Source organism: Rhodococcus sp. MT28 (assembly GCF_058792695.1).
This window is the reverse complement of sequence record NZ_JBXAFD010000002.1, coordinates 576,638-691,980: the sequence shown is the minus strand read 5'-3', so window position 1 is coordinate 691,980 and position 115,343 is coordinate 576,638. Positions and strand designations below refer to the sequence as shown.

Below are 115,343 nucleotides of genomic sequence, written 5' to 3'. Positions count from 1 at the left end.
CCGGTGTTGTTGACAACGATCTCGACCGGGCCGACCTCCGCCTCGATGCGTGTCGCCGCATCCCGGACGGCGGCCGAATCGGTGACGTCGAACGCGTATGCGTGCACCGTTGCGCCGGTCGCGTCGGCGATGCGTCGACGCTCGGCTTCGAGCACGTCGGAATTTCGGCTGTTGAGCACCACCACCGCACCCGCCTCGGCGAGACCAGTCGCGAGGGCCGAGCCGATGCCTCGGCTCGAACCCGTCACCAGCGCGACCTTCCCGGAAATGTCGAACGGGCCGGGGCTTGCGGTGCTACTCACGCTGTGACGCTCCTCTGAGATGTATGGATGTAGTCGACTGCCTCGCCCACCAGTGTGCTCGGTTCGGAGACGACATTCAGCGTGATGCCGCGCTCGTCGTCTGTAAGCGGTTCGAGAGCCTCGAACTGGGAGATGAGCAGACTCTCCGGCATGAAGTGCCCGGCGCGGAAACGCATACGTGCGGAGATAGTCTCGAAATCACCGGCCAGGTGGACGAACTGCACGTCGAGACCGTCCGGGCGCAACCGGCCCCGATAGTCCTTTCGCAGAGCCGAACAGGCAACGACGCCTGTTCGTCCCGCATCGGCACGCTCGGAAAGCCAGGCCGCGATCGCGTCGAGCCACGGCACACGGTCTTCGTCGGTCAACGGTGTCCCCGAACGCATTTTGGCGACATTGGACTCGGGGTGCAGATCGTCACCGTCGACGAAGTCTGCCCCGAGAGACGTGGCGAGACCCACTGCCACGGTGCTTTTTCCAGCACCGGCCACACCCATCACAACTACCTGCACCGTCATGCTTCGACCATGCCCGACTACCGAAGGCCAGACAATACTCGAGTGATACCGGTTCGCGAGGGTGCCATAGCGGAACGATCTAGGAACTTCTGCCCGTTCGAGCCCTATCCGTTCGCCTTTGCGATCGAATCCTTGCCCTCGGCCGCTCCCCCCTCGATGGTGTCGTGCTGGATGGGAACGAACTTCTTCTTCGGCAGCAGGAACAGCCACGTCGCGAAGACGAACGGGCCCGTTCCGGCCGGCAGGCTGATCGGAGCAAAGGCAGACACCAGCGTGCCGTGGATGACAACAGTCACCAGTACTCCGAAGACGGTGTAGACGAACACACGCCACGACGGGTTGTAGAACACCGATCCGAGAGCAATTGCCGTCAGCACCGAACTGAGCCCGTAGAGACCATTGCCGATGTCGACGGTGTTTGCGCCCAGCGCCAGTACCGAACCCATCGCTATCGCGGAACCGATGAGCGCGAACAACGCCGCCCAACGCGACGCGACCAGCAGCGCGATCACGAAGATAATGCCGGTGACGGTGTTGTTGATCAGAAAGATCTGGGAGACGTTGCGGAACAGCGTGTCCCACAGGAAGCTGAAAGTAATTTCGGCATGAACTGACGCGTCCCCGATGTGCTGGGGAAACTGGCCCGCGCTGAGGTCTGACGTTTCGATCCGCAGGAACTGGAACGCCGCAAGAAGGAAGAACCAGTTGACGAGGTTGAACGGAAAGGTCAGCGCCGGTACGCCCCACGTCTTGAAGACATTGGCAACGGCCAGGAACGCGATCGTCGACGCGGCAGCTCCCACCACGAGGTAGATCCACAGCATCACGCCGCCGGCAAGGAACGTCGGAAAGGCAGCTCCCACAAGAACTCCGTTGTATCCGTACAGGCCGATACGCATCGAATCGTCGTCGGAGTGCAGCATCATGCCGGTGACGGTGGATACCACCAGACCCACCACGGCACCGATCGCGACGGTGATCGTGTCCGCGGCTATCGCGCCCCAGAAGATACCAACCAGAAACAGCAGGCCCGTCAGCGCATTGCCCTGGAACATCACCTGCCCGGAGCCTTTGAGATTCGTGTCGATGAATCTGAGCACGACGTTCTTGTCCGCGACGTCGTCCCACGGTTTGGTGATGGTGGTCATCGCGCGTTCCTCGATCCCTATCAGGCAATCCGCGTCATCCCCAGAGCGGGACGGGCGGAATGGTGGTGTCCAGAACTGCCTTTCGTACCAGAGACCAGAAATCACGGACCTTCGCCTTGACGGGTTCACTCTCCGGACCGAGGACTTTGAAGATGAGACCGGCGTCGTTCGGTAGCCGGCTCGCCCCGGAGACGACCTTGCCGTCACGGCCCGGAACTATCTCCTCGAGAATGGCGTCGGCGTGCTCCTTCGGTGTCAGTAGGATGACGTTGCCGAAGACGTCGTGGTCGCCCATGATTCCGCCGTATCGCACGGGGAAGCGTGCCGGTTCGATCACCAACTTCTCGGTGAAGAGATTCTTCCCGTCCGGGCGCTTCGCCTTGATCAAGGTGGAGTACAGGTCGTAGACGAACATCTCTCCGCCGTCGTGATACTTGCGACCCGGCATCACGATCTCCGAGAACAACAGCGTTGCAGTCGGATCCACCGTGATGTCGGTGCGCGCGTAGTACCTCGCGTTGCGGTGTGGGATCGTCACTCCCGGCATCAGTTCGAGATACGAATTCTCGGCCAGCACCACTTTCTGGAGTTGCGACGCGTGATTGGCATCCATCCGGTGGACTTTGGTGGCCGACTGGGTGGTCACGTGTGCGAGGGAACCCGGCTCCATTTCGATGGTCAGGAACAACCGATCGCCTTGCAGCACACTGCCGGACGTCGAGATCATGTAGACGCACGGCATGGTCGGCAACGCTTCGTCCCAGTACAGCGCCTGCTGAACGAGCAACGGTGTCTTGCGGTACAAGTCCCGCAGAATCGTCTTGTCGCCACGGTCGACAAATCGCATCTCGAGAACGCCGGTCTTCCCGACCTTGCCGGCCGGGGCCTGCTTCGGCTGGTCCTGGTACTGGTCGAGCTCCGGGATGGTCGGGATCGGCCCCGGGAGCGACCGCGATGCTCCCGGGACGGACGTTGCGCTCACGGTGCGCTCGCTCCCACTTCCTCTTCGTCGAAGAGGACTCCGTGCACGATGAGGTCCACCACTTCCTTGATGCCTTCCCCGGTCATGCAATTGGTGAAGACGAACGGCTTGTCGCCGCGCATCCCCTTGGAGTCGCGATCCATGACTCCGAGATCGGCGTTGACGTACGGTGCGAGATCGGTCTTGTTGATGACCAGGATGTCGGACTGCGAGATTCCCGGACCGTTCTTGCGCGGAATCTTGTCGCCTGCGGCTACGTCGATGACATAGATGAAGAAGTCGACGAGAGCCGGACTGAACGTCAGTGTGAGGTTGTCGCCGCCACTTTCGATGAACACCACGTCGGTGTCGGGGAACGTCTTCTCCATGTCCTCGACCGCCGCGAGATTCATACTCGGGTCTTCGCGGACGGCGGTGTGGGGGCAGGCTCCCGTCTCTACGCCGACGATACGTTCCTCCACGAGAACACCTTTGAGAGCCTTGCGCACATGCTTGGCATCTTCGGTGGTGACCACGTCGTTGGTGATGATCAGAACGCTGGTGCCCCGCTTGATGAACTCCGGTGTGATCGCCTCGATGAGCGCGGTCTTACCCGAACCCACGGGTCCGCCGATTCCGATGCGCGTTGTCTTCTTCATCGTTCTCCTTCTAGTTCATGAACATTCGGACGTGCGCCTTGACGTGCACCGCAGCCAGAATGTCGATCATCGGGGCGAAATTGGACATGTCGTCGAGTCCGTAATCACGCACTGCGGCGTACTCATGGCCGGCAGTCTGATTGACCTCGAACAGAATCTCTTGCGTCGCAAGGTGATCGACTCGGACGATACGAAGGGCAGCGCCGAGCAACGTCATCGCGACACCGTACTGATTGACCGTGAAAGCGTCCTCCTCCGGAGAACCCATCTCCGCGAAAGCAATTCCGAGGCCGACGGGGTAGGTACCCGGCGTCTCCCCCGATGCGATCGCGGCCAACCACTTGTTGAACAGGGTCTCACCGGCCAAGCGCCCGCCGAGTTCGGCCAACTTCTTACCCATGCGGGTACTCATCGTGCGTGCTTCTTCGTTGAGCTTGCGTTCGATCACTGCATGATCGGCCGCGAGGATCGCCGAGAAGTCACCGGCGGTCGCGCCCCGGTGCGCTGCGAGTACGGCGATACCGTCGCACGTCGCGCCCTGATGGGTGGCCGAGAGCACAAACTCCCGCAGCGACGGACCATCCGTTACAATTCCTTGCGCCACGGCTGATTCCAAACCGTTGGAGAACGAGAAGGAACCGACCGGGAACATGGAATCGGAAAACTGCATCATCCGCATCGCGCGGTTGATGCTGAGCCCAGATCCCTCAGAGGAGAGGGTCATGGGTATGCCCCTCGCCCTCACGCGCGGCCGCACCGAACAAACGGCGCGCCTCGTGTGGAGCGATGTAGGGAATGACCTCGGCGCCCGGGATGAAGGTGTACTCGATGCCCTCGAAAGCATGCGTACGCATCACCGAGCCCATGACAGCCTTGTCGACGGTCAACGGAACGTAGACCTTCATTCCCTTCACCACCGCAGGCCAGTGCTGGTTACCCACGGCATGTCCCAACTCCAAACACGTCTGAATCATCTTCTCGGGCGTCACGTCGACCAGTGCGCTCAGGTCGATCTCCAACACGTCCTTGAGGTTGATCCTCGCCACGACGACGGTGTTCGCCGGCTCGTCCCACAGCAGAATGTCGCCGTCCTGCAACTGAATACCACGATCGAGCGAGACGGCCAGTTCACGGCCACCGATCGTGGTGCGTCGCAATCGACTCTTCTGCGCTTCCCACTGATCGAGCGACAAGACGTCCACTACAGCCTTTTCGAGTCGACCGGCCCACTCCTCGTCGGTCTCCTTCCCGAGCAGCGCGTCGACTCGCGTCGGCTTGCCGCTCGGCGCTGTCATTTCGCCGTGCGTGTGCTGCGTCGCATCGGCGCCGTGCGTGTGTGTGATAGTTCCCGACACTGGAGACCCCTAACTGAAGAAGTAAAGTTGGTTCAAGCGAATGGATTCGGCAGGTTCGACGTACGCATGGACACCGTCCGCAGTCACCGCGAAGGTCTCCGGGTCCACCTTGATTTCCGGAGTAGCCGAGTTACGAACCAGATCACGCTTGGTGACCGTCCTCGTGCCCTCGACGGCGACAACCTGACGTTCGAGACCGAGTCGATCCTTGATGCCGTCGTCGAGCGCCGCTCGCGAGACGAACGAGACCGAACTCTGCGGCAACGCCTTGCCGAATCCACCGAACATCGGCCGGTAGATCACCGGTTGTGGTGTCGGGAGCGACGCATTCGGATCTCCCATGGCGTGCCAGCTGATCAACCCGTTCTTGATGATCGTCTTCGGCTTCGCGCCGAAGAATGCGGGCTCCCAGAGAACAAGATCCGCCATCTTCCCGACACCGATCGACCCGACCACATGCGAAAGACCGAACGTCAACGCTGGATTGATCGTGACCTTCGCGACGTAGCGCAACACGCGAAAGTTGTCGTGCGTCGGTGAATCCTCGGGCAGCTTTCCGCGGGACCGCTTCATGCAGTCCGCTGTTTGGATCGCGCGAAGCCAGTTTTCTCCGACGCGGCCCATCGCCTGCGAGTCACTCGAGAACATCGAGATGACGCCCATGTCCTGCAGTACGTTCTCGGCACCGATCGTCTCCGCGCGAACGCGAGACTCGGCAAACGAAACATCCGAGGGCACTTTGGGATTGAGGTTGTGACAGACCATGATCATGTCGAAGAGCTCGGCCTGAGTGTTGATGCCGTACGGCAACGTCGGATTGGTCGACGCCGGAAGTACGTTGTCCTCGCCCGTCACCCGCAGAATGTCGGGTGCGTGACCACCACCCGCACCCTCGCTGTGATAGGTGTGAATGGTACGGCCTTCGAAGGCCGCGATGGTGTCCTCGACGTATCCGGCCTCATTGAGGGTATCCGTGTGAATGGCGACCTGAACGTCCATTTCGTCTGCCACCCGAAGAGACTCACGAATTGTGGCCGGTGTCGCGCCCCAGTCCTCGTGGACCTTCAGACCGGCCGCACCGGCCTTGATCTGTTCGACCAGCGACTGATGCCCGGACGAGTTCCCCTTGCCCAACATGCAGACGTTGACCGGCAAACCCTCGTTGGCCTTGAGCATCATCTCCATGTTCCAGATACCGGAAGTGATGGTGGTGCCGTTGGTTCCGTCGGTCGGGCCGATGCCGCCACCGATCAGCGTCGTCACTCCCCCACTGAGCGCGTGGTACGCCTGCTGTGGTGACACGAGGTGCACGTGCGGATCGATGCCGGCTGCAGTGAGGATCATCTGCTCACCGGAAATCGCGTCGGTCGCCGGACCGGTGGTCAGCCCCGGGGTGACGCCTTCCATCGTGCTGGAGTTTCCCGCCTTGCCCCAGCCGACGATCTTGCCGTCTTTGATTCCCACGTCTGCCTTGACGACGCCGATGGTTGCATCGACGATGACCACGTTGGTGATCACGAGGTCGAGGGCACCGTCGATGCTGCACGACTCCGGATCCTGGCCCATGCCGTCGCGCAGCGTCTTGCCGCCGCCGTAGATCGACTCGTCGCCGATCGTTCGAAGATCTTCCTCGACCTCGATGTACAGGTCGGTGTTGCCGAGCCTGATCTGGTCACCCGTGGTGACCCCGAACAGACCTGAATACTCTTGTCTCGAAATGCTTGTCATGGGTGTTGCTCTCCTTCGTCCGCCGTGAACGAGAATCAGTCGGTTTGAGGTTCGGACAGGAAGCCGAGTTCTTCGGCACGCTGGACGGCTCCGGGGAGCCTCGGCCGGTAGGCGGCGTGGGTCGGCGCCCAACCGTCGACAAGTCCGTTGAAGCCTTGCACTCGTTGCTTGCCGCCGAACGGCACCAACGTCACTTCCTTCTCGTCGCCCGGCTCGAACCTGACCGCCGTGCCCGCGGGAATGTCGAGGCGCCAGCCGAAGGACTGTTCACGATCGAAGGACAACGCGCGATTGACTTCCATGAAGTGGTAGTGCGAACCCACCTGGATGGGACGGTCACCGGTGTTTCGGACTCGCAACTTCAAACGTGGACGGCCCTCGTTGAGTTCGATCGGCTCGTCCCGCAACACGTATCCGCCGACCGGTACTTTCTTCTCGCCGCCGGAATCCTTCTTCGTCGATTTGCTTGCCATCTTGGAGTGCTCCTGACATCTCGGTCGGGCTACTGGATCGGAGAGTGCACGGTGACGAGCCGGCTACCGTCGAGGAACACCGCCTCGACCTGCACACGTGGAATCATCTCCGCCACACCGTCCATCACGTCGTCGACCGTCAAGGCGTGCGATGCGTCGGCCATGACCTCCTCGAGAGTCTTGCCCTCCCGAGCTCCCTCCAGGGCGGCTGCAGTGATAACTGCGACGGACTCCGGGTGATTGAGTTTGAGCCCCTTTGCCTTTCGCCTCAGTGCGACATCCGCCAACATGAGGATTGTCAGCTTGTCGAGTTCTCGCGGTGTCAGATGCATTCTGAACGCTCCTTGTCGATCATGCGGTAACTCCCTGTCGTCGAATACATGTCAGCTCCCCTGTTCCGTCGCTTCGGTGAGAGGTTCGGCCGCTTGCTGGACGAAACCGCTCCTCCTGCCGCCCGAGTACTCGTTGATCGCGTCCAGAACCGCCTGTGCATGTTCCGAGGCGACCAGCACCTCGACACGCAACCGCTCGGTGAACACGACGTCGTTGCGTTGTCCGCGGAACTTGAGCGAGGCCGAGTCACTCGCGGAGACATGCGCTTCCGATACGACTATCGACTCCGCTCCGGCGGCCAGCAGCGCCTCCCGTAGCTTCTCGGACTCGATGGTCTGCAATACCGCGGTGATGAGTTCGTGCTTCGGGGCGCCGAGGTTCGGAACAAGTTTTGCCCCCTCGACCAGGACCCCCGAGTCGAACCCGCTGGTCTGCGGCGCACCACCCGCGTCCACGAATGCGGCGTTGTAGCGGTATGCGTCCATGCCTTGCTGACGACGGTCGATGTCCACCTGGTCTTTCGGGGCCAGCTTGAGACCGATGGTCTTCTCGATGCCCGTGGCGATCAGCCAGGTCACCACGAACGAGAAAGCGATGACGACGATCAACGCCAGCGCCTGCTCGCCGAGTAGTCCTGCCCCGCCGCCGAAGAAGAGTCCGTCGCGGCCGATCGAATTGATGGCTTTTTCGCCGAACAAACCGAGAAGGAGTGAACCGAGGATGCCGCCGATGAAGTGGACCGCGATGACGTCGAGCGCGTCGTCGAACTTGAAGATCGACTTGAGCGCGAGCGCGAAGTGGCAGACCAGTCCGGCAAGCGCGCCGATCGCCAACGCGGAGAAGGTGCTGACGAAGCCGGCGCAAGGGGTGACGGTCGCGAGACCGGCTACCGCGCCGGTGATTCCGCCGATCGCCGTGGCCTTGCCCTCGGTGTACCTTTCGATGACGAGCCAGACGACCATACCGCCCGCTGCGGCGATGTGAGTGTTCATCAAGGCTTGTGCCGCAACACCATCGGCGGCCAATCCGTCGCCTGCGTTGAATCCGAACCAGCCGAACCACAGGATGCCTGCGCCGATCAACGCCAGAGGCACCGAGTGCGGGACTGCCTCGGCGTTGGGCCATCCCGGACGATTACCGACCACCAGCAAGATTGCCAGGGCGGCGGCGCCGGCGGATGCGTGGACGACAATTCCGCCGGCCCAGTCCTGAGCTCCGCGGAGCGCCAACCAGCCTTCGGGATTGAAGAGCCAGTGCGCAATCGGGGGGTAGACGATGATCGACCACAGCACGAGCAGAACGGCCCAGCCCAAGGGCTTGAGCCGGTTTGCGGTCGCACCGGTGATCAGCGCGGGCGTGATGATCGCGAACATCATCTGATAGACCACGAACGCCAGAGTCGGTACCGCGACTGCACCTTCGATCAGGTGGAAGCCCGGGGCGGCGGCTGTGTGTATGTCCTGCAAGCCGAACAATTTGAGGTCACCGAGGAAGCCGGAACCCCAGTCTCCACTGAACGCGAAGCTGTATCCGAACACGACCCAGGTAATCGAGACGAGTCCGAGTGGGACGAGGTTCTGCTGCAACATGACGAGCGCACTGCTACCACGCACCAGACCGGCGTAGAAGAAGGCGAGTCCGGGAACCATGAAGAGAACCAGACCCGCGGAGATCAGCACCCACGCCGTGTCCCCACTGTCTATCACTGCTTCGGCTAACACCATTTCCATCGACATCGACGACCTCCGAGCATTATTCGGACCTGAACAAAGTCATTGGTTAGAGCAGCAATTCGCGATGTTCCGGTTCGCTGCGACAGTTACGCTACGCCCCATAGTTGCACCTTCTCAGCAAAATCGGGGGAACATCCGGTTTTCACGTTTAGTAGAGCATTGTTCTGGGAAAAGATGGGACTTTGCCTAAACATTGCGGACGCTCCACAACCTGCAATTGCGAGACTAAATCTCGCCGAAAGTGGTTTAAGTCCTGCAAAATGGGGAACGTAGCCGCAGGTGAGCGCCACTTTCGGAGCAGAAATGCCGTTTCCAGCTCGGGACTTAGCTCCCTAACCAAGACAATCGCGAGCACCTTATGCGATTACCAACGTCGGTGACCCGCCTATCCAATCGGGTAGGTAATTTCACCGAACATCTTCTCACCTGTTCAGATGATTAACCTTCACCGCACTGAGGGCAATCCTGTCGTTAATATGTTCTTAATCCGTACTGGATATTTCGACTGGAAGATCAAAGATCACCTTTCGATAACCTTTGAAGGTGAAATGACTTTCGCTGTAACTCTTTTGTTATGCAGAACCCTAGAGGGGAGGATTGATCCCACCAGGCGAGCACTCGGATGCCGGACAAAGTCAGCCACTTCGACGGCTCCCCCGCCTTTGTGTCGACCTCGAACCACACCCGCCCCGGTTGGCGACCGGCCTGGAGCCACGTCCCATCCGAGGCTCGAGCGGCCCGGATCATCTCGATCGCGTCCGCCATTCGCGGATCAGGCTCATTTCCATCCGACAACGACGCTTCGCGGAAGTAGTCGGCTGCGTTGAGCACGTTGTAACGCCACCGGAACGGGTACGCGAACCGGCCGATCCAGTCCCCCACCGGTTCCCCGGTCGAGAGTCTCCGGAACAGACCGCGCTGCAGCAAGAATTCCTCACCGGATCGTCGAGCCGCGCGCGTCTCAATTGTTCCCCCGGTCGCGATCTCGTACGCGAGAAGCCCTTTGAGTGAATTGAGGGTCGAATGGAACGACGATCGGGTCGAACCTTCGATCCACTCGCAGTTCCAACCACCATCCGGAAGTTGATGCCGCACAAACCAATCAGCCAGTTCATCAACGCGCATGTCGAGCCACACACCGTTTGCCACCGTCCAGGCGTTGATGCAGCAATCGACCTCACCGTCCCAGTACGGCCGGCCCTCGTACTCCCAGCGACAGTTCTCCGCGAGCAGTTCTGCGGTACGACGCTCCCGCAGAACACTGGCGTCGAGGCCCCACTCCCGCAATGAGTTGAGCGTCCAGGTTGTTGCCGTCCAGGGTTGCGAACTTTGTTCTGCTGCTTCGGGTCCCGCAAAGTCGAATTCAGCCGGGAAGAACGCCCCACCCGCCCATTGGCCGTCTCGGTCCTGCAATGAAAGCAGGCGTGCACCAAATCCTTCGGTGGCGATCGACGCGCGCGTCGCCGCCCACACAGTGGGCGCTTCGTTCACCAGGTCGCGCTCCACCTGCCACCGAATCGCTGGATCCGAATCGAGGAGCCACGCGAGCAAGTCGATTCGGGATGCCATCTGGCAATACTATCGAAAGGCGAAGCAGGCCATCCGGTTAACACATTTCTCGCCGTCTGATGCAATGGTGAATTCCAGACCCGTTGCGGGGCCTACACCGGGTAACCCAACGCCGCCCGCACCGCCACGATGTCGGCGGCAGCGACCTCCATTGGCTTGTCCCCCAACCGAACCAACGTGCCAATGGGCAGTTCCTCCACCACCGCAGATTGGGGGAGTTTGCTGCGATCGAACGTAACTCCTGAATGGAAGTATGTTTCCCATCCCACCTCCACCTCACCTTTCGACCGATTCTGAATCGACCGATTCTGAAGGTGCCGGTAGTCGCCGATGCTCCACCGAGCCCGATCCGGATCCCAATGCTTGACGATCACTCTCACGATCACGTCTCCGATATCCGGGTCGAGCAACCGCCGGGTACTGTCGGTGAGCTGCTTCTCCGTCGGCAACGACACCCGGACACTGTTGGGAGCACTGGTTTCCAGCCCGCCGACCCAGGCACCGACCCGGCGCGCGGTCCCGTCCTCGGGCGACAAGTCGATGTCGTAACCCGGTCCCGGGGTGTCCGAATACCCCATCTCCTTCGAGCGGGAATACTCGAAGATTCGCACCAACCCGTCCACACTGAGATCTGCTGGCACCTTGTCGAACTCGGCAGTCGAGACCCACGGCAACGCCAACCCCGGGTCGACCGCTTCCAGATCATCGAGGAAAGCCCGCATCGTCTGCGCCACCTCCTGACTCGACTGCACCCGCGTGCCCCAATATCCGGCTACCGTCGGCCGCCGCCCGAACATGCTCATCGCCCCGTCCTTTCCAATCCGACCTGATCTCCATAGCCCGACACTGCGCGCACTGCCACGATGTCGGCGGCATGGACGTGCATAGGCTTGTCTCCCAACCGGATCAACGTGTCAGTGGGTAGTTCCTCGATCACGGCGGCTTGGGGGAGCGCGCTGCGCTCAAGGCATGCCATCACATAGTTTCACCACGGCAAAGCATATGTAGGGCAAGTTGGTTCAGCCGAGCCATTCGGAGATGGTGGCGTTGTCGATGCCGCCACCGAAAGAGTGGAACACCAACAACGCTTGCCCCGACATCACCAGGCGGCCGTCCTCGGTGAGGCCGATATCGAGCATCCCCGCTTGCCCATGCACCTGACACCACACGAAGTCGGGAACCCGCAACAACCCCGACGCCGGGTCCGTATCGAGGTCCGCCGGATGAAGGGACACTTCACCGAAGACGTTGTCCTCGAACGCTTCCGCGGTCTCACGGTCCACCAACACCAGCGGGCCGGCACCGATCAGTCCGTCGGTAGGTTGCCGGGTCAACACGAAGTGCGCCCTCTCCACGGTCGGCGGCGAGGTTGCGGTATCGACAACTGTGCGATCCCCGACAAACCCTGGCTGTTCCGGGACGACGACCCAGTGGTCCATTGATTTCTCCTCTTGAAGTGTTGTGGTCGAAGTAAATTCGAGATTCTTGTACTCACATGGCTAGCCGTTGCCCAGGTCTTCGAGAACGTCGGCGAACACCGCCGGTAGCGCGCAGTGCTCACGTACCGTGGCACGTCGATGCTCGTCGAGCCACCGCAGTGTCCTCTCTCGATCACCGGCAGCAGCGACCTCACGAAACTGTTCCCAGAACATGACAAGTGGACCTGCCGGGTCGGCAGCCCGGCCGCGGAAGTATTCAATCGCGTTGTCGATAACCTCGAGCGGTGAACCGGTGTCAGTGATCACACGCAGCCCCGCCAAGATTGTCCAGCGTGCTGGACCCGACTGATTGCGCTCAAGGTACTGCTTCTCACGGAGTGGGGTGAGTGCCTCCACCGATCGTGCGTCGAACAGCTCGGATGCTGGCCCCTCAGCCCACCAGATCACTAGCTCGGCAGCGGAGACGGTATCAAAGATATCAATCTGGCGGCCACGGTAGTCGTGTCCGCTATGCCTGCTGTCGTAGTGGTCCTGCCACTCAGTGAGTGTTCCGGGATCGAGGGGTTCGATGAGTGGTAGGTGAGTAATCGTCAGTTTCTCACGGTTGGGAATCGGATCGATCCCGACGGTGTCGAAAAACCATCGCACCGGAGTGTGCAGCAGCTTGGCTCGCAACCCGCTCCCGATGATCGTCCAGTTCGGCCCGAGCTTCTTAACCGCCGCTCCCAACACCTTCTCCCACGCAGCGCCTCTCCCCTTTTTCGGAGTCAGGTCTGCGATCGCATCTATCGCCATCTCCCGCAACTGATCCCGGTCCATTCCCAGGGACTCCAGGACCTCAGTGACCGATTTCGGCGACTTAGGCTTGTCATCGCTCATGTGCATGCTTGCCATAAAGGACCATTCGTATTATTTGGTAGACGAAAAGGAGCGACTGTGCGCACCGCCAGCGGTTCTCCGACGCGGCGCGCGATCCATCCGATTCCACTCCCTCACGCCTACTTCCCTCGGCTACGAGTCCTCAGTACGGAAAATCACATCGGCAAACGCAGAATCCCGAAGCCCGTATGCATCCTCTACAGAACGACGTCGTTCTTCGTCCAGCCACTGCAATGTCGCTAGTCGGTCTCTGTTTTCCGCGACCGCGCGAAATACTCGCCAGAAACTTTGGACGTGGCCACCGACGTCACGGCGAGCCAACTCCCAGAGGACGCTGTCGATGACCTCGATTGGCGAACCGGTGTCAGCTATCACCCGCAGTCCAGCCGAAATCATCCAATCCCGGCGTGGCTTTTCCTCGCGGTCGGCATAAGCCTGCTCGGCTGCAGCGACCAAGTCAGGAAGCGGCGGTGCAGCAAAGAACTTGGTGGACGGACCAAGCGCCCACCAGCGCACGATCTCCGCAGCACCGCGGGTATCGAAGATGTCCATCTGAATATTCGGTGGTGCAGAATCTGTGGGACCAGGTTGATATGAACTCTGTCGAAAGGTGATAGTGCCCGGCGTGAATTCTCTCATCAGGGGCGCATGACTGAAGGTCAGCTCTTCCCGATTCGGTTTGGGATCCAACCCAATGGAATTGAACCACCATCGCACTGGTAGATGGATCAACTCCGCCTGAGTGCCAGATCGTGCCACAACCCACTCTGGGCCAAGGTTGCTCGCCGCAGACTTCAACACCCGCTCCCATGCAGAACCGCGCCCCTTCCTCGGGGTCGACATGGCCAAGCCATCGATTCCCTCGAGGATGGAAGCCAACTTCGCTCTCCGGTGTATCAAACGATCGAGCGCTGCCAGTGGCTTTCTCCAGGTAAATCACGATAACGCAGCAAGAAGTCGGAAATGTTCCGCCCCACGATAGGCCAGTCCTCACGTCCGTCGAGAGTTGAAGCTAACAGAACATTGAAGTCGTTTTTTCTTGTGTCGAATACAATGAAATCTGGCTCGACCACCATTGTGCCGATTATTATGTCACTCTTCAAGAAGCGCCCATCCTCGTCATCCCAGAATTCCAGCTCGCGTTCCGTAACTTCTCGAGCTTTAGGCGGAGAAAGGAGTGTTATTCCGTCCTTTCCTAAGCCCCTATCGTGGTGAAGTCTGCATTCTCTCGCACTTCTCCATAAATCGAAGAGATCTCTCGGCAGGGTATCTAGGTTCCAATACTGAGACACCTCTTCAGCCTCTGCCGGCGGGTCGTATGTGTTGTAGACGTCGAATGATCGGCCTGGATGCGTCGGGACTAGGACCCGCTGGATGTCGGGATAGGACTCCAGCGCATCAGTTATAGATATCGGCATAAAATTCCCACCATCGAGTGAAGAGTGCATGTATAGAAGTGGGCAGGGGAACTAGATTCCAGAATTCATTCGTACCTCCGTACTTTCGGGGAAGTATGTGATGCACCTCCCAGCGCCTTCGACCGCGCCGGAATCTCCCACATCGACTGGATCGCCGAAGGGTTCGACGCCATAGACAAAGGCCGCAGCCGACCGCCCGCCTTCGAAAACGGTATGGTCTCCGCTGACCGCCTCACTACCGACCCACGAATCATCCGCACAATTAGCCCCGGCCTACCTGGCAGTCCGGACATCATCCCTCAGTATCAAGCACTATCTGCGAGGGTTCCGGAATCGCGGGATCCGGGCGTGCAGGTTCATTCACGGACGGAACAGAGGGTTGATCATGCTCGGCAGGTGGAACGGTACCGTCGATGGCGGGTATGCCGCGCGGTGGCACTCCACCCGGAGCGTCGATCAGCTGGTGCGTAGCCGGATCGGGATCGCGGCGCGGTAATTGCGGGCAGGCTGGTCGGTCCGCGCCATCCCTACCTGCAGGCAGCCCCGAGTGCGCCCAACGTAGGGCTCACAGCCGTCTGAAACCTTTGGGTAGAGGAATCTCCGGTCGTTCGGTCGGCAGTCCTGCTGCTGCGCGGATGCTTCGGATGTCCTCGACGGTTAACGGCGTGGACAGATTCTTCTGGATGACGATTGTGCCGTCATGGTAGGGAAATGCCTCCACGCTGGGCGGGAGCTGCGTTTCCTTGATCGGCAACTCAGGACCGAAGTAGGTGCAACTGCCCACGATTGCGTCACCCGGTACGTTGCGCTGAGGCGATGATTCGGTTCGGCGGTAGAGCACGGTGACACGCGAGTCCCAGATGTCGGCTAGTCCCTGTACGAGCTTCAATGCCAGCGAAATCAGTGATTCGTCGGCAAAGGCACATGCGAATGCGCCGGACCCTGAGGTGCCCCCGAAACTGACAACGACTTTGACGTCTCCAGCGGGTGAATACAGGGTCATATGTCGTCCCAATGAGAGGGGATACATACCGCCGGTGGCATCGGGGGATCGTCTGCGCTCGATCAATGCGGCTTCGATCGATTTTTCCGTCGGAGGTACAAGGATCTGACGGAGATTCGACGCCAAGGCCTGCTCGACTCCGGCGCCGTCGGGGAGTGCATCGCCTACTGTTTGGTACAAGTCGACGTCGAAGACAGGATCGATGTCGCGAAGCAATCGTAGCGAACGTGCAACGAGCGCGGCCGTGACGGCCTCGCTTTCAGGCGAACCCTTTCGTGGAATGACCTTCACTGTCAAGCCCGCCGTAGGATTGCGGCGCAGTGATGACGTAGGCACTTTCACTCCCCTCCAAATACGATGATGTTGATGTTCTCCATCCCGATGACCTCGTCGAACGCATCCTCCATTATCTGAGCAGCTTGTTCTTAAGAACACCATCACCTGCGGACGTGAGCTTGGCCGTAACTTCTGGTGTCACAGCCGACGCGAGCCTTTCGGTAGGCGAACCTCCGGTCGTTCGGCCGGCAGGCCGACTGCTGCGCGGATGCTTCGGATATCGTCGGCAACCAACGGGGCGCGTGGATCACGCTGGATGACGATCGTTCCTTTCTTGTACGGAAAAGCTTCGACAGTGGGTGGGATCTGCGTTTCGTTGATCGGCATCTCAGGGCCGAAGTAGGTGCAACTGCCCACCGTTGCGTCGCCGGGCACGTTGTACTGAGGTGTGAGTTCCGCATCCCGGTAGAGCACGGCTGTGTGAGCGTCCCAGATATCGGCCATGCCCTGGACGAGTTTCAATGACAGTGAGATCAGAGATTCATCGGCGAAGCCCCCTGGGTACGGCCAGATGAACGTGCAAAGTAAGGAACCTGCTCCCGCCGTACCCCCGAATCCGATGAGAATTTCGATGTTTCCGTTGTCGATGAACAACCTGAGTTGATGCCCGAAGGAGAGTGGGTAAATCCCGCCTGCGGCATCAGGAGACTTTCTGCTCTCGATCATTGCGGCCTCGAGGGAGTTCTCTGCCTGAAGCGTGAGGATCCGTCCACCATTCGATGCAAGCGCCTGCTCGACCGTAACGCCGTCGGGAAGGCCATTCCTCACGGAGCGATACATGTCGACGTCAAAGACTGGGTCAAGCTCTCGAAGGAACTGCTGCGACCGCGCTGCCAGCACTGCGGTGACCGATTCGGCTTCCGGCGGCCCCTTTCGCGCCATGACTTTCAAGGTCAATCCGGACGCCGGATCGCGACGTAAAGATGAAGCAGACAACGTCACTCCTGCTCGAAGACGATCGACCAATTGGACAGGCTCTGGCGCTACACCGGGTAACCCAACGCCGCCCGCACCGCCACGATGTCGGCGGCAGCGACCTCCATTGGCTTGTCCCCCAACCGAATCAACGTGCCAGTGGGCAGCTCCTCTACCACCGCAGATTGGGGGAGTTTGCTGCGATCGAACGTAACTCCTGAATGGAAGTATGTTTCCCATCCCACCTCCACCTCACCTTTCGACCGATTCTGAAGGTGCCGGTAGTCGCCGATGCTCCACCGAGCCCGAACTGCCCACGATCGCGTCGCCGGGTACCTTGCGCTGAGGCGATGATTCGGTCCGGTGGTAGAGCACGGTGACGCGAGAGTCCCAGATATCGGCCAGCCCCTGTACGACCCTGAACGCCAGCGCAATCAGCCATTCGTCGGCAATGGTGCAGGAAAACGAGTCGATGCGTGAGGTACCCCCCGAAACCGATCATGACCTCGAGATCCCTTTTGGTCAGACAAATTGATCATCTGCTCTTGGGAGACTGGATCCCAGGCACGTGCCACGTGGGGCAAGACCGCACACAAATTTCTTAGACTGTCTCCAGTCTGGATATCCAAGGCGCAGGCTCTAGGCACCGAGTCCGACGTTGGTCCAGATATCAAGGTAAGTGGAGTAATCGACCAATTCAGGGGGTTCCGTCGATGACCACACAACACCCCTTGTCGATTCCTCACCAAAGTACAAGCAAAGATAACCGCCGCCGCCCGATCTGAATGTCGCGATGCAACGAGCCGGATCTGGGTACTCTTCAGGGGACAGCCCGTACAGAATAGACCATTCAAAGCTGTCAATTCGAAACATATCTTCAAGAGGCAGTGGCCCGACAGTCTTACCGGCAATATAGTACCAACCGTTGTGCAAATTTGAATAGAAATTCTTTAGACTGGGGGGAAATTTATTCCAATACCCTGGAAGTTCATCACCATCCACTACCGGTGGCGTACCCAAATAGTAGAGATCGGTCCCGTCTGCCATTTTAATTTTATATAGAAGAAAAAACCTATTTTCAGACCTGAGCAACCGAACATCAGATAGATTCTCTTTAATGTTTCTGTAAGTGTCGCCCAATATCGGTCGCCCAAATACATCCCATTGGTCCAATATCCCCGAAATTCGAGCTGCAAGGTCACCATTTAGCGCATCCAACCAATAATTCGGAAGCGCCGTACGTTCAAGTGGTGTCAAGTCGTCAATCTCCACAAGCACGGGCGAGTCGATATACCGCGAAATCTTGACCAGATCCACTACTGAACTCCATTCAATATACTAGATATCATTTGACGAATTTCCTCAGTAAGATGAGTTTCGATTTCGATCATAGCATCCCGGAATTCAGGGGAAACCGGGATTCCGCCCTTCACATAGCCCCACCAGTCTGCCCAACTCTTGGCGCCCTTTGACGTATTCGCAGTCGGGCTCAAACCCAGGAAGTTATCGACGTAGTTCAATACTTGAATTTGCTGCTCGAAGGTCAACTGCGTAAAGCCAGGCATGTCGAATATGACCCTCATCGGTACGGTGTGATCCGCCTCGAGGACGTCGGGCAATGTGAGCCCGGGAAGAACCGGGTCCGGTCCGCCACCTTCGTGATCGAGGTTAACTATGTCGCGGATCACATTTGTCGGCGTTTTTCGACGCAGCGACGCATACAATTGAGCTAAGTCAGCGGCCGTCAGCGGGTTGCCTTCGGAATCCAAGCGAGAATCCTCGGGTGCAGCCTCACCCGAATCAGATGACTGCTGCGGAGGTGATTCTGGACTTGTCTCGGCACCATCGGTGAGTGAATCTACGACTTCTTGCACCGCGTGAATGAAGTTCGACGCTAGTACCCGCTCGACGGATGAACGTTCGGTGGGATCTGGGCGGACCGTCGGATCGGCGATCGTGCTCGGGTCGGGATCAAAGGGGTCGAACTCCGGGGGTCCGGGCTGGGTCGGCGCACCGGGAGTCTCGGGATCGACCGGAATGTGGCCTGGGTTGACCGGATCGACGGCCGGTTGCTCGCCAGGTTCGGGAGCCGAAGGTTGTTCGGGGTCAACTAATCCAGGTGCGGTGGTGCCGGGGTCTACTGGTGGTTCGAAACCCGGATCCGACGGTGTTGCCGGATCGCCTGAATCCGGCTCGCTGGAGGGATCTTGCGGCTGGGTCGGATCGTGATCACCAGGCAGACGCGGTACAGGCCGCGGCGTGGGCCTCCGAGGCGGCGGCTTCGCGGCAGGTCCGGCCGGCCCGGGCTGGGCGTGGCCGGGAGTGTCCTGCTCATGCGCTGGGGGCAGCTTCACGAACGGAGAAAGGACAGTGCGAAGAAGTGCCTGATCCTGCGGAGAAAGCAGGGCCATAGCCTTCACGAGCACTTCGGCGAGATCTACTCCGGCCTCGAGCGCCCATTCCTCGAGGCTTTCCATGCGGCCGAACAGTTCCGAATCCCCCAGACCCACACCTGCAAGGATTTGCGCGAACAAAGCTGCGATTCCAGCGGTGAGCATGAGCCCGGCTTCGGCTGCACTGAAGATGCCGCCGATGATCGGAATTCCTGCCAATTCTGCTTGGGGTGTGTCGGTTTCGTTCGGTGTAGCGGGCGCTGGGTCGATGGATGGGGATGTCCCGGCACCTGGTCCGTCCCCGCCGATGTCTCCGCTGATGTCCTCGGCCGGCGACCGCTGCGGGATCTGCTCCGGCACTTGCGCCGGAGCCTGCTCAGGGACTTGTGGTTCGGGCTCGACCGCGGGTGGGACCGGTGGTTGAGTGGGTATCGGTTTCTGGACTGGTGGATTGGGGGCCTTGTGGCCTTCGACCTGCGGTGTCTCGTTCCAATGTGGACCGTCATCTGAGCGGGTGCCGTCGTCCTCACCGGAGATCTTGGTCGGGCGCGCCGGTGCAGGCGATTTCTTGCCGCTCTGTGTGCGATCCTGCGGGTCCGCCAAAATCGGATACAGCACGTTCTCGATACCCGTGGTGTCGACGACCTGGACGAGTTGCCCGTCCCGGATCTCATAGTGCGTCGGAATGGGTGTGCCGTTGGCGTCGTAGGCCCACGGGGCATCGATTGTCGAGACCGGGTTTCCGTCGGCGTCGAAGACCGTGACCGTGCCGTCTTGGTTGACGCTCATGTGACCGCCGGGCGGCACCGCCACCGGAATCACGGATTCGTGCGACGACGTTTCGTCGTGGATCAGGAAGAAGAACCGGCTTCCGCCGGTGATCGGATCGAACACCCGCAACGAGGACTGTCCGCCAGGTGCGTACGCAGTCAACGGCGACGCGGCAGTCCCGACCGCCTGGGAGAGTACTGATTCGGGCGTGCGGGGGCTGAAAGGTCCCGGCCGCCCGCGCACTCCGATACCCGCGGCGGTGAACGCCGCAGCGCCGATCAGGGTGAGTTCGAGATACCGGTCACGGCCCGAGTCCTCCCCGGCGGTGGAAACATCTGCTGCCGGGACCGGAACCGTTTGAGCCGGTGCGATATTCGAATCCGAATCCGCGGGGATCGGTCCGGGACCACGATCGGTGGTGGTTCCCTCACCCGGGGTGGGTGTGGGTGAGGGAACCGCTGATGCCGATGCATTGGGGAATGCACCGACACCAGTTTCCGAGGCCGGGGACTCGGAAGCAATGGGCGGAACCTCGATCGTCGGCACAGGGACGATGGGGGTGCCGTTGTAGGTGGGAAAGTTCGTCGGAGCATTGGCCCCGACATTCGGGCCACCGCCTGGAGCCTGTGCACCGGGGAGCCCGACGGTGGTCGTCGGCGCAGCTGTCGCCGTCGTGGACGGCGCGCTCAGGCACGGGTTGATGATCTCTGGCGGGATGGGTGCGCCAGGTGGCAGTGAGGCGATGAGATTCAGGTAGATCTGATGATCACGTGCCCGCACCGCCGCGCAGTCTTCTTCCGGCGTCGCGTTCGCCGGAGCGGCGGAGAGTGCAATTCCCGCACCGATCGCTCCGGCCGCTCCGGTCAACAGCGCCCCAGCGGCAAGCACTCCCGCGAGAGTCCGGCGAAGTCGTCTACCGGAGTTCACCGGTGCGCACCACGATTGTCACTCTTCTTCGTTCGGAGTAGCGCGATGAGTTTGTCTGCGCCCCACCAGAACAACCGTCCGGAGATCGACATCCACAAGAAGAACGCCAGGTAAACCAGGACCGTCCCGTAGTCGTTCGCCCAGCCGGCAAGCTTCCCGATCACCGCGAATGCCGCGATCAGCAACCCCAGTCCGACTGCCGTAGCGATCACAGCCTTGGAGAGTGGACTGAGTTCACTCTCCGGATCCCAGTCATCAACGTCTGCAACGTCTTTGCTATCGACGGCAGCGGGTTCCGGTTGGACACTGCGGCGTTCGGCGTTGTTGACGGTCATGACTGGAACTCCAAATGGGAAGGGAGAGCGGGGAAAACGGGTCGCCGGTGCTGGGCGCGGTATCAGTTCCAGTACTGGTAGGTCAGGGTGACGTACCCGGCGTTGGCCGGGTTGTTCGGATCAGCCAGGTAGACATCGACGTAGCCACCAGCATGGGCAGCGGCTTCGCCTATCACTACGCGGTCGGGGGCGCTGAGCTTGCCATCGGGGCCGACGGTGAGCGCCGAGCCCGGTGCGAGCTCAATCCACCGCTGCGAGCCTGGAACGATGTCGGAGATGGCGTCCGGGATCGGGCTCGCCGCCAACGCCGCGGTTTCCGCATTCGAGAGCGACAGACCGATCCGACCCTGCTCAGGTTCGACGATCGGAGTTGCAGCAGATGCCACGCCGGCGCCGAGAACACCGAACAGGGCGATACCCGCGGTGAGGGTTCCGGCAGTGGCCAAGGTACGAATCTTCATGATTTCTCCTTTGTGGGCGTGATGAGTAACCACCCCTGGACTGGGCGGATCGGGAATAGTCGCCAGCAGCGCTGACGACGGCTGCGCGGGTCAGAGCCAGGTGGGATCGGAGTACACGAACAACGTGTTGTCCGACGTCGCCGTCGACACCGAGAGTTGTGCATACGAGCGAATCGTCACCGGCCCCATGCACGCATCAACCTTCACGTGCACGTTCTCTGCCGTGATCGACGCCTTCGACGACTCGAGATCCTTCTTCCCCAACGGAATCGTCGTGATCGTGCCCGGCGCAATCGTCGACTGAATACTCGGATTCACCGACGCATTCACACCCACGTTCGCCGACGGGACACCCGAAATACTCACACCGACAGACGGGCCGAGCGAAAAACCGAGCCCCAAGCCAAGTCCGGAGGAAACATCGATCTGGCAGCCGATCTGCAACCCCTGCTCGACATAACCGGTCTTCACCGCCGAATCGCCCGCACCACCGATCGTGCCGGTCACCTTCGCCGACACGAACCCCTCACGAGTGAACGCCGTCGTCGCCAGATTCGGCACCGGATTCGCCGACAGTTTCGTGGCGGCAAGATCCAACGACCAGCCGTCATCGGTGACCGTACTCGCGAATTTGTCCGCCAACGCCGTCGGCGTTGCCGATGCGCTCCCTGCGAAGACCACACCCGACGACAGCGCGGCAACCGCACACGCCGCGAGCCCTACCGCGGCCCTCGATCGACGGTGGGATACGCCGTTTTGCGATTCGATCGACATGAACTGCTCCTCCACGTGACACAGCAACCAGAGCGGTAGCCGACAACTAACTGAATTAGTTACCGGACGGTACCAATCGTCCTGTTTGCCCGCCAGCGCGCCATCTCCCCCATCTTGGATTTAGGGTGAACTTTCGGTAACAGATATATATCGACAGGCCTATCAGCAGCGAAAAGGACCTAGGTCCTACTATGAGCAAGGTCACCGTTTACGGACGAGAAGATCCCTCAGAAACAGTGCGGCAAATCGAATTGAATCCGCATTTCGCGGGCCTCAGAGCAGTTGGAGACCGAAAATGCGGGCATCAAGCCAGTGCGCGTACTTGAATATGAAACCAACAGGCATTACTTGGCAATCAATCGTGAAGTACGGCGCCCGAGCGGGGCCTGGGAGCGCAACTCTGCACAGCTCACGCGGAGATACTCACTTCGTGGTCGGCGCGAACTCGTCGGACCCACTGGCATCGCATCGTTAGCTTGTCAATCACTGATTAGCGCAGGCGACGCACACAAGTAGTACGCAAGTACGAGAAAAGGCTCTGACCAAGACCGGAGTCCTTGATCAGAGCCTTACCAACTCGGGGTCGAAAGTTATGCCGGTTCTCTCATGATGCCGAGATGCCGTGCAGTCCCGGACACCCCAGGAACCTCTTGCACAGGAGACCAGGTGTTCAGCCCGTCCGTGCTGTCGGAGTAGAGATACTTACCTTCGGTATAGGCGTCAAGATAGATCCGCCAGTCGCCGCTCGGCAACTGAACCACGGCCGGACCTTCGACAAGCGAACCCCAATTCCCTGGCGGGACAAACGAATAAGGTCCCGTCACCGAAGGAGCGACCGCATGCTCGACGACCTTCTTCGTCTCGTTCTTGGTGAACGCATGATAGGTCGATCCGACTTTGACCACGGTGGTGTCGATGTGGTCCGCACCGATCCCGGCGAGCGGAACAGGCGGGCTCCACAACCGGAGCGACGGTTCCAACGCCGTCATCAGATACGGCACAAATCCTCCACCGGTCGACATCGACAGGATGACGTTGACGCGATCGCCGTCCACAAACCATTCAGGCGCCCAGGCCTTGGTGACGAATGGTGACAGCGACGGTCCGTCGCTGAATCCGGCCGAACCCGAGAAGCCCGGGGGGCTCGCAGAACCGGTGCCATCTCCCGTGCCAGGCATCAAGGCGCAGCAAAACGGAACCGGATAGTTCCCCAGCGGCGTCCAGTTGATGCGGTCGCTGCTGCGTGCGAACCCGATGTTCGCCCCACCACCCGTCGTGTAGGTGAGGTAGTACACCCCGTCCGTGTTCCGGAAGATGCTCGGATCACGCACGAGCCCAGATGGCGGCCTGTACGCCGACTGCTGGACGAGCTGAAAGCCGGTGCCGTCGGCCGACTCGTAGACATCCATGTCGCGGTCGCTGGCATTGCTGAACGCCACCATTGTGTATTTCCAGTCAGGCGGCGGCGCGGCGCTGCTGGCAGGGGCTGCGACCAGCAACCCCGCGACGACGAGGATCACCAGCGATACAACAGAAAGGCCGGTCCGTTTTGTCGGAATCACCGATGAAGTATGTATGACAGCAGGCCCACCATGGGTAACTTCGGTCGGAGGCAGAGCAGGATCGTTACCTAAGTCGATTCGTCTTGTAGTGACGGCGGGACGGCGGCAGGTCGGCCGTTAGCATCACGCCATGGAACTTGGGGTGCATTTCGCGCTGTCAGACAGCGTGGCAGCGGAACTTCTGGACGCGCGCGGCGACGACGACAAACTCGGCGCTGTGGTCGAGGACATCGAGGAGACGGGCCGATCCGAGTTCTCGTGCGACACGGACAAGGCGTGGGATCCGATCCTGTGCGCCCTCTCCAGCACGGGGTACGAGCGCGTGTCCGAGAACTGGCCGGCCTACGGCGTGATCCTGGGGGACGAAGACCTCAACACCGACACCGACGACCAACTCGTCACCTACCTGGCACCCGATCGGGTCGCCGAAGTCTCCTCGTACCTGGCGGAAGTCACCGAATCCGAGTTCGGCGTGCGCTACGACGCAATGCCACTCGACGACCGCAACCCGGAGTACGGCTCCGACGAGCGCGGGTACGCCTGGGGCTGGCTTCAGGAAGTGGCGGACTTTTTCCAGCGCGCGGCCCGAGAGCGTCGCCACGTGGTATTCACCGTGCGGTTCTGACAGTCGAGAGCCCACTGCCGAAGCAGCGCGCCCTCGAAGAATGAAAGACCGCTTGACAGTGGCGCTCAACTGCGGAGGACCCTCTGCGCGGGTTCTTGCTCTGACAATTCCTGTGCCGCAGCGTTTCTGGGTGACCGAGTGCGTGTCCTTCTCGCAGCCAGACCGAGCAGTAACGGAAACGTAACGACAGCCCGCGCGCTTCTCTGGCATTCACGATCTCGACCAGCAGTTTCACTGAAACAGTTTATTCTTCAACGGATTTCCAGTAGTGAGCTGCATCTCAAACCAACCCAGTGGATTGCTCATTGTTTGCGACATGGCGTTGACTGTTACCGGAAGAATCAGACAAAGTGGCCTGTGGAGGCGCAACTCGAGTGGGCCACCGACGAGGGAGAAGCCGAATGACGCACCTACGCAAGATGATTACCGCGGCCGCATTGATACCTGCCGGTATCGCAGCCATCGCACTCAGCGGCGCGGGCGCAGCATCAGCTGTTACTCCGATCGCCGACAACGGGCGCATCGGCGTGCAGCTGAACCAGGGTGAGACGGCATTGTTCGGCCAGCTCAATGCGGGCGCTGCGATCGAAAGCATCACTAACTCCACCCAGATCGGCGTGCGCCTCGCACCAGGATCGCGCTTCGAGAGCGGCCCCAACGTCGTCTGGGGACGTCTCGACCAGTTCGCCAACGAAGCAGCCTCCCGTGGTGGAGAAATATCTCTCGGCGTACTCAACCCGGCGAGGGGTTCACAGCAGTTCTTCTTCATTCAGAACTGGTAATACCCTCCGCCGTCGAATTGATGCTTCGCTCTTCCTGTGGCGGGGCGGAGTATTTTTCGTTTCCCGTGGCCACGTTTGTCGCCGAGTGTTGAACAGGCGACGTTATCCCGGACGACTTTTGTGAGGACTGCAAACGGGCACCGATGCGTGCGGGAATTCCCTGTACCGCTGCGTAATAACGCATCCACAACCGACCCCTGAGGCGAACGAATGAGGTGGACTCGGCGCACCTCTGTTATTGAAAATGAAAATCATTTTGACCGAGGCAAGTGGATGGCATTCAAACTTAACTGTCCAGACGAGACGGATGCTCGAAAAGTGGAATGAGCTGCAGACTTAGGCGGCGTTGCCGTGCCGGTCGCTCTGCTCCATTACGTCCAGTTCGCCTGAGACGACGTCACGAGCGCTTTCGAATACTGAAAGTAACTTCTTCTGTTCCGAAGACAAGGTGACACGCCAGGCAGGCATACGGACGCCTGCGCTGCTGTACAGGTAGTCGGTTTTACCTGGAATCATCAGGATGTGGTCGTGTTCCACTGGGATGCGGTAGGCGAGGTAGTCGTGATCGGTGATCAGGGCAAATGGATGGCCGCCCTCGAAGGTGAAGACGTCTGAACCGTCAGCCTGCGAATCCTAATCTGCTCCCGCATCACAATAAGCAACTGCTGGCCAGTGTCACTTGACATGACACTGGTCGCGCAAGTGAGTCAAAGCCTGCCTTGATTAGTCGCCCATGGACCGAGAAAAGAGACTACGGAAGCAAGTCCAAGAATTCTTGAATAACTTCTCGCACCTCCGACTCATTTTTGCTCGAATTCGAAGGATCATCCTGGTTAATTGCATTCATTATTTCAATTTGACCCCAGGCCCCCCTCAGGGTTTCGGAATCTGATGCACGCTCCGATTCGCGTTCTCTGACGTACCTCTCGAATATTTCAACTAGCGCATGCAAGGATATTTTTCCGTCACAATAATCACGATTAACCTGCTCAGCTTCCAGGCGGTAAATTGATTGATCCGTCATGTTTTTCACTTTCCCGATAAATTGCCAAATGAGGTGGTCACAACTCTGCCCGTTTCATTGATGATAACTGATAGGTTGTTTATCGAATCATAGATCACGGTCGTGTTTCCTCTGCTCGGGGTCGCCAACCCTTCACGAATGGCCTGTTCAACCAGGGATGGAAGTATGCCGCGCTCTTGCATTCGGTCGAACGCATGCCCCGTATATTCACGACCGTTGACTATTCCAGGACGATTGGTTCCGGGCTTTACATTTATTTCGCGATCTCCGCGCCCACCCACAGGCGTCGAGGCCGGTCTGTCTCCGACGGGAATAGTCGGATCGCTAGGGGCTCTATTCCCGGCCTCACCGGCGGTGGCGGCTGCCCTGCGACCTGCGGCTTCGGCGTCTGCGGCGGTTCCGCCGCGCCGCAGAACAGCCTCCACCGCTTCTTGCACGGCAGCTCCGCCGACTCTGCCTCCTGTGCCTACGATCGGAATGAGGGAGACGATATTTGCTGCTGCGGCAGCGATCTCAGCCGGAGAATGCTCGGGTGAAGGCTGTGCTCGTTGGCCGCGATTGAAGCCGAACGGATCGACGGCGGCATCGTGCACGGGGGACTACGAGGAAGTTTCGCCACGCGTCTCCGAGCGTTCCGACGCTATCGACTGTTGTGTCGACGGCACTTTCCCCGACACCCCACGCGGTGTCCCATACTTTTTGCGGGAACGATCGGTTCGTCGGGCTCGTTCGGATCTGGCGGGATCGGCACATTGCCGGTGAAACCGGCAGGCACGTCCCCGTGCGCTTCGGCAAGCTGGTTCGCAGCTTGTTGACGTGGACTGACAGTGGGTTTGGGGCCCGGACTGGTCACCAAACTTGGACCATCCGCCCATTGGTGACAGTCGAGCAAACGTGCAAACAAGGCACGATCCGGAGCATTTCAGCAGATTGAATGCAACGTGGTCTCTGGCGATATGGCCACGCAAACTTATTGAACGGTCAACAGTTAATTGGTGGCGCGCAGCTCATTCGGACACCAAGCGCAAGGAGGCCGCGTAAACCACGAGCCCATCTAGCCAAGGAGGGAATCGAATTGACCACCAGCCGCACGATGCGATCACCTGGAACTCTCGTCGCCGAGCGCCGCAATGGCTGATCGTTCACCACAGCACAACGAGAACCGGCAGATTGCCGCAACATCGGACGTAGCACCGAAGTGGCGAAGCCATTGCTTCACCCGGCGACCCCAGGGCGGCAAAGATTGCTACACATCCGACTCCTCGACGCTCCTGCGCTTCGTAGGGCACGAAAAAACCCAGCCCACGCTTTCGCGCGGGCTGGGTTTGAACAACGAACATTTGGCGGAAGCGGAGGGATTTGAACCCCCGGTGGGTTTAACGCCACGCTCGCTTTCAAGGCGAGTGCATTCGGCCGCTCTGCCACGCTTCCGTGGGCGATCCTATCGGGTGTTCCCACGGACCGCGAAAACGGCTCCAGAAGTCAGCGCTCGCCGATGGCTTTGTCGACCTTCTCGAAGACGTCTGCCAGCACGTCCAGTTCCTGGGGAGTCAGCAGATCGACCAGATTGTTCCGCACCCCGGCCACGTGAGTAGGCGCTGCCTCGGCGAGGCGACGCCTACCCTCTTCCGTGATCCGCGCGAGCACGCCGCGACCATCTTCGACGCAGGTGTCTCGCACGACGATGCCCTGAGATTCCATCCGCCTGATCTGGTGCGTGAGGCGACTCCGCGAAGACAGCACGCCGTCTGCCAGGTCACTCATCCGCAACGACCCGTCAGCTGACTCCGAGAGCATGACCAAAATGCGGTAATCGGCCAACGACAGGTCGTGTGAATCCTGCAGTTCGCGGTTGAGAACCTCCATGAGGCGCTGATTACCGTCCATGTAGCCGCGCCATGCACGCATCTCGCATGGCGTCAGCCACGGTGTCTCACCGTGCGCCGCCTGCGATGTCTCCTCGGTTGTCGCTTCAGCTGTCACAGGTTCCAAGTTTAGACCTGTGTCCGCCCGTCACAGTAAGACTCACCCTAAAGTCACGAATTGGACATCAGGATCGAACGGTCGATTTCGGCAACCGATGCCAGCCCCGCCAGTCCCATAGTGAGATCCAGGTCGGCCAGGAGACTGCGCAATGCATGACGCACTCCGTCCGCTCCGGCCAATCCCAACCCGTACACCCACGGCCGCCCGTACAGCACTGCGTCGGCACCCAAGGCCAGAGCCTTGATTACGTCTGCGCCACAACGAATTCCGGAGTCCATCAGGATGTCCACCTCATGCCCCACCGCATCAGCGACGGGACCGAGAGCATCGAGTGCCGAAATCGACCCGTCAACTTGACGCCCACCATGGTTGCTCACGACAATGCCGTTGGCGCCGGCTGCGACGGCCTCACGTGCGTCGTCGGGATGGACAATTCCCTTCACCGCGATCGGAAGTGTCGTCCACTGGCGAAGTTTCGCGATATCGGCAATCCGCACCGCATGATTGCCGAACAACGACACCCACGTGAGAACCGCGATCTGCAGCGCTTCTGCGCTCTCCTCGGGCGGCGTCGCCAGTTTGGCGCGGAACACCGGATCCGACAGGTAGTTGGCAATACCCTTCGCCTGCAGGAACGGAAGGTGACCGAGTTCGAGATCCCTTGGACGCCAACCCATACCGGGAGTGTCGGCAGTCAGGACGATAGCCTTCGCGCCCGCCGTCTCCGCTCGGCGGACAAACGACTCGGCAAGTTCGTCGTCGGCCGGCCAGTACAGCTGGTACCACCAGTTCTCGCCGGAGGCCGCCGCTACGTCTTCGATGGTCGAGGATGCCGCCGTCGAGAGAATCGATCCGATCCCCAACTCGGCGGTGACCGAACCGACCGCAACCTCGGCGTCGTCGTGGACCAAGCCGAGCACGCCCACCGGAGCCGTCAGGATCGGTGCAGCCAACCTCGTCCCCAACACCTCGACGCTCAGGTCGCGTGCGTCGGGCGCCGCAGTCCCCCGCAACATCCGCGGCACGATCGCATGCTTGTCGAACGCCCGCAGATTCGACACCGCGGTCCGTTCGGTCGACGCGCTACCGGCGATGTACCCGAAGGCCTCCGGTGAGAGTTGCTCGCGCGCGGCATCTTCCAAGCCTGCCGCAGTCATCGGCAAAGCCGGCTTCGCGCCGCTCAGTCCCGTCAGATAGATCTCGTTCTGCATGTTCCCGAAGTAAGTCACGTCCGCGACGGTAGCGGCAAAACACCCGTCAGCGGGGAGATTCGCTAGCGTCGTATCCATGTACGCCATAACGATCGATCAGCCCGGCGGTCCCGAGGTCATGAAATGGGCGCAACAGCCCGATCCTGAACTACCTCGCGGGCACGTACTCGTCGAGGTCGCCGCGACCGCAGTCAACCGCGCCGACCTGCTCCAACGTCAAGGCTTCTACCCGCCGCCGCCCGGCGCGAGTGACATTCTCGGCCTCGAATGCTCGGGTGTGATCACCGAACTCGGCGAAGACGTCACGGGTTGGTCCGTCGGCGACGAAGTCTGCGCACTGCTGGCCGGCGGCGGTTACGCCGAGAAGGTCGCGGTCCCGGCAACACAACTTCTCCCGGTTCCCGCGGGCGTCGATCTCCGTGTCGCAGCGTCCCTGCCGGAAGTTGCGTGCACGGTGTGGTCGAACGTCGTGATGCGCGGCGGCCTACGACGCGGACAGGTACTACTCGTCCATGGCGGTGGCGGCGGAATCGGCACCCACGCCATCCAGGTCGGCAAAGCCCTCGGCGCCCGCGTCGCAGTTACCGCGGGTTCGGAGGACAAATTGAACCGCTGCCGCGAATTGGGCGCGGATATTCTCATCAACTATCGCGACAGCGACTTCGTAGCATCACTCGCCGAAGCCACCGACAACCACGGCGCCGACGTGGTTCTGGACAACATGGGAGCGTCGTACCTCGGGCGCAACGTCGACGCACTCGCCATGGACGGCCACGTCGTGATCATCGGAATGCAGGGTGGCCGCAAGGGCGAAGTCGACATCGCCAAGCTGATGGGAAAGCGCGGAAACATCACGTCGACGGGCCTGCGCGGGCGTCCGCTCACCGGCCCAGGCGGTAAAGCGGACATCGTCGCCGACGTCCGTGCGAAGTTGTGGCCGTTGATCGCAGACGGATCGGTTCAACCGATCGTGTCGACCGAACTTCCGATCACCGAGGCGCCATTAGCCCATCAGTTGCTGGATTCGCCGGAAACCGTAGGCAAGGTCATCCTCACCGTGAAGTGAGCCGAGCGGGATCGATCAGCCCAGGGCGCCGAGTTCGGCGACCAGCTGATTGATCTCGTACCGCGTCGTATACGGCGCAAGGCCGACGGTGACCGCGCCGCCTTCGTCGTTGACACCGAGGGCGTCGAGCAGCCTGGAACCACCATGCGTACCGCTGACCGTCGCGATGCGCTTGTCGGCCAGGTGCGCCGCGACCTTGTCTGCCGCCATCCCTTCGAGTGTGAAACTGAGCGTCGGCACCCGCGTGGGTGCGCCGCCGATCACCATCACGTTGGGCAGGGCTGCGAGAGAACGCATGAGGTGATCGAACAGACCGTCCTGGTAGTCCTGCAGCGAGCTGATCGAGGTTTCGAGGCGCTCACGCCTGGTTCCCGTTGCCGATTCGTCCAAGCCCGCCAGGAAATCGATCGACGACGTGAGACCGGACAGCAGCGCGAACTGATGACCGCCCACCTCGAGTCGCTCGGCGCCACGCGCGTACGGGTTGAGCGACACGGCCGGAATCCGGTCGAGCAGTCCGGGATCGCGGAAGACGAGTGCGCCCACCTGTGGACCGCCCCACGACGGCGCGCTGACGGCAACGATGTCCGCCCCGAGATCAGCCATGTCCACATGCGCATATGGCGCTGCACCGACGGCGTCGACCACCATCAGTCCGCCGAATTCGTGCAGACGATCAGCTGCGGCACGGACGTTCGGAGCCGAACCGACGACCGGCGATGCGGCCGTCAAGGCCACCAAGCGAGTGGTCGAGGTGATGAGATCGTTGAACTGCCAACTCGGGAGCTCACACGTTTCGATTTCGACCTCTGCCCATCGCACCTGAGCGCCGTAGCGACTGGCCACACGAAGCCAGGGCGCGACGTTCGCCTCTTCGTCGAGGCGCGAGAGTACGAGACCGGTTCCGAGACCCAACCGCGAACTGAGCGACTCGGCGAGCCAAGCCAACAACACCGCTCGGTCTGATCCGAGAACGACTCCCGCAGGATCTCCGCCGACCAGATCGGCGACCGCGGTGCGCGCACTCTCGAGAATGGCAGCACTACGACGGTTCGAGACGTGGCGACCGGAGGAAGAAGATGCAGAGGCCCGGAACGCGGTGGAGACCGTCCGCGAGACGGCGTCCGGGATCTGCATTCCGGCCTGCGGATCGAGGTGGATCCAGCCGTCACCGAGTGAGGGAATCAACCCCCGTACGCGGGCAACGTCGTAAGCCATGCTCGACACTCTAGGTGCAGACGCCCGCTTAGTCGAAGGCAGTCACCTAATTACCCGTCAGTACAGTTATTCGATAGCTAACTTTTTGGGGGTTACGCGGCGTTTGTCGCCCACACACGACAAGATGGAAGCATGACGAACCCCGACAAAGAGCAGGTACTCGTTATCGGACCCGACGGTCGACCCGTCGCGATGCCGGCGGCCGAGGCAGAGGCCTCCACATCCGGCACCACCGAAGGCGCGGAATCCGAAGCCGAGTCCGTCGCCGAGATGGTCGAGCAGCCGGCCAAGGTCATGCGAATCGGCACGATGATCAAACAACTCTTGGAAGAAGTGCGCGCCGCGCCGCTCGACGACGCCAGCCGCAAGCGCCTCAAGGACATCCACACCTCGTCCATCCGAGAACTGGAACAAGGCCTGGCACCCGAACTCCGTGAAGAACTCGAGCGACTGAGCCTCCCGTTCACCGACGACTCCATTCCCTCCGACGCCGAACTGCGAATCGCGCAGGCCCAACTCGTCGGCTGGCTCGAAGGACTGTTCCACGGAATTCAAACCGCACTGTTCGCGCAGCAGATGGCAGCGCGCGCCCAGCTCGAACAAATGCGGCAGGGCGCACTGCCTCCCGGCATGAGCATCGGGGCTCCGCATTCGCCTGCCCATCCGGACCAACAGAGCCCAGGAACCGGCCAGTATCTGTAACTCGGACCACCACGAAGTCCGCGGGAAAACCGGCTCCGACGCCAGGCCGGTAGGCTCGACCTCCGTGTCAGCATCCGCAATCGAATCCGAGACGCCGGGCGCACCCGCGCCCGTGTCCGACTCCCAGACGTTCCGTCGTGCGTTCAAAGACCTTCGCGACGGTCTGAATCAGCGTGAGTTGTGGCTCAGCCTCGGCTGGCAGGACATCAAACAGCGCTACCGCCGGTCGGTGATCGGTCCGTTCTGGATCACGATCGCCACCGGCGTTCAGGCCGCCGCGATGGGTCTTCTGTACTCCGCGTTGCTGAACATTCCGCTCAAGGAGTTCCTGCCGTACGTCACGGTCGGGCTGATCGTGTGGAACCTGATCAGTGCAAGCATTCTCGAAGGGTCCGAGGTCTTCATCGCCAACGAGGGCCTGATCAAGCAGTTGCCGTCGGCGTTGAGTGTGCACGTATATCGCCTGGTTTGGCGTCAGGTGCTGTTCTTCGCGCACAACTTCGCGATCTACATAGTTCTTCTGTTCGCGTTCAGTATCTGGCAGAACATGAGCTGGACGGCGCTCGCGGCAATACCGGCATTCGTGCTGATCGTCGCGAACACGCTGTGGGTCTCGATCGTCTTCGGTATCTTCTCCACCCGGTACCGCGACATCGCCCCCATCCTCGGCAGCCTCACCCTGCTGCTGTTCGTGCTGACGCCGATCATGTGGACGACGCAGGCTCTCAAGGATCAAAGTCCAGAAGCCGCAGGGCGCGTGCGACTCGCCGAGCTCAACCCGCTGTACCACTACCTCGAGATCATCCGAGCACCACTCATCGGGGCCGACCAGCAGGCATACCACTGGTACATCGTCATCGCCTTCACCGTCGTCGGCTGGGCCGTCGCGATTCTGGCACTCCGCAAGTACCGGGCACGCGTGCCCTACTGGGTCTAGAGGAAACACATGAGTCAGCCAGTCAGCATCCACACGCAGAACGCGTGCGTCGACTTCCCGATCTTCGACGCGAAATCCCGCTCGCTCAAGAAGGCCTTCCTCGGCAAGGCCGGAGGATCCATCGGCCGCAACGACTCCGATGTCGTCGTCGTCGAAGCGCTCCGCGACATCACGATGACGCTCAAGGAAGGCGACCGCATCGGGCTCGTCGGCCACAACGGCGCCGGCAAATCCACCCTGCTGCGCCTGCTCTCCGGAATCTACGAACCGACCCGGGGATCCGCCAGCATTCGCGGACGCGTCGCACCCGTCTTCGACCTCGGTGTCGGCATGGACCCGGAAATCTCCGGGTACGAGAACATCATCATCCGCGGCCTGTTCCTTGGTCAGACCCGCAAGCAGATGCTCGCGAAGATGGACGAGATCGCCGAATTCACCGAACTCGGTGAATACCTCTCCATGCCGCTGCGCACCTACTCCACCGGTATGCGCGTTCGCGTTGCCATGGGCGTCGTTACCAGTATCGATCCCGAGATCTTGCTTCTCGACGAGGGCATCGGTGCCGTCGACGCGGAATTCATGAAGAAGGCTCGCATCCGGCTGCAGAAGTTGGTGGAACGCTCCGGCATCCTGGTGTTCGCCAGCCACTCCAACGAATTCCTCGCTCAGCTGTGCAACAGTGCGATGTGGATCGACCACGGCCAGATCCGCATGCAAGGCGACATCGAAGACGTCGTGCGCGCCTACGAAGGTGATGACGCCGCCGAACATGTGCGCCACGTGATCAAGGAAATGGAACGGGAGAACACCCCGTGAGCGCACCCGAGAAAATCATCGGGGTCGTCGTCACTCACAAGCGTCGTGAACTGCTGGCCGAATCCTTGAAGGTTCTCAGCACCCAGTCGCGTCCGCTCGATCATCTGGTTGTCGTCGACAATGCCGACGAAGCCGATGTGAAAGAGCTCGTCGACAACGCTCCACTGCCGACCAGTTACATCGGTTCTCAGCACAACCTCGGCGGTGCCGGAGGATTTGCTCTTGGCATTCTCTACGCGCTTTCACTCGGCGCCGACCGCGTCTGGCTCGCCGACGACGACGGCCGCCCGGAGGGGCCTGAGGTCCTGGAAACACTGCTCGACTGTGCAATTCGGAACGACCTGGCCGAGGTCTCCCCCGTCGTCTGCGACATCGACGACCCCGACCGCCTTGCCTTCCCACTTCGCCGCGGCACGTCGTGGCGCCGGTTGCGTTCCGAGCTCGGCGACGAGGATCTCCTGCCCGGCATCGCGTCCCTCTTCAACGGCGCACTGTTCACCGCCGACGCGATCGATGCCGTCGGAGTTCCGGATCTACGCCTGTTCGTCCGCGGCGACGAGGTCGAGGTACACCGTCGCCTCGTGCGCTCCGGCCTGAAGTTCGGTACCTGCCTGCAAACTGCTTATGTCCACCCCAACGGCGCGGACGAGTTCAAGCCGATCCTCGGCGGACGCATGCACACGCAGTACCCCGACAACGACACGAAGCGCTACTTCACGTACCGCAACCGTGGATACATCCTCTCCCAACCGGGAATGCGGAAACTGCTTCCGCAGGAATGGGTTCGGTTCGGCTGGTACTTCCTGATCACACGCCGCGATCCGGCCGGACTGCGCGAGTGGATGCGATTGCGCAAGCTCGGCCGGGAAGAGAAGTTCGAACGTCCGAGTTAAGTCGGCCGCCCCGAGTTAATTCAGTTGCACAGTCGCGTCTGCGGCTGAGACGATTCTGATCCGACGCATGGTGCGTCCTGAGATTTTCGAGGAGTGAGTATTGATGACTGTCGTGTTCCGCAGTTTCAGCACCGTCAACATTCACACTTCTTCGTACTCGAGGACACACTCACCATGCCGGAAAACAGCGCGCCCCTGACCGAATACGGTTGGAACGCAACACTCTCGAACACATTCACTGCCCTGGCCCCACCGGACTCCGCACCCGGGCGCGTTCTTCGCGTCGACCGGGGGCGGTGTGACGTGGCCGTCGCCGAAGGCACAGTTCGCGCACTCAGCGGCAGCGATCCACTCTGTACGGGTGACTGGGTCGCCGTGGCCGAGTTACGGGACTCACGCGAACCCGAGATGCACACGGTCACTTCGATACTCCCCCGATCAAGCAGCATCGTTCGATCCTCGGCATCCGGAAAATCGGAAGGCCAGATTCTGGCGGCCAATGTCGACACCGTCGTCATCGCCACGGCTTCGGACGGCGACGTCGATCTCGGGCGCATCGAGCGACTACTCGCACTCGCCTGGGAAAGTGGTGCAACCCCTGTCGTCGCACTCACCAAATCGGATGCAGCTCACTATATCTCCGACACTCTCGCCGAGGTCACTGCCATTGCGCCCGGCGCAACAGTGCTGGCCGTCAGTGCCGAGACCAACGAAGGAATGGATGTACTCGATGCAGTTCTGGACGGCACCGTGGCGATACTCGGTCCATCAGGCGCCGGTAAGTCGACGCTCGCGAACGCCCTCCTCGCGGACACCACAGACGCCGATCGACTCGAGACCGGTCGCGTTCGGACCGGTGACGGAAAGGGACGCCACACCACCGTCACCAGAGAGTTGATCTCATTCTCCGGCGGCCGGACACTGATCGACACACCCGGCCTGCGAGGGGTCGGCATGTGGAACGCGGCGGAGGGGATCGAGAAGACGTTCCCCGAGATCGAGGAGCTGATTGCAGAGTGCCGGTTCTCCGATTGCGCACACAACTCCGAGCCGGGATGCGCAGTCCTGAGCGCACTCGGGCGTGGCGATATCGATGAGCGGAGGCTCGCGAGCTACCGGAAACTACAGCGAGAGAATGCATGGAACGCCGCGCGAAGCGATGCTCGTCTGCAGGCAGAGAGGACGCGGGAGATCAAGGTGATCTCCCGACAACTCAAGAGTCACTACCGCGGTCGGGACCGGTAGCGAACAAAGCCTGGCAGCATGGGGGTGATCCCGACGAGAGGTTGCCATGTTCGAGCAGTTCCGTTCCAGCGCCAGAACCAAGCTTCAGCGTGCGGTATCCGAGGTGGTCGAGGCCGCCGACCGGCGCAACGCAGATCGCACGCAACAGATCCTCGACGCGCTGGCACTCTCACGTGACGAACTGGCCGAGGCCCGCGGTGACATCGCGGGCCTCCGGTCCAGGATCGACGAGCTGGAATTTCGCCAGCGTCGGGATCTGGCCTACGCCGTGGATCTGGAAGCGACAGCGTCGACTGCCGAGTTCATCCTCGAACACCTTCGCGTCGCGGAGACATTCGGCCACCCGCACGACACGCTGCGCCATGCACTGAGCTTGATCGAAATACCCGGCATGGCACTCGAATTCGGCGTTGCCAGCGGAACCACACTCAGGATCATCGCGGAGGCATTCACCGAACGCGAGGGAACCGTCGCGGGTTTCGACGTGTTCTCCGGCCTTCCGGAGACCTGGCGCACCGGGTTCCCGGTTGGTGAGTTCGCTCAGGAATCAGTCCCCGAAGTACCTGGAGCGCAACTTGTTCCGGGCCTCTTCGAGGACACCTTGCCCTCGTTCCTGAACGACGAACCCGGCCCCGTTGCGTTCCTGCACCTCGACGCCGATCTCTACTCGTCCACCAAGACGGTGCTCGATCTCCTCGGCGACCGCCTGGTACCCGGGTCGATCGTCGTCTTCGACGAATTCTTCAACTATCCCGGGTGGCAGCAGCACGAGTACCGGGCGTGGACGGAGTTCGTCACACGCACCGGCATCTCGTTCGAATACCTCGGGTACACCGTCGACAACGAGCAGGTCATCGCCAAGATAGTGCGCTGAGGCTCACTTTTCGTACAGTCGAGCCCAGTTCTCGCGGCTGGTGAGCTGCGGGAACTCGCGAGCGAATGCTTCAGCCACACTTGGCGCTTCGGCGAGGAACCGCTTCATGACGCCGGCGAGGCGGCCGCTCATCTCGGCGGCCTTCTCGCTGTCGAAGCGGCGTTCACGCACGCCTCCCTGCGAAGCATCGGTGACGAAGACGTGATCGAAACGTCCGACGTGCCACCACTGCGCGTCCTCGTACGAAATCGCCACCGGACCTCGCTCGAGGTGATTGCGAGCCTGCATCACAGCGCGTTTCGCCAGAACGAGGTCCGTCCACAAACCGGGTTTCGGGCTGGGCGCAACGCGGCGGATCGGCAGCCTGCCCGGCAACTCCGACGCCGGGCGAGTTACCGTCTCGGGGAAGCGCTTACGTTCCTGGTTGATCGCGGCAAGCGCCTCCTGCCCACCGTCCGCCAAACCTTCCGGCCCCTCGAGGAATCCCTCGATTGCCCGGAGTTGCGTGTGCGCAAGGCCGTACTGCAAACCCACGATCGAATGCGAAATGTCGCGGGAGAGCTGCTTCGCGAGGGTTTTGGGTGCAAACCCTGGGTCAAGCGCAGCGGTGATCAGTCCGTTGCGCGTACTGAAGTAGTGCGCGAAACCGTCGACGTCCTTCCAATAGAAGTCCGCATGCCAGACAGCAGCCGACGGCAACGTGATGGTGGGAATCCCGGCCCGCCCGGCCCGCAAGCTGTACTCGACGTCGTCCCACTGGAAGAAGACCGGCAGTGGCAAGCCGATCCGCTCGATGGCTTCGGCAGGGATCAGGCAAGACCACCAGCCGTTGTATTCGGCGTCCACGCGGCGTTCCGGCAGTTTCTCGAGCACACTCCGGTTGCGAACACCGTGCTCATCGGTCGGTACACCACGCTGCAGGGTGCCCAGATCGACGCGTTCACCCGAAGCCAGCAGGTAGTCGGGGTTGAACAGAAAGAGCATCTGGGCGCCGATCAAAGCCGGCTCCGTCGTCATGTTCGCGAACGCACTCAGTCGAAGAACCGATTCGGGTTCGCACAGAATGTCATCGTCCATCAAGATCACGTCGGCGTGCGGTCCGGCCGCCGAAGCTTCGTACAAGCCCCGCGTGAACCCGCCCGCACCACCTAGGTTCGCCTGCCGCAGATACTGCAACCGCGAACCGAACTTCTTCGACACTTCCTGGAACAGCTCACGGCTCTCTACCGGATCCGTTCCCTGATCGACGACGTACAGAGCGTCGAGCAACGCGAGTACACGCTCGTCGGACGCGAGGGCCTCGACCGTGCGCGCACAGTCGTCCGCACGATTGAACGTGCAGATCGCCACGGCTACCGGGCGAATCGACTCCGGCGAGACGACGGTCCATTCCACATCGTCGACCACTGCGCCGCCACCCTGCGCTTCGAACTGCAGCCACAGTGCCCCGCCGTCGACGAAAGTATCGAGCGGGGCGGTCATGGACACTCGCTCGTCGCCGGTCACGACGACGTTCGTCACGATCCGGCGGTGACCACCGATGTCCGAGGCCTGGATCTGGATGCGGCAAGCGGTATCGGCCACGACATGCGCGGTGACAGTGACCTCGGTGACGTTGGTCCAGCGCTGCCAGTAGCTGGCCGGAAAACGACCGAAGAAGGTATTGGTGTGTGCGACGGCCCCGGGCTGAAGCCGCAACTCGAATCGCGATCGCGTCGACATACCGACCTTGGTCACCGCATACAGTTCGTCACTGGCGACGGGCGAAGTTCCGGTGAACAACGTCCGCTGCGCCAGCAGTCGATCCGACGTCGCGCTGCGTTCGATCAACTCGACTCCGGAATCGGACTGGTCATCGGTCGTGTTCACGGTATCCACGCCCCGCAGGGTATCGCGAATCCGCACCTCGGCGCCCCGGGCACCGAGTCACACCAGGTCTACCCGTGATTACTCACTGCAGCGGCGGAGCGCAGCTCGGTCTTTCGCCGACGAAGCGACAACAGACCCTTCGCCATCTGGACCACGTCCTTGGGCGAGATACGGCTCGCGTGCGCCAGATGATCGTCGCTGAGTCGGATCGGGACCTCGACCGGGCGCACCCCAGCCAATTCGAGCGCGTAGTCCAATTCGGTGGTGAAAAGGAAGCCACGCTCGGTCAACGAGGGTGCGATTCGACGCAGCAAGACACCGTCGACGATGAAAGTTCCCTGGGGATCGCCCGTGCGGGTACCCAGCACCACCCGTCGCAGCGTCGCGAATCCACCCGTCATCACCGAACGCAGCAAGCCACGTTCCACCTCTGAGTCCGAATGAGCCTTTGAACCGATGACCACCGGCGGGACGGACCCTAGATCCGCCATCACGCGGTCGGCGCCTTCGATGTCACCGAAACCGAACGGAAGGTCGTCCGCGGTGAGCAACACGCGTCGTCCACGAGAAGCAAGCGTCCCGGCGCGAAGCGCTGCGCCCATCCCTTTGTCGCTGTTCATCGGCAGGAAGGTCACTCCAGGCCAAGACCAGGAAGCTGCCAGAGCAGCACACACGTCGGCAGTGTTGTCCGTCGAACCGTTCTCCACGACGATGATCTCGACCTGACCGGCGCTCTCGGCCGGGCGGCTGGTGAAGTACTCGGCGAATTGACGCACCGTCGACTCCAGCACCTCGCCTGAGTTGTATGCGGGGATGATCACCGAGAGTTCCGGCGTAGCTGGTTCCCCACGAACGGGTTCCGTTCGCGATGTCGCCACGTCCCGATCTCCTTACTTCCCCGACTGCAGTTCGAACTCGTCGGAATACTACGCTCCGAGAAACAAGGCGCAGCCCAGGCTCCGAGAAAAAGAGCACGACCCAGGCTCCGAACAACAGCCATCGACTCGAAGACGAAAGCACATCGTGAAATCTGACTTACCGCTCGCACAACGCGTGGTGCCGCCAATTCTTCTCGCCGCTCTGGTGTCGATCGTCGCCGCCATCCCACTGATCTCCAATCGGTGGTTCTACTACTGGGACGACAGCGCAGCAGCTTTCACGCCTGGTTGGCACACGATCGGCGAGCGAATCCTGTCCGGGTCATGGCCGACGCTCATTCCCGAATTGTGGGCCGGCGGCAATGTCACAGCCGAAGCCCTTTACGGGACATACAATCCCGTGATCCTTCTGGATTCGGTTGCCATTGCACTCATTCCGAACCTGGGAATCGGAATCACCCTGGTCAAGATGCAATTCATGGCGATTCTCGCGGTAGGCGTTTATCTGGTGGCCCGCCAGTACGGCGCCAATCGGTCGATGGCTTTCATCGCCGGATTTGCCATGCCGTTCGCCGGATACACGCTCTATTTCGACGCCTCCAGTTGGGCGTCCGGGCTGATCGCCTTCGCCTGGATCCCCCACGTCTGGTGGTCTACCCGCGCCAGCGCTCTCGGCCGAGTGAACCCCCTGGTACCGATCGTTTTCGGCTATCTTGCGATGACCACCGGAAACCCGTACGGCGCTGTCGGTGTCGCGGTCGTCTACCTCGCTGTCATAGCGGAATGCATCGCAATCAAACGCGCAGGCAGCATCAAATCACTGATGATCAGCGCGGCAGCGATCATCATGATGTCGCTGATCGTGTATCTACCGTTGCTCTTCACCACCGGCGTGTCGGTGCGTACTCAGTCCGGAATCGCGAACGACGGTTCGCTTCGACCCGATCTCGGTGACCTGCTCAACCTCTCCGGCCCGTCGAACCAGCCGTACGTCACCGCTTTCGCTTCGCCTGCCATGACGATTCCACTGGTGTACCTGGCCTGGTTCCTCATACCGCTCGCACCGTGGATTCAATGGAAGTCACTGAAGAAGTTGGGCCGCCACAGCGTCTCGCTGTTCGTCTTCGGCGGAATTTACGTCGTACTACTTCTCGGACCGTCGAATCTCTGGCTGTTCCGTTGGCCAGCGCGACTGCTCGAGTACGGTCAACTGCCCGCAATCGTGGTCACGGCGGTCGCGCTCTCTGCCGGACTGCATCGTGACCGTATCCAGGCGAGAGCAATCATCACCGCGGGATTGTTGGCACTTCAGTTCTACCTTGCCTGGTCGAATGTCCCGGAAGACATCGGCATTCACTCGGCATCGCTGCTCATCACCGTGGTTCTCACCGTCTTCGCGTTGGTCGTGGCCTACCGAAAGCCCCGCTACCTCGCCGGTGCCCTCGCTGTCGGCATCGTCGTCGTGCTCAGTGCTCAAGCCAATTTCTGGTTCACCGGAAACTACAACGTGACACCGTGGAAGTTCCCCCGGCAGGTGGCATTCCTGGAGTCCAAGTTCGAGGACCGTTACCAGGGAACCACTTTCGCGATTGCCGACCCCGTCAACATCCCGCCGGACAACGAAACCGGGCAGTGGGGTGACCTCCTGTTCGGCAACGCCTGGCAGCCCGCCGGAGTCAATGCCGTCAACAGCTACGCCGGAATCAGCTACAACGATTTCGTTCAAGCACTGTGCTTGAACTACTACGGCGGCGTCCAGTGTCCGGACGGCGTCGACCGACTGCTCGCTGAATCGCCGGGAACGGGTGTGTCCTGGCTCGACGCGATGCGAGTCGACACGGTCGTCGTTCAGAATTCCGGACCGTACGGCGGAAAACGCGCCCTCGACGCCCTACCCGAGGGCGCGTGGACCGTATCGCCGGATCGGGTGGTCACGGTCGGCCATCGCACCACCGAGCATCAGTGGCCCGACGGTCGCGTATCGGCAACGACGCCTGGTCTCGACGTACGTGGCGATGCCGCCGCTACGGACACCAGGGAAACCGTCGAATACACCGGATCAGGCACGGTCACATTCGCCCTACTGGCCTGGCCGGGCTGGACGGCGACTGTCGATGGTCAGACGGTCGAGACGAAGGCCAGCCCCGGCGGGTTGTTGCAGGTCGATCTACCGCCGAGTGCCACGTCCGGATCTGCCCTCACCATCGAATTCAGTCCACCCGGAAGCACTTTCGGCTGGACTGTCGCCGGCGTCGGATTGCTCCTGGCACTGTCTCAAGGAGCGTGGGCCTTCCGACGCCGACGCAGCGGTCAGGACGACAACGCTGCAGCCAACGCAGATTCCGTCACCTCGTGAACCGCGCGGTGAGCGGGCAGAATCGACGCTCGCTCACCGTCTGCGTCACCGGTGCCCTGCACCAATCCGAGGAAATGCGTCAGCTGCGCGGCAAGCGGTTCCTCGCTGTAGCGGATCGTCGGAATTTCGATGACCGTCTGCTGCTGGTAGCCGTCCCGATCGGTGGGCATGTTGTCGTCGATGTGCCGGTAGATCGTGATGTCGCGACGCAGGAGATCGATCTCGATGAGTCGATCGGCCTCGAGCAACGACAGCTGGCGAATCTTGCGCTGACTGATCCGGCTCGCGGAAATCGTTGCAACAGCACCTGATCCGAAGCGCAATACGGCGTCGGCGCAATCTTCCGACCGGTTCTGCACGGACGTCGGGTGAAAGTAGCCGAACTCCCCTTTTGCCAAACTGGGTTCCGAGCCGGCAAATCCGATGGCAAGGTCGATATCGTGAATCAGCAGGTCCGTCGCGACACCCGTCGGAATGCGGGAAACGAACGGCGAGTGGCGGATACCGTTCACCTGCCACACATCGCCGGAGAACTCACGGGCGGTGCGGACAGCGGGATTGAACCGTTCGAGCAGTCCACATATCAGGGGAACACCGGACGCGCGCGAACGATCGACCAGGTCGACGCTCTGCTCGTACGTCGCAGCCAACGGCTTCTCCACCAGGACAGGCTTCCCCAGATCGAGAACCCGCCCGGCCAACTCGTAGTGCGCCGGCGTAGCAGCGGCGATCACGACGGCGTCGATACCGTCGAGCGAGTCGAAATCGGCGGCCCAACGCGTATCGAACCGCGCAGCAACAGCTTTGCCCTGCTCCTCGCGCGGCTCGATCAGCAGATCCAACTCGCACAGCGGCGACTGCGCGATGACCCGCGCATGCAGCGAGCCCATCTGACCGGATCCGACAAGAGCGATACGTGGCTTGCTAGCAGTCATTTTTCAGGCCTCCATGGCGCCGCGAACCGCGGCAACGATCTGATCGACGTCGCCGGCGGACAACGCAGCGTGGACGGGGATGCTCAGGCACCGCGACGCGACCGAAGTGGCCACCGGCGTCTCGTCGATGACGACGCGCGGATGTTCGCGGTAGCACTCGTAGTCGTAGACGGCCTTCGGGTAATAGATGCCGCTACCGATGTCCTTCGCGGCCAGACGCTCACTCAACTGGTCGCGAGTGATCGGTGCGTCTTCGGCCAGCAGCAAGGTGAACTGATGCCAGACATGTCCACGACCGGACAGTTCGCTCGGCAGGATCAGTCCTTCGACGTCCTTCAGGCCGACACGCAAGGCCTCCGCATTCCGGCGGCGCGCCTCGACCTGCTGCATGTACGTCGCCATCTGGGGCAGAGCCAAGCTCGCCTGGAGGTCAGTCATCCGGTAGTTCTGGCCGACCATCTCGTACTGGTAGCGCGCCCGCATGCCCTGGTTGCGCAGGACCCGAAGTCGATCGGCGATCGCGTCGTCGTCGGTCGTGATCATTCCGCCCTCGGCGGTCGTGAGGTTCTTCGTTGCATAGAACGAGAAGCAACCCACACCGAAACTGCCGGCGCCTCGCCCGTCGTACGTCGCTCCGTGGGCCTGAGCGGCGTCCTCGACGACAGTCAGACCGTTTTTCGATGCCAGCGGCATCAAGGAACCCATGTCAGCCGACTGTCCGTACAGATGAACCGGCATCAGAACCTTCGTGCGGTCACCGATTCGATCGGCAGCGACTGCCGGGTCGATGTTGAAATCGGACTCGGAGATATCGGCGAACCGCGCCGTCGCGCCTGCCTCGAGAATCGCATTGAGGGTGGCCACGAACGTGAACGGCGTGGTCAGAACCTCGTCACCTGGCTGAAGATCCTGGACCTGGAGAGCCGCGATCAATGCGGTCGTGCCGTTGTTCACCGCCACCGCGTGTCGCGTTCCGACCAGCGCCGCGAACTCGTCCTCGAGCCGCTTCACCTTGGGTCCCTGCGCGACGATTCCCGATCGCAGAGTGTCCAGCACCTCGCGCTCGACTTCTTCCCCGAACGAGATACTGGATATCGCGATCACTGAGTTACCTCCGATAGATTCATCCGACCGTCGTCGGAACGAAATACCCCGACAACCCAGGAAGCGTATCGAAACACGATTCGATACTTCGAGAGGATTCCGGAACCTGCATGTCTGAACGAACCGACTGCCACATCCATCCGACCGCCGTGATCGGCGCCGACGTACTGATCGGGGCGGGAGTCACGATCGGACCGAACGCGGTACTCACTGGCCCGCTCGAGATCGGCGACGACTGCTGGATCGGCTCGGGAGCGGTCTTGGGAGCTCCCCCCGAGATCCTCGGCGCTCTACATCCGACGTCCTGGTCCGTCAGCGCCGGTCTGGGAATTCGAATCGGTGCTCGAACGACGATTCGCGAATTGAGCACAGTCCATCAGGGAAGCGAACGCCGCACCGAAATCGGCGAAGACTGCTTCGTGATGAACAGAGTGGGAATCGAGCACGACGTGCAGATCGGTGACCGCTGCGTCGTGTCCTCCGGTACGACGCTTGCCGGGCACGTCAGCGTCGGAGACGGCGTCAACCTGGGCATGCACACTGTCGCGCACCAACGACGCGTCGTCGGCTCCGGATCCATGATCGGCATGGGAACCGTCGTGGTCAAGGACGTCCCGCCCTTCTCCAAGGCCTTCGGCAACCCGGTGTCGTTGCACGGTGTCAACCGGGTCGGAATGAGTCGGTCGGGAATCGCGGAGGAGGACATCGCCGCGATCGAAGCCGTGTACGCCGCGGGAAGCTTCGGCACGTCACCGGCCATTCCGGACTCGCTGTCGGAGGCCTTCACCTGGTGGCGGGAACGCGCCGACAAACCGCTCGTGGTTTAGCGAGACAAATCCTGGTTGGTATCGTCTGCGAAATGACGAACGGGCGGGATGCAGGCGCGTGAGTACCTCTCCCGAATCTGAACAACCGGTCGAAGACGTCGAACCGGCCGCAGAGCCGAACGCTCTACGCGGCCTTCTCGTCAACGGATTCAAGGTCCTCGTCACCCTCGCGATCGTCGTCGCGATCATCTTCGCGGTGAAGTCCCAATGGTCCGAGGTCAAGAACACGATCACCGAGCTGAACTGGTGGACGCTTGCCGCCTCGTCGGTGTTCATCTTCCTCGGTATGGGTGCCGCAGTGCGGGCCTGGCAACACGCACTCGGCGCCCTCGAACAACCGATTCCGGCCTTCGACGCCGCTCGCGCTTATCTGGTCGGCCAACTCGGCAAGTACCTTCCCGGCAGTGTCTGGGCCTTCGTTCTGCAAACGGAACTCGTGAGGCGCGCCGGTGTGTCCCGTGCCGCAGGCTTTGTCGCAGTGCTGGTCACGGTGGGGTTGAGCACAACTTCGGCGCTGGTCGTCGGCCTCTTCGGTCTACCTGCCCTGTTCGAGGTCAGCACGGCGGCAGCGGTCGGCGTGATCATCCTCGTACCGATCGCATTGGTCTGCGCCTACCCGCCGGTGCTCACACGCCTGGTGAACCTCGCGCTGAAACTGCTCCGCCGCACGCCGCTGCACAAGCCGCTCACGATGCACAAGATTGCGCTCGCGTTGGGCTGGTGCGCAGCAAGCTGGGTGCTCTACGGCATCCAGTTGTGGCTGCTCGCGTCCAGTTCGGCCGGCTTCGAAATCCGTGGGCTCGTCCAGTGCATCGGCGCTCTCGCCCTCGGTATGTGCGCGGGCGTCCTCGTGTTCGTCGTCCCGTCCGGAATCGGTGTCCGCGAAGCCGTCATCGTCGCAGCGCTTTCACCGTTCATGGATGCCGGCGTCGCGCTCGGCCTCGCACTGGCGTCGAGGCTGCTGTTCACCCTTTGTGAGGTCTTTGCCGGCGTCGTGGCTGCACTGTCGGGATCACGAGGCCTGCGCAATGCACTCGTGCACGAGCGCTCGCGGGTGCCGGACCCCACCAAAGCCTGACGTTCGGTCAGACCACTTTCTCGGACGCGGAATACTGCGTCTCGACGCCGGCCTTCTGCGGACGCCACCACTGCTCGTTGTCGCGATACCACTCGACGGTGGCTTCCAGTCCGCTTCGAAAATCGCGGTACTGCGGCTTCCACCCAAGTTCCTGCTGCAGTCGCGTCGAATCGATCGCATACCGCAGATCGTGACCAGGGCGGTCGGTGACGAAGTCGAAATCGTCCGGCTTGCGTCCGAAAATTTCGAGCAGAGCCGCAATCACCGTCCGGTTGTCGGTTTCACCGTCGGCGCCGATCAGATAAGTCTCGCCGGACTTTCCGCGGTCCAGAATGTCCCAGACGGCGCGGTTGTGGTCCTCGACGTGAATCCAGTCGCGGACGTTGCGGCCTTCCCCGTACAACCGTGGACGCACTCCGTCGAGCAGATTGGTGATCTGGCGTGGGATGAACTTCTCCACATGCTGGTACGGGCCGTAATTGTTGGAGCAGTTCGAGATGGTCGCCGCGATCCCGAACGAGCGCACCCAGGCGCGCACGAACAGATCACTCGACGCCTTGGACGCGGAGTACGGGCTCGACGGGTTGTACGGTGTCGTCTCCGTGAACTTCGCCGGATCATCCAGTTCGAGGTCGCCGTACACCTCGTCGGTCGAAATGTGGTGATAACGGACCCCGTGCGAACGCACTGCCTGCAGGAGCGAGAAGGTTCCCATGACGTTGGTGCGCAAAAACGGTTCGGGGTCGGCGATGGAATTGTCGTTGTGGCTTTCGGCCGCGAAGTGCACGACTGCGTCGGAGCGCGAGACAAGATCGTCGACCAGCGACTCGTCGGCCACGTCGCCGTGGACAAACGTGATCCGGTCCTCGACGGACGCCAGGGACTGGCGATTTCCGGCGTAGGTCAGAGCGTCGAGAACCGTGACTTCCACGTCGGGACGCGTCGCCACCGTCTGATGAACGAAATTGGCACCGATGAAGCCGGCACCCCCGGTGACCAGTAGTCGCACGTCATCTCCTCAGGCTCATCGGACGAACCCCACTTTAGCGGCCGGGCGTGTCATGTCCGTTTGCGTCGGCAGGCAGGAGTGCAGGACACTGCACGCATGCGCGGAATCATTCTGGCCGGTGGCACCGGGTCGCGGTTGCACCCGATCACCCTCGGAGTGAGCAAGCAACTCTTGCCCGTCTACGACAAGCCGATGATCTACTACCCGCTCTCCACTCTCATGCTCGCCGACATTCGCGACATCTTGATCATCACGACCCCACACGACGCCGAACAATTCCGCCGGGTTCTCGGCGACGGCTCACAATTCGGCGTCAACCTCACCTATGCGGTGCAACACGAACCGAACGGCCTCGCAACGGCATTCACCCTCGGCGCAGAGCACATCGGATCCGACTCCGTGGCGCTCGTCCTCGGCGACAACATCTTCTACGGCCCCGGCCTCGGAACCCAACTCAGGCGTTTCTCCGACATCGACGGCGGAGCCGTATTCGCTTACTGGGTCTCGAATCCGACCGCCTACGGCGTCGTCGAATTCGACGACTCGGGTCGCGCCGTGTCCATCGAGGAAAAGCCGACGTCGCCGAAATCCAATTACGCAGTCCCCGGCCTCTATTTCTACGACAGCGACGTCGTGGACATCGCACGCACTCTGAAGCCCTCTGCGCGTGGCGAATACGAAATCAGCGACATCAATCAGCACTATCTCGAAGCTGGCAAACTTTCTGTCGATGTCCTCCCCCGCGGAACCGCGTGGCTCGACACCGGCACACCCGATTCCCTGCTCGAGGCAGCGAACTACGTGCGGACCATCGAACACCGCCAAGGCCTCAAGATCGGTTCCCCTGAAGAGGTTGCGTGGCGTCAAGGATTCATCAGCTCCGACCAATTACGCACTCAGGCAGAAGCATTGGGAAAATCCGGGTACGGCAACTACCTACTCGAGCTGCTCGAGCACGGCAAGGAATGGTGACGTGGAAATCCGTCCACTGAAGATCGCCGGAGCTTGGGAAATTACACCGAAGCAGTTCGGCGACAACCGCGGTGTCTTTCTCGAATGGTTCAAAAGCTCCGCCTTCACCGCCGCGACCGGCCGCACTCTCGACCTCGCGCAGGCCAACTGCTCGGTTTCCGAAGCCGGTAGCCTCCGCGGGATCCACTTCACCGACAATCCGCCCGGACAGGCGAAGTACATCACCTGCGTGAAAGGTGCCTTCCTCGACGTTGTCGTAGACCTGCGCGTCGGATCACCGACCTTCGGCGAGTGGGATGCGGTGGTGATCGACGACGTCGATCGACGAGCGGTGTTCCTGGAGGAAGGCCTCGGCCACGCGATCCTTTCACTCGAAGACGGATCGACAGTGATGTACCTGTGCAGCATCGAATACTCGCCCCACCTGGACCGCGACCTCGATCCCTTCGATCCGGAACTCGCGATCGAATGGCCGAGAACAGACCGTAAGGGCAACCCTCTGACCTACGAGCTCTCCGCAAAGGACGCTGCCGCGCCGTCCCTGGCAACGCTCCGCGCGGACGGCATGTTGCCCGGTTTTGTGGCCGAAGATTCGCCGAATCGGTAATCTTCACCTTTCACGACTCGATGGCATGACACCGGCGGGACGGACGGCTGGATGACCAAACGTGCGAGCAGACGCGGCCTGTGGACGGCCGTCGTTCTCGCAGCCGGCCTCGGTGGTCTCGCGCTGGTCGCACCGCCCCTGACTCCGGGAACGATCGAGTCCGCACCGGTCACCGTCATCACGACCACCCCACCCGCGCCGGTTGTTCCACTCACGCCGGAGGAGCTCTCGGCCCGGGTGGTCCCCACCATCGTCACCATCACGGCGCCGGCCGGATTCACCACCACTGCTGGGACCGGGATCGTGCTCTCCCCTGACGGAGTGGTGCTCACGAATCACCACGTCATCAGCGGAGCTTCGGACGTCACTGCCGTCAGCATGTCCAACGGGCTGATCTACGACGCCGAGATCCTCGGGTACGACAGCGTCAGCGATCTTGCCGTCCTTCGACTCGCGGGCGCTGACGATCTGCCGGTGGCTGTGGTCGGCAAATCAGCAGAAGCCGCTCGCGGGGACTCCGTCACCGCAATCGGAAATGCGGAAGGCGGCGGAGTACCCGTCCCTGCTCCCGGCGTCATCACCAACCTCGGTGTCACCGTCAACACCCGCAACGTGTCCGACGGATCGCGAAACCAGTTGAAGGGCCTCATCGAGGTCGACGCGGACATCCGGCCTGGCGATTCCGGTGGCCCCCTGGTCAACGCCGTTGGCGAGCTGATCGGCGTCAGCAGCGCGGGCAACGCCGTCACCGACCGCACCGAAACCTCACCGGCGCCTCAGTCCTACGCGATACCGATCGACACCGCACTACCGATCGTCGAGCAGGTACTCGGTGGCCGCTCCTCCGAGACCGTGCGTGTGGGACCGACACCCGTACTCGGTGTCGCGGTGAAGGATCACGCGGACATGCCGGCCGGCGCCGAAGTTGTTGCCGTGAGCTTCGATTCGCCGGCCGAGCGGGTGGGGCTGACCAAAGGTGCGGTCATCACCGAGTTCGGTGGCAGCCGGATCGCGTCGTCCGCTGATCTCAACGCGGCGATGAGCTCGCGCCGCCCCGGCGACACCGTCGCGGTGACGTGGGTGGACGCAACCGGGCAACCCGGGACCGGTTCGCTGGTCCTCGACGAGGGGCCACCTCGCTAGTCTTAGAAGGCGCCAGCCGTGAAAGCATCGTGGCATGACCACGGTTCTCCTGCTCACCTGTGACGGCGCCGCCCGCGAAGCGGATGTCGAAAGCAAACTCGTCATGGATGCTCTCACCTCCTACGGCATCGCGTCGACGATGGCGCCGTGGTCGAGCCCGTCCCTCCTCGATATCGACGCCGACCTGGTTCTGATCCGGTCGACCTGGGACTACACCCAGCGCCTCGACGAATTTCTCGCCGTTCTCGATCAGCTGACCGCTCCGATCGCCAATCCACTCTCGATCGTGAAGTGGAACGCGCACAAGGGATACCTCACCGAACTTGCCGCGGCCGGCGTCCCTATCGTCCCAACCGCTGTGATCGCTGCCGGAAAGAGCGAAACACTCACCCTCCCTTCGTTCGAGGGTGCCGACGTCATCGTCAAGCCTGCAGTGTCCGCCGGCGCTGTCGGAGTGGGAAAGTTTGCCGCCGGGTCCGCGCAGGCCCACGCTCACCTCAGCTCGATCCTCGACGGCGGTAACGACGCGTTGGTCCAGCCATTCGTCTCGGACGTCGTCGACGGTGAGCGCTCGATCATCCACATCAGCGGACGCTACTCACACGCTGTCCGGAAGATCCCGGCCGCCCACGACTTCCGCGTGCAGGAATTTCACGGCGGAACCAACCACCTCCACCAACCGTCCGCCGCCGAACTCGCGGTGGCCGACGCAGCACTGGCCGCGACCCCATGCGGCCCCGGCGAATTGCTTTATGCGCGTGTGGACGTCGTGGGTCCGGTGGATCAACCACTGCTCATGGAAGTGGAACTGATCGAGCCCGAACTCTTTCTGCCATTCGCCCCTGGATCTGCCGACGCCCTCGCACGGGCAGTTGTCGCGTCACTAGGTCGGTGACGCGCCACGGAGTGCCTTCTTGTCGATCTTCCCCAAAGCAGTGAGCGGCAGCGCTTCCAGAATCGAAATCTCCTTGGGCGCCCAGATCGGACCCTTGTGCGATCTCACGTGCGCGATGAGTTGATCGGGTGTGACCGACCATCCCGTCTTCAGTACGACTGCGGCGGTAACAGCTTCTCCCCATTGAGAATCGGGGACACCGAATACCGCACATGCTGCCACCGCGGGATGATGTCCGAGTGAGTCCTCGACTTCGCGCGGGTAGACGTTGAATCCACCACTGATGATCGTGTCTTTGATGCGGTCGACGATCGAGATGAGCCCACTTTCGTCGATTCGAGCAACGTCGCCGGTGTGCAACCACCCATTCGCGAGCGCTGCAGCGGTTTGTTCAGGTTTGTTCCAATAGCCGTCCATCACGAGCGGACCTCGCACACAAAGCTCGCCGGGTACGCCCGTCGCCGTCTCGTTTCCCTGCTCGTCAAGCAACACCACTTCGACACCTGGCATCGCGCGCCCACAACTCCCCAAAACTGCGGGATCGTCCGTGTGCTCACGTGTATCGAGTACCGTCAACGCATTCGGGGCTTCGGCCTGACCGTAATGCTGGCTCAGGATCGGCCCGAACACCGCCCCTGCCTGCTCGAGCCTGGTGGGGTCGATGGGTGCAGCACCGTAAAGCATCCAGTTCAGCCCAGACAGATTCGCATCCGACAGGCGTGGATGGTCGAGTAAGGCATAGAGCATCGTGGGAACCACGAATGTAGCTGTGACTCCGCCATTTTCGATGGCGTCGACAACTCTGTCCGGGTCGAACGACCTGTGCAACTCGAAGCTTGCACCTCGCAGCAGACCGGGTGCGACGAGCAGACCGGCAGCATGAGACATCGGCGTAGTGAGCAGCATGGTGGTTTCAGCCGGCCACTCCCACGTGGTGCAGGCCCAGGCATTGGCGACCAAGGATCGGTCCCTGAGCATGACGCCTTTCGGCTCACCGGTGGTTCCACCGGTGTAGAAGAGATACAAAGCTCGACCCTGACCGCCTAAGCCTGAACCTATTCCCGCCGTACCCAATTCACACGCTGATTCGAGGGCTGACAGTGACATCACTCGAGTCTGTGCCGCTTCGGCGCGTACCTGGAACTGTCCGTCGGCAACCAACAGGAGATCGGTACCACTGTCTTTCAGCACCATCCTGTCGTTCTCTTCGGTCGCGAGCGGATGGAGTGCCGTGTAGCGCACGCCCGCCAGACACGCCGCGGCCATGACCGTGAATGCTTCAGGACACGGCCCCGCAAGCAGGGCGACCCCGGCTCCGTCCGGCAGAGCGAAGCTACTGAGGACACCTGCAATCCGCTCGATCTGTTCCGCAGTCTGCCAATATGTCAGCTCGGCCCGATCACCGTTCCGATCCGTGAATCGAAACGCGATGTGGTCTGGTCGGCGTCGCAGCGCCGACAGAATCAGATCCGCATATCCCGCTTGCACCTGCAAGCCTGGCGCCATCGGTTCATCGTTCATGATGTCCGCGTTCATCGTGGCCCTCCCAAGATCGTGACCGCGGCGACGGCTTCCTCGATGCCGTAGAGACCTCCGCCGTTCTCTGCGACCGCGATTCGAGCACCCGGAACTTGTCGCCGCCCTGCTTGTCCACGCAACTGCGTGACAAGTTCGAAGACCTGCGCCAGTCCCGTTGCCGAGACCGGATGACCACGGGACTCGAGCCCACCTGACGGATTGACCGGACGCACGCCTCCCAACGAACTCGCACCGGACGCCGACCACGCGCCGCCCTCACCGATCGGGCAGAACCCCAGATTCTCGACCTGCTGCACTTCACCGAAGGCCGTGGCGTCGTGGACCTCTGCCACATCCACATCGCCTGGCCCGACTCCGGCTTCCTCGTATGCGCTCATTGCTGCACGGCGACCGATGTGACTCTCCACGTCATCTGCGGTCCGATCCGTGCCTGACACCAAGCTGCAACCGAGTACCTGCGCCGCCCGCCGAGAGGAATCGTGCCTTCGAGCAAAGTCCGCACTGGTCACAATGACCGCCGCTGCACCGTCACTGACGGGCGAGCACATCGGAACTGTCAGAGGCCACGCGACTCGCCTTGCGGCAAGCACCTCTTCGACGCTGAAGAGTTTGCGAAAGTGCGACCGCGGATTGTGCACGGAATGCGCATGATTTTTGGCTGCTACGGACGCGAGCTCGAACTCGGTGGTTCCGAATCTCTCCATGTGCGCCCGGGCAAGAGAAGCGTAGATCTCCATGAACACCGACCGCTCACCCTGCGATCCGAGTGCATCCGGCAGCGGAGCGGACAGCGAAGCAAGGCCCGCGAGCGTCTCGTCGCGATGCGCAACGTCGAGTGCACCGTCGAACACCTCCAGACTTCGAGCCGGATCCGAGCACACCAGCTTGTCCACCCCGACCGCCAACGCGACCTCGGACAGACCGGCGCGAACGTGGGCGATCGCCAGCCAGAGTGCAGTCGCGCCGCCGGCGCAGGCATTTTCGACATTGACGACCGGGACTCCCCCGAAACCGTATGGCCTCAAGGCAATCTGGCCTGGGATCATGTGCTGCCGGTCGATCGCCTTCTGGCTGACTGTCGCGTAGAAGACCGCACCGACGTCACCGCGGGTCAGGCCCGCGTCTTCGACGGCATCGATCGCCGCACGCCCCGCCAATTCCGAGGCCGCGGTATCCGCGTGCCGCCCGAAGAGAGTCGCGCCGACACCGAGAACCATGACTTCGCCGCTCACGCCACCACTCGATTCCTCAATACACCGAGGCCGGTGACCTCGAGTTCGACTACGTCTCCCGGTTCCAGGAACCGCCCGTGCTCCAAGCCGCATCCACTCGGCACGGTGCCGGAACAGAAGACTTCACCCGGGTACAGCCGCGTGGAAGTCGAAGCGAACGAAATCACGTCCTCGAAACGATGGTCCATGTCGGCGCTGGTTCCTCGGCTCACCTCGTCTCCGTTGATTCTCGCGGTCATCTCGAGTTGGTAGGGGTCACCGACTTCGTCGGCCGTCACGATCCAGGGCCCGAGGACATTCGCGTTCGAAAAGTCCTTGCTCTTACTGAGACCGAGTCCGGTGGAGATCTCCTCGAGCTGAGTATCGCGGGCGCTGAAATCGTTGAAGATGGTGTAACCGAAGATATGCGCAGGGGCATCCGCGCGTGAGATGTCGGTTCCACCGCGCCCCAGCACACAGGCGAATTCGAGTTCGTAATCGCGCAGGCTCGAGTACTCGGGCCACACGACGTCAGATTTGTGTCCGGTCACCGCCAATCGGTTCGCTATGTAATACAGCGGGCGCTCCAACTGGATCTTCGGCAGTTCGACGTCCTCGAGTGCGACCCCTTGAATTCGGGCGCGAGCGTTGCGGAAGTGATCCATGAAGCAGCCGAAGTCTCGGATCTGGACCGGCTGAGGAAGCGGCGACATCCAGCGCACATCACCTGCGTCGACGATTGCACTTGCCGGCGGCTCGTCTGCGAGCCGATCCAGGGTCTCCCGTGCCGCCGGACCACCTTCGATGATGGTTTGCATGGTTTCCAGTTCTGGAGCCGGTTTTCCCGTCACATCATGATGAGCTCGCTCGAGTAACAACAGTTGCTCGCCGCTGCCCGTCACCAGAGCCGTCTGCTGAGTCTTTTCGTATTCGACGGTCGCAAGTTTCACTGTGAGTCAATACCTTTCACTGAATTGTTCGTTAGGTGAGGCAGGAATTTTGCTCAGACGAACGCGACCACACGAGCCGGGGCAGCGCTGGCTCGCGCAAGCTTGATCGGGAAAAACGCCACGTGAAATCCCGAGGGCGGAAGCGCGGCGAGGTTCGCCAGTTGCTGAACGATGAATACTTCACGTTCGCGTCCGGCCCGGTGCCCGTCCCAGAGAACCGAGTTGTCCCCGGTGTCACGAAATTTCTGCGCCATGACTGCAAAGCTCAAGTCCCAGCCGGCAGCGTCGGTGCCCAGCACCTTCGCGCCTTGCTCGGCGAGAAACAGCGTGCCTTCGCGACTCATCCCTGGATACTGAAAGAACCCTGGATCAGCCAAGGTGAAGCTCTCTTGTCCGGTACGGAGCAACACGGCACCACCCTGGGGAACGGACGCACCGTTTTCCGCCAGGGCAGCTTTCAGCGCGTCCACCGAGATCGGCTGATTCGCCTCGCACCGGCCGCGCAGGTCGAGCACCACTGTCTCGCAGAACAATTCATCCAACGCGATGTCTGTGATCGTGCGAGAAGGCTTACCCTCCGAGGTTGATCCGTAGTGCAACGGCGCGTCGACGTGTGTGCCCAGATGGCTGTTGAACTCACTCAACATCTCCGATCCCCACCCCTCACCGTCCGGAAGATCATGAACTCCGCACTGCAGTGCTGCCGCGAACTCGTCGCGTCCGGCACCTGCGGGGTGCGAGTAGGTCACCGAGGGGGCAACGACGGAAGCCAGTGCCTTCAAACCCTCGGGGAGCAATTCCCGATCGGCCGGATCGAGAGTTCTAGTCAGATCGATGAGTTCCATGTCCGCCCATTCCGTTAAGTTATTGGACGCTCAGCATAGAACTGGACGATCAACATAGGCAAGAGGGTGTCGCGAGAGGAATACGGCCGGCCGATGGCCGGCCTCGTAGCATGAGTGCGGTGCGCAGGTCTCGGCCCCGACGGGCGCGTCGACGTCACCGCGTGCCGGAATTGGCTGCACTCGAGAACGAAAGAAGGCAGGAACACCGAATGGCGTCGACACGCAAGCAGGAGATTTCCGAGGAAACCAGACGGCGACTGGTGAAAGCCGCGGCCGAACTGGCTGCCGAAGGCGGGTCGACCGCGATGTCCGTACAAGCCGTGGCAGAAAGATCCGGTATCAGCAGAGGGTCCGTGGCCTGGCACTTCGGATCGAAGGACGGGCTTCTACGAGCCGTCGTCGAGGACGCATTCCGGTGGGGCATGGAAAAGCTACGCGCAGAGTTGGCATCATCCTCGGCGACTGGAATCGAAGCATTGATCGAAGCCAACTTCGTACTGATGTCATACCCCGAGGCACGAATTTTCTCGACCATCTTGATCGAAGCCGTGATTCCCGGGTCCACCATCCGCGAGACCTACGCAGAGCAGTACGTCGCAATGCGAACGCTGTACGCGGACTACCTGCGTTCGATCGACACCCCGGTCACCAATCCGGAGTTGGTTGCCGTCACCCTTCTGGCCGGCACTCTCGGGATCAACCTCCAACATCGCCTCGATCCCGACAACGTCGATCGACGTTCAGCAGTAACCGAGCTCGAATCGATCTATGCCCGCGCGATGGCACCTACCACAACGTCAGGACACGAGAATCCCTAACCGGACCGGAAGTTCAACTTCCCGAACAACTTTCGCCCGCGACCTGGGGCGGGACCGCATCCAGCCTGGCGCGAATGAACCTGGCAACGTCACGTAGCGCAGCCCGGCTCTCCGGCAAGCCAGGCCAGACGGCGGGAAACGCGTGAACCTGGCCGTTCCAGATCTGCAGCGAGCACGGCACCCCCGCGGCGGCGAGCCGTTGCGCCATCACCTCCGAATCGACTCTGAGCACCTCGGATTCGGCGGCGATCAGCAACGACGGCGGCAGAGCGGCCAGATCGCCGTCGACGGGTGAGTTCGTCTGTCCGCCAAGCTTTCCGATCGCCATCAATGCCGACACCGGGGCGATCACGTCGCGTCGAGCGTTGGCGTGGACTGATTTGGTGGTGCAATCGAGATCGAGGAGAGGTGAGAGCCCGACAAGACCGGCCGGAACCTCGAGCCCCGCGGAAACAGCTGCAAGTGCCGTCGCGAAGACCAGAAAGCCTCCGGCCGAATCGCCAACGAAGACAACCTTTTCCGGCAAGGCTCCCTGTTCGAGGAGCCACCGGTATGCATCGAGACAGTCGTCGACGGACCCGCTGATACTCGTGCTCGGCAACTGTCGATATGCGATGTGCAGGACCGGAAGGCCGGTTCGCTTGGCGATGCTTGCAACGACCGGCCGATGCGTGTTGAGCCCGCAGCACATGAACCCGCCGCCGTGCAGGTAGAGAACAACACCGTCGCGCAGATCAGCCGTCGAGCCTGCCGTCCGCACGAGTTCACCGTCGAAACCTGGAAAGCGAATCGCTTCCCGATCGATCCCGGACGGAATGCGTACACCCGCGGCCGAGTCCAGCACTGCGGCGCGGCGCATGGCGCCAGGCGTCAGCGGCGCGATCCCGACCACGGGCCGAAGCATCCATCGGCACGCGTTGTAGAGGACCTGCGATTCGATACTCGGCCTGCCGTATCGAGTTCCGGTCCTTCGACTGACTGTCGGCAACAGAGACATCTGTCCAGATTAGAAGCGATCAGGCACCGAAGAGGTCGACTTCGTCGAGATCGTCGACGATCGTGACCTTTCGTTTCCGCCCGCCGATGACCTTGCCCAGACCGCGCAGTCCACCGGACTGAGCTTTCGGGGCGGGTTCGATGCGCTGCGGCGCAACTCTCGTCCGCGCTGCGCGCTGAACAGGCTTGGGGGCGGGGGCTGCTGCAGGTGCCGCGGGTTCGGGAACCTCGGCTGGAACCACCGCTTCCGGCTCCACGAAGCCCTGAGCAACCGGGGCCTCGGGCGCGACCTCAGCGGCTTCCTCGACCTCCGCCACTTGCTCCACCTGCACCGGTCCGTCGATCACCGGGATGTCCGACGCCCAGCGGACCCGATACTCCAGACCGCGCGACGCCAGCTCACGCGCGAGATCGCCGTGCCAGACCCCGTCTTCGCCGTCGCCGTATGCCCGTGCGTCGGAGCTCACCCAGATGACGTCGACGCCCGGGTTGCGGTCGGCGAGATCGAGCACGGTCAGCCAGTTCAGCGTCGCCGGATATCCGTCTCGCTTCTTCTTGTCGGTATAGGGCCGACGCAGCGAGATCGCCCTCTCGGCCACCTCGAGATGCGAAACGTCGACTGGATCGACCACTTCGACGCCGATCGCCACGAGGTCTTCGATCACGTCGTCGACGTAGCCGTCGGCCTTGTCGTGAGCCGCGTCGACGAACCTCGTAAGGTCGCGCCGCAACCCCAGTCGGTCGTACATGCGCGCCTGGACGCTCAGGGCCGCGATCATCTCCGCCGATTCCTCGCGGTAGCGACTCGCAACCTCGAGGACGACCAATCGCGGCACGACGACGCGGTGTCCGAGTGCGCGAGCGTCGGCGATGGCAGTGTCGAACCGTGCGCCCCTGGTCAGGGCCGAAGAATCGAGAACGATGATCATGGGCTCGATTCTCTCTCGAGAAACCGGACGAATGCGCTAATCCACCCCGAACCGTTACTTGATCTTGAAGATCACTGCCCGCTGAACGATGAAGTTGATGACCGTCGCGGTGCCCTGCGCGATGACGAAGGCCAGCGGTGTCCGCCACCAATGCTCGTCGAAGACATGGACCATCAGTTCGTTGAGTCCGACCTGAACCGCAAAAGTGACCGCGTACAGCGCGACTACAGCGATGAAGCGGGCGCGAGAAGGCTCGGCCTTGAACGTCCACCGACGATTGATGAGGTACGCCGTCGTGGTGCCCGCAACGAAGCTCAGCGATTTTGCGGCGACGCGCGGCAACCCCAACGCGAGGAGCAGCACATACAGCCCGTAGTCCACGACCGCCGACAGCCCACCCGTCGCGACGAACCGGACGATCTGCGTTTTCAGGTCCAACGCGTCGTCGGCGATGTCCGTCGTGACAGGAATCTCGACGGGCAGCGGGACGTGGGGTTCGTGCTGGTGACTTGCAGGTGTTTCGGGCACGACGACGAGAGTAACCACTCGAGTCGGAGCCGTCGGCACTACTCCCAGGTAACCTCTACCTTGATGTCCACGACAGCAGAAGAGACGCCGCAGCCGGCTCTCCACACCCAAGCCCGCACCCTCACCGGTTGGGGACGCACCGCCGCCACCACTGCACAGGTGCTGTCCACCCCCGACGTGGAAGTGATCGCCAACGCGGTCGCCCAGGTTGCGGAACAGAACGATTCCAAGCCCTCGCATCTGCGACGCGGCGTCATCGCGCGCGGCCTCGGCCGCTCGTACGGTGACCCAGCGCAGAACGCCGGCGGCCTGGTCATCGACATGAATGCCCTCAGCCGCATTCACCGCATCGATCGCGACACCGCTCTGGTGGACGTCGACGCCGGCGTGAATCTGGATCAGCTGATGAAGGCTGCTCTGCCGTTCGGCCTGTGGGTTCCGGTCCTGCCGGGTACTCGTCAGGTCACGATCGGCGGCGCCATCGGCTCGGATATCCACGGCAAGAACCACCACAGCGCGGGCAGCTTCGGCAACCACGTCGTGTCGTTGGATCTGCTGACGGCCGACGGCAAGGTTCGCACGCTCACCCCCAAGGGCGGGCGCAACGACCCGAAGGCCGCACTGTTCTGGGCCACGATCGGCGGCATGGGCCTGACGGGCATCATCTTGCGGGCAACCATCAAGATGACACCGACCGAGACGGCGTACTTCATCGCCGACGGCGACGTCACCAACAGCCTCGACGAGACCATCGCGCTGCACAGCGACGGCAGCGAGGCCAACTACGAGTATTCGAGCGCGTGGTTCGACGCGATTTCCGCGCCCCCGAAGCTCGGCCGGGCGGCAGTCTCGCGCGGGTCATTGGCGAAGCTCGACCAGCTTCCGGCCAAGCTGCAAAAGAACCCGCTCGCCTTCGACGCACCGCAGTTACTGACGTTCCCCGACGTCTTCCCGAACGGGCTGGCCAACAAGTTCAACTTCACCGCGATCGGTGAGGTCTGGTTCCGCAAGTCCGGCAAGTATCGCGGCAAGGTCCAGAATCTGACGCAGTTCTACCACCCGCTCGACATGTTCGGTGAGTGGAACCGCGCGTACGGATCCAACGGATTCCTGCAGTACCAGTTCGTGGTTCCGCCGGAGGCCGTCGACGAGTTCAAGAAGATCATCGTCGACATCCAGCGCAGCGGGCACTACTCGTTCCTCAACGTGTTCAAGCTCTTCGGCGAAGGCAATCAGGCGCCGCTGAGCTTCCCGATCCCGGGCTGGAACATCTGCGTCGACTTCCGCATCAAGCCGGGCCTGAACGAGTTCGTCACCGAACTCGACAAGCGTGTCCTCGAATTCGGCGGACGCCTGTACACGGCCAAGGACTCGCGGACGTCCGCGGAAACCTTCCACGCCATGTACCCGCGCATCGACGAGTGGATCGCGACGCGCCGCAAGTACGACCCCACAGGCGTTTTCGCCTCCGATATGTCCAGAAGGCTGGAACTGTGATCAACGCTGTAGGTAACCCGCAAACCGTTTTGCTTCTCGGTGGAACCTCCGAGATCGGCCTCGCCATCTGTGAGGAATACCTGAAGAAGGCGCCGCTCCGCGTCGTTCTGGCGGCACTCCCTGGCGATCCGGGACGCGAAGCTGCGGTCAAGCAGCTCGAAGCGAAGGGTGCCACCTCGGTGGAGCTCATCGACTTCGACGCCGTTGATTTCGAATCGCACCCGAAGGTGATCGACCAGGCGTTCTCGAACGGTGACGTCGACGTCGCCATCGTCGCCTTCGCACTGGACGGTGACTCCGAAGAGCTGTGGCAGAACCAGCGCAAGGCCGTTCTGGTGGCAAACGTCAACTACACCGCTTCCGTCTCGGTCGGTGTTCTTCTCGGCGAGAAGATGAAGGCTCAGGGCTTCGGCAAGATCATCGCGATGTCGTCGGTTGCCGGCGAGCGCGTCAAGCGTGCCAACTTCGTCTACGGATCCACCAAGGCGGGCCTCGACGGTTTCTACCTCGGACTCGGCGAGGCTCTCGCGGAATTCGGACCGCAGGTCACCGTCGTTCGCCCCGGCATGGTGCGCACGCAGTTCAGTGCCCACGTCAAGGAAGCTCCGCTGACGGTCAACAAGGACATCGTCGCGAAGCTCGCTGTTGCCGCCTCGGACAAGGGCAAGGAAATCGTCTGGACTCCCGGCCCGTGGCGCTTCGTCATGATGGGTCTTCGCCACGTGCCGCGCCCGATCTTCCGGAAGTTGCCGGTTTAAGCTCCTCCCGTGCCAGAAACAACAACTGCTCCGAGTACAGACCTTTCGACCCCGTCGCCGTGGCGTAATGCCGCGGCGACGGTGGTGGAAATGGCCCTCGGAGCGCTGGTCGCCGCTGTTGTAGCCGCTGTCGGGCTCTTTGCTTTCGGCCGAGTGCAGTGGCCGGCGTTCACCTCTTCCAATGTCACGCAGGCAGTCACGACGGTGCTGCAGGTGCTCTGCATCGCAGTGGTCGGTGTTGCGGTTCTGATGTTCCGCGCCCGCAAGGCCGAGCGGGTCGCAAAACTCCTCTCGTGGGCCGGGCTCTCCGGCTTCGTCACCACGACGCTCGGACTTCCCCTGGCCGCGACGAGTCTGTATCTGCACGGCGTCTCGGTCGATCAGCAGTTCCGGACCGAGTACCTGACCCGGCTGACGGATTCTGCTGCGCTGCAGGACATGACGTACGTGGATCTGCCGCCGTTCTACCCGGCCGGCTGGTTCTGGATCGGTGGACGCGTCGCGAACCTGCTGGGAATGGACGGCTGGGAAGCCTTCAAGCCTTATGCGATCGGCTCGTTGGCTGTCGTCGCCGTCGTTGCACTCGTGTTGTGGACCAAGCTGATTCGACGCGATTGGGCCGTCGTCGCGGCATTGGCCGTCACTGCCGTCGTGTTGGCGTACAACTCCCCCGAGGCGTACGGCGCCGTCATCAACCTCCTGATCCCGCCGGTGCTGATCCTCGCGTGGGGCGCATTGGACCGGCCGGGGGCATCTCGATTTGCCGGAGCCGGCGCAATACTCGGAACCGGCCTGTTCCTCGGTTTCGCCGCAACGGTCTACACGCTCTATCTCGGATTCGCCGCGTTCGCAGTGACTCTGATGGCAGTGGTGGCCGCAGTACTTGCCGCACGCGCCCAGAACACGTGGAAAGCCGCACTGGGCCCCCTCGTCAGGCTCGCCGTGATCGCGGTGATCTCCGGCCTGGTGGCTCTGACCGTCTGGACGCCCTACCTGCTGAAGGCACTCTCCGGTGCCACCGCAGAGTCCGGCACCGCAATGCACTACCTCCCCGATTCCGGTGCGGTACTGCCCTTCCCGATGCTGAGCTTCACCCTTGCCGGTGGACTGTGCCTACTCGGCACGATCTGGCTGATTTCGCGGTTCCTGTTCTCCCGCCGCGCCCGAGCACTCGGTATCGGTGTCATTGCCGTGTACCTGTGGGCACTGCTGTCCATGACGTTCACCGTCGCCGGCAGTACGCTCCTCGGCTTCCGACTGGAGCCGGTCCTGATCGGACTCCTTGCCGCCGCCGGTGTGTTCGGTTTCTTCGAGTTCGCCGGTTGGATCGTGCTGGCCACCAGCGAAAATCCTCGCGTCAAAGCGGTACTGGTTGCACTCGGTGTCATCGGAGCCATCGCTTTCGCGCAGAACATCCCGCAGGTGCTGGCGCCGGATATCGCTGTGGCATACAGCGATACCGACGGTAACGGCGAGCGCGGCGACAAGCGGCCCCCGGGTGCCGAAGCCAATTACGCCGACATCGACCGGATCATTCGCGAGCAGTTGGGACGCGAACCCCATGACACGGTGGTCCTCACTGCCGACATCGGCTTCCTGAGCTTCTACCCGTACTTCGGCTTTCAAGGACTGACGTCGCACTACGCGAACCCGCTCGCCGATTTCCGTGCGCGCGCTGCGCTGATCGAGCAGTGGTCGGAACTGAAGACGCCTGACGAACTGATAGCTGCGCTGGACTCGGCGCCGTGGCGCAGCCCCGACGCCTTCGTCTTCCGCCAGGGCGCCGACGGGTACACGCTGCGGTTGGCAGAGGACGTCTACCCCAACGACCCGAACGTCCGCCGCTACACGGTCACGTTCCCCAAGGAACTGTTCGACGATCCTCGTTTCACCGTGACCGAGCAGGGGCCGTTTGTGGTCGTTACCCGCTCTGACGCAATCTAACCAGGAGATACGTCACAAAAGGCTTACCGTCGGGGTCGTTGACGCGACCCCGACGCACCCCTAACTTCATACCGTGCCCCGAACCGATGCCCGAGCGGCGATGATCGATGCAGCCGAGCGTCTGGTTGCCGAGCGAGGTCTGGCCGCTCTGACTCTTCGTGATGTTCAGACCGAAGCCGGGCAGGCCAACAAATCGGCTGCGCAGTATCACTTCGGGTCACGTGAAGGTTTGCTGGCGGCCGTCGTCGAGTCCAGAATGCGACCTGCCGGTGAGCGTCGTCGTGAGTTGCTCGACACGATCGATCTCGACGCGAATCCACCGACGATGCGTGCCCTCGTCGAGGCTCTCGTCCTGCCGTTGGCGGAACAGACCATCTACCGCGAGGGCACGTTGTACGCGCGGTTCCTGGTGCAGTCGATCTTCGACCCGGCGATGTCGTCGACTATCCGTGACCACATGCAGGCCGAGAGTTTCCGCGAAGTTCAGCGGCGGATAGTCGCTGCGTCCTCGTTACCGGCAGAGATCGCCGAACTTCGGGCAGGAACTCTGACCGTGCTCACCGTCGTCACTTGTGCCACGTGGGAAGGCCGCGTCGACAGCCGCGAACGTGCTCACGTGATCGTTGCCGACCTGATCGAAAGTTGCCTCGGAGCACTCTCGGCCCCGGCTGCGCAAATCTGACACGCTGTCCGGCGAGTTTGTTTCCGAAACTGCCGGGGTACTCAGCCCCTCCAAGCGCAGTCGAGCAAACGGCCGCATCAACCACCGGCGGGGTAGGTGATGACAGTGAGCGAACTCGTTGCGCAAAGCCGCGAGCTTGTACCGCATCGTGCAGTTCTCGATTCCGCAGAGCATGTTCTGGTCATTGCGCGCGGCAAACCGTTCGGGCGCGAACAGGCTTTCCATGAAGTGTTGAGCGTCGCGATTCGCAATCGCATCGAAGTACTCACTCTGGCAAGGGCTCTCATCGACGTGTCCGAGTCCCGCGACTACCGCGCGATCCCGACCGACACCGCGCACACCGTTGCGGTGCTCGAATGGGGCGAGCTACTCGAGATCCCCACCGAACACCACCAGAAGTCCAGGGCCGAGTCATCCGAGGACGTCGATGAATCGAGCGAACCCGACGATCCGATCGAACCCGAATATCTGGTCGAGACCGACGTGGGCGGACGGGTCGTCTTCGTCGCCCTCGCGTTCACGATCGGCGGGATAGTCGGATTCTTCGCGCACGACTGGGCACTTCTGCTTCTGATCACCGCCGTGTACCTCGTGTGGATCGCGGCACGGTTGGTCGCGAAACTCGTCAGTGTTTCCCGTAGTGCCCACTGGGCGGACGCTTCGCCGATTCGTGGCGCCGATTCGACCACACGGAACGCGGAAAACTCCCACCATCACGCTGTTGCAGCGTGACGGCGGGAGCATCCGCTTTCGCTAAAGCCTCTGCGGTACACCGTAAGTGACGACGGTATCGCCATTCGACGTGACAGCCTTCGCGTACGGCCTGATGGTCACCGGCCCGATGGCTCCCTGTACGTAACCGTGAACTCCGGACAGACGGACAGCGGCTTCGGGACCGTCGAACTCCTGATCTTCGAGCAGCGCGACGTCGGTGATACCGCCCGGCGCCAGGTCGACGTCCAGTTCCTGCGACGGAATGATGTCACCACCGATGACGAACCCATTGGAAATATCCAGGCCCAGTTCGAAATCCGGAACCAGACCGATCCCGAGGTTCGTTCCGCTCTCGACTGCCCAGTCGAGACCAGGACTGTTGAGAACGACCGTCGCGCCGGTCAACGCGATCGGGTAACCGATCTGATAGCCGATCGTCAGCTTCGTTCCGGTGAAACTTGCTGCATCCGGGCCGTCGATCTTCACGCCGGCAACCCCGTCGTGGAAGAACTCGACACTCAGCGGTGAGCTGTCGAGAGGTGGAAAGACGTGGATAGCGGTATCAGCCTGGAAGACTTCTATCCGATTTCCTTTGACGTCGGTGATCGAACTGGTGTTGTCGACGCCTGCCGACGCCGTCCCACCCCCCAGGACAACGGCCAACAAGGCCACTGCTCCTACTGCGCTACTACGAACTGCTGTCTTCGACATGCACAAGCACCATCCCATCCGGTATAGGCCCCGGACGTAGGTTCCAACTCTTCGTCGAGGATGGGATTCGTCGGGGCTGCCTGAACAAACGCGAGCAAGATCCTTGTTGCGATACCCCGGTCACGAACCCGTCAAACGATGCACGAAAACATTACTTTCCGGACAAGTCGGGCGGACCGGTTTGTCCCGCTGACTGCGCCCGCTCGCGGACGCGAACCGTTTTGTTCGTTACTCTGACAGTGGAAGTTATCGAATCGAGACCTAAGTAGGCCACCCCGAACTTCTGAGATCGCCACTTCAGGGATGGGCGCCAGAACCGAAAGGCACCGACTGCATGACCGAGACCTTGCCCGACGTCCAACTGCTCGAAGAAGCACGTCCAGGGCGAGTCCGTTCAGCAGTGCGGCGCTCGGTCGTCCAGCGCGGTCGTCTGGTCGACCTCGCGATCATGGCGACGTTCACCGTCGCGGCGATCTACGTGATGTCCAACCTGTGGAGCGATCTGCAGTCCGGCTATCTGTTCAACGCGGGCCGCGACCAGGCCATGTGGGAATGGTTCTTCGCCGATACCGCTCACGCCCTCGCCCAGTTCCGCAGCCCACTGTTCAGTGACCTGCAGAATTATCCACTCGGCGTGAACCTGATGGCCAATACCGCGATGTTCGGCATCAGTATCCCGTTGACCCCGATCACGCTGATCTTCGGACCGACCGCCACGTATGCGATCGGGCTGACTGCCGGCCTCGGCGGCACCGCCATCGCTTGGTACTGGGCATTCTCGCGGCACGTACTGACCGGAGTCTCCGTCCGCTCCAAGGTCGCCGCCGCCGTCGGAGCGGGGTTCTGCGGATTTGCGCCCGCCATGATCTCGCATGCCAACGGCCACCCGAACTTCGTCGCGTTCTTCGTACTTCCGTTCATATTCTTGCAGGTAGTGCGCATTTCGAACGGCAAGCGTCCGGTTCGCGACGGTGTCGTCCTCGGCCTACTCGTCGCCTGGCAGATCTTCCTCGGCGAAGAACCGCTCCTCATCTTCACGATGTCAGCCATGGTGTTCGGCGCCGCCTATGCACTGCCCGGCCTGGCCAAGTCGCGCCAGGCGATCAAGCGCGCGATGCCCGGCCTCGTGATCGGCGGCGCGGTCACACTCCTGATCACCGCGGTGCCGCTGTGGTCGCAGTTCTTCGGCCCAGCGAGCTACGACGGCGTCTCACACGGTCAGGCAGGCAACGACACCGCTGCACTCACCACGTTCCCGACCGAATCGGTTGCGGGCGACCCCGAGGGCGCGGAGTTCCGAATGAACCCGACCGAGGAGAACGCGTACTTCGGATGGCCGCTGGTGCTCCTGCTTCTCGGTGCAACGGTGTGGCTGTGGCGCATCCGCCTGACCCGCGCGGCTGCCGCCGTGATCGTGGTCATGGGTGTGCTCTCACTCGGTTCCGAACTGACCATCGACGGTGACAAGACCGGCATCACTCTGCCGTGGAAACTCCTCGCCGACCTGCCGTTGTTCGAATCGGTGCTCGAATCCCGATTCGCGATGGGCGCGATTCCGGCGATCGGGCTGCTGCTCACCCTCGGCACCTACCGCGCTTTTGTCGAACTTCGTGGACCGCGCCGCACGGCAGCCGGTGTCTGGCTGGTGGCTCTCGCCGTCGCGATGATTCCCCTGATCCCGACCCCCATCGACGCCGATCAGCGATCTGCGACGCCCGAATTCATCACCAGCGGCTCGTGGGAGAACTACGTCAGCGACGGCACCCTGGTGACGGTTCCCGTCGCGAGCGCCGAAGACGCCCGCGCACTGAGCTGGCAGGTCGACGCCGACTTCGGCTTCCCCATCGCCGGCGGGTACTTCGTCGGCCCGGATTCGAAGACCCGCGCCGGAATCTACGGCGCCGAGTCCCGGCCCACCTCGACCCTGCTGGTCAATGCCAAACAAACCGGCAAGGTCCCGTTGATCGACGTGGGCACCAGAGCGAACGCACTGACCGACCTGCGGTACTGGCACGCCGACGTACTGGTGCTTCCCCGATTCTCCGGCGACGACGCCCTGCGCCACACGGTCGACGAGCTGGTCGGCTTCGACGCCAAGCGCGTCGACGACGTGTGGGTGTGGGACGTACGAGACCTCGTGAGCGGCAAGACCTCCAACCAGAGCTGAGCGGGTTGATCAGCGGGTCATGATCACCGGACCGTCTTCGGTGATCGCGACCGTGTGCTCACTGTGCGCAGCCCGGGCGCCCGAAACGGTGCGAAGGGTCCACCCGTCGGCGTCGTGCCGGTAGTCGTCGGTTCCGTCGGCGATGAGCATCGGTTCGATGGCGATGACCAGGCCGGGACGCAGCCGGAAGCCTTTGCCTGCTCGACCTTCGTTGGGCACGTCCGGGCCTTCGTGCATCTCGCGGCCGATGCCGTGCCCACCGTGATCGGCCAGCATGCCGTACCCGCGGCCACGCGCGTACTGTCCGATCGCGGCACCGATGTCGCCCAATCGGTTTCCGGGCTGGGCAGCGGCAATGCCACGGGCAAGTGCCTCATCGGTCGCGTCGATCAGTGCCTGATCCTCACTACTCCCCCGCCCGACAGTGAAGCTGATGGCGGAGTCGCCGCACCAGCCGTCGAGTCTCGCGCCGCAGTCGATGCTGACCAGGTCACCGTCGCGAAGCCGGTACTCATTCGGGATACCGTGCACCACAGCATCGTTCACACTCGCACAGATGGCGCCTGGGAACGGCGTCGATGCCGTTGCCGGCCGGTAGTTCAAGAACAGCGCCGAGGCGCCGGCCGCCGAAATAACCTCCGCGGCAACGGCGTCCAATTCGAGCAACGTCACCCCGACGCTTGCCGCCTCACGCGCCGCAGCCAGAGCCTGCGCCGTGATTCTCCCAGCCGCCGCCATCGCGTCGATTTCCCCTGCGGTCTTGATTTCGACCATTTCGAACACCTTCCTTGTCGAATAACTATACCGGTATTACTATAAGCACATGGTGCGCGTGCCGCTGACGGCGGAAGAACTCGAACGAGGACTACGACTGGGTGAACTCCTGCGATCGGCGCGGGGGGACCGAAGCATGGTTCAGGTAGCGCTCGACGCCGGCATCTCCGTCGAAACGCTGCGCAAGATCGAAACCGGCCGCATCGCGACACCCGCCTTCTTCACCATCAGCGCGGTCGCGGAAGTGTTGGGTATTTCACTCGACACCATCGCCCGAACACTTGAAACACCACAATCCGAACAGGAAGTTGCATCCTGAGTAGTTCTCTCAGGATGTGCGGGCCCGCACTCGCCTAACATCGTTCCTTGTGCCGTCTGAAGTAGTAGTGCCCCCGAAACCCGTGCCCACTGGCCCCGAAGCTCCCCGAGAATCGGATTCCCAGCGAGTCCGGACGGCACGACTCATCGCGATAGTCACCGGACTTCTTGGCCTGCTTCTTGCACTCGCGACGCCGTTCCTGCCCGTCAAGCAGGAAGCCGCGAGCATCGACTGGCCGCAGGGTGGGACCGTCAACAGCGTTTCGTCGCCGCTTATCTCCTACTCGCCCACATCGCTCGACATCAGCATCCCCTGTTCCACTCTCGGCCAGTTGGGCGGCAGCGGCGGCACACTGCTCTCGACCATGCCGAACGGGGCGCCGGACCGAAACGCCCGCGGCCTCACCGTCCGCACCACTGCCGACCGCCTCGAAGCACTCACCCGCGATTCGGTATTGATCTCGACCCCGCTCGATCAACTGAGCGGGTGCACGGCGATCACCATCACGACCAACTCCGAGCAGACCGTCGCGGCGGTCACCGGAATCGACGGCGTCGGCACCACCCTGACCGGTGACTACCGCCCACAGGTTGTCGGCATCTTCACCGACCTGCAGGGCGCAGCGCCCGCCGGACTGTCCGCCCACATGGACGTCGACTCGCGGTTCTCGTCCAGCCCCACACTTCTCAAACTGTTCGCGATGATCGTGGCGGCACTCTCGACCATCGTCTCGCTGTACGCACTGCACCGGATCGACGGCGTCGACGGCCGTCGTGCGCGGCGGTTCCTGCCGGCGCGATGGTGGAAGTTCACCGGCATCGACGCCCTGGTTATCGGCACGCTGGCGCTGTGGCATGTGTTCGGCGCCAACACTTCCGACGACGGTTACCTGCTCGGCATGGCCCGAGTCTCGGAGCACTCCGGGTACATGGCCAATTACTTCCGTTGGTTCGGCGTCCCCGAAGCGCCGTTCGGTTGGTACTACGACGTGCTGGCGCTGTTCGCGAAGGTCAGCACCGCGAGCATGTGGATGCGCCTGCCCGCGCTGATCGCCGGCATTCTGTGTTGGATGGTGATCAGCCGCGAGGTGATCCCGCGACTCGGTGTTGCGGTGCGCCGCAACAAGGTTGCCATCTGGACCGGCGGGCTCGTGTTCCTCGCCTTCTGGTTGCCGTACAACAACGGCCTGCGCCCCGAGCCCATCATCGCCCTCGGCGCTCTGCTCACGTGGTGCTCCATCGAACGCGCCATCGCTACCGGACGTCTGTTGCCCGCCGCGATGGCCGTGCTGATCGCCGCATTCTCGTTGGCCGCCGGGCCTTCCGGGCTGATCGCGATCGGCGCGTTGATCGCCGGCGCCCGGCCGATCCTGCAGATCCTGATCGCCCGCGGCAAGCGCGTCGGCTTCCTGTCCCAGATCATGCCGATTCTCGCCGCCGGAACCGTGGTGCTCGTCGCGGTCTTCGCAGATCAAACCCTCGCGACAGTTCTCGAATCGACCAGAGTGCGAACGGCCGTCGGGCCGAATGTTCCGTGGTTCGAGGAACGGTTGCGTTGGGACGCACTGATGACCATCTCCCCCGACGGCTCACTCGCACGCCGCTTCGGCATGTTCGTCATGCTCGTCGGACTCGTCTTCTGCGTCATGATGATCCTGCGCAAGGGCCGGATCCCGGGCACCGCTATCGGGCCCTCCCGCCGAATCCTCGGCATCGTGTTCGCGTCGCTGCTCCTGATGCAGTTCACCCCCACCAAGTGGACTCACCACTTCGGTGTGTACGCCGGTCTGGCCGCCACGGTGGCCGTCCTTGCCGCCGTCGGTGTGAGTGCGTCGAGCATGCGTTCCAAACGAAACCGCGCGCTGTTCGCCGCGGGCATCCTGTTCATCCTCGCTGTGGCGTTCACGAGCTCCAACGGCTGGTGGTACGTCTCGAGTTACGGCGTCCCGTGGTGGGACAAGCCGCCGTCAATCGCCGGCAAGGGATTCTCGACGGCCTTCCTCGGCCTCACGATTCTCGCGCTGCTGCTGGCAGCGTGGTACCACGTCATGGAGCCGCGCCGGCGAAACGGCACAGAGGACAGCGTCAAGAAGACCAGGCGACTCCGCCTTCTCGCCCCGTCACCGTTGACCATCGCGGCCGGAGCGGTCGTGCTGTTCGAGGTGCTGTCCCTGCTCAAGGGCGCGGTCGCGCAGTACCCCGCGTATTCGATCGGCAAGTCCAACATCGAATCCGTCTTCGGCGGAAGCTGCGGTCTCGCGGGTGAGGTACTCGTCGAGTCCGATCCGAACGCCGGCGTTCTGCAATTGACGGATCGGCCCACCGATCTCGCCGGCGCGGGTGCATTCGGTGCGAGCGAATCAACCGGGTTCTCGCCGGACGGAGTCGCCGGCGACCTCACCGCAGACGCCGAGGACTCGACGGCGGGCAGTGCAAACAGCCTCGACACGACAACATCTCAGTCCGGCACCACCACGCCGGGAACCGGATCCGGAACCGCCGGTGGCTCGCAGTCGACGGCCGGCGTCAACGGCAGCAACGTCGCGCTCCCGTTCGGGCTCGACCCCGCAAAAACCCCGGTGCTCGGTAGTTACGGAGCACCTCAGAACGCGTCACTGACCACCGGTTGGTATTCACTCCCCGAGCGCAACGACGCCGCACCGCTCCTGACCGTCGCGGCCGCCGGACGCATCCGCTACGTCAACTCCGACGGCATCGTCACCCCCGGCGCAGTGCTGCAGGTCGAGTACGGCAAGAAGCAGGCCGACGGGAGCGTCGACGCACTGGGACGTGTCGATCCGATCGACATCGGCCCGTCGCCGTCGTGGCGCAACCTGCGCGTTCCGATGGATCAGCTGCCCGCCGACGCCGACACCGTGCGTCTGGTGGCCAGTGACACCGACATCAGCGCCGACCAGTGGCTGGCGGTCACACCGCCACGAGTGCCGACCATGCGCACGCTGCAGGACGTCGTCGGATCCACCGATCCCGTGCTGATGGACTGGGCTGTCGGTCTGGCCTTCCCGTGCCAACGTCCGGTGGATCACCTGTACGGCGTCGCCGAGATCCCCGACTGGCGCATCCTGCCCGACCGCATCGGCGCGGAGTCCACCAACGCCTGGCAGGACCACTACGGCGGCGGACCGCTCGGCTGGACTACCGAACTGCTCTCGGCCAGGGCATTGCCGACCTACCTGGACAACGACTGGGATCGTGACTGGGGTTCGCTCGAGCAGTACACACCGCTCGATTCGGACGCGGTTCCCGCGCAAATGAACGTCACCACCGAGACCCGATCGGGCACCTGGACACCGGGCCCGATTCGTTACCAGTCGTAACTGTTACGCGTGGACCTACCAACCACCCAGGCACGGTAGGTCCACGCTCAGCCCTGACATACCATCGGTAGCCGTGCCCGACGCCGTGACAGCTTCACCTCAGACTTCGAGTTCGCCGCCTCCTGCTGGTCAGGATGCCCGCGAGCGTTTCCATCGCACGCGATGGGTCGCGATCATCGCCGGCTTGCTCGGCTTCGTGCTCGCACTGGCAACTCCGCTGCTTCCCGTCGTGCAGACGACGGCTTCGGTCAACTGGCCGCAGAACGGTGTGATCGGCGACGTCGAGGCACCTCTGATGGCGCAGGTTCCCATCGACGTCAACGCGTCGATCCCCTGTACCGCGGTCAGCTCGCTGCCCGAGGGCGGCGGCATCCTGCTGTCGACGGCACCTGCACAGGGCGACGGCGCGGCACTGTCGTCGATGTTCGTCCGGGTGTCCGCGACGAGCGTCGACGTGCTCGATCGCAACGTCGTCGTCGCTTCGGCGGCACGCGAGGACGTCGAGTCCAGTCGCTGTGGCGCCATCGCGTTCAGCTCTGACGTCAACCGAACCACGGCAGAGTTCGTCGGACTGACCTATCCCGACGGCAACCCGATTCGTGGCCAGCTCGACGGTGACTTCCGCCCGCAGGTGGTCGGCGTCTTCAGCGACCTGCCCGACGGCGCTGCCCCCGAGGGCCTCGGCTTCTCGATGACGATCGACTCACGTTTCTCCTCGAGCCCCAGCGTCTTGAAGCTGGTCGCGATGATCGTGGCAGTCCTCTCGACCATCGTCGCGCTGGTCGCCCTGGCTCGCCTCGACGGCACCGACGGCCGCAAGCACCGACGCTTCCTGCCCGCACGCTGGTGGAAGTTCTCCGGTATCGACGGAGTGGTGGTCGGCACGCTCGTCGTGTGGCACTTCATCGGCGCGAACACCGCCGACGACGGCTACCTCCTCACCATGGCTCGAGTCTCACCGGACGCGGGATACATGGCCAACTACTTCCGTTGGTTCGGCGTTCCCGAGGCCCCGTTCGGTTGGTATTACGAAGTGCTGGCCGTGATGGCGAAGATCTCGACCGCGAGCCCGTTCATGCGTCTGCCCGCTCTGCTCGCCGGAATCCTGTGCTGGATGGTCATCAGCCGCGAGGTCGTCCCGCGTCTCGGCCGGGCGGTTCGCCGGAGCAACGTCGCCCTCTGGACCGGCGGGCTGGTGTTCCTGTCCTTCTGGCTGGCGTACAACAACGGTCTTCGCCCCGAGCCCATCGTGGCTCTCGGCGCACTGCTCACCTGGTGCTCCATCGAGCGCGCCATCGCCACCGGACGTCTGCTGCCCGCGGCCACGGCAATCTTGATCGGCGCCTTCACTCTTGCCGCCGCACCCACCGGATTGATGTGTATCGCAGCCCTTCTCGCCGGTGTGCGCCCGTTGGTGCGCATCGTCGTCAAGCGTCACCGACTGGTCGGCACCCTGCCGCTTCTCGCTCCGATCGCCGCTGCCGGAACCATCGTGCTGGTGGTCATCTTCGCCGACCAGACCTTTGCCGGCGTCATGGAAGCCACGCGCGTCCGAACGATCATCGGCCCCAATCTCGAGTGGTACCAGGACTTCCTGCGCTACTACTACCTCTTCGTCCAGACAGTCGACGGCTCGGTTGCCCGACGCTTCGCGTTCTTGACGATGATCCTGTGCCTCTTCACGACGCTCTTCGTGTTGTTGCGCCGCGGCCGCGTCCCCGGTGCGGCAACCGGTCCGTCGTGGCGCCTGGTCGGCGTCGTCTTCGGCACGATGTTCCTGATGATGTTCAACCCCACCAAGTGGACTCACCACTTCGGTGCGTACGCGGGCATCGCCGGTTCTCTCGCCGCGCTGACCGCCGTGGCCGTGTCCGCGTCCGCCCTGCGCTCGCGTCGTAACCGATCGGTGTTCGTGGCCGGACTGCTCCTGATGCTCGCGTTGACGTTCGCCGGCATCAACGGCTATTGGTACGTCTCGAGTTACGGCGTGCCGTGGTTCGACAAGACCATCTCCTACGACGGCCGTGAATCCAACACCCTGTTCCTCGCGCTCTTTGCTCTCGCCTTGGCCTTTGCCGCCTGGCAGTACCTGCGTGAGGGATTTGCCGCCCCGCCCGAGAAGCCGAACACGGCCAAGGGCAGACGAATTCGCAAGTTCGCGGCCGCTCCCCTCACCGTGATTGCCGGTCTGATGGTCCTGTTCGAGGTGCTCTCGCTACTCAAGGGTGCAGTGTCGCAGTACCCGGCGTACTCGCTGGGCCGAAGCAACATCGAGGCACTCGCGGGCAAGACCTGCGGCATGGCCGAGGACGTTCTGGTCGAGACCGACGTCAATTCCGGGAATCTGCGGCCTCTGACCGCTCCCGGATTCAACGCCGAGGATCCGTTGTCCGGAGTTGATTCGAAGGGCTTCTCCCCCAATGGGGTTCCCAGCGATCTGACTGCGGATTACATCGAAGTCAAGCAGGGCATGGGCAATACCGACAGCCAGAGTGTCGGTCCCACCTTCGCCACCGGTTCCGGTGCCGGAACCAGCGGCGGCACCGGCAACGTCGGCGTCAACGGCAGCACGGCCAAGCTCCCCTTCGGCCTCGATCCGTCGAAAACGCCGGTCATGGGCAGCTACCAGCCCGGCGTGCAGGAACCTGCTTCCCTCATCTCGAGTTGGTACGGATTGCCCACTCGCAGTGAAGAATCACCGCTGGTGGTCATGTCTGTCGCCGGGCGTGTGTGGTCCGTCGACAACACCGGTGCGATCACGTACGGCCAGTCACTTCTGGTCGAGTACGGCAAGACTCAGCCCGACGGAACCGTGCAGGTTCAGGGTTCGTACATGCCGCGAGACATCGGACCCGCGCCGTCGTGGCGCAACGTCCGTATCCCGATCGACGAACTCGCGCCGGACGCGGACGCCGTTCGGGTGGTCGCGTTCGATCCCAACCTCACGGGCGATCAGTGGATGGCATTCACGCCGCCGCGCGTGCCCAAGCTCGAGTCCCTGAACTCGTACATCGGCAACGAGCAGCCGGTCCTCCTGGACTGGGCTGTCGGCCTTCAGTTCCCGTGCCAACGTCCGTTCACACATCAGAACGGTGTGGCCGAGATGCCGAACTTCCGCATCCTCCCGGACCGTCCTCTTGCGGTCAGTTCCACCGACACCTGGCAGTCCGCGGACAACGGTGGCCCGCTCGGATTCACCGAGGTTCTTGCCGGTGCGACGACGGTTCCTACGTACCTGAAGGACGACTGGGCGCGGGACTGGGGATCACTCGAGCGGTACGACCGGTACTTCCCCAATGCGGTTCCGGCAGAGGTGGAGACGGGCACCGCAACCCGCTCGGGCATGTGGATGCCCGGCGAGATGCGAGTGCACTAGCCTGCGCTACCTACTCGGGTGACTGCTCGGGTGCGACGTACGGAGACGGCCGAGACCGCTCCGACAACGACGACGCACCCGAGTAGTTGCCCAACGCCTGGCCGTTCGCCGAGCAGCACAACTGCCAGCAGCACGGCGAGAACCGGTTGCATGAGCAGGAGCGTCGCGCCCACCTCGGCGGGAAGCCGAGGGAGCGAGTTCCCCATCAGCATCCAGCCGAACACCTGGCCGACCAGTGCCAGTGCCGCGAGCCAGCCGAACGCTTCCCAGCCCGGGACGAAATCGATCCGGCCCCACAGTGATCCGATGACGGACCCGGCGATGCCCGCGGACGTCGTCGAGATCAACACCTGGCTCGCTGCCCGATCCGCCTCGCCCGTCCGGCCGACCACGAAGATGTAGCCGCCGTAGGCGATTCCGGAGACGAGCGAGAGCGCCGTTCCCCACAGCAAGTCGTCGCCGGTTCCCCCACCCCCGAACACGCCGCCCGCCAAGGCGATTCCCGTGAACATGAACGGCAGGGCGAAGACGAACCGCATCGGCACCCGATTGCCGAACACCAACCAGGACAGTGCGGGCACCACGACCACCTGCACGTTCACGACGACGCTCGCCATCCCCGCGCCGATCATCAGAATCGACTGTGACCACAACGCGAAATCCAGCCCGAGCAGCAGACCGCCGAGCACCTGCAGAACGACTGCCCGCCGGCTCGGCTTGCCCACCCGGCGGTACTCCCGCCACGCCAACCACAACAGCGGCGGCAAGGCCAGGAAGCAACGGAAGAAGACGGCGGTCGAGGGCCCCACATCGGCCAGCTTGATGAGGAGCGAACTGATCGAGATCGCAGCTGCGCCTCCGACGACCAGCAGTCGAGGGTCGATGCGCCCCCGAGGAGTTCGGGTGGGTGTCGATGTCTGCGCGGTCGCGGAGGTCAGTGTGGTCACTCGACAATGTTCCTGCCGCTAACTATTCAGCACAAGCAAATGTTCAGACCGTATAATCGGTAGCATTACTACTGTGTTGAATCTCGAAAGACTTCGCGCCCTGCACGCCGTCGCCGAGAACGGATCAGTGGCGGCTGCCGCCCGCACCTTGCATGTCACACCCTCCGGGATTTCGCAGCAGTTGAACAAGCTCGAGCGAGAGGTCGGTGTTCCGCTCCTCGAACCGCAGGGCCGCGGTGTGCGACTCACAGAAGCGGGCCGAATCCTCGCGCGCCGAACCGCAGAGGTTCTCTCGACGCTCGCCCAGGCCGAGGCGGAAATCGCGTCGCTGCAGAGCGAGGTGACGGGCCGCGTACGTATCGGCGCCCTGGTCTCCCCCAGCAGGACGGTGCTGCCGCGAGCCATCGCCGAAATCAGGCATGCGCACCCGCAGCTCGAAATCACCTTCAACGAAGGCGAATCCGAAGAACTGCTCCCCGCACTGATTCGCCGCGACCTCGACGTCGTGGTGGTTGACAGTTGGAGCACTCTGCCCGTCGAACTTCCCGACGGACTCTCCTTCACGCCCGTGTACGACGACGTGGCGCTGCTCGCTCTCCCGGCGTCACATCCGCTGGCGGAGAACAAGGTCGTCGCGCTCAGCGAGCTGTCCGAGCATGCCTGGGCGACGTGGACCCGGGGAACGGACTTTCACACCTTCACCGTCCGGACCCTGCGCGCGCAGGGGTTCGACCCACGAATCGAGTACGAGGTCGCCGAGTTTCCCACCCAGGTCGAATTCGTCGCTCAGGGCCTCGCCGTCGCATTGATTCCACGTCTGGCGAGAGTTGTACCGCCGGAAGGTGTTCGAATGCTCGACACCCTTCCGCCGCTCGGCCGAGACATTTACCTCGCCTGGCGGACCGACAGCGAAAGGCCGGCCGTCCTGGCGGCGATAGAAGCGCTACGCCGCCAGTTCGACGCCCTCGGTGACAAAAAGAACTAGAGCGGCATCAAGTTGTGCTTGCGCGGGTTCTTGAAGATCGTCTTGTCCGCGAGCAACTTCAGAGCCTTACGGATCTCGAGACGCGTCTGCGAAGGCTCGATCACCGCGTCGATGTATCCGCGCTCGGCCGCGATGTACGGCGTCGCGACGAACTCGTTGTAGAAGTTGATCAGCTGAGCACGCACCGCGGGTGCATTCTCGCCGGCCTCGGCGAGCTGACGCCGCCCCATGATGTTGACGGCACCCTCGGCGCCCATCACGGCGATACGAGCGGTCGGCCACGCGAGGTTGATGTCGGCACCGAGCTGCTTGCAGCCCATGACGGCATAACCGCCGCCGTACGCCTTACGAACCACCACAGTCACCTTCGGCACAGTGGCTTCGATGTACGAGAACAGGAAACGCCCGCCGCGCTTGATGACGCCGACCTTTTCCTGATCGACGCCGGGAAGGAAGCCCGGTGTGTCGACGACGAAGACGAGCGGGATGTTGAAAGCGTCGCACAGACGCACGAAGTGAGCGGCCTTGTCGGAGCTGTCCGCGTCGAGGGCGCCGCTGAGGTACGTGGGCTGGTTGGCCACGACACCGACGGGCAGGCCGTCGACGCGGGAGAATCCGGTGATCACGTTGTGCGCGACCTGGGCTCCGATTTCGTGGAAAGTGCCGTCGTCGAAGATCCGCAGAATGATGTCGTGCATGTCGTAGCCGGCATTGTCGGCATCCGGCATGAACGCATTGAGTTCGAGATCCGACTCGGTGATCTCGGGTTCGAGGCCCGGGTTGATCAGCGGCGCCTTCTCCTGGCATGACGACGGCATGAAGCTCAGGTACTCACGCACCCAGTCGAAGGCAGCCTTCTCGTCGGGAGCGACGTGATGGATGTTTCCGTACTCCGCCTGCTTGCGGGCTCCACCCAAGTCCTCGAGGCTGACCTCTTCGCCGGTGACCGACTTGATGACGTCGGGTCCGGTGACGAACATGTACGACTCTTCGGTCGCGACCACGACGTCCGTGTTGATCGGGGCGTACACGGCACCGCCGGCGCATTTACCGAGGATGACCGAGATCTGCGGGCACAGGCCGGACAACGGCTCCTGACGTGAACCCATGTTGGCGTACCAGGCCAACGAGGAAACGGCGTCCTGGATGCGAGCTCCACCGGAATCGTTGATACCGACGACCGGGCAGCCCACCTTCAGCGCAAAATCGTTGACAGCTGCGACCTTACGGCCGAACATCTCTCCGGCGGCACCGCCGAACACCGTCTGATCGTGCGCGAACACGGCTACCGGACGCCCGTCGACGGTTCCGTGACCGGTCATGACGCCGTCGCTGTACGGGTTGCCCTCGCCCGCCATCTTCACCAGGGCACCGATCTCGATGAAGCTACCGGGGTCGAGCAACATGTCGATGCGCTGGCGCGGCGTGCTGTGCCCTGCTGCATCGCGCTTGGCAATGGCCCGAGCCGAGCCGGGTTCCTTTGCCTTCTCCAACTTTTCGCGGAGTTCAGCGAGCTTCTCCGCGGTGGTTGTCGTCACTTCTGAACTCCGGTTTCCGCTGCTTTGGTCTGAGCTGTCTCGATCTGGGCCAGCTTGGTGGTGAGGTCTGCCGCAACCTTCGCGATGTACGGCTCGTCGACGATCTGCAGGTGGTCCCCGCCGATGTAGACGACCTCGAGGTTCTTCACGTAGTCACCCCAGCCACCATCTGCCTTGCGGGTCTTGAATGCAGGCTCGAGCGTCATCAGCTCGTCGTGGTACTTGTCAGCCATGTAGAGCACGACGTCGCCGTCGTAACTGCTGAACTCGGCCGTCTGGATGGCGCGATTGTCCAACCACGACGTCCGCTGATGCTCGATGATGCCGCCGGGAATCTTGGCGCCGCTCATCTTGATCATGTCCATCAAGATCTGGATCTGATCCTCGTCGGCTTCGGTGGAAGCCAGAACGTCAAGCGGCAGCGGCACATCCAGGTTGTAGGTGCGCTTGGCGAACTTGCCGTAGCGCTCCCAACGCTTGCGTCGTTCCGCCTCGGTGTCCGGCACGACCTCGCCGGCCATGACGGTGTCGAGCAGCCCGACCACACGCACGTCGGCACCCTGCTCGCGCAGCAACTTCGCGACCGCATACGACATCACGCCACCGAACGACCAGCCACACAGCACGTACGGCCCGTCGCCCTGGATCTCACGCAGCAGCGGAACGTAAGCAGCAGCGCGGGTTTCGATCGAGCCCTCGACCCGCTCGAATCCGTACATCGGCGTGCCGGCGGGCAGGCGCTTGAGCAGAGGCTCGTACGTCACCGTCGAACCACCGGCAGCATGGAAGACGAATACCGGTACGGCAGTGGAACCTTCGGGGCGGGCACGCAGAGTACGCACGAGTCCGTCGATCTTGCCGTCGTCCTCGAGGTACTGGCGAACGACGTCCGCAAGCTCTTCGATGGTGGTGGAGTCGAGAACGTCGTCGAGAGTGATCTCGCCACCGGCACGCTCGGAAAGCCGAGCAGCAAGCTTCTCGGCGACCTCGTCACCGACGATCGGCAGATCGTTGAAGATGCCCTTGGCCGACTTCCCGGTGACAACCGCCCACGTCGCAAACGTCAAGCGCTCGGCCGCATCTCGCGGCGGAACGTCCGAGCCTGCGTCGTCGGCAGTTCCGGCTCGAGAAGGATCGGAAGGCGCAGCAGCAACCGGAGCAGTGGTAGGTAGTTCCACTGCCACCTCGGCGGGAGCAACGTCCTCGTCAGCAGCGTCGGCCGCCAACTTCTCCGCGGCCTGCTTGTCGGCCATCGCCTGAACCTCTTCGCGATTGTCGATCGCGTAGCGCAGGTACTTGTTGACCTCGTTGAGGCTCGCGTCCTTGACTGCCTGGAGCTGGAGCTGCGGAATGTCGAACTCGTACTCGACGCGGTTCTTGATACGCATCGCCATGAGCGAGTCGAGACCCAGTTCGATGAGCGGAACCTCGGCCGGCAGATCCTCCGGCGAGTACCCCATCGACTCGGCAACCACGATCTTGAGGCGGTCGTCGAGGCTCTGCGAACCGTTCGGATCCCACTTGTCTCCGGCGTCTTCGACGACCTCGGCCAAGGATTCCATCGGCGCACTGGTCTTGACCGGCGCGCTGACGACCAGCTCGGGCAGCGGCTCACCCGACGTGACGACGGCGTCGAAGAGCAGACGGAACGTAGCGCCCTCACGAGCGTGCACCTGCACCGACGCTCCACCCGGATGCGGGTTGAGTGTCGTGGTCAGGGTCGAAGCACCGGCCAGTTCACCGTGCGGAACAGCAGCGGTCAGAGAGACATCCGAAAGCACCTGTCCGGCAGCGGCGCTCACCAGCACCGCCAGGTCGGTGACGGCGGATGCGTCGACCTCCCACACGTGGCGGCCGTCGGGCAGAGCGACGTGCGAACCGGGTACGCGAGCCGAACCGCCGGCACTGACGCGAATGTCGAGCCAATACGGCTTACGCAGGAATGCGGTACGCGGAACCGAAGCGAAATCGCCTGCGGGAAGCAGAGACTCGAGGTTCACGGCATGGCCGTGCACGTACAGCTGCGCGAGAGCGGCAAGAACACCCGCGGACTCGTCTTCCTTACGCTTGAGCGTCTGGATGAGCTCCATGTCGTGCAGGCCCGAATCGAAAGCGGTAGCCGCCACCGACATCAGCGTCACCGGGTTGGGTGCAAGCTCGACAAAAGTGGTGTGGCCGTGGGCAACTGCACCGCGTACCGCATTGGTGAAGTACACGCTGTGGCGAAGACCCTTGACCCAGTACGCCTCTTGATGGATCGGCTCGTGACCGGGACGGTAGAAAGTGTCCTTGTCGACGGACGAGTAGACGCCGAGCTTCAACGTGGTCGGCTCGATACCGGCCAACTCGGCGGCAAGCTCACCGAGCAGCGGATCTACCTGCGAAGTATGGCTGGCGCCCTTGGTCTGCAGGACACGCGCCATCTTGCCGTCGGCCTCGGCGGCCGCGACGATCGCCTCGATGTCCGGCTGCGGTCCACCGATCACCGTGTGCGTCGGAGCTGCGTAAACACAGACCTCGAGCTTGGGGTACGTGGGCAGTAGCGCCTCGATCTCGGATGCGCTGTACTCGAGCAGAGCCATCAGACGGATGTCGTCACCGACAAGTGCGCCCTCGGCCTCACCCATCAGCCGTGAACGTGAACAGATCACGCGGACAGCGTCTTCCAGGTTCAGGCCGCCGGAAACGTACGCGGCAGCGGCCTCACCCATCGAGTGCGGAACCACGGCTTCGGCCTCGGCGCCGTGGTGACGCAGCAACGCGGCCAGACCGACCTGGATGGTGAAGATTCCCACCTGCGCGGTCTCGACGTTGTACTCGATCGAATCGTCGAGGAACATCTCGACCATCGAGTAACCGGCCTCGTCCTGGATCAGCGCGTCGACCTCGTCGACGGCCGCCTTGAAGGCCGAGTTCTCCGTGTAGAGCTGCTTGGCCATCTTGCGGTGCTGCGAGCCGAAGCCCGAGAACACCCACACCGCGCCCTTGGGCGACGGCGAGTCGGCGGAGAAGACTCCTTGAGCAGGCTTGCCTGCGGCGACGGCGCGCAGCGAGCTGATGGCCTCGGAGCGCGTCTGCGCCAGAACAGCGGCGCGCGAGCGTCCGTGGTTGCGACGCGCGAGTGTGCGGGCGACGTCGGCGAGGGGCGTCTTGCTTCCCTCTTCGGTTTCGAGCCAGTCGGCCAGATCAGCGGCTGCGCGGCGACGACGCGACGGCAGCGCGCCGGACACGGCCAGCACAACGGTGCTCTCGTTCTCTGCTGCCGGTTCGTCGACCACCGGGGCATCCACAACCGGTTCATCGACTACCGCGTCGGCAGGTACGTACTCCTTGACCACGACGTGCGCGTTGGTTCCACCGAAACCGAAACCGGAGACACCGGCGACAGCCTTGCCGGTGTAGCGCGGCCAGTCGGTGGCCTCGGGCGTCACCTGCAGGTGCGACTTCTCGAAGTCGATGTGCGGGTTCGGGCCCAGGTAGTTGATCGTCGCGGGAATCTTGTTTTCCTGCATCGCCAGAACGACCTTGATCAGGCCGGCGGCGCCCGCAGCTGCTTCCAGGTGCCCGAAGTTGGTCTTCGCACTACCGAGCAGAGCCGGCTTGTCTTCGTCACGACCACGACCGACGACACGACTGAGCGCGTCGGCCTCGATGGGATCACCGAGATCGGTACCCGTTCCGTGCGCCTCGATGTAGTCGACGGTGGTCGGCACGACGCCGGCGTCGCGGTACGCGAAACGCAACACGTCGGCCTGGGCATCGGGATTGGGTGCGAGCAGACCGTTGGAACGGCCGTCCTGGTTGACCGCGGATCCGGCGATCACCGCGAGGATGGAATCTCCGTCACGCTCGGCGTCTTCGAGGCGCTTGAGCACGACGAGTCCGCCGCCCTCACTGCGAACGATTCCCTGAGCCTGAGCGGAGAAGGCACGCAGTTTTCCGTCGGGAGCGAGCATCCCGGTCTGATCGAAACCGAGGGTTCCGGGAGGGGCCAGCAGCATGTTGACGCCACCGGCCAGCGCGATGTTGGAGTCACCGCTGCGCAGCGAGCGCACAGCCTCGTGAACGGCAACCAGCGAAGACGAACACGCGGTGTCCAGAGCGATGGACGGTCCACGGAAGTCGAAGAAGTACGAGACCCGGTTCGCCACGATGGCCGTCGACGTTCCGGTCAACGCGTACGGATGCGCCGTCGTCGGATCACTGACCGCGAGCAGCTGGTAGTCGTTGGCGGAACTGCCGATGAAAACACCGACCTGCTTGCCCTTGAGCCCACTGGCCGGAATGCGAGCGTGCTCGAGTGCTTCCCATGCGAGTTCGAGTGCGAGGCGCTGCTGCGGATCGACGTTGACGACCTCGAGCGGAGACATCGCGAAGAACTCGGCGTCGAAGCCCTTGACGTCGTCGAGGTACCCGCCCTTGGTGTTCGCGTTCTCGACCGCGGCCTTGATGGCGGGATCCGACATGAACTCGGCCCAGCGGTCCTCGGGGAGGTCGCTGATGCCGTCGCGTCCGTCCGCCAGCATTTCCCACATGTCCGAAGGCGTGTGCCCGGCACCGGGGAATCGTGTGGACAGTCCGACGATGGCGATGTCGTGAGCGTCCGTCGCGCCGCCTGAGACGTAGTACGAGGCGTCGACGGTCTCCTCCGGCGCCTCGGGCTCACCTTCGATGATCCGAGTAGCCAGCGAAGCGATGGTGGGGTGTTGATAGGCAACCGTGGCGGTCAGCGTGACGCCGAGCAGATCCTCGATGTCTCCGCTCAGAGCGACTGCGTCCCGCGAGGCGAGCCCGAACTCTTCCATCGGGCGATCGTCCGTGATCGAACCCGCCGGCTGACCGGTCGCGTTGGCGATCCAATTGCGAAGCCACTCACGCAGCTGCGCGACACTCATCTCGCTCACAACGTCTTTGCTCTGCGCACCATCTTGTTCAACCATCAACTCACCAAGCCACCGATCATGAAGGGACTGCTCCTCAAACGCTATCGGGGAATGCGGTCTGCTGATAGCCGCCTCGCAACGTTCCCTCGATATAGCTCGCCTTACACGCGCGGCGAGCGATCTTGCCGCTGGACGTACGCGGAATCGAACCCGCGGGGACGAGCAGGATGTCTCGGGCCGTAACACCGTGACGGGAAGAAATCGCCGCACGCACGGTGTCCGCGATCGGCTGCGGATCGGCCTTGCCTGCGCCGGGAGCACGCTCGGCCACGATGACCAACTGCTCCGAGGAATCGTCGTCGTCGAACTTCAGACCCGAGTGCGTGTTGGAGAACACGACGGACGGCAGCTGGTTGGCCGGTACGGCAAACGCAGCGATGAAGCCGGGGCGCAGAGCCGGGCTGGCTTCCTGAGCCGAAGCCTCGAGGTCCTGCGGGTAATGATTGCGACCGTCGACGATCACGAGGTCCTTGACGCGCCCGGTGATGTACAGCTCGCCGTCGACGTAGACGCCGAAGTCGCCGGTACGCATCCAGTTGGCATCCGCCGGCGTGCCCTCGGTGTGGCTGTCTTCGCTCAACCGATTGTCCAGCTTGTTGTGGAAGGTCTCCGCCGTCTCGTCGGGGCGACCCCAGTAGCCGATACCGATGTTCTCGCCGTGCAACCAGATCTCGCCGACGTGATTGTCGGGGACCTCGGTCAGCGTCTCGGGATCGACGATCGCCGCCCACTGACTGCGCGAGACGTACCCACAGGAGACCTGCGCGATTGCGTTCTCGGAGTACTGGTCGACGATGACCATGCGTCCCTTGTTGAGTTCCGTGCGGTCGACGTAGATGACCTTGGCCTCGTCGGAATGCTTGGTCGAGGAGACGAAGAGCGTCGCCTCGGCCATGCCGTACGACGGCTTGATCGCAGTCTTGGGCAGACCGTACTGAGCAAAAGCGTCGTTGAACTTGCGCATCGACGACGTCGTGACCGGCTCACTGCCGTTGATCAGACCGATGACGTTGCTCAGGTCCAGGGTCTCGCCGTCCTTCGGCAGGCCACGCGCGGCAGCGTGCTCGAAAGCGAAGTTGGGAGCGGCAGCAAAGGTGCCGGCGCCGTCGGAAACCGCAGCAAGTTCCTTGATCCACCGGTACGGCCGCTGCACGAAAGCACGCGGGCTCATGATGGTGATGTACTTGCCGCCCAGAGCAGGCAGGATGACCGTCAGCAGGCCCATGTCGTGGAACAGCGGCAGCCACGTGACGCCCCGAGAGTCCTCGTTGAGTTCGATGGAGTCGACCATCTGGAGCGCGTTCGTTCCGACAGCACGATGGGTGATCTCCACGCCGGCGGGAACTCGGGTCGAACCCGAGGTGTACTGCAGGTACGCGATGTCGTCGAGTTCGATGTCGGGGCGAACCCACGTTTCACCGACGGTGTCGGGAATCGCGTCGACGGCGATGATGCGCGGACGCTCGGCAGCGGGAAGCGAGCGGAACAACTGTCGAACACCGGCCGCCGACGATGCGGCAGTCAGAATCGCAGTCGGCTTGCAGTCACCGAGAACAGCGTGAAGACGGTCGGTGTGACCGGGCTCGTCCGGATCGAAGAGCGGCACCGCGATGGAACCGGCCTGAATGGCCGCGAAGAACGAAATGACGTAGTCGAGTCCCTGCGGAGCAAGAATCGCGACACGGTCGCCACGCTTGGTGACCTGCTGCAGACGGGCTGCAACAGCGCGCAGACGCACACCGAACTGCTCCCAGGTCAGCTCCAGGGCTTCACCGTCACGCTCGCGTGAGTAGTCGATGTACCGATACGCGAGCTCGTCCGCGTTGACACGCGAGTGTTGCTCGACGTAGTCGACCAGCGTGAAGCCTGGTTGCAGGCGGATCTGGCCCTTCTCGTCGAGAAAGCCATCGAACAGCGCGTTCATTCCATCTCCTCCGAAGCGATCACACAAGCACTGTCTTTCATGCCTGCGCCCCAGACTTCCTTCGCTCTCTCGGGTCCATCTTCGATCAATCGAATCGCACTTTGTGCGCAACTCACCTGAATCACTTCATCGATCCCAAACCATCGATATGTTACAGATTCGCATCGTCCGTATTCTCCGGCCTACTCGCCCGCCAGTAACGGGATGATCGGGGCGAACGCTTCCATCTGCGTCGGGAAGACCCCGACGTACGACATCGACGTCTTCTCGCGGACCAGTCGAATCTGGTCTGCGATTTCCTCGAAAGTGCCCACAGCCAGGTATGGAGAGTTCAACAGCTCCTCCACGCTCAGCTTACGATCCACTTCGATGTTCGGCGGAAAACCTTGGTCCAGAGCGGCGATTGCCATTTCGGCAGCCTGCTCTCGATCATCGGTGATCATGATCATGGTGATGGTCCAGTTGAGTTCGATCTCATCGAAACGCTCGCCGGCAGCTTCGCGGATCCGCTCGACACGTTCGATGGTCTTTTCCATCGTGATTCCGGAGAGCAGAAGCCGCCCGTCACGGTTGGTCGGTGTGGCGACCGAGATGATGTCCGCGTACTTCGCCGCGAGAGCAAGCATCTTCGGGCCTCCGCCGCCCACGATGATCGGTGGCCGCGGGCCCTGCCGCGGTCGCGGGCTGCCCTTGAGGCCGCGCACCTGATAGTGCTTGCCTTCGAAAGTGCATTCCTGCCCGCGCAGCAGAACGTCGAGAATCTGCAGAGACTCCTCGAGCTTCTCGATGCGAACGCCCGGACTTTCGTAGGCGATACCGCCCTTGTCGAACTCTTCCTTCATCCAGCCCGCACCGATACCGAGTTCGAGTCGACCACCGGACAGCACGTCGATAGTCGCCGCGTCCTTCGCGAGCACAGCAGGATGACGGAAGCCGTTGGCCAACACGGCGGTGCCGAGACGAATCTTGTCGGTGGCCACCGCGAGCGCTCCGAGAGCGGCGATCGGGCCGACCTGATTACCCAGGTGATCCGGAATCATGAACGAGTCGTAGCCGAGTTCCTCGGCCTTCTGCGCGAGCTTGACGAAGCGTCGCGCACCACCCTCTTCGGCGTTGCCCTCGCCACCGGCCGCAAACCGAAATTTGCGTAGGGCATCGCTGCCGTGGGTGGAACTCATATATCGATCTCCTGTGATGGACACGTACGTCGTACTCGAACTACAAACTCGGACAAATCGAACCTACTCGCCAGTCACTTACGTGACAGCACTGTAGAGGAAGCCCCCGGACCGTGCAGCACTCTACCGGGACCAAACGAGCAGATTACCCGCGAGCGAACTCCCGAGACGCCCGATTGTGACGAATCAACAGTGCGGCGGTGACTCAACTGTGGGGCGGCGTCGGTGCAGCGTCGATCTTCTCCGCAGCCCACTGTGCCATCCATTGGGTGGCCGTCGTGCCGTTCGGATCGACTTGGAAGGAGTTGTACATCGCGTGCACAGGGTTGTTGTAGTACTCGAGCAGTCGCGGCGCCGAACTCAGCCAGTTGGTCGGGTTGAGAGCGGCTGCCGGCGCGTCGCAGATACCGTCGCTCGGCGCGCAGATCTGATAGGTCCGATCGTTGAGGTCACCGAACCCGCCGGGCCTCGGGCCGGTCATCGTGAGACCGGGCAGCTTCAGCCCGTTCAGCGACAGCTCGGCGCCGACACCGGCAACGCTCGGGCCAACGGTGTTCCCGAACGCCGGATCGCGCCGACCGTCGGCGATCAAGCCGACGCCCAGAACCAGATCGGCAGGCACCGCGCCGGTACCGTCGCCGATACTCGCGGCGACGTCACCCGCGATCACCGCGCCCTGGGAAAATCCGGTCAGGACGTAACTCGTGAGCGGGCACTCGGCGTGCCGCTTCATCAGAAAGTCGTTAGTGGCAGCAGTTCCCGCGGCCCGACTGTTGTTGTAGGACTGCTGTCCGTCCGGCGGGATCGCAACCGGATTCGAAAACTGTGCGACATACGGAACGGTGTAGACGTCGGCCCGTGAAGTATCGAACTTCTCCTGCAGAGGACGGGTCACGTTCAGCATCAACGACGCCGGATTGGCCGTCGGGTTGTACGGGTCGTCGGTAGCGCTCGACTCCCACGTACCCGGTATGGCTACTACCTGGACATCGGGGCAACTGGCCGGCTGAGACACCGGAGGCTCCGGGCTCGGCGGGATCGGAGTCGGCGAAGGCACCCGCCCGGCCAGGATGTACCAACCGCCGATCACGACCGCTGCGACCACAAGAATGATCAGCAGCGGGATCAGGCACCCACGACGCTTTCCAGACCTCGCCATGACCCGCGCCTACTTGCAGTAGGTGGCGTTGGCGACGTCGATGTAGATCTGAGCGTTCGCACCTGCCTGCTCGGGAGTGATCTGCTTGCCTTCCGCCGACGCTTCCTGGCCGACGAAGGCGGTCACGAAGGTCAGGACCTCGTCGTCGGTCTGAGGACCGGCAGCGCAGATGTAATTGGCCGTGTTGACGGCGATGCTTCCGTCACCGGCTGGGGTGATGCCCTTCGCCTTCAGTCCGTCGAGGAACTTCTGTGCCTCGGGACTGACCTCGACGACTGTGGGACCCGGGAAGCCCTCGATGCTCTGCGGCTGCTCCGGCGGCGCGGTGGCCGCGGCTCCCGGACTGGTGGGCGCAGCCGACGCCGTCGTGGTCGCAGAGGCGGACGCAGATGCCGAACCGCTCGAGGACGAAGCCGCCGCGGACGTCGTGGTGACCGGATTGGAGGTTGCAGTGGAGTCGTCACTACCGCACGCGACAAGCGCGCCACCGGTGGCGAGCGCCAGGGCGCCGACCGCGATCGCGCGTGCACAAGTGTTTCGGTTACCCGAGAAAAGCGACATCAATGTCCGTCCTTGCCTTCAGTCGAAAGTCCATCAACAGGTTACGCAACGCACGCGGGCGGGCACCGATCCGTGATCGGGCCCGCCCGTCGTGCACCACTGTGAGTTAGTGAACTTCTGTCTTGTCACCGATCACCGTGATGTAGCCGAACTGGAAGTTCTGCTGGACACCACCGGGAATGTCGAACTTGTCACTGATCGGGAATCCGAGTCGTCCACCTTCGTATCCGACGCTCTTCCAACCGTCGAACAGCGGACCGTTCTCGACGGACCATGCACCGGTGCCGGGGCTCCAGTAGATGTTGCCGCCCTCGAACTCGGTGAAGCGTCCGTTGTCCTTGATCGGAACCTCGTTCGACTTCGGGAATCCGAGCCAGCCGTTTTCCCAGCCGAGTTCGCCGTACTTGCCCATGATCATTCCGAGAACCGCGTGAGTTCCGTTGGCGCTGCTGTACATTGCGCCGATCTCGAATCCCTGGACCTTGCCCGGCTTGCCGGGGGTCGCGATCTCGTCGGCAGTCGGGTAGCCGAGCGGGCCACCTTCCCAACCCTGTGCGGACCACTCGGCGAGGATGTCACCGCTGACGGGGTGAGCGCCGGTCTGCGGGGTCCAGTAGATGGAGCCGTTCTGGAAGTGGTTGAAGCGTCCGCGTCCGTCGGGGGTACCGAGTTCGGGGGTACGCGGGAAGCCGAGCGGGCCGGCCGCTGCTCCGGTGTTCATGTACGCGCCGGCGATACGACCGGCGACGGGCTGGGCGCCCGTTCCACTGGTGAAGTAGATGCGACCGTTGCGGAAGTCCTGTGCCAGGCCACCCGCGACGCTGTACTCGGGGGTGATGCAGTCACCGATCCAGCCGTTGGCTGCGGCCGTCGCACCGATCTCACCCGAAGTGCCGCAAGCCGGCTTCTCGACCTCGACGCCGATGGCGTTGGCCAACTGCGGCCACAGCTGATGAAGCTCGAACTGCCAGTACGGCCACGAGTGGGTTCCGGACGGGCGGTAGTTGACCTGCGCGGGGATTCCGAGCTGGTTGAGCTTGGTCGCGAAGGTCTGCGAGGTCAGGCGAGCGAGGATCTCGAGGCCCATGCCTGCGTAGTTGGTGCTCACGCCGGGAATTCCCGACGGCTGGTCGTACGGGCCGGTCGTACCGCTACCACTCGAGACGTACAGGCTGACGCCCTTGAGCTTCTCGGCGAGCGCGTACGGATCGTGTGCAGCCCACTGCGGGTTGGACGGCGGTCCCCACATCGCGGCGGAGTTGTATCCACCGGCGTCGGTCATCGCGAACTGGATTGCCTGAGGCATGCCGAGCGAGGTGGTGGTGAGGATGCCGGAGAGCGAAGCGGCGAACTTGAAGAAGCCGGGGTTGCGCGCCGTGAGGAACATGGCGGACGTGCCGCCCATCGACAGTCCGACGACACCGCGTGTCTGCGTGGTCCGCCAGTCCTTTTCGAGGATGGGGGGCAGTTCCTTGGTCAGGAACGTCTCCCACTGGTAGTTCTTGCCGTTGTCGGGCTGGAGCCAGTCGGAGTAGAAGCTGGACTGACCGCCGACCGGGAGGATGACGTTGACGTTCTTGTCCGCGTAGAAGGACTCGGCGTCGGTCTCGTAGGTCCAGGCGTTCTCGTTGTCGGTCGCGCGAAGACCGTCGAGCATCCAGACCGAGGGGAAGCTGGCCGACGGATTGACGTTCCAATCGCGGGCCAAGAGGATCTGCACCTGAATCGGGGTGCCCATCGCGGGAGAGTTCACCCACAGCGCGACGCGACGCTCGCTGAGCCAGTCGACCTTCGTGACCGCTGCTCCGGTGGGGTTCTGGGTGGCGGCCGGTGCGGCCTGAGCAGGTGCCGGCGCGGCTGCCGCGGTTCCGGCCGTCGTCAAGCCCGCGGCGATCGGCAGAACCAGCATCGCTGCCAGTGCGCCGACGACCTTTGTCCGGAAGGTTGCCCGGGACCGGCGACGGTCCTCCGTGGCAAGGCCTACTCGCATGAGCTCACTCTCTTTCCTTACGTTCGGTCCGCGCGTCGATCGTGTGGCCGCCTGAGCAGCCAGACCCCCGTTGAAACTATTTCTACACGCAAACGATCCCCGCTTGGGGTAGCCGCGCTGTTACTGGTGGTGCAATTGTTACTGACATCGGGCGCTTGTGCAGCACCTGAATACACAAGTGCCGTCCCGGTTCTCCTTCGAGGAGTCCGGAACGGCACTGGTGAAGTGACTAGGTCACGGGATCGCGCACGATCACCAAGCGTTCATGGTGTCGAGGATCTGGCCGCGAGCCTTCCACAGCTCTGCCGACCAGTACGGCCACGAGTGCGTGCCGTTGGACGGGAAGCTGTAGGTGGCCGGGATACCCAGCGAGTTCATGCGGATCTGGAATGCACGAGTGTTGACCAGGGCGAGAGCCTCGAGGCCCATGCCGTTAGCCGTGTTGTAGTAGTCGATCGGTGCGCGCGGGTGGTCGTATTCACCGGGCAGGCCGCTTGCCGACGAGATGTACATCGACAGGCCCTGCAGACGCGGTGCGAAGACGAACGGGTCGTTGCGCAGCCAGGACGGGCTCCACGGCGGTCCCCACATGGAGTCGACGTTGAAGCGACCGGCATCGAGCATTGCGACGCGGATTGCCTCGCGCATGCCCGGAGCCGAGATGTTCAGGTAGCCCGACAGCGAGCCGGCGAACTTGAACTGGTCACGGTGGTAAGCAGCCAGCGTCAGAGCAGCGCTGCCACCCATCGAGAGGCCGAGGACCGCGTTGTTGGTGGGCGAGACGCCGTAGTTCGCGAGGAAGTTGGGCAGTTCTTCGGTGAGGAAGGTTTCCCACTTGTACGTGATCTGCTGGCCGTTGAAGTTCGACGGTGCATACCAGTCGCTGTAGAAGCTGGACTCGCCGCCGACGGGCATCACGAGGGTGATGTTGTCGTTGCGGTACTGGTCCATCGCATTGGTCTCGAAGCTCCACGCGTTGGCGTCGTTACGCGCACGCAGGCCGTCGAGGAGGTAAAGGGCAGCGTTTCCGCCGCGAGCGGCCCACTGGACCTGGACCTTGATGTTGCCCATCGAGGAGGGCACCCACAGCTCGTCGTATCCGCCGGAGGGGGCGGTGTGGCTGGGAGCAGTGTGCGCAGGCGCAGCAGAGGCGACAGCACTACCGGCAACTCCTGCAGCAAGGGGGAGCACAAGTGCTGCGGCACCGATGGCCAACGCTCGGTGCTTGAGGCGCTGGGTCAGCCTCTTTCTGGCAAAACGCATGGATACTGCTCTCTCTCTTCGTCTGCGGAACCCACTCGGTGGAGTGGTTCCGGCGGATTCCGTCGGGGAACAGGCTTTTCTGCCAGCCCGAACGAGTTCGGGTCGGCAGCGGACCTCTTCCAAGTCACACTGCGCTCGCTGGACTTTATGTCACAGGTTCAGCTGTGACAAATAGGTGGACCGTTACGTCCCAATCCGCGAGCAACACCGTCATCACCCCTCGGGGGTGATTCAGGTTAGGTGAATCGTCTTCGAGTACATCGTGGCCAATCAATTCGGTGTTACTGAATCGACATATTCAAACCCTCAACAGTCGGTGATGCTGATCACATCACCTGGGTGACTCCGGTGGAACGAGACCGCAGCGTTCCAATTCGTAGGCCGGAACCCGGTCGAATCGGTACTTCGCGAAGTCGAATGCCTGCTGGAAGTTCTGTTTGAATCTGGCCCAGGTCAGCTCGGAGCGGTACGACGTGAGTAGCTCCTGAGTTTCCGGGCAGGTGATGGCCAGCTTTGCGTCCGCAACCCAGTCTTCGTCGAGGAAGAACGGCAGCCACGGTCGAACGTCGATCATTCCCGTGTCCGCGACCACCCAGTCCGGATAGAGATTCTTGTCGTGCCCGATCCGGCCGTCCTCGAGTCGCTCGGTGTGAGCTGCCAGGGGGTACGCCAGCCCCATCTGATCGAGCACCCGAACGTCGAGGCCGACGTTCATGCTCGTCATTCCGAGGTTGAGGAAGAAGACGACGTGCTCGGCCGGCTCTTCGATCGGTCCGGGTGGTGGGACGACGAACCAGGAGTCGTAGCTCGCGGACGGCAGCAGCAGCCCACCCTCCGGAGTCCGCGCGATGGTCTCGACCATGGCACGCATTCGCGGATAGTCAAGGTAGTCCTCGGCCAGGATCGGATGCTTGTGACCGGTGTTGAGTGCGTAGAACGCTCGCTCGTCGACGATTCCCGAGCGACCCACCACGGATCCTTCGGGCATACCCGTCGTGTTCGCGGCGAAGAAGGCCCAGATGATCGTGCCGATCCACAGCACCGCCGAGACTCCGAAGATCGCGGTGTCGCGATTACTTCCGAACGCTGCCCGCGCCGGCACCCGCAACGGAATGACCGCCACCGGGATGAGCAGGCAGAACAGCACCGGCAACAGGACGCGGCCGTGCATGAAGTCGCCGCCGACGCGCAGAGAGTAGATCCCGAGGATCAGCCCACTGCCGAGAATGAAGGTGACAATCGCCCGCGGCGTGCGCAGAAACTGCTGAAAGCGCTGCCACAGCGGGCGTGCGGGTTGATCTGCGGTAGCGGTAGGTGTGTCCGCTCGGCTTCGCCACACGAGCAGCAGCGCACCGATGAGCAGGAACAGCAACGGCAACCAGAGCAGGTACGGCCCGACCAGGTTCCACAGGTACGCAAAACCCTGCGCCCACTTCGCGCCACCGGCGTCCTTCGACACCGCGGTGTTCGGGTACGGCAAGGCGTAATAGCCCATTCGCCAGATCTGATAGCCCACCGGGACAAGTCCGGCGACGACGACGATCAGTGTGCGAATCTTCCAGGTCAGGCCTGCGGAGAGAACGATCATCATCAACGCGGCAGCACCGGGAATCGCCATCTCGGGTCGAACCAGTGGTCCGAGTCCGGCCACGAACGAGAGAGTCAGGATCGACGCCGTGGACGGCGTCGACGCCTGCGCCCACCGAACGAGCAGTACCCACAGGAGCGCGATCCAGAAGATCACCAAGCATGTCTCGAGCCCGGAAGTGGCGAAATCTCGCGCAGGCGGAACCGCGATGTAGACGAGAACACCTGCCGGTACCAGCAGGATCGTTCCGCCCGCCGACGGCCGAACGCCGCGGTACAGACGACCGGTGCCGAGCATCGCCAACACGACGGCAGCAGTCGAGAGTACGAGCGCGATCGTCAGAACAACGTATTCGAGACGGATCTGCGTGAGCCAACTGAACGCGTAGACGATGTACGTCCACGCGGTACTCGTGTTCGCCTCGACACGCTCACCCGCGTTGAAGACCGGGCCGTTCCCCGCGAGCAGGTTGCGGACGGTTCGCAAGACGATGAGTCCGTCGTCGGCGATCCAGCGACGCTCCCACGCACCCCAGAACATGAGGGCAGCAGCAAGCACCACCCCGCCGAGAAAAACTCCTCGACTGAGGGTGGTGCGATTCGCCGCAGTGTCGACGTGCGGGTCGGCCTCGGTGCGTGGCTCAGACGAGGTAGACAGCGACACCCACTACTCCGATCCACGCAATCGCGAGGAGTTGCAGCACCCGGTCACCGAGCGCGATCTCCTCAGGCTCTCCGGCTTCGCCGCCGTCGACGTCCACCGCGTATCGCAGCACCGCGATGGTGAACGGCACCATCGAGATGGCGTACCAGTTGGTGCCCTTGATGGCGTCCTGTTGGAACGCCCACAGTCCGTAGCAGAGGACCAGCGTCGTCGCTGCCATCGTCCACACGAAACGCAGGTACGTCATCGTGTAGCTCTCGAGGGACTTACGGATCTTGGCGCCGGTCTTCTCGGCCAACTGCAGTTCGGCGTAGCGCTTGCCTGCCGCCATGAAGAGTGAGCCGAACGCCATCATCAGCAGGAACCACTGCGAGAGATCGATCTCGGCGGCAACGCCACCGGCGATCGCTCGAAGCAGGAAGCCGGACGAGACGATGCAGATGTCGATGACGGCCTGATGCTTGAGACCGAAGCAGTAGGCGAGCTGGATGACGATGTACACGCCCATGACCACGGCGAGTTGCCAGTTGGCCAGGAAGGACAGCCCGATCGCACCGGCAAGCAGCACGACTGCCATGCCGTAGGCGATGTTGACGGGTAGAACGCCGGCCGCGATGGGACGGAATCGCTTCGTGGGGTGAGCACGGTCGGCTTCGACATCCATCGCGTCGTTGACGAGATAGATGCCTGATGCCGCCATACAGAACACGACGAACGCCAGCGCGACGGGCAACAGCACGTCGGCTTCGGTGGCGGTTCCGGCCGCGATGGGCGCTGCCAGCACAAGGACGTTCTTGACCCACTGACGTGGGCGAAGCGCCTTGACGATGCCGGCGGGCAGGGACTTCGGGGGTCCGCTGACCGTAGCCGGTTCCTCGCTCATTTATCTCCACATTTCTGTTCGGCTCTGGCTTCTTCGACCCGGCGAACTACCGCCGCGGATGCGGCTCCCAGTGCCGCTCCGGCGAGTACGTCGGTCGGGTAGTGAACTCCCAGGACCAGACGCGAGAGCATCATCGGGGGCACCAGCAACGCCGGTAAGGGTAGCCCGGTGAGCCGACCGATCAGCACAGCCGCCGCCGTCGTCGACGTCGCGTGTGATGACGGGAAGCTGAGCTTGCTCGGTGTCGAGACGTTGACCTGCACCGAAGGATCGGAAGGTCGCTTGCGCCTGACCACTCGTTTGATCACCACGGAGGCGGCGTGTGCACCGAATGCTCCGACGGCTGCTCCGGCCCATTCCCGTCGACGCGGCTTGTCCACAGCAGCTCCGACGGCAGCGATCGCGATCCACCCGAGGGAGTGCTCACCGAAGTGAGACATACCGCGGGCGACCTTGACGGCTCCCGGCAGCTGCCCGACGGTCGACTGAATCCCGGCCAGAATCTGTACTTCAGGAGATGCCGAAGACACGTTCCCACCTTTCCGTGCTGGTCAGTGAAGGAACGGCGTCCTGGTACTGCTTCTTGAGCTCGGGGAAACGGGCGGCGAGTTCGCGGCGCAACCGTGTTGCTTCCTTGAGCAGTTCGAGCGCGAGTTTCGGGTTTCGCTTGCGGTAGACGACGCCGCGACCGTCGGCCGTGGTGACGGTGACGCCGTCGACCTGCGAGAGCAGGAACCAACGGGCGTCGATGGTCGGAACATTGAGCTGAGGGCGCTCGAGGTGTTCCGGCTTGGCCGGCTTCACGTTGTGCACTCCGGCCCTGAGGACCCGGGTGATCTTCGCGACGGTCGACAGCGGCAGGCTCACGTCTCCGACATCCGCACCGGAGGGCAGCGGCAACGCAGTCGACGACGGCAGTACGACGGCGTCGGAGAATTCCTTGCGCTGGGCGTGGACCTCACCGAGTGCCGTCGGCAGCATGTTCGCGACGTGCTCGGGTCCGGCGAGGAAGTCCGCGATGGCCTTGTTCTGGATCGCGACGGTGGAGTACTCGAGGCACAGCAGGTGCTTGAGCGTTGCCTTCACCGTGTTGACCACGAGGCCACGGCCGTTGCCCGGCATGTGGAGCGCGGCCACCACCAGACGGTTACGGAGGTGGAAGTACGCCTGCCAGTCGATGGCGTCGTCCTTGTCGCTCCACGCCATGTGCCAGATCGCGGCACCGGGCAGAGTGACGGTCGGGTATCCGGCTTTCTTTGCGCGCAAACCGTATTCGCAGTCGTCCCACTTGATGAAAAGCGGTAGCGGCTGCTTGATTTCTTCGGCGACCTGGCGCGGGATCATGCACATCCACCAGCCGTTGAAGTCGACGTCGATGCGGCGGTGCAGGAGTTTCGATTCGCGCAGCGGCTTCTTCGAGAAATCGTGGTCGTATTCGACGTTCGGTGCCGCGGTCCACATGAAGATGCCGCGGTCGACCACTTCACCCATCACGTGGAGGTGGCTTCGTTCCTGCAGGTTGAGCATCTGCCCACCCACCAGCATCGGCGACTTCGCGAAGCGCGAGAATGAAAGCGCACGCAGAATCGAGTCCGGTTCGATCTCGATGTCGTCGTCCATGAACAGGATGTGCTGGCACTGCGTCGTCTTGAGTGCCTCGTACATGATTCGGCTGTATCCGCCCGAGCCGCCGAGGTTGCCCTGATCGTGAATGGCGAGCCGATCACCGAGCGCTGCAGCAGCTTCGGCGAATCCGGGTTCGTCACGCACCTTGCGGGTGCCCTGATCCGGCATGATGACGGCCTTGATCACGTCCGACACCAGCGGATCCGAAGCCAGTGCAGCAAGCGCCTTGACCGCGTCGGTCGGACGGTTGAACGTCGGAATACCAACGGCGACAGTCGCTTCGCCGGGAGCCTCGACGGGCGCGTACCAGCCGCCGCTCTCGACGACCACTGCCGTATCGGTGGTGATGTCGAACCAGATCCAGCCACCGTCCTCGAACGGCGCCAGTTCCACCTCGAACTCGACCGCGGCATCGCCGTCGGCAAATTCCTTGCCTTCCACGTGAATTCGCGAGGAATCCGCCTTGGAACGGTAGATGTCGACGCGGCCGTGGCCGGACAGCTCGAGACGAAGGACCACCGATTTCAGGATGGACCATCGACGCCAGTAGCTGGCAGGGAACGCGTTGAAGTACGTGGCGAACGAGACCTCGGTCTCGGCGCCGAGCGCTACCGACGTGCGCGAGGTCGAGTGCGCCCGCCGACTGTTGGACCAGGACTCTTCCAAGTACAACGTGCGGACGTCGAGCGGCTCACCGGCGCGGGGCAGGATGATCCGCTGAAGCAGGGACTTGCCGAGGTAGGTCACCTCGTCGCCGCTGACGGCATCTTCGCCTTCGAGTAGATGACGTGCGTTCATTCGCTCTCCCCTGCCAATTCCGCACCCGTTTCGAGATGCGGGCGCAGGGTGTTCTCGAACATCGTCAGCGCGCTGGCGATCGCCATGTGCATGTCCAGGTACTGGTAGGTGCCGAGACGCCCACCGAAGAGGACCTTGTTCTCCGCGGTCTCCTTCTTGGCGCGTGAGCGGTACGCGGAGAGCTTCTCGCGATCCTCTGGAGTGTTGATCGGGTAGTACGGCTCGTCCTTCGCCTCCGCGGCACGTGAGAACTCACGCATGATGACGGTCTTGTCGGTCGGGTACTCGCGCTCCGGATGGAAGTGACGGAACTCGTGGATACGGGTGAACGGCACGTCGGCGTCGTTGTAGTTCATGACCGGGGTGCCCTGGAAGTCTCCGGTGGGCAGAACCTCGGTCTCGAAATCGAGGGTGCGCCATCCCAGTGCACCTTCGGAGTAGTCGAAGTAGCGGTCGAGCGGGCCCGTGTAGATGACAGGGGCGTCGGGGCTGGCGGTGCGCAGTTCGTCGCGGACGTCGAAGTAATCGGTGTCGAGGCGGACCTCGATCTTCGGATCCTTCGCCATGTTCTCGAGCCACGCCGTGTAGCCGTCGACGGGCAGGCCCTCGTACGTGTCGTTGAAGTAGCGGTTGTCGAAGTTGTAGCGGACCGGCAGGCGGCTGATGTTCGCGGCGGGCAACTCGGTGGGGTCGGTCTGCCACTGCTTAGCTGTGTAGTCACGCACGAACGCTTCGTAGAGCGGGCGCCCGATCAGGGAGATCGCCTTCTCTTCGAGGTTGGAGGCGTCCTTCGAATCGATCTCGCTGGACTGTTCGGCGATGAGGGCGCGTGCTTCTTCGGGAGTGAAGTACCGACCGAAGAACTGCGACACGAGACCGAGTCCCATCGGGAACTGATACGCCTGCCCCTTGTGCAGCGCAAAGACGCGGTGCTGGTAGTTCGTGAACTCCGTGAACTGGGTGACGTAGTCCCAGACCTTCTTGTTGGAGGTGTGGAACAGGTGGGCACCGTACTTGTGGACCTCGATGCCGGTCTCCGGCTCTGCCTCCGAGTATGCGTTTCCCCCCAGGTGGTGACGGCGATCCAGCACCAGCACGCGCTTACCCAGCTGGGTAGCGGCACGCTCGGCGATGGTCAGCCCGAAGAATCCCGAACCGACGACGATCAGGTCGTACTGGGCACGGGCGGTCTCTGAATTTGCAGCGGTCACGATGAACCAGGGTATCGGACCTGTTCGGAAGCCGAGGGTTGGATGCGTCACCAGGGACTATGGCCCCCGTTTCCTGATTTCAGCATCACTGGCGGCTGCCACTCACAAATTGCTTGGCAAAACCAACGATTGTCTTGCCAATCATTGGTCACACTGCTTATATTTTGGGAACAGCAACCATCAAGTGCATTCGAGGGAGATCATCGTGATCCAGGAACTGTCGTATATCGGAGTCGCGTCACCCAGGGCTCAGGACTGGAGAAAGTACGGAACCGGACTTCTGGGCGCGAAACTGTCACCAGACGGGCCGGATGGCGCAATCCGGCTCGCAGTAGACGACGTCAACTATCGAATTGCCGTCCACCCCGGCAAGGTAGACGAATTCCTGTACGCCGGTTGGGCAATGGCCAATGAATCCGATCTTCACTCGTTTGCCGCGCACCTCGACCGGAGCGGCATCATGCTGCACGACGGCAATCCCGACCTGCTCGCCGAGCGGCAAGTCGCCGAACTCGTGTGGTTCACCGACCCATGGGGAACTCGACACGAGATTTCGTGGGGAAAGGCATCGACGCCACTGTCGTTCACACCGGGTCGTGTCATGCGCGGCGGATTCGTGACCGGAGATCAAGGCCTGGGCCACATCGTTTTACAGGTACCGAATATCGAGGAAGCCAACAAGTTTTACGTGGATGTGCTGGGTTTCCGACTATCGGACCGGATCACCAACGACCAATTCACCGTGCGCTTCTATCACGTCAACGGGCGTCATCATTCACTTGCGCTGGCCGAATATCCCGGCCACGTCGGCTTCAACCACCTCATGCTCGAAGTCGAATGCATGGACGATCTCGGACGCCTGATCGATCTTCTCGACAGCCACGACACCGAGGTCATGCAAACGCTGGGGCGCCACACCAATGACCTGATGACGTCGATCTACATCGGCAGCCCGTCCGGTCTGCAGATCGAGTACGGGTTCGGTGGTCTCACCGTCGACGATCTGAGTTGGGTGGCAAGAACTTACAACCAACCGAGTTACTGGGGCCACAAGCGTCCAGCCGAGACGAGCAAAAGAGTACCCGGAATCATCAGGCCTCTGACGGCCGCGCCGTCGGCCCCGTGAGCTTGGCGGATACGACCGTCAATGTCTCACGTTCCCGATCGGTCAACGACTCGAAGACCTCTTGCTCGACGGCGTCGAGGGCCGCATCACCCTCGATCAACTTCGCTACTCCGGAGTCCGTGATCGAAACGACCTGCCTACGCCGATCAGATTGATCACGTTCGCGCACAACGTATCCCGACTCCTGCAGACTGTCGAGATAGGCAACGATGTCACCGGGGTCGACCACCACTCGGGAAGCAAGCTCCTTTTGATGGCATGGGCCGAGTTCATCGAGTGTGCTGAGAATGGCGTGATGATTGGGCAGCAGTCCGACGCGAGACAAAGCCTCCGCGTACGACTGCCTCACGCGGAGTGCGGCTTTGACCAAGCCGTATCCGATCCGACTCGAAAGCGGCCTGCCGGAGAGCGATGGCGTCGATTCGGTCGCAGGCATTGGCCCATTCTATGCAGGCCTCGCAACATATATCGAAGGTGCCATCGGGCGATCGTCCTCGTTCAACCGAACCGTGATCGGTTCGTCGACCGGAAAGTGTGCGGGAAGTAGAAGCAGTCCCTCCGACGCGCAGCGTTCGAGAAGTTCGCGGCGGGTGACCCTGGCGATCTCGGGATCCGCGTCGCCGCCCTGGCTGAGGTCCGGGTACAGAAACTGGATCGGATGGTGGATCACGTCGCCGGCGATGACGGCGCCGCCGTCGGCAGTGCGGATCTCGATCACGATGTGACCCGGCGTGTGGCCGGGCGCGCTGCGAACGACGACGCGTGTGCCTTCGGACTCGGCCAGGACGTGGCCGTCGTCGACCGCCTCCCACTTCGCCCCGTCCAGAACGGGACGGACGCTGTCCTCGAAGGTCTGCGCCAGATCCGAGACCACTCCTTCGTGTGGACCGTCGGCGGCGAGTTGTTGGAGCGCGGCCAGTTCGGTGCGATCGAAAATGTAGGTCGCGCGGGGGAAGGTAGGCCGCCAGGTTTCGGCGTCGAGGGCGGTGTTCCAGCCACAGTGGTCAGGGTGCAGATGTGTGCTGACCACCAGATCGACGTCGTCGACGGACACACCGGTGGCTGCGAAGCGTGAGAGGTAGTCGGTACCGAACATGTGATGCGGCAAGAGGTTCGGCCGGTGCTTGCTGTTGCCGTTACCGGTGTCGACGACGACGGCCTTGCCGCCGATCTCCACCAGGTAGGTGTGGATGGCAAGCACGAGGTCACCACTACCCTCGTCGAAGAACTCCGGTGCCAGCCGCGCCGACGCTTCACTGATCTCGGCCTCACTCGCCTGGGGAAAGAGCTCTCGCGGCGGAAACGGCCAGTGCGCCAGCTCTGTCAGTTGGGTGACGCGTGCCGACCCGACGTCGATGGTGAAGCTCATCAGTGTTTGCCTTCCGAACAGCTCGATACCGCTTGTGGGCACACACAAAGGCACCCACCGAAATGCTCGGTGGGTGCCTGGTCGGTGTCAATGGTTTTCGACGCCGGTGATCAAAGACTCTTCGCGATGATGCCCTTCATCACTTCGTTGGCGCCGGCGTAGATCTTCTGGACGCGGGAGTCCTCGTACATGCGCGCGATCGGGTATTCACGCATGTAGCCGTATCCGCCGTAGAGCTGCACGCACCGGTCGACGACGGCGCATTGCTGCTCGGTGAGCCAGTACTTGACCATCGCGGCGTCTGCGCCGTCCAGCTCGCCGTTGAGGTGATCCTCGATGCAGTTGTCGAGGAAGACACGGCAGGTGCGTGCGATCGTCTGGCACTCGGCCAGCTCGAAGGCGGTGTTCTGGAACTCGAAGAGGCTGTGCCCGAACGCTTGACGCGCCTTGGTGTATGCGACGGTCTCCTCGACTGCACGCTCGATGGTGCCGATGGCCTGCGCGCCGATGATGAGGCGTTCCTGCACCAGCTGCGCCATCAACTGACCGAAGCCGAGCCCCTCGGACTCACCGAGGAGGTTCGAGACGGGAACGCGAACGTCGGTGAAGGACAGCTCCGACGTATCGGCGCCATGCTGACCGACCTTGTCGAGCACGCGGCCGACCGCAAAGCCTTCGCAGTCACGAAGATCCACGATCAGGAGCGAGACACCCTTGGCGCCCGCCTTGGGGTCGGTCTTGACGGCAAGCACGATCATGTCTGCGCTGCCACCATTGGTGATGAAGGTCTTCGACCCGTTCACTACGTAGTGGTCACCGTCACGGATCGCGGAGGTGGTGATTGCCTTGAGGTCGGAACCTGTTCCGGGCTCGGTCATTCCGATGGCGCCGAGGATTTCGCCCGTCGCCATACCTGGCAGCCAGGCCTTCTTCTGCTCTTCGCTTCCGTATTCGAGCACGTAGTGGGCGACGATGCCACTGTGCACGGAGTTACCGAGCGCATAGTCACCGCAGTAGCCCTGCGCCTCGAAGACAGCGAGATCATGCGCGAAAGTTCCACCGCCCCCGCCGTATTCCTCGGGAATCGAGCAGCACAGCAGGCCGAGCTTGCCGGCTTCGAGCCACACGGACCGGTCGACGCGATGCTGAGCGTCCCACTGCTCACGCTTGGCGATCAGTTCACGATCGAAGAAACCACGGGCCAGTTCGGCTACTGCGGTGATCTCGTCGTCGTGCCACGACGGCTTGCGCTTGGTCGCCATGATCAGACCCGCTTCAGCAGGGCAGCGAGTGCCTGACCGCCGCCGATGCACATGGTGACGATGCCGAATTCGAGGTCGCGGCGGACCATGTCGCGGGCCGCACGCAGGGTCAGGATGGCTCCGGTGGCGCCGACCGGGTGTCCGAGGGCGATCGCTCCGCCGTACGGGTTGGTCTTCTCCGGATCCAGGCCACTGTCACGGATGACGGCGATGGCCTGCGAAGCGAACGCCTCGTTGACCTCGGCGGTGCCGATGTCGGAAGGCTTCAATCCTGTTTGTGCAAAGAGCTTTTCGAGAGCGAGCACGGGAGCGTAGCCCATCAGGCCGGGCTCCATGGCTGCCGTCGTGACGGTTTCGAGCGTGACCAGTCCGGTGAGACCGCGCTTGGCTGCCTCGGTGCCCGTCGCGAGGACGAGTGCGCCGGCGCCGTCGTTGATGCCCGACGCGTTACCGGCGGTGACGGATCCGCCCTCTTCGAATGCGGGGCGCAGCTTGGCGAGGGTTTCGACGGTGGTTCCGGGCTTGGGATGCTCGTCCTCGGTGACGGTGACGGAGCGCCGACCACCGGTCTCGACGGGAGTGATTTCCTCGGCGAATGCCGCCTTCGCTGCGTCGGTAGCGGCACGGCGCTGAGATTCGACGGCGAACTCGTCCTGCTGCTCGCGACTGACGCCGTACTTACGGGCGACGGCTTCGGCAGTGCGGCCCATGTGGGCCTTGCTGAACGGGTCGGTGAGCATCGCGACGGTGCCGTCGACGAGGCTGCGATCGCCGAGCTTGTAGCCCGAGCGGGCGGCGAAGTCGTAGAAGGGCATGCGAGACATGCTCTCGTCACCGCCGGCGAGCGTGATGGCAGCTGCGCCCCATCGCATCTGCATCGCCGCAGACCACACAGCCTGCAGACCGCTGCCACAGAGGCGGTTGACGGTGTAGGCGGGGACGTTCTCGGGCAGTCCGGCGGCGATGCCGACGCGGCGTGCGTTGTAGGCGTCCGGGCCGACCTGGCCGATGCAGCCCATGACGACCTCGTCGATGTCTTCGGGCGCAACGCCGGCGCGGCTCAGCGCGGCCTTGGCTGCTGCGGCGCCCAGCTCGTGCGCGGGTACGTCCTTGAAGACGCCGCCGAAGCTACCGACGGGGGTCCTGGCCCCGTCGACGATGACGATCGGTTCGGGTGTGGTCATGATTGTCCCCATCTGCTGTGCTCACGTCGATTTCTCTGTCCGTGGCCGATACTAGGACATCGAAGTATCTCGCAGATGGGGACGTTGGTGTCAGGGTGTGGGAGCGCTCTCGGCGACGGGCGCGACCTCGGCGTCGGCGTCGGTGTCTTTGTGGTTCCGGTAGCGGTAGAGCCCGATACCCACGAGGATCGCTGCAAGTCCCAGGGACACGATCATCTGGCTGCGCGTCGAGTCCAGGGTGAGCATGCCGATGCAGAGCGCGATGATGGCGGCGATCGTGGCGTAGGTCAGGTACGGGAAGAACCACATCTTGAGTTCCAGCTCCTGGCCCGAAGCTTCGAGCTTGCGGCGGGTGCGCAGCTGGGACACCGAGATGACCAGCCAGACGAACAGCGCGATCGCACCGGAGGAGTTGACCAGGAACAGGAAGACCTTGTCCGGGGAGAGGTAGTTCATGCCGACGGTCAGGAAGCCGACGATCGTCGAGACCAGGACAGCGCGCATCGGGACGCCGGTCTTCTCGATACGTGAGAGCGACTTGGGGGCGTCGCCGCGGCCGGCGAGGGAGAAGATCATGCGGCTCGCGGTGTAGAGACCGGAGTTGAGGCAGGACAGAACCGACGTGAGGACGACGACGTCCATGATGTTGCCCGCGGCCGGAATGCCGTAGGAGTCCATGACGGCGACGTACGGGCTGAGTGCAACCGACGCGCTGTCCCAGGGAAGCAGAGTGACGACCACCGCGATCGAGCCGATGTAGAAGATGAGAATTCGCCAGACGACGGATTTGACGGCTGCGCGAACAGCTTCGAGCGGGTTGGCCGATTCACCGGCTGCGATCGTGGCGATTTCGGCCCCGAAGAACGAGAACACGACCACAAGGACTGCGGCGAGCATCGCTCCTGTTCCGTTCGGCAGGAAGCCGCCGTGACCGGTCAGGTTTGTCATTCCGGGTGCTTCGACGCCGGGCATCCATCCGCAGATCGCCACGATGCCCATGCCGAGGAACGCGATGATGGCGACGACCTTGATGGAGGCGAACCAGAACTCGAACTCGCCGAACGACTTGACCGAGATGATGTTGGTCAGCGTCAGCACGATCATCAGAATCAATGCCCAGGTCCACTGGGGAACCCCCGGAACCCAGCGATTCATGATGAGGGCACCGGCGGTGGCCTCGATGCCGAGCACGATGATCCAGAACCACGCGTACAGCCAGCCGATCGAGAAGCCCGCCCAGCGGCCGATGGCCTTGTCGGCGTACGAGGAGAACGAGCCGGTTTCCGGCGACGCTGCCGACATCTCACCGAGCATGCGCATCACGAGGATGACGACGACGCCGGCAAGCGCGTAGGAAATCAGGACACCGGGTCCCGTCTCCTGGATCGCCACACCGGAGCCGACGAACAGTCCGGCGCCGATGACGCCTGCGATCGCAATCATCGACAGATGCCGCTTCTTCAGCGTGTGCTGAAGTGCCGGCTGGTCTGTACTGGACATCAGTACTCCTTGTGGGCTGTTCGGAACGTGGATCTCGGTGGCGCTCTATCCGGAGCGCATTTTCGATAGCGCCAGTGTCGGACCTTCGGCAAGCTCGCGTCAGGCTCCACTTTGTACAAACGTGACCGCAGGCACTACAAAGTGGCGAGTTCGAGGTGTCAGACTGGACTCATGCCCATCACGCTCCGCCAGCTTTGTGCGACCGAACAGTTCGGCCTTCGCGTCCTGGCTGGGCACGACCAGCTCGATCGCACCCTGACCTGGGCACATGTCTCCGAACTTCCCGACCCGACGCCCTTCCTCGACGGCGGTGAACTACTACTCATCACCGGGGTGTCACTACCGACGACGGCCGCGGAAACGACCCGATTCGTACGGACCCTGGTGGCGGCCGGAATTGCCGGAATCGGTTTCGGAACCGGCCTCGGATACGAGCAGGCGCCACAGACTCTGGTGGATGCGGCCACCCGTTTCAGTGTGCCCCTTCTCGACGTCCCATTGCGAACACCTTTCATCGCCCTGACCAAAGCGGTGTCGAAGGCGCAATCCGACGACGACATGAAAGCGCTGCGCAGCAATTACCAGAGCCTGCGGCGACTGCTTCAAGCTGCGGTGACGGTCCACGGCACCCGGGCAGTCGTACGACGGGTGGCGGAATTGATCGGCGGATGGGCGGCTCTGCTGGACTCGGCCGGACATACCGTCGAGATCTCACACACCGCCGCGGCCGCCGGAATCGAGCGAACTGCCCCCGAGCGCGACGCCCGCCCGATGGAAGTCAGTTTCCTCACGAGTGAGAACGAGGACGTCATCTCCCATCCGCTGCTGACGTCGAGGGGAAAGCTGATGGGGTACCTCGTCGCCGGCTGCCCCGGCGCCGTCGGTTCACTGAATCAGGGCATCGTCATCGCAGCCGCGTCTCTGCTCACGTTGATGACGGCTCGAACCCGAGACGCACAGCTGACGATGAACCACCTTCGTACCGTTGCGATGCATCAGCTGTTCGAGGGACAGAATGCGCTCGCCCGCAACATCTCCGGGGAACTGTGGGGAGGATTTCCGGTCGAGCCTTTCCAGGTCTTCCACGTAGCGGGCCCGAGTGGCCTGCTCGAGAGCGTGTCCGTCTCACTGCTCGATGGCCTCAGCCGCGATCTGGCGTTCGGCATCACCGACGGTGCACTGATTGCCGTCGTCTCGGCTACCGACAGCGGGCGAATCCTCGCCCGTGTCAACGAAATCGACGTCACCGTCGGCGTGTCGGACATGCTGTGGTGGGACGATCTCTCGCGCGCCAGACGCCAAGCCGCGCAGGCAGCAGCCGAGGCCGGTGCCCGCAACCTGCCTTCGATGCGGTTCGCCGAACTCTCGGAGAGCGGATTGTCCGCATTTCTCGACCAGGATCGCTCGACGGCATTCGCGGCGGCACACTTGCGCCCGCTTCTGGAAGCGAAGGGCGGTAGCGATCTCTACCGGACCTTGGCCATGTGGTTGGCACACAACGGGGTGGGCGACGCCGCAGCCACAGCGCTGAATATTCATCGGCATACGTTGCGCAGCAGACTCGCTCGGATCGAGAGCCTTCTCCAACTCGACCTCGGCTCCCCCACGGAACGTGCGGAGTTGTGGCTCGAGTACCGCCTGCTCGGCGACGCCCCGACCATCTGACCGACAACCAACGAACCCTGAACGACCTGAAGGGCCTCCGCCGGGTTACGGCAGAGACCCTTCAGAGTCGATACGTGCGAGTCGCTACCGACCGACCTTCCCCTAGCTTCCGCCCGTCGGTATCCACTCGCGGAGCACGTTGGCATCAACTACCTGCGCGCCCAAAACCTTTGTCCAGATAATGGTTCCGTTTTCGTAGACACGGAAAGTGCCCGCTTCGGAGGGCAACTGCATCTCCGGGCCGGCAGGAGCACCGAGAGAGCCGCTTTCACCGCCGAGCTCCCGATACTTCTTCTCGATCTGCGTCTCCGTAACCGTACCCGATGGATCGTCGGATGGCGAATTGGATTCCGGCACTGTCGATTCCGAATCCGGTGCCACTACCACACCCGCACCGTCACCGATGGTGAACCAGTCGGATTTCAGGCCGAGTTTCTGGCGGAACTGAATTCCGGTGGCGCCAACAGTTGCATCTGTTCCGACTACCTCGACTGCCGTCACTCGCCCGCCGTCGGTACCGAATCCGTTGCGCGAGAGAATCTTGAGCGATTGCAGCTCACCCACATCGAAGGCGTCCGCAATCTGCCCTGCGGTCAGATTTACTGTCCAGTCATGATTCGGAGAAAGGGCATCACCGAGATCCTCGACGGCCGGGAATTCACCGCCGGAGCTGTAACCTCCTGTGGACGAGGAGAATTCGGTGGCAACAATCTTGCCGTCACGCGACAGAACGGCGCCGGCGGTGGACCGGACGGCTTCGGTGGTGCGGGGATCTTCCTTGCCCGCTCCGCCGTAGACCTGGCAGTCCTGAGTGTCGCAGGTGTCGGCGTACGAGCTGCGATGCTCGGTCGCAGCGTACGAGCGTGCTGCCACGGCTTGCGCCCGTAGCGCTTCGGCCCCACCGGAATCGGCCCATTCGGCCTTCGCTTCGACCGGCACCACGCCGAGCAGGTAGTCCTCCATGTCGAGGAGATTGACTGTCCGAGCCGAGCCGTTGTCGAGCACTACGCCGAGGGCGCCTCGATAGGGCGCGTCGTTGTTGCACAGCTTCAGGAACTGGTCGGCGGGTCGATCAGGACCGAGGTCCACCGGGTCCACCCACGGATGGTCGGTGACCGCTTCCCAGACAACCCCGCCACCACACCCGCTGGTGACCACTACCTGCGCACCGCCACCGGGCAGCGCAGTGAGATGGGCAGCCTCGCCGGGCGCGGTGCGCTGACCGTTGACCACGAGGCCGGCGTCGGAGTAGACGTCGAGCGTCGAGTTGTCCTGGGCCGTGAGCCGCACACTCATCTGGGCAGGCGGCATCGAGTCCAGGACGGTTCCCCCGTAGTAGTGACTGAGGATTCGCTCGCCGGACCAGCCGTCGTTCTTGGCGTAGCCGTAAGCGCCCCACTGGCCCATTCCACGGCCATGTCCGTTGCCGTGCCCGGAGAGCGTGAATTGCGTGTCGGCAGCGACGGCGTGCAGGATCGACGGCTCGTCAGCGCGGATTTGCGTGAAACCTCCGATCGCGACGCCGAGCGCAAGAGCCGGAACGAGACCGAGGACCGAGATCCGCATCAGCGAGGTTCGCCTCCCGGGTCCGCCCACCAGAAAGCGACCTGCGCGACCGGACACAGGCTTCTTACCTGCAGTTCCGCTTCTTCCGCTTCTCGCCATCAATGCTCTCCTCATCGCTACCGGCCTCACGAGTCCGCGAAGTCGGTACTTCGCGCGCAGGCCAGTCCACAACGATTTAACTAAAGTCTCACCCTAAGGTTGAGCGTTATGGACTTTTGTGACTAGTGTGGCAAGAGTGTTTGGAGTTAGCAACACCAGTCACACGAGTCACATCAGCATCACGAGTTGCAGACGTACGCGTCCGAAAACTGGAGTTCAACCCCAGAACATGGCATCCGACCTGCTCGGATCCGGTTTTGAAGGATTCCGTTCACGGCCGTCATCGGCCCTGAAGTTCGCTCGCAAGTAACTACAACCGAGGAGTAATCCCTTGCCACACCGTCGACCGAAGCCCTCGCTCGTACTCGGGGCTGTAGCCGCAGTGGCTGTCGCAAGTCCTTTTGCGGTCTACGGCTTCACGAGCACTACGTCCGATGTACGTTCCGCGAACGAGACGACGTCAGTAGCAGTGCCGACCCAGATCGCAGAGGTGCTCCTCGCGTCGGTGCCCGACATCATCATTCCGGTCAAGGAGCTGACCGGTCTCGATCTCCCCGACATCAACCTCGGTGATCTGAGAAACCTCAAGCTCCCGACCGAAATCCCGCTACCTCCCGGGATCACGCTGCCGACCGAGCTGTTCCCGGCACCCGCTGCTCCCGGCGCCCCGACCGAAACCGCTCCGGTTCCTTCCGAGGAAGAGCCAGGTGCCGTGGTCAAGGAAGTCACCCGCGACACTCCGTTCAGCATGGTCGCGTTGACCTCGGACACCATCGCCTCGGCGCAGTCCAAGGTCCGCGCCCTGGCCGAAGACGGCACCTGGGGCCCGTGGTTCACCCCTGACGCCATCGACTCCGCCAGTTCGGATCAGGCCACCAACTCCGGTACCGCCACCGAACCGGTCTTCGTCGGCGCCACCAAGTCCATCCAGATCCTCACGCCGCAGGGTGCCGCTGCTCCCGCAGCCGAGGTTGTGCCGGCCCCGACTCCGGAAGCTGCCCCCGCGCCCGCTCCGGAAGCTGCCCCCGCTGAAGCACCCGCAGCCACCGGCGAACTCGGGTACACACCCGCTTCGGTGTCCAAGCCGCTTCGCCAGGTGACGACGGCAGCAGATGCCGTCACCGCCGTGTTGATCGACCCGGGTGCCAGCGAGGCAGACAGCAATCTGCAGGCCGTCGCAGCGCCGCTCGGCGGCAGCGGACCGTCCGTCATCACCCGTGCTCAGTGGGGAGCAGACGAGTCACTTCGCTGCGACTCCCCCACCTACGACGACTTCATCGGTGGCGCGACCGTTCACCACACCGCAGGTAGCAACAACTACACGAAGGCCGAATCGGCCGGCATCGTCCGCTCGATCTATGCCTACCACGCACAGACGCTCGGCTGGTGCGACGTCGGATACAACGTCCTCGTCGACAAGTACGGTCAGACCTTCGAAGGCCGCGCAGGCGGACTCGACAAGGCAGTTCAGGGTGCACACGCGGGTGGATTCAACGAGAACACCACCGGTATCGCGATGATGGGCGACTACTCCACCGTCGAGCCTTCGCAGGCGACGCTCAACGCCGTCGGCAAGTTCCTCGGTTGGAAGCTCGGCATGGCCGGACTCGATCCCAAGGGCCGAACGACGATGTACTCCGAGGGCACCGAGTTCACGCCGTACCCGCAGGGCGCAGCAGTCGATCTGCCGATCATCTTCGCCCACCGCGACGTCGGAAACACCGCGTGCCCGGGTGATGCCGCATACGCACACATGAACGACATCCGGAACATCGCGGCCGCGAACATCGGGGGAACGTTGAACCCCTCGAACCCTTCCAATCCGTCGACGCCTGCGCCCAAGCCGACCACTCCGGTCGACACGGTCACCGGTGGCACCGGTTCGTCGATCCCGGATCTGGTCACCCAGATTCTGCAGATCACCGACAATTCACCGCTCGCGCAGAAGTGGATCGCCGAAGGTGGCGAGATCGGACGCCTCGGCCAGGCACTGTCCGGAATTCTGCAGGCGAAGCTCGGCAACCAGGGTGCGCTGTTCCAGAACGGCGCTGTCTACACCTCGCCGAACGGCGGAGTGTTCACCGTGCTCGGCGAGATCTTCAAGTCGTGGCAGAGTTTCGGTTCCGACGCGGGTGAACTGGGATTGCCGATCTCGGACGAGTACTCGATCCCGGACGGCCTGCGCAGTGACTTCGAGAACGGTTCGCTGATCTTCAACCAGATCACCGGCATGGTCACGAAGGTCCTCAAGACCTACAACGAGACCTTTGCCCAGGAAATGGCCAACAGCGCGCCTGTCGGCTGACACTCGAGCAGTACACGTCCTCGGGCGCTGGTGGGTTCTACGACCACCAGCGCTCGAGGACTTTTGCGACCCCGTGTGCCGAATTGGTGTCGGTGACCTCGTCGGCTGCGGCTTTGGCTTCGGGGTGAGCGTTGCCCATGGCAACGCCGAGGCGTGCCATCCCCAGCATCGGGATGTCGTTGGGCATGTCTCCGAAGGCCACCAGACCCGACAGGTCGAAGCCGAACCTCTCCGCGGCAGCAACCAGGCCCGACGCCTTCGTGATGCCCGGCGCCGAGAGTTCGATCAGTCCGTTCTCGGTGGAGTACGTCATGTCGGCGAGCGCACCGACGTGCGGAGCGAGCGTGTCGTACATCGCCGTGCTGGTCATGCCTGGACGGCGAATCAGGAGTTTGACGGCCGGCGCCGCAAGCACTTCGTCCTCGGACATCTCGGTGTTGTCCGGGTTGAGCCAGGCATGTTCGTAGTCCGGTGAGCTGACGAATTGTGGGGTGGCGGCGTCATGTGCGCTCTCCCCTACTCGTTCCGCGGCCAAACCTGCGCCCGGGAGTGCAACCAGTGCCAGCTCGGAGAGTTCGGTGAGTGCGTCGACCGACAAGGTCGCGGCGCTGAGGACGCGGTCGGCGTAGCTGTCGTAGACAACGGCTCCATTGGCGCAGACGGCGAGTGGCGCGTATCCCAAGCCCTCGACGACGGGCGAAATCCATCGCGGAGGACGCCCGGTTGCCAGCAGGAACGGCGTGCCGGATTCGACGACGGCATGCACGGCGGCGCGGGTGCGGGCACTGACCAACTCGTCGTGATCGATGAGGGTGCCGTCGACATCGGTCGCAACCAAGGTTGGGCGGTCAGGGCTGATACGACGGTCTGGGCTCACACCGCCATTGTGCCTGCCCGGTACGACGGTCTCGCTCAGCGCGCCCGCTTCGCGCGTTCCTGTGCGTCCATGGCCGCAGCTTCCTCCGGCGTCGGTGCGCCACCGCCGAGTCGGCGCGGCACCCAGTACGCCCCGGGCTCGTGCACGAACCCGTCCTGCACGTGGCGCAGGATTGCATCCATCTCGATGCGCAGAATCTCGCTCAACGCTTCGGCGGGCTCGACCGGATCGATCGGTGCACCCACCTCCACCGAGATCGGGAAATGATTGCGGCCCAGATTTTTCGGTCCGCCCTTGGTGACGATCCGCTGGGCGCCCCAGACGATCAGCGGAATTATCGGAACGCCGGCGTCGATGGCCATCCGAGCTGCTCCGGATTTCATTTCCTTGATCTCGAAGCTCCGGCTGATCGTCGCCTCCGGGTAGACGCCCACCAGTTCGCCCCGTTTCAGGGCGTCGACTCCGGCTCGATACGCCTGCGCTCCGGCGGAGCGGTCCACTTCGATGACGCCGCATCCACGCATGAGGAAGCCGAGGACCTTGTTGTCCGCCAGCTCAGCCTTGGCCATCACTCTGAGCTTGCGTTTCGCGGTGCCGACCGCCAGGGCCGCCGGTATGAAATCGAGGCAACTCGTGTGGTTGATCGCGATGACGGCACCGCCGGACACCGGGACGTGCTCCGTCCCGGTGCGGGTGACTTTCACGCCCTGGAAACCGCTCAGACCACGCGCGACTACCTCGACAGCGGTGTAAACGGGTTCGAAGGACATCGGTCAGCCTTCGGACTTCCGCGCCTCGCGAGCCTTGGCTTTCGCCTCAGCCTCGTCGGCATCCATCTTGTCGGCCTGCTCGAGCGTCGGCGCGCTGCCACCGAGGCGGGCCGGCACCCAGTACTCGCCGGCGGGATGGTCGTAGCTCTTCTGCAGATCGAGCAGCAACTCCTGCATCGTCGACCGCAGCTTCGCCGTCAGCTCACTCGCCGGCTCGAAAGGTGCAATCGGCTCGCCGACGGCAATGGAGATGGGAGTGTTGGTGCGGCCCAAACGCTTCGGATAACCCTTCGTCCACACGCGCTGAGCGCCCCAGATGACGACGGGAACGATCGGGACGCCCGCCTCGATCGCCATGCGGGCGGCGCCGGACTTGAATTCCTTGATCTCGAAGCTCCGACTGATCGTGGCTTCGGGGTACACGCCCACCAATTCGCCGCGCTTCAGGAAATCTACGGCCGCCTTGTAGGAGTCGGCGCCCGCGCCGCGGTCGACCGGGATGTGCTTGAGGGCCCGCATGATCGGTCCGGAGATCTTGTTGTCGAAGACCTCTTTCTTGGCCATGAACCGGATGTAGCGCTTCGGGGTCCGTGCCGGCAGTCCCGCATACGTGAAGTCCATGTACCCGGTGTGGTTGATCGCGATCACGGCGCCACCGGACGCCGGGATGTTCTGCTCTCCCTTGACGGAGAACTTCAGGCCCTCGAAAGCGAAGACGGTACGGGCGATGCCGATGACTGTTCTGTAAACGGGATCCACAGTTCGCTAGCGTAGACGGGAATCCGTGATCTGACCCGCAGCAGTTCTGGGGTGGATGTTGGTCAGAATGTCGCAAAAGGGGCGTACGAACGAATGAAGTCGGCAGGACGAGCGGCAGTGGGGGCAGTCGCACTCGCCATGACGTTGGCGATAACCGCATGTGAGGACGACGGACGGACGGGAATCCTGACGGACGAACCGTCTCCGCCGACGACTGAAACCACGACGACAACCACTCTCGCACCCACGACCACAATTGCGCCCGCTGCGCCGGTCGCGCCACCTCCGGTTGGTGACGTGCCCGGCAATCCGGCTGCTGCGCCGGCCTTGGCAGCTTGGGCAACGGACCTGGTGTCCTTGGACGTGGACGCGCTCACGAACGCATGCTGGACGATGCCGCCCACAACGATCGCCGACCGATACTCGGATGTTCCCGCCATCTTGACGGCCATCGCCGCACCAGGCGTCGACGGCCAGTACGCGGTCACGTGGAGCGGCGGCGGACTCTCCGTCGCCGCCAAGCGCTCGGAGATCGCTTCCGGCTATGCGTGCCCGTTCGTCTTCCCTGCGGGGCAATCAAACTTCTACACCGCGGCCGACGCTTCCCACGCCGTCGTCAGGTTTCTCTCACGCGCCACGGGACGGCCGGTCAATACCCGCGACGTCGAGACGTTCTATCCACTGATCTGCCCCGGCAACAGCCCGTGGGATCCGGACGGCACCGGCGCAACCGGCCAGCCGCCTCTCAAGCTCGATCCGAATCAGCTGGCCGGTATCAAGTCTTTCGACGCCGACGCTGCAACAGTCACTCCGGTTCGCGGCGACTACGTCCGTGTCACCCTGCCCGTCAGCGACGGAACCGGTAACTCGCGCTCGATGCAGTTCACCCTGTCGATCGGCCCCGAGGGATATTGCCTCGGGGCCGCGACCTGAACTGCTTCGGTCAGGAACCGAAGGGAAGGAAATCGCTCGAGCCAGCGCTGCCTGAACCGAGGCTGCCCGTGCCACCACCGGTTGCAGCCTTGACCTGAATTGCGTGGGCCGTCGAGGTGGAGCCTGTGAATCCGGCTGCGCCACTGTAGATTGCCGAAATCGAATGCGCGCCAGTTGTGGTGAAGGTGTGGTTCAGCGCCGCGATCCCGTTGACCACTGCAACAGCGTCACCGATCGGAGTATCCCCATCCATGAACTGCACCGTTCCACCGTTCTGCACCGAACTGACAGTCGCCGACAGGGTCACCGACTTGTTCACCACGGCATCACCAGGCACCGTCACCACAGTCTCCGTGGTGACATCCGAAGGCGCAGGGTCCGTTACATTCACCGTCCGCGCCTGGGCCGAGGATCCGACTACACCGGCTCCTCCCGAATAGACCGCAGTGATGCTGTGCGCACCCGCAGAGGTAAACGAATGCGTCAGGCCCGCAGCGCCGGCCGTAACCGCTTCAGGACCGCCGATCGCGACGCCACCGTCGTAGAACTGCACGGTTCCGACGCCGACAGCATCATCCGACGACGTTCGGACGGTTGCCCACAAGTCGGTCGCCACACCAGTTTTGGCGTCGGTCGGAATATTCAGTTCGACGACGGATTCCTGGTCGGCAACACTGACCTGAACTGACTTCGCACTCGCAACCGAGTTTTTGAATCCGGCACCAGCGGTGAAATTCGCGGTAATGCTCTGCGCGCCAGCGGCATCGAAGGAATGTGAGAGGGTCGCGGTACCACCGGACACCGTGACTGGTGCACCGATTGCCGTGCCGTTCGACTTGAACTGCACCGAACCCACCGCGTTGTTCGGAGCAACCGTCGCGGTGAGATCAACCGCCGTACCCGTAACCGCCGTCGCGGGAACCGAGAGCGACGTCGTCGTCTCGACATCCACCGGAGCCGGATCAGAGACCGTCACCGTGCGAGCCGACGCCGACGAACTCACAAACCCTGCACCGGCAGTGAAGTCAGCCGTAACACTCTGAGCACCAGCAGTATCGAAGGAATGCGAGAGCGTCGCGGTGCCACCGGACACCGTCACCGGTGCACCGATTGCCGTGCCGTTCGACTTGAACTGCACCGAACCCACCGCATTGTTCGGAGCCACGGTAGCGGTCAGATCAACCGCCGTACCCGTAACCGCCGTCGCGGGAACCGAGAGCGACGTCGTCGTCACCACATCCACCGGAGCCGGATCAGACACCGTCACCGCCTGAGCCGACGCCGAGGAGCTGACGAAGCCTGCACCGGCAGTGAAGTCAGCCGTAACACTTTGTGCACCAGCAGCATCGAACGAATGGCTCAGTGTCGCAACACCCGCGGAGACTGTCACCGGCGAGCCGATCGCCGCACCGTTCGACTTGAACTGCACCGTACCGACAGCGTTGTTCGGAGCAACCGTCGCCGTCAGATCAACCGCAGTACCCGTGACGGCAGTCGCCGGAACCGAGAGTGAGGTCGTGGTCTGGACATCC

The 115,343-nt window shown here is 62.7% G+C and carries 98 protein-coding genes, 1 tRNA gene and 2 pseudogenes (1 of these 101 cut by a window edge); 31 read left to right on the top strand and 70 right to left on the bottom strand.

The annotated features are described in order from the left end of the window. From AC1Q6C_RS11500 to AC1Q6C_RS11365, 28 genes and pseudogenes are all read right to left on the bottom strand, one after another. On the bottom strand, nt 1–302 hold the 5' portion of the coding sequence (locus AC1Q6C_RS11500) for an SDR family oxidoreductase (protein WP_007731708.1). It extends 481 nt beyond the left edge of the window; only the first 302 of its 783 coding nucleotides appear in the window; the start codon lies at nt 300–302; its stop codon lies beyond the left edge, outside the window. Continuing rightward, the gene (locus AC1Q6C_RS11495) at nt 299–820 is read right to left on the bottom strand and encodes a gluconokinase (protein ID WP_030535782.1); all 522 of its coding nucleotides are present in this window, start codon (nt 818–820) and stop codon (nt 299–301) included. The genes AC1Q6C_RS11500 and AC1Q6C_RS11495 overlap by 4 nt, the downstream gene beginning before the upstream one ends. A 104-nt stretch (nt 821–924) precedes the next feature. Continuing rightward, nucleotides 925–1,968: an urea transporter gene (yut, locus tag AC1Q6C_RS11490; RefSeq protein WP_030535783.1), complete on the bottom strand. Its 1,044-nt coding sequence runs from the start codon at nt 1,966–1,968 to the stop codon at nt 925–927. A gap of 34 nt (nt 1,969–2,002) precedes the next feature. Next, a complete protein-coding gene (locus tag AC1Q6C_RS11485) occupies nt 2,003–2,950 on the bottom strand; it encodes an urease accessory protein UreD (RefSeq protein WP_230359423.1) in 948 nt (315 codons plus the stop codon). Further along, nucleotides 2,947–3,588 (bottom strand): urease accessory protein UreG, encoded by a 642-nt coding sequence (gene ureG, locus AC1Q6C_RS11480; RefSeq protein ID WP_007731713.1) that lies wholly within the window; start codon nt 3,586–3,588, stop codon nt 2,947–2,949. The genes AC1Q6C_RS11485 and ureG overlap by 4 nt, the downstream gene beginning before the upstream one ends. Nucleotides 3,589–3,598: 10 nt before the next feature. Next, nucleotides 3,599–4,312: an urease accessory protein UreF gene (locus AC1Q6C_RS11475; RefSeq protein ID WP_230359422.1), complete on the bottom strand. Its 714-nt coding sequence runs from the start codon at nt 4,310–4,312 to the stop codon at nt 3,599–3,601. Then, nucleotides 4,296–4,943 carry an urease accessory protein UreE gene (locus tag AC1Q6C_RS11470; protein ID WP_230359421.1) on the bottom strand — a complete coding sequence of 216 codons (648 nt, stop codon included), beginning with the start codon at nt 4,941–4,943 and terminating at the stop codon, nt 4,296–4,298. The genes AC1Q6C_RS11475 and AC1Q6C_RS11470 overlap by 17 nt, the downstream gene beginning before the upstream one ends. Before the next feature lie 9 nt (nt 4,944–4,952). Further along, complete coding sequence (locus AC1Q6C_RS11465; RefSeq protein WP_003943847.1) at nt 4,953–6,671, bottom strand: urease subunit alpha; 1,719 nt, start codon at nt 6,669–6,671, stop codon at nt 4,953–4,955. Nucleotides 6,672–6,706: 35 nt separating this feature from the next. Then, on the bottom strand, nt 6,707–7,144 hold the full coding sequence (locus AC1Q6C_RS11460; RefSeq protein WP_003943812.1) for an urease subunit beta: 438 nt from the start codon (nt 7,142–7,144) through the stop codon (nt 6,707–6,709). Nucleotides 7,145–7,173: 29 nt separating this feature from the next. Further along, nucleotides 7,174–7,476 carry an urease subunit gamma gene (locus AC1Q6C_RS11455; protein ID WP_007731718.1) on the bottom strand — a complete coding sequence of 101 codons (303 nt, stop codon included), beginning with the start codon at nt 7,474–7,476 and terminating at the stop codon, nt 7,174–7,176. 51 nt (nt 7,477–7,527) lie between these two features. After that, nucleotides 7,528–9,213: an ammonium transporter gene (amt, locus tag AC1Q6C_RS11450; protein WP_492666625.1), complete on the bottom strand. Its 1,686-nt coding sequence runs from the start codon at nt 9,211–9,213 to the stop codon at nt 7,528–7,530. Nucleotides 9,214–9,723: 510 nt separating this feature from the next. Further along, nucleotides 9,724–10,779, bottom strand: coding sequence for a prenyltransferase/squalene oxidase repeat-containing protein (locus AC1Q6C_RS11445; protein WP_229757070.1), 1,056 nt, complete (start codon nt 10,777–10,779; stop codon nt 9,724–9,726). 92 nt (nt 10,780–10,871) lie between these two features. Next, nucleotides 10,872–11,582: an Imm52 family immunity protein gene (locus AC1Q6C_RS11440; RefSeq protein ID WP_492666624.1), complete on the bottom strand. Its 711-nt coding sequence runs from the start codon at nt 11,580–11,582 to the stop codon at nt 10,872–10,874. Further along, a complete protein-coding gene (locus AC1Q6C_RS11435; protein ID WP_155277918.1) occupies nt 11,579–11,755 on the bottom strand; it encodes a hypothetical protein in 177 nt (58 codons plus the stop codon). Before AC1Q6C_RS11435 ends, AC1Q6C_RS11440 begins: the two co-directional genes overlap by 4 nt. Before the next feature lie 43 nt (nt 11,756–11,798). Beyond that, nucleotides 11,799–12,218 carry a hypothetical protein gene (locus tag AC1Q6C_RS11430; protein ID WP_030535789.1) on the bottom strand — a complete coding sequence of 140 codons (420 nt, stop codon included), beginning with the start codon at nt 12,216–12,218 and terminating at the stop codon, nt 11,799–11,801. 60 nt (nt 12,219–12,278) lie between these two features. Beyond that, nucleotides 12,279–13,097, bottom strand: a complete 819-nt coding sequence (locus AC1Q6C_RS11425; RefSeq protein ID WP_128637877.1) for a hypothetical protein — start codon at nt 13,095–13,097, stop codon at nt 12,279–12,281. A gap of 132 nt (nt 13,098–13,229) precedes the next feature. Continuing rightward, nucleotides 13,230–13,976, bottom strand: coding sequence for a hypothetical protein (locus tag AC1Q6C_RS11420; protein ID WP_492666623.1), 747 nt, complete (start codon nt 13,974–13,976; stop codon nt 13,230–13,232). Between the two features lie 17 nt (nt 13,977–13,993). Further along, entirely contained in the window at nt 13,994–14,545 is a 552-nt protein-coding gene (locus tag AC1Q6C_RS11415; protein WP_128637879.1) for a hypothetical protein, read from the bottom strand. Beyond that, nucleotides 14,496–14,648: pseudogene (locus tag AC1Q6C_RS11410) on the bottom strand (HNH endonuclease signature motif containing protein); the annotation flags it as partial. The gene AC1Q6C_RS11415 and the pseudogene AC1Q6C_RS11410, both read right to left, overlap by 50 nt. A gap of 432 nt (nt 14,649–15,080) precedes the next feature. Next, nucleotides 15,081–15,854, bottom strand: a complete 774-nt coding sequence (locus AC1Q6C_RS11405) for a hypothetical protein (RefSeq protein WP_230359416.1) — start codon at nt 15,852–15,854, stop codon at nt 15,081–15,083. 138 nt (nt 15,855–15,992) lie between these two features. Next, on the bottom strand, nt 15,993–16,790 hold the full coding sequence (locus AC1Q6C_RS11400; RefSeq protein WP_230359415.1) for a hypothetical protein: 798 nt from the start codon (nt 16,788–16,790) through the stop codon (nt 15,993–15,995). Between the two features lie 47 nt (nt 16,791–16,837). Then, a pseudogene (locus AC1Q6C_RS11395) lies at nt 16,838–17,077 on the bottom strand (Imm52 family immunity protein); the annotation flags it as partial. Between the two features lie 331 nt (nt 17,078–17,408). Beyond that, complete coding sequence (locus AC1Q6C_RS11390; RefSeq protein WP_047272172.1) at nt 17,409–18,086, bottom strand: SMI1/KNR4 family protein; 678 nt, start codon at nt 18,084–18,086, stop codon at nt 17,409–17,411. After that, nucleotides 18,086–20,860 (bottom strand): hypothetical protein, encoded by a 2,775-nt coding sequence (locus AC1Q6C_RS11385; RefSeq protein WP_492666622.1) that lies wholly within the window; start codon nt 20,858–20,860, stop codon nt 18,086–18,088. Before AC1Q6C_RS11385 ends, AC1Q6C_RS11390 begins: the two co-directional genes overlap by 1 nt. Beyond that, nucleotides 20,857–21,195, bottom strand: coding sequence for a hypothetical protein (locus AC1Q6C_RS11380; RefSeq protein ID WP_047272170.1), 339 nt, complete (start codon nt 21,193–21,195; stop codon nt 20,857–20,859). Before AC1Q6C_RS11380 ends, AC1Q6C_RS11385 begins: the two co-directional genes overlap by 4 nt. 62 nt (nt 21,196–21,257) lie before the next feature. After that, a complete protein-coding gene (locus tag AC1Q6C_RS11375; RefSeq protein WP_003943955.1) occupies nt 21,258–21,656 on the bottom strand; it encodes a hypothetical protein in 399 nt (132 codons plus the stop codon). A 90-nt stretch (nt 21,657–21,746) separates the two neighbouring features. After that, nucleotides 21,747–22,430, bottom strand: a complete 684-nt coding sequence (locus tag AC1Q6C_RS11370) for an MspA family porin (RefSeq protein WP_020968149.1) — start codon at nt 22,428–22,430, stop codon at nt 21,747–21,749. Nucleotides 22,431–23,020: 590 nt separating this feature from the next. Then, nucleotides 23,021–23,872 (bottom strand): glycoside hydrolase family 43 protein, encoded by an 852-nt coding sequence (locus AC1Q6C_RS11365; protein WP_007731746.1) that lies wholly within the window; start codon nt 23,870–23,872, stop codon nt 23,021–23,023. A gap of 250 nt (nt 23,873–24,122) precedes the next feature. On the opposite strand from AC1Q6C_RS11365, the gene AC1Q6C_RS11360 reads away from it, so the two are divergent. Both AC1Q6C_RS11360 and AC1Q6C_RS11355 read left to right on the top strand, forming a co-directional pair. Beyond that, the gene (locus AC1Q6C_RS11360; protein ID WP_030535796.1) at nt 24,123–24,617 is read left to right on the top strand and encodes a DUF1877 family protein; all 495 of its coding nucleotides are present in this window, start codon (nt 24,123–24,125) and stop codon (nt 24,615–24,617) included. Nucleotides 24,618–25,018: 401 nt separating this feature from the next. Next, nucleotides 25,019–25,399: a hypothetical protein gene (locus tag AC1Q6C_RS11355; protein WP_030535797.1), complete on the top strand. Its 381-nt coding sequence runs from the start codon at nt 25,019–25,021 to the stop codon at nt 25,397–25,399. A gap of 2,365 nt (nt 25,400–27,764) precedes the next feature. Here the strand turns inward: AC1Q6C_RS11355 and AC1Q6C_RS11350 are convergent. The 3 genes from AC1Q6C_RS11350 to AC1Q6C_RS11340 form a co-directional block, all read right to left on the bottom strand. Next, nucleotides 27,765–27,854 (bottom strand) — tRNA-Ser (locus tag AC1Q6C_RS11350). A gap of 51 nt (nt 27,855–27,905) precedes the next feature. After that, nucleotides 27,906–28,331, bottom strand: coding sequence for a MarR family winged helix-turn-helix transcriptional regulator (locus AC1Q6C_RS11345; protein ID WP_020968140.1), 426 nt, complete (start codon nt 28,329–28,331; stop codon nt 27,906–27,908). A 128-nt stretch (nt 28,332–28,459) separates the two neighbouring features. After that, nucleotides 28,460–29,698, bottom strand: coding sequence for a lactate 2-monooxygenase (locus AC1Q6C_RS11340; protein WP_044480920.1), 1,239 nt, complete (start codon nt 29,696–29,698; stop codon nt 28,460–28,462). Between AC1Q6C_RS11340 and AC1Q6C_RS11335 the strand changes: the two genes are divergently transcribed. Beyond that, nucleotides 29,697–30,686, top strand: a complete 990-nt coding sequence (locus AC1Q6C_RS11335) for an NAD(P)H-quinone oxidoreductase (RefSeq protein ID WP_007731765.1) — start codon at nt 29,697–29,699, stop codon at nt 30,684–30,686. The genes AC1Q6C_RS11340 and AC1Q6C_RS11335 overlap by 2 nt on opposite strands. A gap of 15 nt (nt 30,687–30,701) precedes the next feature. Here the strand turns inward: AC1Q6C_RS11335 and AC1Q6C_RS11330 are convergent, their stop codons facing one another. After that, entirely contained in the window at nt 30,702–31,904 is a 1,203-nt protein-coding gene (locus AC1Q6C_RS11330) for a cysteine desulfurase-like protein (protein ID WP_007731767.1), read from the bottom strand. A gap of 132 nt (nt 31,905–32,036) precedes the next feature. Here AC1Q6C_RS11330 and AC1Q6C_RS11325 point away from each other — a divergent pair, with 132 nt between their 5' ends. The 6 genes from AC1Q6C_RS11325 to AC1Q6C_RS11300 all read left to right on the top strand — a co-directional run bounded on the left by AC1Q6C_RS11325 (nt 32,037) and on the right by AC1Q6C_RS11300 (nt 37,371). Then, on the top strand, nt 32,037–32,606 hold the full coding sequence (locus AC1Q6C_RS11325) for a bacterial proteasome activator family protein (protein WP_003943894.1): 570 nt from the start codon (nt 32,037–32,039) through the stop codon (nt 32,604–32,606). 64 nt (nt 32,607–32,670) lie between these two features. Then, on the top strand, nt 32,671–33,543 hold the full coding sequence (gene wzm, locus AC1Q6C_RS11320) for a galactan export ABC transporter permease subunit Wzm/RfbD (RefSeq protein ID WP_020968137.1): 873 nt from the start codon (nt 32,671–32,673) through the stop codon (nt 33,541–33,543). Nucleotides 33,544–33,552: 9 nt separating this feature from the next. Next, nucleotides 33,553–34,359 (top strand): galactan export ABC transporter ATP-binding subunit Wzt/RfbE, encoded by an 807-nt coding sequence (gene wzt, locus AC1Q6C_RS11315; protein ID WP_007731776.1) that lies wholly within the window; start codon nt 33,553–33,555, stop codon nt 34,357–34,359. Continuing rightward, a complete protein-coding gene (glfT1, locus tag AC1Q6C_RS11310; RefSeq protein ID WP_007731778.1) occupies nt 34,356–35,252 on the top strand; it encodes a galactofuranosyltransferase GlfT1 in 897 nt (298 codons plus the stop codon). Before wzt ends, glfT1 begins: the two co-directional genes overlap by 4 nt. Before the next feature lie 174 nt (nt 35,253–35,426). Continuing rightward, nucleotides 35,427–36,497, top strand: coding sequence for a ribosome small subunit-dependent GTPase A (gene rsgA / locus AC1Q6C_RS11305; RefSeq protein WP_020968136.1), 1,071 nt, complete (start codon nt 35,427–35,429; stop codon nt 36,495–36,497). Nucleotides 36,498–36,543: 46 nt separating this feature from the next. Next, on the top strand, nt 36,544–37,371 hold the full coding sequence (locus AC1Q6C_RS11300; RefSeq protein ID WP_158170233.1) for a TylF/MycF/NovP-related O-methyltransferase: 828 nt from the start codon (nt 36,544–36,546) through the stop codon (nt 37,369–37,371). 3 nt (nt 37,372–37,374) lie between these two features. Here AC1Q6C_RS11300 and AC1Q6C_RS11295 read toward each other — a convergent pair whose 3' ends face one another. Then, nucleotides 37,375–39,240, bottom strand: coding sequence for a glycosyltransferase (locus AC1Q6C_RS11295; RefSeq protein ID WP_007731783.1), 1,866 nt, complete (start codon nt 39,238–39,240; stop codon nt 37,375–37,377). Between the two features lie 68 nt (nt 39,241–39,308). Beyond that, nucleotides 39,309–40,118, bottom strand: coding sequence for a glycosyltransferase (locus tag AC1Q6C_RS11290; protein WP_230359387.1), 810 nt, complete (start codon nt 40,116–40,118; stop codon nt 39,309–39,311). A gap of 145 nt (nt 40,119–40,263) precedes the next feature. On the opposite strand from AC1Q6C_RS11290, the gene AC1Q6C_RS11285 reads away from it, so the two are divergent. Further along, nucleotides 40,264–42,474 carry a glycosyltransferase family protein gene (locus AC1Q6C_RS11285; protein WP_230359386.1) on the top strand — a complete coding sequence of 737 codons (2,211 nt, stop codon included), beginning with the start codon at nt 40,264–40,266 and terminating at the stop codon, nt 42,472–42,474. On the opposite strand, the gene AC1Q6C_RS11280 is transcribed toward AC1Q6C_RS11285, so the two are convergent. Together AC1Q6C_RS11280 and AC1Q6C_RS11275 are read right to left on the bottom strand one after the other, a co-directional pair. Next, entirely contained in the window at nt 42,429–43,409 is a 981-nt protein-coding gene (locus AC1Q6C_RS11280) for a Gfo/Idh/MocA family protein (RefSeq protein ID WP_230359385.1), read from the bottom strand. The genes AC1Q6C_RS11285 and AC1Q6C_RS11280 overlap by 46 nt on opposite strands. A gap of 3 nt (nt 43,410–43,412) precedes the next feature. Further along, nucleotides 43,413–44,513 (bottom strand): DegT/DnrJ/EryC1/StrS family aminotransferase, encoded by a 1,101-nt coding sequence (locus AC1Q6C_RS11275; RefSeq protein ID WP_230359384.1) that lies wholly within the window; start codon nt 44,511–44,513, stop codon nt 43,413–43,415. A gap of 110 nt (nt 44,514–44,623) precedes the next feature. On the opposite strand from AC1Q6C_RS11275, the gene AC1Q6C_RS11270 reads away from it, so the two are divergent. Together AC1Q6C_RS11270 and AC1Q6C_RS11265 are read left to right on the top strand one after the other, a co-directional pair. Continuing rightward, nucleotides 44,624–45,340: a DapH/DapD/GlmU-related protein gene (locus tag AC1Q6C_RS11270; RefSeq protein ID WP_054831530.1), complete on the top strand. Its 717-nt coding sequence runs from the start codon at nt 44,624–44,626 to the stop codon at nt 45,338–45,340. Nucleotides 45,341–45,398: 58 nt separating this feature from the next. Continuing rightward, nucleotides 45,399–46,418: a lysylphosphatidylglycerol synthase transmembrane domain-containing protein gene (locus AC1Q6C_RS11265; RefSeq protein WP_058038039.1), complete on the top strand. Its 1,020-nt coding sequence runs from the start codon at nt 45,399–45,401 to the stop codon at nt 46,416–46,418. Nucleotides 46,419–46,425: 7 nt separating this feature from the next. On the opposite strand, the gene rfbB is transcribed toward AC1Q6C_RS11265, so the two are convergent. Further along, nucleotides 46,426–47,427, bottom strand: coding sequence for a dTDP-glucose 4,6-dehydratase (rfbB, locus tag AC1Q6C_RS11260; protein WP_492666621.1), 1,002 nt, complete (start codon nt 47,425–47,427; stop codon nt 46,426–46,428). Nucleotides 47,428–47,523: 96 nt separating this feature from the next. Between rfbB and rfbA the strand changes: the two genes are divergently transcribed. The 4 genes from rfbA to AC1Q6C_RS11240 are packed head-to-tail and all read left to right on the top strand — an operon-like array spanning nt 47,524 to nt 51,044. Further along, nucleotides 47,524–48,399, top strand: coding sequence for a glucose-1-phosphate thymidylyltransferase RfbA (rfbA, locus tag AC1Q6C_RS11255; protein WP_003943968.1), 876 nt, complete (start codon nt 47,524–47,526; stop codon nt 48,397–48,399). A 1-nt stretch (nt 48,400) separates the two neighbouring features. Then, the gene (locus AC1Q6C_RS11250; protein WP_042921219.1) at nt 48,401–49,006 is read left to right on the top strand and encodes a dTDP-4-dehydrorhamnose 3,5-epimerase family protein; all 606 of its coding nucleotides are present in this window, start codon (nt 48,401–48,403) and stop codon (nt 49,004–49,006) included. 51 nt (nt 49,007–49,057) lie between these two features. Further along, nucleotides 49,058–50,149 carry a S1C family serine protease gene (locus AC1Q6C_RS11245; protein WP_003943984.1) on the top strand — a complete coding sequence of 364 codons (1,092 nt, stop codon included), beginning with the start codon at nt 49,058–49,060 and terminating at the stop codon, nt 50,147–50,149. Between the two features lie 34 nt (nt 50,150–50,183). Continuing rightward, nucleotides 50,184–51,044: an ATP-grasp domain-containing protein gene (locus tag AC1Q6C_RS11240; RefSeq protein ID WP_276117023.1), complete on the top strand. Its 861-nt coding sequence runs from the start codon at nt 50,184–50,186 to the stop codon at nt 51,042–51,044. Here AC1Q6C_RS11240 and AC1Q6C_RS11235 read toward each other — a convergent pair. The 4 genes from AC1Q6C_RS11235 to AC1Q6C_RS11220 are packed head-to-tail and all read right to left on the bottom strand — an operon-like array spanning nt 51,033 to nt 55,589. Continuing rightward, the gene (locus AC1Q6C_RS11235) at nt 51,033–52,580 is read right to left on the bottom strand and encodes an AMP-binding protein (protein ID WP_058038043.1); all 1,548 of its coding nucleotides are present in this window, start codon (nt 52,578–52,580) and stop codon (nt 51,033–51,035) included. The genes AC1Q6C_RS11240 and AC1Q6C_RS11235 overlap by 12 nt on opposite strands. Continuing rightward, entirely contained in the window at nt 52,577–53,815 is a 1,239-nt protein-coding gene (locus AC1Q6C_RS11230; protein WP_030535807.1) for a thiolase family protein, read from the bottom strand. The genes AC1Q6C_RS11235 and AC1Q6C_RS11230 overlap by 4 nt, the downstream gene beginning before the upstream one ends. After that, the gene (locus AC1Q6C_RS11225; RefSeq protein WP_030535808.1) at nt 53,812–54,744 is read right to left on the bottom strand and encodes a fumarylacetoacetate hydrolase family protein; all 933 of its coding nucleotides are present in this window, start codon (nt 54,742–54,744) and stop codon (nt 53,812–53,814) included. The genes AC1Q6C_RS11230 and AC1Q6C_RS11225 overlap by 4 nt, the downstream gene beginning before the upstream one ends. Nucleotides 54,745–54,797: 53 nt before the next feature. Then, on the bottom strand, nt 54,798–55,589 hold the full coding sequence (locus AC1Q6C_RS11220; RefSeq protein WP_051649531.1) for a cyclase family protein: 792 nt from the start codon (nt 55,587–55,589) through the stop codon (nt 54,798–54,800). 209 nt (nt 55,590–55,798) lie between these two features. Here AC1Q6C_RS11220 and AC1Q6C_RS11215 point away from each other — a divergent pair, with 209 nt between their 5' ends. After that, nucleotides 55,799–56,407 (top strand): TetR/AcrR family transcriptional regulator, encoded by a 609-nt coding sequence (locus AC1Q6C_RS11215; RefSeq protein ID WP_158170230.1) that lies wholly within the window; start codon nt 55,799–55,801, stop codon nt 56,405–56,407. A 13-nt stretch (nt 56,408–56,420) separates the two neighbouring features. Here AC1Q6C_RS11215 and AC1Q6C_RS11210 read toward each other — a convergent pair whose 3' ends face one another. Genes AC1Q6C_RS11210 through AC1Q6C_RS11200 form a run of 3 tightly spaced genes read right to left on the bottom strand, consistent with a single transcriptional unit; the run spans nt 56,421 to nt 58,860 of the window. After that, entirely contained in the window at nt 56,421–57,404 is a 984-nt protein-coding gene (locus AC1Q6C_RS11210; protein WP_030535811.1) for an alpha/beta hydrolase, read from the bottom strand. A 19-nt stretch (nt 57,405–57,423) separates the two neighbouring features. Continuing rightward, a complete protein-coding gene (locus tag AC1Q6C_RS11205; protein ID WP_042447630.1) occupies nt 57,424–58,332 on the bottom strand; it encodes a PIN domain-containing protein in 909 nt (302 codons plus the stop codon). Between the two features lie 54 nt (nt 58,333–58,386). Then, nucleotides 58,387–58,860 carry a GtrA family protein gene (locus AC1Q6C_RS11200; RefSeq protein WP_074447111.1) on the bottom strand — a complete coding sequence of 158 codons (474 nt, stop codon included), beginning with the start codon at nt 58,858–58,860 and terminating at the stop codon, nt 58,387–58,389. A gap of 63 nt (nt 58,861–58,923) precedes the next feature. Here AC1Q6C_RS11200 and dprE1 point away from each other — a divergent pair, with 63 nt between their 5' ends. The 5 genes from dprE1 (at nt 58,924) to AC1Q6C_RS11175 (ending at nt 64,473) form a co-directional block, all read left to right on the top strand. Next, nucleotides 58,924–60,357, top strand: coding sequence for a decaprenylphosphoryl-beta-D-ribose oxidase (gene dprE1 / locus AC1Q6C_RS11195; protein ID WP_003943934.1), 1,434 nt, complete (start codon nt 58,924–58,926; stop codon nt 60,355–60,357). Then, entirely contained in the window at nt 60,354–61,115 is a 762-nt protein-coding gene (gene dprE2 / locus AC1Q6C_RS11190) for a decaprenylphospho-beta-D-erythro-pentofuranosid-2-ulose 2-reductase (RefSeq protein ID WP_007731800.1), read from the top strand. Before dprE1 ends, dprE2 begins: the two co-directional genes overlap by 4 nt. 90 nt (nt 61,116–61,205) lie before the next feature. After that, complete coding sequence (locus AC1Q6C_RS11185) at nt 61,206–63,059, top strand: galactan 5-O-arabinofuranosyltransferase (RefSeq protein ID WP_202022679.1); 1,854 nt, start codon at nt 61,206–61,208, stop codon at nt 63,057–63,059. 73 nt (nt 63,060–63,132) lie between these two features. Beyond that, on the top strand, nt 63,133–63,741 hold the full coding sequence (locus tag AC1Q6C_RS11180) for a TetR/AcrR family transcriptional regulator (protein WP_492666620.1): 609 nt from the start codon (nt 63,133–63,135) through the stop codon (nt 63,739–63,741). A gap of 99 nt (nt 63,742–63,840) precedes the next feature. Further along, complete coding sequence (locus AC1Q6C_RS11175; protein WP_231915915.1) at nt 63,841–64,473, top strand: hypothetical protein; 633 nt, start codon at nt 63,841–63,843, stop codon at nt 64,471–64,473. Nucleotides 64,474–64,494: 21 nt separating this feature from the next. Here AC1Q6C_RS11175 and AC1Q6C_RS11170 read toward each other — a convergent pair whose 3' ends face one another. After that, entirely contained in the window at nt 64,495–65,166 is a 672-nt protein-coding gene (locus AC1Q6C_RS11170) for an MspA family porin (RefSeq protein WP_003943954.1), read from the bottom strand. 334 nt (nt 65,167–65,500) lie between these two features. Between AC1Q6C_RS11170 and AC1Q6C_RS11165 the strand changes: the two genes are divergently transcribed. Further along, entirely contained in the window at nt 65,501–67,333 is a 1,833-nt protein-coding gene (locus AC1Q6C_RS11165; protein ID WP_162114003.1) for a glycosyl transferase, read from the top strand. Nucleotides 67,334–67,342: 9 nt separating this feature from the next. Here AC1Q6C_RS11165 and map read toward each other — a convergent pair whose 3' ends face one another. Beyond that, the gene (map, locus tag AC1Q6C_RS11160) at nt 67,343–68,107 is read right to left on the bottom strand and encodes a type I methionyl aminopeptidase (protein WP_030535815.1); all 765 of its coding nucleotides are present in this window, start codon (nt 68,105–68,107) and stop codon (nt 67,343–67,345) included. Nucleotides 68,108–68,156: 49 nt separating this feature from the next. On the opposite strand from map, the gene AC1Q6C_RS11155 reads away from it, so the two are divergent. The 3 genes from AC1Q6C_RS11155 to AC1Q6C_RS11145 all read left to right on the top strand — a co-directional run bounded on the left by AC1Q6C_RS11155 (nt 68,157) and on the right by AC1Q6C_RS11145 (nt 75,139). Next, nucleotides 68,157–68,426, top strand: a complete 270-nt coding sequence (locus tag AC1Q6C_RS11155; RefSeq protein ID WP_003943854.1) for a helix-turn-helix domain-containing protein — start codon at nt 68,157–68,159, stop codon at nt 68,424–68,426. A gap of 82 nt (nt 68,427–68,508) precedes the next feature. Beyond that, nucleotides 68,509–71,763 (top strand): arabinosyltransferase domain-containing protein, encoded by a 3,255-nt coding sequence (locus tag AC1Q6C_RS11150; RefSeq protein ID WP_492666646.1) that lies wholly within the window; start codon nt 68,509–68,511, stop codon nt 71,761–71,763. Nucleotides 71,764–71,836: 73 nt separating this feature from the next. After that, entirely contained in the window at nt 71,837–75,139 is a 3,303-nt protein-coding gene (locus AC1Q6C_RS11145; RefSeq protein ID WP_030535817.1) for an arabinosyltransferase domain-containing protein, read from the top strand. Here AC1Q6C_RS11145 and AC1Q6C_RS11140 read toward each other — a convergent pair. Then, nucleotides 75,136–76,086 (bottom strand): DMT family transporter, encoded by a 951-nt coding sequence (locus tag AC1Q6C_RS11140; protein ID WP_007731812.1) that lies wholly within the window; start codon nt 76,084–76,086, stop codon nt 75,136–75,138. The two genes, AC1Q6C_RS11145 and AC1Q6C_RS11140, sit on opposite strands and share 4 nt — an antisense overlap. 73 nt (nt 76,087–76,159) lie before the next feature. Between AC1Q6C_RS11140 and AC1Q6C_RS11135 the strand changes: the two genes are divergently transcribed. Further along, nucleotides 76,160–77,071, top strand: coding sequence for a LysR family transcriptional regulator (locus AC1Q6C_RS11135; RefSeq protein WP_030535818.1), 912 nt, complete (start codon nt 76,160–76,162; stop codon nt 77,069–77,071). Here the strand turns inward: AC1Q6C_RS11135 and AC1Q6C_RS11130 are convergent. From AC1Q6C_RS11130 to glf, 13 genes are all read right to left on the bottom strand, one after another. Then, nucleotides 77,068–78,609: an acyl-CoA carboxylase subunit beta gene (locus AC1Q6C_RS11130; protein ID WP_003943957.1), complete on the bottom strand. Its 1,542-nt coding sequence runs from the start codon at nt 78,607–78,609 to the stop codon at nt 77,068–77,070. The genes AC1Q6C_RS11135 and AC1Q6C_RS11130 overlap by 4 nt on opposite strands. Further along, complete coding sequence (gene pks13, locus AC1Q6C_RS11125; RefSeq protein WP_054188656.1) at nt 78,606–83,549, bottom strand: polyketide synthase Pks13; 4,944 nt, start codon at nt 83,547–83,549, stop codon at nt 78,606–78,608. The genes AC1Q6C_RS11130 and pks13 overlap by 4 nt, the downstream gene beginning before the upstream one ends. Before the next feature lie 37 nt (nt 83,550–83,586). Beyond that, nucleotides 83,587–85,476 (bottom strand): long-chain-fatty-acid--AMP ligase FadD32, encoded by a 1,890-nt coding sequence (gene fadD32, locus AC1Q6C_RS11120; protein ID WP_003943899.1) that lies wholly within the window; start codon nt 85,474–85,476, stop codon nt 83,587–83,589. Between the two features lie 182 nt (nt 85,477–85,658). After that, entirely contained in the window at nt 85,659–86,654 is a 996-nt protein-coding gene (locus AC1Q6C_RS11115; protein ID WP_007731815.1) for an LLM class F420-dependent oxidoreductase, read from the bottom strand. 205 nt (nt 86,655–86,859) lie between these two features. Further along, the gene (locus AC1Q6C_RS11110) at nt 86,860–87,813 is read right to left on the bottom strand and encodes a cutinase family protein (RefSeq protein WP_003943848.1); all 954 of its coding nucleotides are present in this window, start codon (nt 87,811–87,813) and stop codon (nt 86,860–86,862) included. A 9-nt stretch (nt 87,814–87,822) separates the two neighbouring features. Then, complete coding sequence (locus AC1Q6C_RS11105) at nt 87,823–88,374, bottom strand: DUF732 domain-containing protein (RefSeq protein WP_003943980.1); 552 nt, start codon at nt 88,372–88,374, stop codon at nt 87,823–87,825. Nucleotides 88,375–88,480: 106 nt separating this feature from the next. After that, the gene (locus tag AC1Q6C_RS11100) at nt 88,481–90,364 is read right to left on the bottom strand and encodes an alpha/beta hydrolase-fold protein (protein ID WP_003943922.1); all 1,884 of its coding nucleotides are present in this window, start codon (nt 90,362–90,364) and stop codon (nt 88,481–88,483) included. A 252-nt stretch (nt 90,365–90,616) separates the two neighbouring features. Next, nucleotides 90,617–91,627 carry an alpha/beta hydrolase gene (locus AC1Q6C_RS11095; RefSeq protein ID WP_007731818.1) on the bottom strand — a complete coding sequence of 337 codons (1,011 nt, stop codon included), beginning with the start codon at nt 91,625–91,627 and terminating at the stop codon, nt 90,617–90,619. A gap of 331 nt (nt 91,628–91,958) precedes the next feature. Continuing rightward, nucleotides 91,959–93,878: an arabinofuranosyltransferase AftB family protein gene (locus AC1Q6C_RS11090; RefSeq protein ID WP_042921227.1), complete on the bottom strand. Its 1,920-nt coding sequence runs from the start codon at nt 93,876–93,878 to the stop codon at nt 91,959–91,961. Further along, a complete protein-coding gene (locus AC1Q6C_RS11085; protein ID WP_003943808.1) occupies nt 93,856–94,761 on the bottom strand; it encodes a decaprenyl-phosphate phosphoribosyltransferase in 906 nt (301 codons plus the stop codon). The genes AC1Q6C_RS11090 and AC1Q6C_RS11085 overlap by 23 nt, the downstream gene beginning before the upstream one ends. Continuing rightward, nucleotides 94,758–95,291 carry a phosphatase PAP2 family protein gene (locus tag AC1Q6C_RS11080; protein WP_003943893.1) on the bottom strand — a complete coding sequence of 178 codons (534 nt, stop codon included), beginning with the start codon at nt 95,289–95,291 and terminating at the stop codon, nt 94,758–94,760. The genes AC1Q6C_RS11085 and AC1Q6C_RS11080 overlap by 4 nt, the downstream gene beginning before the upstream one ends. Then, the gene (locus AC1Q6C_RS11075; RefSeq protein WP_007731821.1) at nt 95,272–97,185 is read right to left on the bottom strand and encodes a glycosyltransferase; all 1,914 of its coding nucleotides are present in this window, start codon (nt 97,183–97,185) and stop codon (nt 95,272–95,274) included. Before AC1Q6C_RS11075 ends, AC1Q6C_RS11080 begins: the two co-directional genes overlap by 20 nt. After that, the gene (glf, locus tag AC1Q6C_RS11070; RefSeq protein ID WP_007731822.1) at nt 97,182–98,396 is read right to left on the bottom strand and encodes a UDP-galactopyranose mutase; all 1,215 of its coding nucleotides are present in this window, start codon (nt 98,394–98,396) and stop codon (nt 97,182–97,184) included. The genes AC1Q6C_RS11075 and glf overlap by 4 nt, the downstream gene beginning before the upstream one ends. Nucleotides 98,397–98,601: 205 nt before the next feature. On the opposite strand from glf, the gene AC1Q6C_RS11065 reads away from it, so the two are divergent. Continuing rightward, nucleotides 98,602–99,522, top strand: a complete 921-nt coding sequence (locus tag AC1Q6C_RS11065; RefSeq protein ID WP_051649533.1) for a VOC family protein — start codon at nt 98,602–98,604, stop codon at nt 99,520–99,522. Here the strand turns inward: AC1Q6C_RS11065 and AC1Q6C_RS11060 are convergent. The 5 genes from AC1Q6C_RS11060 to AC1Q6C_RS11040 all read right to left on the bottom strand — a co-directional run bounded on the left by AC1Q6C_RS11060 (nt 99,488) and on the right by AC1Q6C_RS11040 (nt 104,837). Next, the gene (locus AC1Q6C_RS11060) at nt 99,488–99,958 is read right to left on the bottom strand and encodes a MarR family winged helix-turn-helix transcriptional regulator (protein ID WP_054188657.1); all 471 of its coding nucleotides are present in this window, start codon (nt 99,956–99,958) and stop codon (nt 99,488–99,490) included. The genes AC1Q6C_RS11065 and AC1Q6C_RS11060 overlap by 35 nt on opposite strands. A 9-nt stretch (nt 99,959–99,967) precedes the next feature. Next, the gene (locus AC1Q6C_RS11055) at nt 99,968–100,891 is read right to left on the bottom strand and encodes an MBL fold metallo-hydrolase (RefSeq protein ID WP_231782824.1); all 924 of its coding nucleotides are present in this window, start codon (nt 100,889–100,891) and stop codon (nt 99,968–99,970) included. Nucleotides 100,892–101,001: 110 nt separating this feature from the next. After that, complete coding sequence (locus AC1Q6C_RS11050; RefSeq protein ID WP_007731824.1) at nt 101,002–102,153, bottom strand: acyl-CoA dehydrogenase family protein; 1,152 nt, start codon at nt 102,151–102,153, stop codon at nt 101,002–101,004. 2 nt (nt 102,154–102,155) lie between these two features. After that, a complete protein-coding gene (locus AC1Q6C_RS11045) occupies nt 102,156–103,337 on the bottom strand; it encodes a thiolase family protein (RefSeq protein WP_007731825.1) in 1,182 nt (393 codons plus the stop codon). Between the two features lie 90 nt (nt 103,338–103,427). Beyond that, nucleotides 103,428–104,837 (bottom strand): amino acid permease, encoded by a 1,410-nt coding sequence (locus AC1Q6C_RS11040; protein WP_042447605.1) that lies wholly within the window; start codon nt 104,835–104,837, stop codon nt 103,428–103,430. A 171-nt stretch (nt 104,838–105,008) separates the two neighbouring features. Here AC1Q6C_RS11040 and AC1Q6C_RS11035 point away from each other — a divergent pair, with 171 nt between their 5' ends. Then, on the top strand, nt 105,009–106,502 hold the full coding sequence (locus AC1Q6C_RS11035; RefSeq protein WP_230359374.1) for a PucR family transcriptional regulator: 1,494 nt from the start codon (nt 105,009–105,011) through the stop codon (nt 106,500–106,502). Nucleotides 106,503–106,604: 102 nt separating this feature from the next. Here AC1Q6C_RS11035 and AC1Q6C_RS11030 read toward each other — a convergent pair whose 3' ends face one another. Beyond that, nucleotides 106,605–108,167 (bottom strand): SpoIID/LytB domain-containing protein, encoded by a 1,563-nt coding sequence (locus AC1Q6C_RS11030; RefSeq protein ID WP_030535824.1) that lies wholly within the window; start codon nt 108,165–108,167, stop codon nt 106,605–106,607. Between the two features lie 331 nt (nt 108,168–108,498). Between AC1Q6C_RS11030 and AC1Q6C_RS11025 the strand changes: the two genes are divergently transcribed. Beyond that, nucleotides 108,499–110,472 carry an N-acetylmuramoyl-L-alanine amidase gene (locus AC1Q6C_RS11025; protein WP_030535825.1) on the top strand — a complete coding sequence of 658 codons (1,974 nt, stop codon included), beginning with the start codon at nt 108,499–108,501 and terminating at the stop codon, nt 110,470–110,472. A gap of 37 nt (nt 110,473–110,509) precedes the next feature. Here the strand turns inward: AC1Q6C_RS11025 and AC1Q6C_RS11020 are convergent, their stop codons facing one another. The 3 genes from AC1Q6C_RS11020 to AC1Q6C_RS11010 are packed head-to-tail and all read right to left on the bottom strand — an operon-like array spanning nt 110,510 to nt 112,878. Then, nucleotides 110,510–111,331 (bottom strand): Cof-type HAD-IIB family hydrolase, encoded by an 822-nt coding sequence (locus AC1Q6C_RS11020; protein ID WP_037131235.1) that lies wholly within the window; start codon nt 111,329–111,331, stop codon nt 110,510–110,512. A gap of 53 nt (nt 111,332–111,384) precedes the next feature. Beyond that, on the bottom strand, nt 111,385–112,119 hold the full coding sequence (locus AC1Q6C_RS11015; RefSeq protein WP_492666619.1) for a lysophospholipid acyltransferase family protein: 735 nt from the start codon (nt 112,117–112,119) through the stop codon (nt 111,385–111,387). 3 nt (nt 112,120–112,122) lie between these two features. Next, the gene (locus AC1Q6C_RS11010; protein WP_042921233.1) at nt 112,123–112,878 is read right to left on the bottom strand and encodes a lysophospholipid acyltransferase family protein; all 756 of its coding nucleotides are present in this window, start codon (nt 112,876–112,878) and stop codon (nt 112,123–112,125) included. A 93-nt stretch (nt 112,879–112,971) separates the two neighbouring features. Between AC1Q6C_RS11010 and AC1Q6C_RS11005 the strand changes: the two genes are divergently transcribed. Continuing rightward, the gene (locus tag AC1Q6C_RS11005; RefSeq protein WP_042921235.1) at nt 112,972–113,811 is read left to right on the top strand and encodes a hypothetical protein; all 840 of its coding nucleotides are present in this window, start codon (nt 112,972–112,974) and stop codon (nt 113,809–113,811) included. Nucleotides 113,812–113,821: 10 nt separating this feature from the next. Here the strand turns inward: AC1Q6C_RS11005 and AC1Q6C_RS11000 are convergent. Continuing rightward, nucleotides 113,822–115,343, bottom strand: a 1,522-nt coding sequence (locus AC1Q6C_RS11000; protein ID WP_492666618.1) for an Ig-like domain repeat protein, incomplete at its 5' end; no start/stop codon positions are given.

What these genes read in the sequence shown, in the direction of transcription:
- AC1Q6C_RS11005 (WP_042921235.1), top strand. Translation starts at nt 112,972, where the DNA reads ATGAAGTCGGCAGGACGAGCGGCAGTGGGGGCAGTCGCACTCGCCATG.
- yut (WP_030535783.1), bottom strand. Translation starts at nt 1,968, where the DNA reads ATGACCACCATCACCAAACCGTGGGACGACGTCGCGGACAAGAACGTC.
- AC1Q6C_RS11425 (WP_128637877.1), bottom strand. Translation starts at nt 13,097, where the DNA reads ATGAGCGATGACAAGCCTAAGTCGCCGAAATCGGTCACTGAGGTCCTG.
- AC1Q6C_RS11465 (WP_003943847.1), bottom strand. Translation starts at nt 6,671, where the DNA reads ATGACAAGCATTTCGAGACAAGAGTATTCAGGTCTGTTCGGGGTCACC.
- AC1Q6C_RS11170 (WP_003943954.1), bottom strand. Translation starts at nt 65,166, where the DNA reads ATGTCGAAGACAGCAGTTCGTAGTAGCGCAGTAGGAGCAGTGGCCTTG.
- rfbA (WP_003943968.1), top strand. Translation starts at nt 47,524, where the DNA reads ATGCGCGGAATCATTCTGGCCGGTGGCACCGGGTCGCGGTTGCACCCG.
- wzt (WP_007731776.1), top strand. Translation starts at nt 33,553, where the DNA reads ATGAGTCAGCCAGTCAGCATCCACACGCAGAACGCGTGCGTCGACTTC.
- AC1Q6C_RS11100 (WP_003943922.1), bottom strand. Translation starts at nt 90,364, where the DNA reads ATGCGAGTAGGCCTTGCCACGGAGGACCGTCGCCGGTCCCGGGCAACC.
- AC1Q6C_RS11445 (WP_229757070.1), bottom strand. Translation starts at nt 10,779, where the DNA reads ATGGCATCCCGAATCGACTTGCTCGCGTGGCTCCTCGATTCGGATCCA.
- AC1Q6C_RS11340 (WP_044480920.1), bottom strand. Translation starts at nt 29,698, where the DNA reads ATGGATACGACGCTAGCGAATCTCCCCGCTGACGGGTGTTTTGCCGCT.
- AC1Q6C_RS11015 (WP_492666619.1), bottom strand. Translation starts at nt 112,119, where the DNA reads ATGTCCTTCGAACCCGTTTACACCGCTGTCGAGGTAGTCGCGCGTGGT.
- map (WP_030535815.1), bottom strand. Translation starts at nt 68,107, where the DNA reads ATGGTCGAAATCAAGACCGCAGGGGAAATCGACGCGATGGCGGCGGCT.
- AC1Q6C_RS11300 (WP_158170233.1), top strand. Translation starts at nt 36,544, where the DNA reads ATGTTCGAGCAGTTCCGTTCCAGCGCCAGAACCAAGCTTCAGCGTGCG.
- AC1Q6C_RS11075 (WP_007731821.1), bottom strand. Translation starts at nt 97,185, where the DNA reads ATGAACGCACGTCATCTACTCGAAGGCGAAGATGCCGTCAGCGGCGAC.
- rsgA (WP_020968136.1), top strand. Translation starts at nt 35,427, where the DNA reads ATGCCGGAAAACAGCGCGCCCCTGACCGAATACGGTTGGAACGCAACA.
- AC1Q6C_RS11325 (WP_003943894.1), top strand. Translation starts at nt 32,037, where the DNA reads ATGACGAACCCCGACAAAGAGCAGGTACTCGTTATCGGACCCGACGGT.
- AC1Q6C_RS11115 (WP_007731815.1), bottom strand. Translation starts at nt 86,654, where the DNA reads ATGAGTTCCACCCACGGCAGCGATGCCCTACGCAAATTTCGGTTTGCG.
- dprE1 (WP_003943934.1), top strand. Translation starts at nt 58,924, where the DNA reads ATGTCCACGACAGCAGAAGAGACGCCGCAGCCGGCTCTCCACACCCAA.
- AC1Q6C_RS11440 (WP_492666624.1), bottom strand. Translation starts at nt 11,582, where the DNA reads ATGAGCATGTTCGGGCGGCGGCCGACGGTAGCCGGATATTGGGGCACG.
- AC1Q6C_RS11475 (WP_230359422.1), bottom strand. Translation starts at nt 4,312, where the DNA reads ATGACCCTCTCCTCTGAGGGATCTGGGCTCAGCATCAACCGCGCGATG.
- AC1Q6C_RS11240 (WP_276117023.1), top strand. Translation starts at nt 50,184, where the DNA reads ATGACCACGGTTCTCCTGCTCACCTGTGACGGCGCCGCCCGCGAAGCG.
- ureG (WP_007731713.1), bottom strand. Translation starts at nt 3,588, where the DNA reads ATGAAGAAGACAACGCGCATCGGAATCGGCGGACCCGTGGGTTCGGGT.
- AC1Q6C_RS11330 (WP_007731767.1), bottom strand. Translation starts at nt 31,904, where the DNA reads ATGGCTTACGACGTTGCCCGCGTACGGGGGTTGATTCCCTCACTCGGT.
- AC1Q6C_RS11415 (WP_128637879.1), bottom strand. Translation starts at nt 14,545, where the DNA reads ATGCACTCTTCACTCGATGGTGGGAATTTTATGCCGATATCTATAACT.
- AC1Q6C_RS11215 (WP_158170230.1), top strand. Translation starts at nt 55,799, where the DNA reads ATGGCGTCGACACGCAAGCAGGAGATTTCCGAGGAAACCAGACGGCGA.
- AC1Q6C_RS11040 (WP_042447605.1), bottom strand. Translation starts at nt 104,837, where the DNA reads ATGTCCAGTACAGACCAGCCGGCACTTCAGCACACGCTGAAGAAGCGG.
- AC1Q6C_RS11085 (WP_003943808.1), bottom strand. Translation starts at nt 94,761, where the DNA reads ATGAGCGAGGAACCGGCTACGGTCAGCGGACCCCCGAAGTCCCTGCCC.
- AC1Q6C_RS11105 (WP_003943980.1), bottom strand. Translation starts at nt 88,374, where the DNA reads ATGTCGCTTTTCTCGGGTAACCGAAACACTTGTGCACGCGCGATCGCG.
- AC1Q6C_RS11175 (WP_231915915.1), top strand. Translation starts at nt 63,841, where the DNA reads ATGACAGTGAGCGAACTCGTTGCGCAAAGCCGCGAGCTTGTACCGCAT.
- AC1Q6C_RS11210 (WP_030535811.1), bottom strand. Translation starts at nt 57,404, where the DNA reads ATGTCTCTGTTGCCGACAGTCAGTCGAAGGACCGGAACTCGATACGGC.
- AC1Q6C_RS11335 (WP_007731765.1), top strand. Translation starts at nt 29,697, where the DNA reads ATGTACGCCATAACGATCGATCAGCCCGGCGGTCCCGAGGTCATGAAA.
- AC1Q6C_RS11050 (WP_007731824.1), bottom strand. Translation starts at nt 102,153, where the DNA reads ATGGCGACCAAGCGCAAGCCGTCGTGGCACGACGACGAGATCACCGCA.
- AC1Q6C_RS11185 (WP_202022679.1), top strand. Translation starts at nt 61,206, where the DNA reads ATGGCCCTCGGAGCGCTGGTCGCCGCTGTTGTAGCCGCTGTCGGGCTC.
- AC1Q6C_RS11380 (WP_047272170.1), bottom strand. Translation starts at nt 21,195, where the DNA reads ATGACCGTCAACAACGCCGAACGCCGCAGTGTCCAACCGGAACCCGCT.
- AC1Q6C_RS11155 (WP_003943854.1), top strand. Translation starts at nt 68,157, where the DNA reads ATGGTGCGCGTGCCGCTGACGGCGGAAGAACTCGAACGAGGACTACGA.
- AC1Q6C_RS11365 (WP_007731746.1), bottom strand. Translation starts at nt 23,872, where the DNA reads ATGGTGGCGTTCAGCAATGCCAGCGACCGCGACATGGATGTCTACGAG.
- amt (WP_492666625.1), bottom strand. Translation starts at nt 9,213, where the DNA reads ATGTCGATGGAAATGGTGTTAGCCGAAGCAGTGATAGACAGTGGGGAC.
- AC1Q6C_RS11035 (WP_230359374.1), top strand. Translation starts at nt 105,009, where the DNA reads ATGCCCATCACGCTCCGCCAGCTTTGTGCGACCGAACAGTTCGGCCTT.
- AC1Q6C_RS11375 (WP_003943955.1), bottom strand. Translation starts at nt 21,656, where the DNA reads ATGAAGATTCGTACCTTGGCCACTGCCGGAACCCTCACCGCGGGTATC.
- AC1Q6C_RS11455 (WP_007731718.1), bottom strand. Translation starts at nt 7,476, where the DNA reads ATGCATCTGACACCGCGAGAACTCGACAAGCTGACAATCCTCATGTTG.
- AC1Q6C_RS11360 (WP_030535796.1), top strand. Translation starts at nt 24,123, where the DNA reads ATGGAACTTGGGGTGCATTTCGCGCTGTCAGACAGCGTGGCAGCGGAA.
- AC1Q6C_RS11245 (WP_003943984.1), top strand. Translation starts at nt 49,058, where the DNA reads ATGACCAAACGTGCGAGCAGACGCGGCCTGTGGACGGCCGTCGTTCTC.
- AC1Q6C_RS11460 (WP_003943812.1), bottom strand. Translation starts at nt 7,144, where the DNA reads ATGGCAAGCAAATCGACGAAGAAGGATTCCGGCGGCGAGAAGAAAGTA.
- AC1Q6C_RS11430 (WP_030535789.1), bottom strand. Translation starts at nt 12,218, where the DNA reads ATGGACCACTGGGTCGTCGTCCCGGAACAGCCAGGGTTTGTCGGGGAT.
- AC1Q6C_RS11205 (WP_042447630.1), bottom strand. Translation starts at nt 58,332, where the DNA reads ATGATCATCGTTCTCGATTCTTCGGCCCTGACCAGGGGCGCACGGTTC.
- AC1Q6C_RS11220 (WP_051649531.1), bottom strand. Translation starts at nt 55,589, where the DNA reads ATGGAACTCATCGATCTGACTAGAACTCTCGATCCGGCCGATCGGGAA.
- AC1Q6C_RS11495 (WP_030535782.1), bottom strand. Translation starts at nt 820, where the DNA reads ATGACGGTGCAGGTAGTTGTGATGGGTGTGGCCGGTGCTGGAAAAAGC.
- AC1Q6C_RS11060 (WP_054188657.1), bottom strand. Translation starts at nt 99,958, where the DNA reads ATGCCTGCGACCGAATCGACGCCATCGCTCTCCGGCAGGCCGCTTTCG.
- AC1Q6C_RS11095 (WP_007731818.1), bottom strand. Translation starts at nt 91,627, where the DNA reads ATGCGTTTTGCCAGAAAGAGGCTGACCCAGCGCCTCAAGCACCGAGCG.
- AC1Q6C_RS11055 (WP_231782824.1), bottom strand. Translation starts at nt 100,891, where the DNA reads ATGAGCTTCACCATCGACGTCGGGTCGGCACGCGTCACCCAACTGACA.
- AC1Q6C_RS11370 (WP_020968149.1), bottom strand. Translation starts at nt 22,430, where the DNA reads ATGTCGATCGAATCGCAAAACGGCGTATCCCACCGTCGATCGAGGGCC.
- AC1Q6C_RS11345 (WP_020968140.1), bottom strand. Translation starts at nt 28,331, where the DNA reads ATGCGTGCATGGCGCGGCTACATGGACGGTAATCAGCGCCTCATGGAG.
- AC1Q6C_RS11435 (WP_155277918.1), bottom strand. Translation starts at nt 11,755, where the DNA reads ATGGCATGCCTTGAGCGCAGCGCGCTCCCCCAAGCCGCCGTGATCGAG.
- pks13 (WP_054188656.1), bottom strand. Translation starts at nt 83,549, where the DNA reads ATGGTTGAACAAGATGGTGCGCAGAGCAAAGACGTTGTGAGCGAGATG.
- AC1Q6C_RS11355 (WP_030535797.1), top strand. Translation starts at nt 25,019, where the DNA reads ATGACGCACCTACGCAAGATGATTACCGCGGCCGCATTGATACCTGCC.
- AC1Q6C_RS11030 (WP_030535824.1), bottom strand. Translation starts at nt 108,167, where the DNA reads ATGGCGAGAAGCGGAAGAAGCGGAACTGCAGGTAAGAAGCCTGTGTCC.
- AC1Q6C_RS11110 (WP_003943848.1), bottom strand. Translation starts at nt 87,813, where the DNA reads ATGGCGAGGTCTGGAAAGCGTCGTGGGTGCCTGATCCCGCTGCTGATC.
- AC1Q6C_RS11235 (WP_058038043.1), bottom strand. Translation starts at nt 52,580, where the DNA reads ATGAACGCGGACATCATGAACGATGAACCGATGGCGCCAGGCTTGCAG.
- fadD32 (WP_003943899.1), bottom strand. Translation starts at nt 85,476, where the DNA reads ATGAACGCGCTGTTCGATGGCTTTCTCGACGAGAAGGGCCAGATCCGC.
- AC1Q6C_RS11045 (WP_007731825.1), bottom strand. Translation starts at nt 103,337, where the DNA reads ATGACCACACCCGAACCGATCGTCATCGTCGACGGGGCCAGGACCCCC.
- AC1Q6C_RS11165 (WP_162114003.1), top strand. Translation starts at nt 65,501, where the DNA reads ATGACCGAGACCTTGCCCGACGTCCAACTGCTCGAAGAAGCACGTCCA.
- AC1Q6C_RS11280 (WP_230359385.1), bottom strand. Translation starts at nt 43,409, where the DNA reads ATGACTGCTAGCAAGCCACGTATCGCTCTTGTCGGATCCGGTCAGATG.
- AC1Q6C_RS11270 (WP_054831530.1), top strand. Translation starts at nt 44,624, where the DNA reads ATGTCTGAACGAACCGACTGCCACATCCATCCGACCGCCGTGATCGGC.